Annotated in this window: 106 protein-coding genes and 3 pseudogenes (1 of these 109 cut by a window edge); 52 read left to right on the plus strand and 57 right to left on the minus strand. The window is 42.7% G+C overall.

Features of this window, described 5'->3' with window-relative positions:
- The first annotated feature begins 106 nt into the window (after positions 1 to 106).
- From A0128_RS20430 to A0128_RS20490, 11 genes are all read left to right on the plus strand, one after another.
- The gene (locus A0128_RS20430) at positions 107 to 703 is read left to right on the plus strand and encodes a YiiX family permuted papain-like enzyme (protein WP_245667280.1); all 597 of its coding nucleotides are present in this window, start codon (positions 107 to 109) and stop codon (positions 701 to 703) included.
- An 88-nt stretch (positions 704 to 791) separates the two neighbouring features.
- Positions 792 to 1,424 carry a DUF4236 domain-containing protein gene (locus tag A0128_RS20435; protein WP_069609608.1) on the plus strand — a complete coding sequence of 211 codons (633 nt, stop codon included), beginning with the start codon at positions 792 to 794 and terminating at the stop codon, positions 1,422 to 1,424.
- A complete protein-coding gene (locus tag A0128_RS20440) occupies positions 1,369 to 1,932 on the plus strand; it encodes a hypothetical protein (protein WP_156781951.1) in 564 nt (187 codons plus the stop codon). Before A0128_RS20435 ends, A0128_RS20440 begins: the two co-directional genes overlap by 56 nt.
- Before the next feature lie 1,304 nt (positions 1,933 to 3,236).
- Positions 3,237 to 3,620 carry a type II toxin-antitoxin system RelE/ParE family toxin gene (locus tag A0128_RS20455; RefSeq protein ID WP_069609612.1) on the plus strand — a complete coding sequence of 128 codons (384 nt, stop codon included), beginning with the start codon at positions 3,237 to 3,239 and terminating at the stop codon, positions 3,618 to 3,620.
- The gene (locus A0128_RS20460) at positions 3,617 to 3,898 is read left to right on the plus strand and encodes a helix-turn-helix domain-containing protein (protein ID WP_069609613.1); all 282 of its coding nucleotides are present in this window, start codon (positions 3,617 to 3,619) and stop codon (positions 3,896 to 3,898) included. The genes A0128_RS20455 and A0128_RS20460 overlap by 4 nt, the downstream gene beginning before the upstream one ends.
- 746 nt (positions 3,899 to 4,644) lie before the next feature.
- Entirely contained in the window at positions 4,645 to 4,875 is a 231-nt protein-coding gene (vapB, locus tag A0128_RS20465) for a type II toxin-antitoxin system antitoxin VapB (RefSeq protein ID WP_069609614.1), read from the plus strand.
- A complete protein-coding gene (gene vapC, locus A0128_RS20470; protein ID WP_069609615.1) occupies positions 4,875 to 5,273 on the plus strand; it encodes a type II toxin-antitoxin system tRNA(fMet)-specific endonuclease VapC in 399 nt (132 codons plus the stop codon). The genes vapB and vapC overlap by 1 nt, the downstream gene beginning before the upstream one ends.
- 334 nt (positions 5,274 to 5,607) lie before the next feature.
- Positions 5,608 to 5,856, plus strand: coding sequence for a ChpI protein (locus A0128_RS20475; RefSeq protein WP_069609616.1), 249 nt, complete (start codon positions 5,608 to 5,610; stop codon positions 5,854 to 5,856).
- Positions 5,843 to 6,184 carry a type II toxin-antitoxin system PemK/MazF family toxin gene (locus A0128_RS20480; protein WP_069609617.1) on the plus strand — a complete coding sequence of 114 codons (342 nt, stop codon included), beginning with the start codon at positions 5,843 to 5,845 and terminating at the stop codon, positions 6,182 to 6,184. The genes A0128_RS20475 and A0128_RS20480 overlap by 14 nt, the downstream gene beginning before the upstream one ends.
- 264 nt (positions 6,185 to 6,448) lie before the next feature.
- The gene (locus tag A0128_RS20485; protein ID WP_069609618.1) at positions 6,449 to 6,661 is read left to right on the plus strand and encodes a hypothetical protein; all 213 of its coding nucleotides are present in this window, start codon (positions 6,449 to 6,451) and stop codon (positions 6,659 to 6,661) included.
- A 12-nt stretch (positions 6,662 to 6,673) separates the two neighbouring features.
- The gene (locus tag A0128_RS20490) at positions 6,674 to 7,510 is read left to right on the plus strand and encodes a type I restriction enzyme HsdR N-terminal domain-containing protein (protein WP_069609619.1); all 837 of its coding nucleotides are present in this window, start codon (positions 6,674 to 6,676) and stop codon (positions 7,508 to 7,510) included.
- Between the two features lie 471 nt (positions 7,511 to 7,981).
- On the opposite strand, the pseudogene A0128_RS22285 reads toward A0128_RS20490, so the two are convergent.
- A pseudogene (locus A0128_RS22285) lies at positions 7,982 to 8,787 on the minus strand (IS5 family transposase).
- 350 nt (positions 8,788 to 9,137) lie between these two features.
- On the opposite strand from A0128_RS22285, the gene A0128_RS20500 reads away from it, so the two are divergent.
- Together A0128_RS20500 and ilvD are read left to right on the plus strand one after the other, a co-directional pair.
- Positions 9,138 to 9,863, plus strand: coding sequence for an LA_2272/LA_2273 family lipoprotein (locus A0128_RS20500; protein WP_069609620.1), 726 nt, complete (start codon positions 9,138 to 9,140; stop codon positions 9,861 to 9,863).
- 524 nt (positions 9,864 to 10,387) lie between these two features.
- A complete protein-coding gene (gene ilvD / locus A0128_RS20505) occupies positions 10,388 to 12,244 on the plus strand; it encodes a dihydroxy-acid dehydratase (RefSeq protein ID WP_069609621.1) in 1,857 nt (618 codons plus the stop codon).
- Positions 12,245 to 12,289: 45 nt separating this feature from the next.
- Here ilvD and A0128_RS20510 read toward each other — a convergent pair whose 3' ends face one another.
- The 3 genes from A0128_RS20510 to A0128_RS20520 all read right to left on the minus strand — a co-directional run bounded on the left by A0128_RS20510 (position 12,290) and on the right by A0128_RS20520 (position 13,775).
- Positions 12,290 to 12,865 carry a DUF4256 domain-containing protein gene (locus A0128_RS20510; protein WP_069609622.1) on the minus strand — a complete coding sequence of 192 codons (576 nt, stop codon included), beginning with the start codon at positions 12,863 to 12,865 and terminating at the stop codon, positions 12,290 to 12,292.
- 111 nt (positions 12,866 to 12,976) lie between these two features.
- Positions 12,977 to 13,459 carry an SRPBCC family protein gene (locus A0128_RS20515; RefSeq protein ID WP_069609623.1) on the minus strand — a complete coding sequence of 161 codons (483 nt, stop codon included), beginning with the start codon at positions 13,457 to 13,459 and terminating at the stop codon, positions 12,977 to 12,979.
- Positions 13,446 to 13,775 (minus strand): ArsR/SmtB family transcription factor, encoded by a 330-nt coding sequence (locus A0128_RS20520; RefSeq protein ID WP_069609624.1) that lies wholly within the window; start codon positions 13,773 to 13,775, stop codon positions 13,446 to 13,448. The genes A0128_RS20515 and A0128_RS20520 overlap by 14 nt, the downstream gene beginning before the upstream one ends.
- A gap of 524 nt (positions 13,776 to 14,299) precedes the next feature.
- Here A0128_RS20520 and A0128_RS20525 point away from each other — a divergent pair.
- Together A0128_RS20525 and A0128_RS20530 are read left to right on the plus strand one after the other, a co-directional pair.
- The gene (locus A0128_RS20525) at positions 14,300 to 14,878 is read left to right on the plus strand and encodes a YdeI/OmpD-associated family protein (RefSeq protein WP_069609625.1); all 579 of its coding nucleotides are present in this window, start codon (positions 14,300 to 14,302) and stop codon (positions 14,876 to 14,878) included.
- A gap of 142 nt (positions 14,879 to 15,020) precedes the next feature.
- Positions 15,021 to 15,362, plus strand: coding sequence for a DUF4180 domain-containing protein (locus A0128_RS20530; protein ID WP_083244248.1), 342 nt, complete (start codon positions 15,021 to 15,023; stop codon positions 15,360 to 15,362).
- Between the two features lie 109 nt (positions 15,363 to 15,471).
- Here A0128_RS20530 and A0128_RS20535 read toward each other — a convergent pair whose 3' ends face one another.
- The 3 genes from A0128_RS20535 to A0128_RS20545 all read right to left on the minus strand — a co-directional run bounded on the left by A0128_RS20535 (position 15,472) and on the right by A0128_RS20545 (position 16,823).
- Positions 15,472 to 15,942 (minus strand): SRPBCC family protein, encoded by a 471-nt coding sequence (locus A0128_RS20535; protein ID WP_069609627.1) that lies wholly within the window; start codon positions 15,940 to 15,942, stop codon positions 15,472 to 15,474.
- A gap of 61 nt (positions 15,943 to 16,003) precedes the next feature.
- The gene (locus A0128_RS20540) at positions 16,004 to 16,474 is read right to left on the minus strand and encodes an SRPBCC family protein (RefSeq protein WP_069609628.1); all 471 of its coding nucleotides are present in this window, start codon (positions 16,472 to 16,474) and stop codon (positions 16,004 to 16,006) included.
- Positions 16,437 to 16,823 carry an ArsR/SmtB family transcription factor gene (locus A0128_RS20545; RefSeq protein ID WP_069609629.1) on the minus strand — a complete coding sequence of 129 codons (387 nt, stop codon included), beginning with the start codon at positions 16,821 to 16,823 and terminating at the stop codon, positions 16,437 to 16,439. Before A0128_RS20545 ends, A0128_RS20540 begins: the two co-directional genes overlap by 38 nt.
- A gap of 394 nt (positions 16,824 to 17,217) precedes the next feature.
- On the opposite strand from A0128_RS20545, the gene A0128_RS20555 reads away from it, so the two are divergent.
- The 8 genes from A0128_RS20555 to A0128_RS20590 all read left to right on the plus strand — a co-directional run bounded on the left by A0128_RS20555 (position 17,218) and on the right by A0128_RS20590 (position 24,684).
- Positions 17,218 to 17,685 carry a GyrI-like domain-containing protein gene (locus A0128_RS20555; protein WP_245667262.1) on the plus strand — a complete coding sequence of 156 codons (468 nt, stop codon included), beginning with the start codon at positions 17,218 to 17,220 and terminating at the stop codon, positions 17,683 to 17,685.
- 157 nt (positions 17,686 to 17,842) lie between these two features.
- Positions 17,843 to 18,811 (plus strand): alpha/beta hydrolase, encoded by a 969-nt coding sequence (locus tag A0128_RS20560; RefSeq protein WP_069609632.1) that lies wholly within the window; start codon positions 17,843 to 17,845, stop codon positions 18,809 to 18,811.
- Positions 18,808 to 19,164 (plus strand): YciI family protein, encoded by a 357-nt coding sequence (locus tag A0128_RS20565; protein ID WP_069609633.1) that lies wholly within the window; start codon positions 18,808 to 18,810, stop codon positions 19,162 to 19,164. Before A0128_RS20560 ends, A0128_RS20565 begins: the two co-directional genes overlap by 4 nt.
- Before the next feature lie 44 nt (positions 19,165 to 19,208).
- Positions 19,209 to 20,456 (plus strand): RNA polymerase sigma factor, encoded by a 1,248-nt coding sequence (locus A0128_RS20570; RefSeq protein WP_069609634.1) that lies wholly within the window; start codon positions 19,209 to 19,211, stop codon positions 20,454 to 20,456.
- A 162-nt stretch (positions 20,457 to 20,618) separates the two neighbouring features.
- Positions 20,619 to 21,806, plus strand: a complete 1,188-nt coding sequence (locus tag A0128_RS20575; RefSeq protein WP_069609635.1) for an MFS transporter — start codon at positions 20,619 to 20,621, stop codon at positions 21,804 to 21,806.
- Between the two features lie 97 nt (positions 21,807 to 21,903).
- The gene (locus A0128_RS20580; protein WP_069609636.1) at positions 21,904 to 23,448 is read left to right on the plus strand and encodes an NAD(P)/FAD-dependent oxidoreductase; all 1,545 of its coding nucleotides are present in this window, start codon (positions 21,904 to 21,906) and stop codon (positions 23,446 to 23,448) included.
- A 200-nt stretch (positions 23,449 to 23,648) separates the two neighbouring features.
- Positions 23,649 to 24,101: a transporter gene (locus tag A0128_RS20585; RefSeq protein ID WP_069609637.1), complete on the plus strand. Its 453-nt coding sequence runs from the start codon at positions 23,649 to 23,651 to the stop codon at positions 24,099 to 24,101.
- 34 nt (positions 24,102 to 24,135) lie between these two features.
- Positions 24,136 to 24,684 (plus strand): DUF6817 domain-containing protein, encoded by a 549-nt coding sequence (locus A0128_RS20590; RefSeq protein WP_427854356.1) that lies wholly within the window; start codon positions 24,136 to 24,138, stop codon positions 24,682 to 24,684.
- 10 nt (positions 24,685 to 24,694) lie between these two features.
- Here the strand turns inward: A0128_RS20590 and A0128_RS20595 are convergent, their stop codons facing one another.
- The 4 genes from A0128_RS20595 to A0128_RS20610 all read right to left on the minus strand — a co-directional run bounded on the left by A0128_RS20595 (position 24,695) and on the right by A0128_RS20610 (position 29,547).
- A complete protein-coding gene (locus A0128_RS20595) occupies positions 24,695 to 24,934 on the minus strand; it encodes a hypothetical protein (RefSeq protein ID WP_069609859.1) in 240 nt (79 codons plus the stop codon).
- Between the two features lie 55 nt (positions 24,935 to 24,989).
- A complete protein-coding gene (locus tag A0128_RS20600; RefSeq protein ID WP_069609860.1) occupies positions 24,990 to 25,403 on the minus strand; it encodes a DoxX family protein in 414 nt (137 codons plus the stop codon).
- A 196-nt stretch (positions 25,404 to 25,599) separates the two neighbouring features.
- The gene (locus A0128_RS20605; protein ID WP_069609639.1) at positions 25,600 to 27,537 is read right to left on the minus strand and encodes a long-chain fatty acid--CoA ligase; all 1,938 of its coding nucleotides are present in this window, start codon (positions 27,535 to 27,537) and stop codon (positions 25,600 to 25,602) included.
- Positions 27,538 to 27,744: 207 nt separating this feature from the next.
- Positions 27,745 to 29,547: a sensor domain-containing diguanylate cyclase gene (locus A0128_RS20610; RefSeq protein ID WP_083244249.1), complete on the minus strand. Its 1,803-nt coding sequence runs from the start codon at positions 29,545 to 29,547 to the stop codon at positions 27,745 to 27,747.
- A 332-nt stretch (positions 29,548 to 29,879) separates the two neighbouring features.
- On the opposite strand from A0128_RS20610, the gene A0128_RS20615 reads away from it, so the two are divergent.
- The gene (locus A0128_RS20615) at positions 29,880 to 32,771 is read left to right on the plus strand and encodes an adenylate/guanylate cyclase domain-containing protein (RefSeq protein ID WP_427854357.1); all 2,892 of its coding nucleotides are present in this window, start codon (positions 29,880 to 29,882) and stop codon (positions 32,769 to 32,771) included.
- Here the strand turns inward: A0128_RS20615 and chrA are convergent.
- The 8 genes from chrA to A0128_RS20655 all read right to left on the minus strand — a co-directional run bounded on the left by chrA (position 32,762) and on the right by A0128_RS20655 (position 40,228).
- Positions 32,762 to 34,096 carry a chromate efflux transporter gene (chrA, locus tag A0128_RS20620; RefSeq protein ID WP_069609861.1) on the minus strand — a complete coding sequence of 445 codons (1,335 nt, stop codon included), beginning with the start codon at positions 34,094 to 34,096 and terminating at the stop codon, positions 32,762 to 32,764. The genes A0128_RS20615 and chrA overlap by 10 nt on opposite strands.
- On the minus strand, positions 34,093 to 34,839 hold the full coding sequence (locus A0128_RS20625; RefSeq protein WP_069609642.1) for a class I SAM-dependent methyltransferase: 747 nt from the start codon (positions 34,837 to 34,839) through the stop codon (positions 34,093 to 34,095). The genes chrA and A0128_RS20625 overlap by 4 nt, the downstream gene beginning before the upstream one ends.
- Before the next feature lie 44 nt (positions 34,840 to 34,883).
- Positions 34,884 to 36,317 carry a polysaccharide deacetylase family protein gene (locus A0128_RS20630; protein WP_069609643.1) on the minus strand — a complete coding sequence of 478 codons (1,434 nt, stop codon included), beginning with the start codon at positions 36,315 to 36,317 and terminating at the stop codon, positions 34,884 to 34,886.
- 73 nt (positions 36,318 to 36,390) lie between these two features.
- Positions 36,391 to 36,957, minus strand: coding sequence for a tetratricopeptide repeat protein (locus A0128_RS20635; protein WP_069609644.1), 567 nt, complete (start codon positions 36,955 to 36,957; stop codon positions 36,391 to 36,393).
- 24 nt (positions 36,958 to 36,981) lie between these two features.
- The gene (locus A0128_RS20640) at positions 36,982 to 37,497 is read right to left on the minus strand and encodes an LB099 family protein (RefSeq protein WP_069609645.1); all 516 of its coding nucleotides are present in this window, start codon (positions 37,495 to 37,497) and stop codon (positions 36,982 to 36,984) included.
- Positions 37,498 to 37,661: 164 nt separating this feature from the next.
- Positions 37,662 to 38,654 carry an LEA/WHy family protein gene (locus A0128_RS20645; protein ID WP_069609646.1) on the minus strand — a complete coding sequence of 331 codons (993 nt, stop codon included), beginning with the start codon at positions 38,652 to 38,654 and terminating at the stop codon, positions 37,662 to 37,664.
- Positions 38,655 to 39,204: 550 nt separating this feature from the next.
- Entirely contained in the window at positions 39,205 to 39,648 is a 444-nt protein-coding gene (locus A0128_RS20650) for an acyl-CoA thioesterase (RefSeq protein WP_069609647.1), read from the minus strand.
- Position 39,649: 1 nt separating this feature from the next.
- A complete protein-coding gene (locus tag A0128_RS20655) occupies positions 39,650 to 40,228 on the minus strand; it encodes a TetR/AcrR family transcriptional regulator (protein WP_069609648.1) in 579 nt (192 codons plus the stop codon).
- A gap of 198 nt (positions 40,229 to 40,426) precedes the next feature.
- Here A0128_RS20655 and A0128_RS20660 point away from each other — a divergent pair, with 198 nt between their 5' ends.
- From A0128_RS20660 to A0128_RS20685, 6 genes are read left to right on the plus strand one after another with little or no spacing between them, the layout of a single operon-like run.
- On the plus strand, positions 40,427 to 40,870 hold the full coding sequence (locus tag A0128_RS20660; protein ID WP_069609649.1) for a DUF1564 family protein: 444 nt from the start codon (positions 40,427 to 40,429) through the stop codon (positions 40,868 to 40,870).
- A 42-nt stretch (positions 40,871 to 40,912) separates the two neighbouring features.
- Positions 40,913 to 41,890, plus strand: a complete 978-nt coding sequence (locus tag A0128_RS20665) for an ArsR/SmtB family transcription factor (protein WP_069609650.1) — start codon at positions 40,913 to 40,915, stop codon at positions 41,888 to 41,890.
- A gap of 1 nt (position 41,891) precedes the next feature.
- On the plus strand, positions 41,892 to 43,202 hold the full coding sequence (gene ahcY / locus A0128_RS20670; RefSeq protein WP_069609651.1) for an adenosylhomocysteinase: 1,311 nt from the start codon (positions 41,892 to 41,894) through the stop codon (positions 43,200 to 43,202).
- 57 nt (positions 43,203 to 43,259) lie between these two features.
- Positions 43,260 to 43,559 carry a ferredoxin family protein gene (locus tag A0128_RS20675; RefSeq protein ID WP_069609652.1) on the plus strand — a complete coding sequence of 100 codons (300 nt, stop codon included), beginning with the start codon at positions 43,260 to 43,262 and terminating at the stop codon, positions 43,557 to 43,559.
- A gap of 43 nt (positions 43,560 to 43,602) precedes the next feature.
- Entirely contained in the window at positions 43,603 to 47,343 is a 3,741-nt protein-coding gene (gene metH, locus A0128_RS20680) for a methionine synthase (RefSeq protein WP_069609653.1), read from the plus strand.
- A gap of 43 nt (positions 47,344 to 47,386) precedes the next feature.
- Entirely contained in the window at positions 47,387 to 47,716 is a 330-nt protein-coding gene (locus A0128_RS20685; protein ID WP_069609654.1) for a hypothetical protein, read from the plus strand.
- 527 nt (positions 47,717 to 48,243) lie between these two features.
- Here the strand turns inward: A0128_RS20685 and A0128_RS20690 are convergent.
- A complete protein-coding gene (locus A0128_RS20690; RefSeq protein WP_069609655.1) occupies positions 48,244 to 49,191 on the minus strand; it encodes an LIC_20087 family outer membrane protein in 948 nt (315 codons plus the stop codon).
- A gap of 109 nt (positions 49,192 to 49,300) precedes the next feature.
- On the opposite strand from A0128_RS20690, the gene A0128_RS20695 reads away from it, so the two are divergent.
- Positions 49,301 to 50,596, plus strand: coding sequence for an ATP-dependent 6-phosphofructokinase (locus tag A0128_RS20695; RefSeq protein WP_069609656.1), 1,296 nt, complete (start codon positions 49,301 to 49,303; stop codon positions 50,594 to 50,596).
- A 504-nt stretch (positions 50,597 to 51,100) separates the two neighbouring features.
- On the opposite strand, the gene A0128_RS20705 is transcribed toward A0128_RS20695, so the two are convergent.
- Positions 51,101 to 52,849 (minus strand): SpoIIE family protein phosphatase, encoded by a 1,749-nt coding sequence (locus A0128_RS20705; RefSeq protein WP_069609658.1) that lies wholly within the window; start codon positions 52,847 to 52,849, stop codon positions 51,101 to 51,103.
- A 287-nt stretch (positions 52,850 to 53,136) separates the two neighbouring features.
- Positions 53,137 to 54,009: an acetylglutamate kinase gene (gene argB / locus A0128_RS20710; protein WP_069609659.1), complete on the minus strand. Its 873-nt coding sequence runs from the start codon at positions 54,007 to 54,009 to the stop codon at positions 53,137 to 53,139.
- 79 nt (positions 54,010 to 54,088) lie between these two features.
- On the opposite strand from argB, the gene A0128_RS20715 reads away from it, so the two are divergent.
- Positions 54,089 to 54,844, plus strand: a complete 756-nt coding sequence (locus tag A0128_RS20715) for an SDR family NAD(P)-dependent oxidoreductase (RefSeq protein WP_069609660.1) — start codon at positions 54,089 to 54,091, stop codon at positions 54,842 to 54,844.
- A 79-nt stretch (positions 54,845 to 54,923) separates the two neighbouring features.
- On the opposite strand, the gene A0128_RS20720 is transcribed toward A0128_RS20715, so the two are convergent.
- The 3 genes from A0128_RS20720 to A0128_RS20730 all read right to left on the minus strand — a co-directional run bounded on the left by A0128_RS20720 (position 54,924) and on the right by A0128_RS20730 (position 57,962).
- Positions 54,924 to 55,460 (minus strand): DUF1564 domain-containing protein, encoded by a 537-nt coding sequence (locus A0128_RS20720; RefSeq protein ID WP_069609661.1) that lies wholly within the window; start codon positions 55,458 to 55,460, stop codon positions 54,924 to 54,926.
- Between the two features lie 300 nt (positions 55,461 to 55,760).
- Positions 55,761 to 57,482 carry a M61 family metallopeptidase gene (locus A0128_RS20725; RefSeq protein WP_069609662.1) on the minus strand — a complete coding sequence of 574 codons (1,722 nt, stop codon included), beginning with the start codon at positions 57,480 to 57,482 and terminating at the stop codon, positions 55,761 to 55,763.
- Complete coding sequence (locus tag A0128_RS20730; RefSeq protein WP_069609663.1) at positions 57,483 to 57,962, minus strand: peroxiredoxin; 480 nt, start codon at positions 57,960 to 57,962, stop codon at positions 57,483 to 57,485.
- A 207-nt stretch (positions 57,963 to 58,169) separates the two neighbouring features.
- On the opposite strand from A0128_RS20730, the gene A0128_RS20735 reads away from it, so the two are divergent.
- The 5 genes from A0128_RS20735 (at position 58,170) to A0128_RS20755 (ending at position 64,356) form a co-directional block, all read left to right on the plus strand.
- Complete coding sequence (locus A0128_RS20735; protein WP_069609664.1) at positions 58,170 to 60,347, plus strand: adenylate/guanylate cyclase domain-containing protein; 2,178 nt, start codon at positions 58,170 to 58,172, stop codon at positions 60,345 to 60,347.
- A 93-nt stretch (positions 60,348 to 60,440) separates the two neighbouring features.
- Complete coding sequence (locus A0128_RS20740; RefSeq protein WP_069609665.1) at positions 60,441 to 60,809, plus strand: SirB2 family protein; 369 nt, start codon at positions 60,441 to 60,443, stop codon at positions 60,807 to 60,809.
- A gap of 56 nt (positions 60,810 to 60,865) precedes the next feature.
- A complete protein-coding gene (locus A0128_RS20745; RefSeq protein ID WP_069609666.1) occupies positions 60,866 to 61,969 on the plus strand; it encodes an MBL fold metallo-hydrolase in 1,104 nt (367 codons plus the stop codon).
- A 12-nt stretch (positions 61,970 to 61,981) separates the two neighbouring features.
- Positions 61,982 to 62,788: an SDR family NAD(P)-dependent oxidoreductase gene (locus A0128_RS20750; protein WP_069609667.1), complete on the plus strand. Its 807-nt coding sequence runs from the start codon at positions 61,982 to 61,984 to the stop codon at positions 62,786 to 62,788.
- A 128-nt stretch (positions 62,789 to 62,916) separates the two neighbouring features.
- The gene (locus A0128_RS20755) at positions 62,917 to 64,356 is read left to right on the plus strand and encodes an MFS transporter (RefSeq protein ID WP_069609668.1); all 1,440 of its coding nucleotides are present in this window, start codon (positions 62,917 to 62,919) and stop codon (positions 64,354 to 64,356) included.
- On the opposite strand, the gene A0128_RS20760 is transcribed toward A0128_RS20755, so the two are convergent.
- The 4 genes from A0128_RS20760 to A0128_RS20775 all read right to left on the minus strand — a co-directional run bounded on the left by A0128_RS20760 (position 64,343) and on the right by A0128_RS20775 (position 67,250).
- Positions 64,343 to 65,239: a tyrosine-type recombinase/integrase gene (locus A0128_RS20760; protein ID WP_069609669.1), complete on the minus strand. Its 897-nt coding sequence runs from the start codon at positions 65,237 to 65,239 to the stop codon at positions 64,343 to 64,345. The two genes, A0128_RS20755 and A0128_RS20760, sit on opposite strands and share 14 nt — an antisense overlap.
- Positions 65,240 to 65,350: 111 nt before the next feature.
- Positions 65,351 to 65,890, minus strand: a complete 540-nt coding sequence (locus A0128_RS20765) for a shikimate kinase (RefSeq protein ID WP_069609670.1) — start codon at positions 65,888 to 65,890, stop codon at positions 65,351 to 65,353.
- Positions 65,887 to 66,738 carry an HDOD domain-containing protein gene (locus A0128_RS20770; protein WP_069609671.1) on the minus strand — a complete coding sequence of 284 codons (852 nt, stop codon included), beginning with the start codon at positions 66,736 to 66,738 and terminating at the stop codon, positions 65,887 to 65,889. The genes A0128_RS20765 and A0128_RS20770 overlap by 4 nt, the downstream gene beginning before the upstream one ends.
- Positions 66,739 to 66,743: 5 nt before the next feature.
- The gene (locus A0128_RS20775) at positions 66,744 to 67,250 is read right to left on the minus strand and encodes a chemotaxis protein CheD (protein WP_069609672.1); all 507 of its coding nucleotides are present in this window, start codon (positions 67,248 to 67,250) and stop codon (positions 66,744 to 66,746) included.
- A 230-nt stretch (positions 67,251 to 67,480) separates the two neighbouring features.
- Between A0128_RS20775 and A0128_RS20785 the strand changes: the two genes are divergently transcribed.
- The 3 genes from A0128_RS20785 to A0128_RS20795 are packed head-to-tail and all read left to right on the plus strand — an operon-like array spanning position 67,481 to position 71,396.
- Entirely contained in the window at positions 67,481 to 68,707 is a 1,227-nt protein-coding gene (locus A0128_RS20785; RefSeq protein WP_069609674.1) for a TraB/GumN family protein, read from the plus strand.
- Positions 68,704 to 70,836 (plus strand): 7TM diverse intracellular signaling domain-containing protein, encoded by a 2,133-nt coding sequence (locus A0128_RS20790; RefSeq protein WP_069609675.1) that lies wholly within the window; start codon positions 68,704 to 68,706, stop codon positions 70,834 to 70,836. Before A0128_RS20785 ends, A0128_RS20790 begins: the two co-directional genes overlap by 4 nt.
- On the plus strand, positions 70,833 to 71,396 hold the full coding sequence (locus A0128_RS20795; protein WP_069609676.1) for a FlgO family outer membrane protein: 564 nt from the start codon (positions 70,833 to 70,835) through the stop codon (positions 71,394 to 71,396). The genes A0128_RS20790 and A0128_RS20795 overlap by 4 nt, the downstream gene beginning before the upstream one ends.
- A gap of 10 nt (positions 71,397 to 71,406) precedes the next feature.
- Here A0128_RS20795 and A0128_RS20800 read toward each other — a convergent pair whose 3' ends face one another.
- A complete protein-coding gene (locus A0128_RS20800; protein WP_069609677.1) occupies positions 71,407 to 72,102 on the minus strand; it encodes a M24 family metallopeptidase in 696 nt (231 codons plus the stop codon).
- A gap of 213 nt (positions 72,103 to 72,315) precedes the next feature.
- A pseudogene (locus A0128_RS20805) lies at positions 72,316 to 73,003 on the minus strand (lipase family protein); the annotation flags it as partial.
- A gap of 51 nt (positions 73,004 to 73,054) precedes the next feature.
- Here A0128_RS20805 and A0128_RS20810 point away from each other — a divergent pair.
- From A0128_RS20810 to A0128_RS20820, 3 genes are all read left to right on the plus strand, one after another.
- A complete protein-coding gene (locus A0128_RS20810) occupies positions 73,055 to 73,462 on the plus strand; it encodes a hypothetical protein (RefSeq protein ID WP_069609679.1) in 408 nt (135 codons plus the stop codon).
- Positions 73,450 to 74,868: a UTP--glucose-1-phosphate uridylyltransferase gene (locus A0128_RS20815; protein WP_069609680.1), complete on the plus strand. Its 1,419-nt coding sequence runs from the start codon at positions 73,450 to 73,452 to the stop codon at positions 74,866 to 74,868. Before A0128_RS20810 ends, A0128_RS20815 begins: the two co-directional genes overlap by 13 nt.
- A 127-nt stretch (positions 74,869 to 74,995) precedes the next feature.
- Positions 74,996 to 76,348 (plus strand): EAL domain-containing protein, encoded by a 1,353-nt coding sequence (locus A0128_RS20820; RefSeq protein WP_069609681.1) that lies wholly within the window; start codon positions 74,996 to 74,998, stop codon positions 76,346 to 76,348.
- A gap of 112 nt (positions 76,349 to 76,460) precedes the next feature.
- Here A0128_RS20820 and A0128_RS20825 read toward each other — a convergent pair whose 3' ends face one another.
- The 16 genes from A0128_RS20825 to A0128_RS20900 form a co-directional block, all read right to left on the minus strand.
- Positions 76,461 to 78,860, minus strand: a complete 2,400-nt coding sequence (locus A0128_RS20825; RefSeq protein ID WP_069609682.1) for a C1 family peptidase — start codon at positions 78,858 to 78,860, stop codon at positions 76,461 to 76,463.
- Positions 78,861 to 78,869: 9 nt separating this feature from the next.
- Entirely contained in the window at positions 78,870 to 79,328 is a 459-nt protein-coding gene (locus A0128_RS20830; RefSeq protein WP_069609683.1) for an LIC_20196 family exoprotein, read from the minus strand.
- Between the two features lie 74 nt (positions 79,329 to 79,402).
- Complete coding sequence (locus tag A0128_RS20835; RefSeq protein WP_069609684.1) at positions 79,403 to 80,995, minus strand: methyl-accepting chemotaxis protein; 1,593 nt, start codon at positions 80,993 to 80,995, stop codon at positions 79,403 to 79,405.
- Positions 80,996 to 81,008: 13 nt separating this feature from the next.
- Positions 81,009 to 81,611, minus strand: a complete 603-nt coding sequence (locus A0128_RS20840; protein WP_069609685.1) for an SCO family protein — start codon at positions 81,609 to 81,611, stop codon at positions 81,009 to 81,011.
- Between the two features lie 52 nt (positions 81,612 to 81,663).
- The gene (locus A0128_RS20845; RefSeq protein ID WP_069609686.1) at positions 81,664 to 82,302 is read right to left on the minus strand and encodes an energy transducer TonB; all 639 of its coding nucleotides are present in this window, start codon (positions 82,300 to 82,302) and stop codon (positions 81,664 to 81,666) included.
- 18 nt (positions 82,303 to 82,320) lie between these two features.
- Positions 82,321 to 82,725, minus strand: a complete 405-nt coding sequence (locus tag A0128_RS20850) for an ExbD/TolR family protein (protein WP_069609687.1) — start codon at positions 82,723 to 82,725, stop codon at positions 82,321 to 82,323.
- A gap of 21 nt (positions 82,726 to 82,746) precedes the next feature.
- Complete coding sequence (locus tag A0128_RS20855) at positions 82,747 to 83,361, minus strand: MotA/TolQ/ExbB proton channel family protein (protein WP_069609688.1); 615 nt, start codon at positions 83,359 to 83,361, stop codon at positions 82,747 to 82,749.
- Between the two features lie 75 nt (positions 83,362 to 83,436).
- Positions 83,437 to 83,952 carry a hypothetical protein gene (locus A0128_RS20860; protein ID WP_069609689.1) on the minus strand — a complete coding sequence of 172 codons (516 nt, stop codon included), beginning with the start codon at positions 83,950 to 83,952 and terminating at the stop codon, positions 83,437 to 83,439.
- Positions 83,952 to 86,480, minus strand: a complete 2,529-nt coding sequence (locus A0128_RS20865; RefSeq protein WP_069609690.1) for a TonB-dependent receptor plug domain-containing protein — start codon at positions 86,478 to 86,480, stop codon at positions 83,952 to 83,954. The genes A0128_RS20860 and A0128_RS20865 overlap by 1 nt, the downstream gene beginning before the upstream one ends.
- An 11-nt stretch (positions 86,481 to 86,491) precedes the next feature.
- Entirely contained in the window at positions 86,492 to 86,797 is a 306-nt protein-coding gene (locus tag A0128_RS20870; RefSeq protein ID WP_427854358.1) for a hypothetical protein, read from the minus strand.
- Between the two features lie 64 nt (positions 86,798 to 86,861).
- A complete protein-coding gene (locus A0128_RS20875) occupies positions 86,862 to 87,458 on the minus strand; it encodes a hypothetical protein (RefSeq protein WP_069609691.1) in 597 nt (198 codons plus the stop codon).
- A complete protein-coding gene (locus A0128_RS20880; protein WP_069609692.1) occupies positions 87,427 to 87,807 on the minus strand; it encodes an LIC20211 family lipoprotein in 381 nt (126 codons plus the stop codon). The genes A0128_RS20875 and A0128_RS20880 overlap by 32 nt, the downstream gene beginning before the upstream one ends.
- A 306-nt stretch (positions 87,808 to 88,113) precedes the next feature.
- A complete protein-coding gene (meaB, locus tag A0128_RS20885) occupies positions 88,114 to 89,163 on the minus strand; it encodes a methylmalonyl Co-A mutase-associated GTPase MeaB (RefSeq protein ID WP_069609693.1) in 1,050 nt (349 codons plus the stop codon).
- Positions 89,164 to 89,176: 13 nt separating this feature from the next.
- Positions 89,177 to 91,375 (minus strand): methylmalonyl-CoA mutase, encoded by a 2,199-nt coding sequence (gene scpA, locus A0128_RS20890; protein ID WP_069609694.1) that lies wholly within the window; start codon positions 91,373 to 91,375, stop codon positions 89,177 to 89,179.
- Entirely contained in the window at positions 91,372 to 93,258 is a 1,887-nt protein-coding gene (locus A0128_RS20895) for a methylmalonyl-CoA mutase family protein (RefSeq protein ID WP_069609695.1), read from the minus strand. Before A0128_RS20895 ends, scpA begins: the two co-directional genes overlap by 4 nt.
- 90 nt (positions 93,259 to 93,348) lie before the next feature.
- A complete protein-coding gene (locus A0128_RS20900) occupies positions 93,349 to 94,341 on the minus strand; it encodes a TerC family protein (protein WP_069609696.1) in 993 nt (330 codons plus the stop codon).
- A gap of 87 nt (positions 94,342 to 94,428) precedes the next feature.
- Here A0128_RS20900 and A0128_RS20905 point away from each other — a divergent pair, with 87 nt between their 5' ends.
- The 4 genes from A0128_RS20905 (at position 94,429) to A0128_RS20925 (ending at position 98,497) form a co-directional block, all read left to right on the plus strand.
- The gene (locus tag A0128_RS20905) at positions 94,429 to 95,055 is read left to right on the plus strand and encodes a lysoplasmalogenase (protein ID WP_069609863.1); all 627 of its coding nucleotides are present in this window, start codon (positions 94,429 to 94,431) and stop codon (positions 95,053 to 95,055) included.
- Positions 95,056 to 95,117: 62 nt separating this feature from the next.
- On the plus strand, positions 95,118 to 95,975 hold the full coding sequence (locus A0128_RS20910; RefSeq protein ID WP_069609697.1) for a ferritin-like domain-containing protein: 858 nt from the start codon (positions 95,118 to 95,120) through the stop codon (positions 95,973 to 95,975).
- 9 nt (positions 95,976 to 95,984) lie between these two features.
- Positions 95,985 to 97,139, plus strand: a complete 1,155-nt coding sequence (locus A0128_RS20915; RefSeq protein WP_069609698.1) for an aminotransferase class V-fold PLP-dependent enzyme — start codon at positions 95,985 to 95,987, stop codon at positions 97,137 to 97,139.
- Between the two features lie 407 nt (positions 97,140 to 97,546).
- Entirely contained in the window at positions 97,547 to 98,497 is a 951-nt protein-coding gene (locus A0128_RS20925) for a bile acid:sodium symporter family protein (protein ID WP_069609700.1), read from the plus strand.
- Positions 98,498 to 99,125: 628 nt separating this feature from the next.
- Here the strand turns inward: A0128_RS20925 and A0128_RS20930 are convergent.
- The gene (locus tag A0128_RS20930) at positions 99,126 to 100,193 is read right to left on the minus strand and encodes a helix-turn-helix transcriptional regulator (RefSeq protein WP_245667264.1); all 1,068 of its coding nucleotides are present in this window, start codon (positions 100,191 to 100,193) and stop codon (positions 99,126 to 99,128) included.
- A gap of 305 nt (positions 100,194 to 100,498) precedes the next feature.
- Here A0128_RS20930 and rpmG point away from each other — a divergent pair, with 305 nt between their 5' ends.
- The 3 genes from rpmG (at position 100,499) to A0128_RS20945 (ending at position 103,413) form a co-directional block, all read left to right on the plus strand.
- Entirely contained in the window at positions 100,499 to 100,663 is a 165-nt protein-coding gene (rpmG, locus tag A0128_RS20935; RefSeq protein ID WP_001206796.1) for a 50S ribosomal protein L33, read from the plus strand.
- A gap of 19 nt (positions 100,664 to 100,682) precedes the next feature.
- Positions 100,683 to 101,141, plus strand: a complete 459-nt coding sequence (locus tag A0128_RS20940) for a TraR/DksA family transcriptional regulator (protein ID WP_069609701.1) — start codon at positions 100,683 to 100,685, stop codon at positions 101,139 to 101,141.
- 208 nt (positions 101,142 to 101,349) lie between these two features.
- A complete protein-coding gene (locus tag A0128_RS20945) occupies positions 101,350 to 103,413 on the plus strand; it encodes a hypothetical protein (protein ID WP_069609702.1) in 2,064 nt (687 codons plus the stop codon).
- On the opposite strand, the gene A0128_RS20950 is transcribed toward A0128_RS20945, so the two are convergent.
- The 3 genes from A0128_RS20950 to ubiE all read right to left on the minus strand — a co-directional run bounded on the left by A0128_RS20950 (position 103,396) and on the right by ubiE (position 107,452).
- Positions 103,396 to 104,781 (minus strand): PrsW family glutamic-type intramembrane protease, encoded by a 1,386-nt coding sequence (locus A0128_RS20950; RefSeq protein WP_069609703.1) that lies wholly within the window; start codon positions 104,779 to 104,781, stop codon positions 103,396 to 103,398. The genes A0128_RS20945 and A0128_RS20950 overlap by 18 nt on opposite strands.
- A gap of 43 nt (positions 104,782 to 104,824) precedes the next feature.
- Positions 104,825 to 106,528 carry an LruC domain-containing protein gene (locus A0128_RS20955; protein WP_069609704.1) on the minus strand — a complete coding sequence of 568 codons (1,704 nt, stop codon included), beginning with the start codon at positions 106,526 to 106,528 and terminating at the stop codon, positions 104,825 to 104,827.
- 183 nt (positions 106,529 to 106,711) lie between these two features.
- A complete protein-coding gene (ubiE, locus tag A0128_RS20960) occupies positions 106,712 to 107,452 on the minus strand; it encodes a bifunctional demethylmenaquinone methyltransferase/2-methoxy-6-polyprenyl-1,4-benzoquinol methylase UbiE (protein WP_083244250.1) in 741 nt (246 codons plus the stop codon).
- A gap of 162 nt (positions 107,453 to 107,614) precedes the next feature.
- Between ubiE and A0128_RS20965 the strand changes: the two genes are divergently transcribed.
- Together A0128_RS20965 and A0128_RS20970 are read left to right on the plus strand one after the other, a co-directional pair.
- Complete coding sequence (locus tag A0128_RS20965; protein ID WP_069609705.1) at positions 107,615 to 108,139, plus strand: MotA/TolQ/ExbB proton channel family protein; 525 nt, start codon at positions 107,615 to 107,617, stop codon at positions 108,137 to 108,139.
- On the plus strand, positions 108,136 to 108,549 hold the full coding sequence (locus tag A0128_RS20970; protein WP_069609706.1) for an ExbD/TolR family protein: 414 nt from the start codon (positions 108,136 to 108,138) through the stop codon (positions 108,547 to 108,549). The genes A0128_RS20965 and A0128_RS20970 overlap by 4 nt, the downstream gene beginning before the upstream one ends.
- Here A0128_RS20970 and A0128_RS20975 read toward each other — a convergent pair whose 3' ends face one another.
- From A0128_RS20975 to A0128_RS21000, 6 genes and pseudogenes are all read right to left on the minus strand, one after another.
- Entirely contained in the window at positions 108,550 to 108,894 is a 345-nt protein-coding gene (locus A0128_RS20975) for a nucleotide pyrophosphohydrolase (protein ID WP_069609707.1), read from the minus strand. It abuts the gene before it with no gap.
- Entirely contained in the window at positions 108,891 to 109,958 is a 1,068-nt protein-coding gene (locus A0128_RS20980; RefSeq protein WP_069609708.1) for a DUF1574 domain-containing protein, read from the minus strand. The genes A0128_RS20975 and A0128_RS20980 overlap by 4 nt, the downstream gene beginning before the upstream one ends.
- 9 nt (positions 109,959 to 109,967) lie before the next feature.
- Entirely contained in the window at positions 109,968 to 111,365 is a 1,398-nt protein-coding gene (locus tag A0128_RS20985) for an MBOAT family O-acyltransferase (protein ID WP_069609709.1), read from the minus strand.
- Positions 111,362 to 112,522, minus strand: a complete 1,161-nt coding sequence (locus A0128_RS20990) for an SGNH/GDSL hydrolase family protein (protein ID WP_069609710.1) — start codon at positions 112,520 to 112,522, stop codon at positions 111,362 to 111,364. Before A0128_RS20990 ends, A0128_RS20985 begins: the two co-directional genes overlap by 4 nt.
- 15 nt (positions 112,523 to 112,537) lie before the next feature.
- Positions 112,538 to 113,953 carry an MBOAT family O-acyltransferase gene (locus A0128_RS20995; RefSeq protein ID WP_069609711.1) on the minus strand — a complete coding sequence of 472 codons (1,416 nt, stop codon included), beginning with the start codon at positions 113,951 to 113,953 and terminating at the stop codon, positions 112,538 to 112,540.
- Between the two features lie 96 nt (positions 113,954 to 114,049).
- Positions 114,050 to 115,343 (minus strand): annotated as a pseudogene (locus A0128_RS21000) (hypothetical protein); it runs 87 nt beyond the window's last position.

The raw sequence follows: 115,343 nt of genomic DNA on the forward strand, positions 1-115,343 counted from the left end.
CACAAGCGCTTGCGGACGCAACGTCGAGAAGCCTCTTTCGTTAGACGTAATGCCTGCAAAGGACAATTGAACAGGAATGAAACAGTACTTAAAACTCTAACTCTGTATTCCGATTTTTTTAATCTCTCTCCAATTGAATGGCGATTCTTTTATGGATAAGCTTAAAGAAGGGGACCTAATATTCCAAGAAACGTTTTCAGAACAAGGGAAAGCTATTAAAATCGCTACTAAATCAAGATATACACATGTCGGAATAATTTTCAAATATAAAGGAAAACTAAAAGTATTAGAGGCAGTTGAGCCAGTAAAAATAACTGAGATCGATACTTTTATTTCGAGAGGAAAAAATAAGCATTTCGTAATTAAACGGTTAACTAATTCGGAAACGGTTCTCAACGAGGAAAAAATAAAATTAATGAAGTCGATTGGTGATCAATATATTGGAAAGTACTATGACATCTATTTTAACTGGTCCGATGAAAAAATCTATTGTACCGAGTTAGCTTGGAAAATTTTTAAAAAAGCATTGAACATTGAGCTTACTGAAGACAAAAGGTTGAAGGATTTCGATCTAAATAATTCAACGGTCAAATATCTGATGAAGAAGAGATACGGGAAGAATATTCCACTAAATGATTTTGTTGTTTCTCCAGCCGATATGTTTTCATCTAAGAAATTAGAAACGATTACGGAAATGAACTAAGAGTAAATAGGGCAGGCACTACGTCTAACTTCGACTTCTCGCTTCGTTCGTCGCAAACGCCATAAATAATAATTACTAGGAACTCTATATGTCTTTAAAACTTAGAAAAAGGATAAAGTTATTTCCAGGATTTCATATTAACTTTAGTAAATCTGGAATGAGCGCTACAGTCGGTATTAAAGGATTTAGCGTTAATACAGGGACTAAAGGGAACTACTTGAATGTTGGTATTCCCGGAACTGGCATTAATGATCGCATACGTCTAGGTAATTCTCAAAACAACACTACAGAGTTTAATATCCCAGAACGTTCGTCTGAGCCAAATTATAATGAAGTAGAAGAAATAAAAAGCTATGAACCGGAGATTCTAACTAGCGAAGGTCTTTTCGGCTTGAAAGAGTCTATTCTAACTGCTGAAATAGAAAAGAGAGAGCTTAAGATTCAAGCCAGGAAGGACAAACTTAAAAAGTATCTTTTCTTTTTCTTCCATTTGCTCTCATTTGCCTATATTTTCGGCTTCTTCTATAAAGGTATTAGATTGAAGTATGAAACATATAAGAAACTTTCGCAACAGTCAGAGGAAGACTATCAAAGTTTTTCATTAAAGATTGAGTTTACATTGGAAACTCCAATTTTGAATGATTATTTAGTACTTAAGAAAAGCTTTGATTCAGTTTCAAAAATTGATCGTATATGGGATATTACTACTACTCGATATTGATCGCGTAGCAGCTCGTTCTGCAGCTTCATCAGCAATTATTCGTGAACGAGTTGCTTTTGGATTTGATAGGTTAGAATTTATCAACACTGATTATGAAGCGCTCTATTTTAAAAATGCTAATGGGGCAGATATATATCTATATCCTGGATTTGCTGTAATTAAAGAACTTAAGCGAGATGAATTCGGGATTATAGATTTGAGAGATATAGTGATAGAACACCGAGCCCTGCATTTCTTAGAACAAGAATATCTACCTAAAGATAGTCCGATTGTTGACAAGACATGGACTTATGTTAATAAAAATGGTAGTCCTGATAGAAGATTTAAAGAAAATCCTGAAATTCCTATTCTTCTTTATCATGAAATTTATTTAAGAAGTAAATCTGGTTTAAATGAGGCGTTTTCGTTTAGTAATCCTGAAGTAGGTAAGAAATTTTGTGAAAGTTTATCCAATTATCTTTCTGTTATTGGAAAATTAAATTGGAGTTTAGATGATAAAGTAAATTAGATAAAATGGCTATTTGTTGAATGGCGTCAGCGACTAACTTCGACTTCTCGCTTCGTTCGTCACTCGCGGTTCCCGCTCGGCCTCACTCCGGGCTAAAGCCACATTGCTTTGTCACTTCGGTTCGCGGGACGCGACTAAGGTCGCTCGAACCTCGTGCCAACCGCGTCGCGCACAAGCGCTTGCGGCCGTAACGTCGAGAAGTCTCTTTCGTTAGGCGAAAGTGCTAAAATTTAATATAAAAACTATGAATATATTTTACAAAAACAAATATCTATTCTTTCTTTTTATTGCCATTTTAGCAATATCCATCGGGTACATATTATATATACTAAAGATATACTCAGATACATTTGGTAGTAGGCTCTCATCAGATCATAAGGTATGGAGCGAATTCGGAGACTTTCTTTCAGGAGCAGTTGGATCTTTTTTAGGTTTTATAACGATATTGCTTTTGATAATAACAATTTTACTTCAAATTGAGGAGCTACGTGCCACAAAGGAAGAGTTAAAAATTGCATCTAGTCAAATTTCACTTAGCAGGAAGGAGTCTGAAAAAAATAATCTACTTTTCGAAAAGCAACTCGAACAAGCCGAATTATTAGCGTATGAAAGAAAAAAAAATTGATAGTATTCTAAATGTTCTTCAATCTCTCGATTTGGACATTCAGAATCTATTGAAGACTCCTATCCCATACCGGCTTTATAATCCGGATTCTACCGTAAGGGTTGATTTCCGAAACCTATGGGAAGGACCTTATTTATCGAATATTTACATTATCCTAATCTTTCCATCAAGCATATCCAGGAAGCAATCGGACACGAATACGTGCAAACCGAATTACAAATTGCGATATCAAAAATCGAAATCTTAGTCGAACAATGGAATGATTATTCCAGGCTTATTCCCGACGAGCCTGAAACAGGAACTGAGTTATATTATTCGAACAAATATTCGTGGATTACGCTAAATTCTGCAACTTTGCAAGAAAGTTTACTTAAACTATTATAAATAAGCACCTTCGCCTAACTTCGACTTCTCGCGGCGCTTCGAGATTGCTATCGCAACTCTCGCTTGGCCTTCGGCACATTTGCTTTGTCACTCGGCTTGCGAGACGCGACTAATGTCGCTCAAGCCTCGTTCCAATTCTTCCGCGCGTTTAGCGCGCTCCAGAACGCAAACGTCGAGAAGCCTCTTTCGTTAGACGGCATCTGCTAAAAATGAATTTTGCAACTTGGTTTGATATTTAAGCCAATTTTGATTTTTTTGAGATTGACGATACGTCATATCTGATGTATTATGATTTGTGGCGAGAAAATGGAAAGTTTACTATTATTCGGAATCCGAGGACGAAGAAAGTGAAATCGAAATTTTTATCAATTCGAAAGATGATAGAAATCAAGCGAAGATATTGGCTTGGATCGAGAAACTTGAGGAATTAGGACCAAATTTACCAAGGCCTTACGCTGATATATTAAAAGACGGTATTCATGAATTACGAATTAAACTTTCCGGAGATCAGGTTCGTATTTTATATTTTTTCTGTTATAAAGACTACGTTATTCTAACAAATCAATTTATTAAACGATCTGATAAAGTTCCGAAGTCTGAAATAGACAAAGCTGTAAAGAGGAGAGAAAAATTTCTTAAGAAATATCCGGAAAAAGAAATAGGGAAGTTATTATCATGAAATCATTCAAAACACATTTAAAATCTAAACTTAAAAACGAGAAATTCACAGAAAAGTTTCAAGAAGAAAAGGAACTAATCAATTTGTCCTTAGAATTGCATGATTTACGGGAAAAGAAAGGTCTTTCTCAGTCTGAGCTTGCAAAAATGGCTCATGTAACTCAACAACAACTTTCGAAAATTGAAAATGGTATAAATTGCAATCTCGCAACTTTTTTGAAAGTATGTCACGCATTAGATCTAGAAGTAAAGGTAAGATCTCGCAAGAATATTGCTTGAGCTTAAAAGCAGACGCCGTCTAACTTCGACTTCTCGCTTCGTTCGTCACTCACGGTTCCCGCTCGGACTCACTACGGGCTTCGCCACATTCGCTTTGACGTTCGGCTTGCGGGACGGCGCTAAGACGCCTCAAGCCTCCGTCAATCCCTGCGCGCACAGGCGCTTCGGGAACGCAAACGTCGAGAAGCCTCTTTCGTTAGACGACATTTGCCCGGGTCGGATGACGCAATTGGCGGCGGCTTCAGCGGATGCGATTGCAAGTTTGGGAGATGATATTTTACCGAAGTCTGTACTCAGTCGAAGACGCTTTGCTTCAACCGTTCTTGACGGATTGGCACAATATACAATATGGTTTTTCCGTATTAGAAAGTTTGATTTGTTTTCCTGATTAGGCCCATGTTACAGATGCACGGAGTTCCGCCTCGTCGCCGCTTACGGAGCTGGTGCAGTTTGCTTTTGCTCGGGCAAACACCGCCTAACTCTCGCTTTCCGCTTCGTTCGCCACTCGCAGTTTAAGCTGCTCGGTCTCACTTCGGCTTCGCACATTCGCTTTGTCACTCGGCTTGCAATTGACGTTCGCTTATGCTCACTCAAGCCTCGTGCCAATCCCTTACGGGAACGCGAACGTCGGAAAGCTTCAGTCGTTAGCTGAAATGGCTATAAATTTATTGTAATTTAAAACAAATCCAATAAGAACCCCTTGACAAGTATATATCTTGATATATACTAATTTTGGAGAAGGTTTAATGCAAACAGCAAAATTATTTATAAATGGAAGAAGTCAAGCGGTCAGATTGCCAAAAGAATTTCAATTTACCGGAGATGACGTCCTTATTCAAAAAGTAGGAGAAGCGGTAATATTAGTTCCTAAGAATAAGGCATGGAATGTATTTTTGGAAGGATTAAATGGATTTTCAGATGATTTTCTGGAGGAGGGAAGAGAAAAACCGAAATCCGATAAAAGAGAAAAGTTTTAATGTATCTTCTGGATACCAATATTTGTATTTTTCTAATTAAAAAGAAAAACGCAGTTCTTTTAGGAAACCTTAAGAAAAAAATAAATAAAGATTTATTTATTTCTTCTTTAACCGTCGCGGAGCTTGAATTTGGAATTCAGAAAAGTGAACATAGGGAAAAAAACAAAGTTGCGCTGATTGAATTCTTAACAATTTTTAATATACTTTCTTTTTCTGATAAAGATGCCGAGTCTTATGGGTTCATTAGGGCTGACTTAGAAAAAAGGGGAAGCGTAATTGGTTCAATAGATATGCTTCTTGCAGCTCAAGCAATTGCTAATAATTATATTTTTGTAACTAATAATACAAAAGAATTTAAACGAATTAAGGACTTAAAACTCGAAGATTGGACTCAATAGCGATCCAATCGCCACTTCAGCTAACTTCGGCTTCTCGCTCCGTTCGTCACTCACGGTTCCCGCTCGGACTCACTCCGGGCTTCGCCACATTCGCTTTGTCACTTCGGTTCGCGAGCCGCGTCTAAGGACGCTCGAACCTCGTGCAACCGCGTCGCGCAAAGGCGCTTGCGGCCGCAACGTCGAGAAGCCTCTTTCGTTAGACGAAATGTCCTAAGCTTAGCTTGATATTGAAAAAGAAACCAAAAGATAATGTGTCAGCTTATTTTCTAAATTTGGACCAAAAATCAGTCTATTTTAAAGTTGACATTAGTATAACCAAAGTTATACCAAGAATATGAAAACGGCAATTTCAATTCCTGATGAGCTATTTAAAACTGCTGAGAAAACAGCCAAGAAACTTGGAATTCCACGTAGTCAATTATTTGCAAAAGCATTAGAAGAATTTATTCAATCTCATAGTAAGGAATCTGTAACTGAGAAATTAAATAAAATTTACAGCAGTAAGTCTAAAGAAACTAAAAATAACATCACTGATTTAGCTGTAGAATCACTTCGCAAGAGTTTAAAAAATGATTCGTGGTGAAATCTGGTGGGTAGATTTAGGAATTCCCTTTGGAAGTGAGCCTGGATTTAAACGTCCTATTCTCATAATTCAAGATGATTCTTTTAATCAAAGTAATATTAATACAATAGTCTCAATTGCAATTACATCGAATCTGAATCTTTCGGAAGCACCAGGTAACGTTCTAATTAGCAAGAAAGATTCAAATTTATCTAAAGACTCGGTAATCAATGTTTCACAAATTGTGACTTTAGATAAAGAAAGATTTCTAAACAAAGTAGGAAAACTTAAATCAAATAAACTAAACGAAGTTGAAGTAGGGCTTAAGTTAGTTACTGGCTTAGATTAAGCACACTTCGGCTTCTCGCTTCGTTCGTCACTCACGGTTCCCGCTCCCTCCGGCCTTCGGCACATTGCTTTGTCATTTCGGTTCGCGAGACGCGACTAAGGTCGCTCAAGTCTCGCTCCAATCCCTTCGTGCACGTCGAGAAGCCTCTTTCGTTATGCGGCAGTTTTAATGTGTTGATATTAAAGTCTGTATATATCTTTTAGTTAAAATTAGAATATTAGAATAGTTTGGACTACTTATTAATATATTAGTCAGGAGTAAAAAATGAATATTAACAAAGCTGTAGATAAATTTTATGAATCGAAAAAGCTTGCGGAAATTGCGGATTCTCCCGTTTCAGCTTTACAAGGATTGAGCGAAGGGGACGCTGATCTCTTACAAAAAGCATTTAATGTAAAAACAGTTCGTGACTTGGCAAGTTTAAAATATGTAAAGTGGGCCCAATCGATAGTTGCATTGGCCGATACAGAGCAGTAAAAAGGAGATAACATGGCAATTCCAGCAAAGGTACTAGATAGAATTACTTCAGGACTAAAGAAGTTTCAACCTGTTCTCTCATCTGCCAAGACAAGAGATGTGAATGAATCGGATACTGTAGTAATAATTACAGATATGCTTTCTGAAGTCTTTGGTTATGATAAGTATTCGGAAATTACAACTGAACATGTAGTAAAGAAAACTTATTGTGATTTAGCAATCAAAATCGATGGGAAAGTTAAGTTGTTAATCGAAGTAAAAGCTATTGGATTAGACTTGAAAGATGATCACATTAAACAAGCTATTGATTACGGTGCTAATGCTGGAATAGAGTGGGTAGTTTTAACCAGTGGAATGAATTGGCAAATATATCGAATATCATTTTCCAAACCAATTGATAAAGAATTAGTATATGAAATTAATTTTGCAAATATTAATCCAAAAAATGAAAGTCATATTGAACCAGTCTACTATTTGTGCCGAGAAGCACTTGGAAAGTCGCTATTAGATGAGTATCATTCGCAAAAGCAAGCGTTAAGTAAATACTACATTGGTCAAATGCTCTTAACCGAAACTATTTTGGATGTCATTAAGCGTGAATTGAAACGACTTACTCCAGGAGTCAAAATTGAAAATGAAGAAATTGAGGAAGTGCTAAGAACTGATATCATTAAACGAGATGTATTAGAGGGTGAAAAAGCAGTTGATGCAAAGAAAAAAATACAGAGAGCTGCAAATACCTATCTTCGAAGTTCTTCTCCGTCTCCCAAAAAGGATACTAAAGATTCTTCGATTACGGATCAGCGTGTTGATGAAATTTCTCCAAATTTGGAATCGACTTCAAATTAAAAAATCACAGCGCCTAACTTCGTCTTCTCGCTCCGTTCGCCATTCACGGTCCCCCAGTCTTGCTTGGCCTCCGGCACATTGCTTTGTCACTTCGGTTCGCAAAACGCGACTAAGGTCGCTCAAACCTTGCGTCAACCGCGTCGCGCACTAGCGCTTGCGGCCGCAACGTCGAGAAGCTTCATTCGTTAGGCGGCATTTTAAACTTTTATGAATTCTAATAAAGAAAAAGAATTTTTATTCACATTTTGGACGTATCCTTTAGAGTTCCCGATACATATTTCTAAAAGCTTGTGTCTTACAATGGATAATCCTCGAACTTCTGCGGAAATCTCGGGTTGCGCAACTTATTGAAGTTAGATTTTCAGAAGGGTATGTAGCGAATCTTGAAGAATTTATAAAGAAATTTTTTGAAACGCACCGTGCAGATGATTCTTACATTGATTATATTTATGTTAAGAGCTTGTCCCAAAACTACTTTAAAGCCATCCTTAAAAGAATCAGAGTAAAAACGATTTTGAGAATAGATAAATAATTATTTTCTTTAAATTCGCAACATGTTTTAGCAGCTCGAAAAGAATTAATCCAAGCGAAGGTTCGTTCGACTACACATCGAAACTTTTTTAAAGGTCGAATCTATTCGGGAGTTTTTGTATTCTTTTTATTCGGAATTCTATAGCGTATAGCGAATCTTTCTTTTCCTTAGATCATTCTTAATTTGTTGCCCAATGTAAGCTTTATCAAGAGACAATATCTCGGGTCTCAGAAACTTTCTATTTTTATAAATTCGAAATTTATTTAATGTTGAAGAAAGAAGTTTAGAATCCTGGGTCCCGGATTGAGAAATCACAAACGAAATTGCTGCTCCTAATCGATCAACGAGTATATGTCTTTTACCGTGGTCCGTCGGATTTGGTCCGGTGAAAAGCCCCCTTTGGAACCCTCGCTTGACTTCCATCTGCTGCCATTCTTTTCATTCTGATCTTAATAGAATGATTATAGAGCTTTAAAGCCTCTTTATGATTTTTATCAAAAATTCCAGCTTCTATCCATTCTTGAAATCTTCGATGAAGAAGTCGATTTGCTACTGAAGATCGGAGGCATATATCGCCAAGGAACTCCTGTCTTAACTCGATAGAATATCGGAGCAAGTGTCGTCCTATCATCTAAGCGAAAGTCGTCCGCCATTAGAAATGATCTCGTATCCTTAGGGACTGTAGCTCTTGTAATTTGAGCCAGATCGGTTCCGGAATATCTAAATGTCCTAATTTCGATTTCATGCAATCTATATTACCTTTGTCGATTTAAGTACAAGCAAGTTTTGGGACAAACTCTAAGCTATTTTTGAATACTTTCTCATTCCCTGATCTATAAATCGATCTACTATTTATAGAATCGTCAGCAAGGATTGAAGGAAAGATAAAATAATATTTGATGAATAACTTCCATTTGGTCATACAGGAAATTAGAAATAATTTAAGACTATTTTAAATTCAATAAATAAGGTATATTAATGCTTTTAAATATAGTTTAAATCAAGAGATATTATTAACTTTTAATTTAGCAATATTCAATAATTATAAATAATTCAATATCAATCCTAATTGTTCAAAAGGAATCCAACAATCTAATGAAGAAGTATTTAAAATTTACAATGGCCCTAATTTCCTCACTATTTGTCGTTCAATGCGGTATGGCGTTAACTCCCCGCACAACCGTAAAGATTCCTCAGGAAACCGAGTCTGAAATTTTCAGACTGAATCTATATGAAGGTGAAGTTAAAAGTTTATACGGAATTAATATTGGAATATTAAATAAAATCGAAAAAACACTTGTTGGTTTGCAGATCGGCATCTTTAACAAAGTAAAAAATCATGGAAATCCGAATCAAGGGAATTTTTATGGAGTTCAAACCGGACTATTTAATCAAGCATACTCCCTATATAACCCGGTTGCAATTCAAATTGCACTAGTTAACTATCTTTCAGTTGCTGGCACTACTCCAGAACAATCTGCACTGGTCTTTCAATTTGGATTATGGACACATTCTGAAAATTCTCCGACAAAAGGTCTGACCATCGGACTTCTACTGAATACGCAAGAGTCTGGGAATACCGGTTTGAACATTGGATTAATAAATGCCTCCGCTACTACGAACGATAGGGCCTTTGGCTTAAACTTGGGCGGAATTAATTTAGGAAGTGGTATGAATGTAGGAATTGTTAACTTAGGCGGACCGGTCAGCTTAGGAGTTCTCAATTATGGAAGTGGTTTCCAAGTGGGACTTTTAAATATCTGTTATTCAGATCGCTCTTTCCTTCCCTTTATGTTTCTTATAAATTATTGTAAAAGTTAAAGTAGGATATTCACTTCTGGAGTTCCCCCGATTTAGTGGACACGTATATGCAAGAATAAAGGATTAAAAAAGGATGGCCCGTAAATCGCAGAGCCTGAGTAGGTAACTGCTACGAAAATGCTCCGATGGAATTCTTTTTTAAGACTTTGAAAGTTGAGGAATTTTATAGAAGGGAATTCTCTACAATTAAGGAAGCTAAATATTTTCTGGATTCTTCTCTAACGTTTGGATTCAAAAAAATTTCTTTCTGCATGTCGGTTTTTTTCCTGAGGTTAAAAAATACCGAATTCTTAGAATCAGTTGATTCTTTCGATTCTTGAATTCATTTTTAATCCTAATTAAAACTTCCACTGGATTCTTTTCGAATTCTCTCTTGGAATTGTTTCGATTCATTGAAGAGAATCGGATCTACTGGTAATTTCCTGACAAGACTTCCTCGAAAAAAAACGCAACCCGGGCGACCAAAGTTCTCGATTGGCAGAGTAAAATACTCGACGTCTAATATTGTGACAGGAAGTTGAATTATGCCTCAGTATAGATCCCGTACCTCCACCCACGGCCGCAATATGGCCGGAGCCAGAGCGCTCTGGCGCGCAACCGGCATGAAAGACAATGATTTCGGAAAACCGATCATCGCAATTGCCAACTCTTTCACTCAATTTGTTCCCGGTCACGTCCATCTGAAAGACCTGGGTCAACTGGTTGCCCGAGAAATCGAAAAAGCGGGTGGAGTAGCAAAAGAGTTCAACACCATCGCCGTGGACGACGGTATCGCTATGGGTCATAGCGGGATGTTGTATTCTCTTCCGAGCCGGGATCTTATTGCGGACTCCGTTGAATACATGGTAAACGCTCATACTGCCGACGCTCTCATCTGCATTTCTAATTGTGATAAAATTACTCCCGGCATGCTCATGGCCGCTCTCAGATTGAATATCCCGACCGTTTTCGTTTCGGGAGGTCCAATGGAGGCAGGAAAAGTAAATTGGGGTGGAGAAGTTCGTAAGCTCGATCTCATAGACGCGATGATTGACGCCGGAAATCCGGATGTCTCGGATGAAAAAGTAGCCGAGATAGAACGCTCCGCTTGTCCTACCTGCGGCTCCTGTTCCGGAATGTTTACCGCAAATTCTATGAATTGCCTAACGGAGGCTTTGGGTCTTTCGCTTCCGGGTAACGGTTCCACTCTTGCCACTCATTCCGACAGAAGACAATTATTTCTGACTGCGGGTAGTCTCATCGTCGACATTGCAAAACGATACTATGAACAAGACGACGAATCCGTTCTTCCGAGAAACATTGCAAATTATCAAGCGTTCCAGAATGCGATGAGCTTGGATGTCGCGATGGGCGGTTCTACAAATACCGTGCTTCACATTCTTGCCGCAGCAAACGAAGCCGGCATTCATTTCAAAATGGAAGATATCGATCAAATTTCTCGAAGAACACCTTGTATCTGTAAAGTCGCTCCTGCGAGTCAGAAATATCACATGGAAGACGTTCATAGAGCGGGAGGAGTCATCGGAATTCTTGCAGAATTGGATCGAGTCGGTCTGATCAATCGAGACGTTCCTACGGTTCATTCTCCTACATTAGGAAAAGCTTTAGAAGAATGGGACATCGTTCGTCAGGCTTCCGGGTCCAAGGCTTTCGCTCTATTCTCCGCGGCTCCGGGAGGAGTTCCCACAACCGAAGCATTCTCCCAATCCAAACGTTGGCCGGATCTTGATTTAGATCGAGTCAACGGATGTATCCGCGAAGTGGAACACGCGTATTCTAAAGAAGGTGGACTCGCTGTTCTTTATGGAAATATCGCTCCAGAAGGTTGTATCGTAAAAACCGCCGGAGTGGACGAATCGATTTGGAAATTCAAGGGCAGAGCCCGTGTGATGGAAAGCCAGGAAGAAGCGGTCTCCAAAATTTTAGGCAACGAAATTGTAGAAGGTGATATCGTCATCATTCGTTATGAAGGACCAAAGGGTGGGCCGGGAATGCAAGAGATGTTATATCCGACCACCTACTTAAAATCCAAAGGTTTAGGAAAAGCGTGTGCCCTTCTTACGGATGGAAGATTCTCGGGAGGAACTTCCGGACTTTCCATCGGACACGTTTCACCGGAAGCCGCCGAGGGTGGAGCAATAGGACTTGTGGAAGAAGGTGATATGATCGAAATCGATATCCCGGACCGATCCATTCATCTTAGAATTTCGGACGCGGATCTTGCAAAACGTAGAATCGCAATGGAAGCCAAAGGTAAGGACGCTTGGAAACCGAAATCTCGTAAGAGAGTTGTTTCTCCGGCCCTTCGCGCGTATGCCGCGATGACAACCTCCGCGCATACCGGAGCGGTGAGAGACGTAAGCCAGGTCGAACCAAAGTAAACCGCGACCGACTTCTCTTAATTCAAGGAAGCTCCCTTTGCCATTTTAGATCCTTAGGGAGCCGCGAAATCCTCTTACCGCGTAGTAAGAAGGCGCGCCGTTGTGATAAATAAAAATATTTCCGTATCTGTTATCGGCGAAAATGGCTCCACCGAGTTTTCGAATCGCAGAAGGTGTTTTCACCCAACTCGAAGTTTTCAGATCAAAATTTCCGAGCTTCTGTAGTTCTCGGTATTCTTCTTCCGATAAAAGTTCAATCCCCATCGCCTCCGCCATATCAAGAGCGCTGTTCTTCGGTTTATGCTCTTTCCTTGATTCCAAACCTTCCCGATCGTAACAAACACTTCTCCGGCCCTTGGGGCTTTCTTCCGAACAATCATAAAAAATATATTCGCCGGTCTTCTTATCATGGCCGACAACATCCGGTTCACCGCCGGTTTTTTCCATCTCGTTGAGCGACCATAGTTTTTTGGGATTCGCTTCCAGCCTCGTTTTTACTTTTACCCACTCAAGATCCTTATGGCGTTTTACGTTTTTTTCAAAACGGGCTTTCAGCGTTCGGAGTAGTTCTTCGCGTTGCTCCGATGTTAGCTCCTTCTTATCCTTATTTACTTTGCTCATATTTTTATAGGATCTATCTTCATTGAATAGATTTGTCAAGCCTATCCTAAGTCTTGAAATTACAAAACGCCCGACGTGATCTCGCGATTCTAAGTTGAAAATCGTAAACTCTTATTTAAGGGTTTCTAAATATTTGCCGAGGTTGGCAATGTGTTGTTTAGCACCTTCGATCGCGCCGTATTTTTCATTGACTCTTTCCAGTTCCTCTTTGCTCGGGAAGATTTGTTCCATCGTTAGGTTCACACCTTCACCGGATTCTTCGAATATAATTTTCGATTGAAAGTCGACGTCCTTTGTGCCTTCACCGTCTCCGAGATGTTTGTAGTAAATGTAATGAGGCTTTTTAATCTCTATAAATTGGATTTTGTTTTTATAGTCGTGTCCATCTGGACCATGCATAACAAAATCCCAAATCCCACCGTTTGAAAAATCCATACTCCGAGTCGTTAGCGTAAATCCATCCGGTCCCCACCATTCCGAAAGATGTTCTTGAGACGACCATACATCGAAGAGAAGCTCGATAGGAATATCAAAGTACCTTTTGTAAATGACTTTATTTTCTTCGATCGTTGTTCTCACGTTATTTTCTACCATCTGATTTCTCCTTTTTTAGTTTCAATACATACTTTTCCAGTCTATCCAGACGTTTGTTCGATAGATTTATAATTTCTAATAGCCAATCTTCCATTTCATCTATTCCCGATCTGTTAAGACTGTAGATACGTTTTTGCGATTGCTTCTTCATTTGAAGCACCTTCGACTCTTTTAATACTTTCAAATGTTGCGAGATAGCGGGCGGACTCATCTTAAAATTTAAGCTAATCTCTGTCGAAGTCAGCTCTCCGTTTTTCGCCACCAATTTCACAATTTCCCTTCTTGTGTCGTCCGCCAAGGCGGCAAAAGCATTCATAAAATTATATTTAATCCTATACTTAATTAAGTCAATACTTAAATAAAGAATTCAATAAGAAATTTGAGTCTTCCAGGACAATCCGTGAAAAGTTTTTGAACACGGGCAGGCTCTTGATTCAATACGAATCGAGATAGAATCAGGCCTTTTATCGGTGGGGGAAGAATGAAATTACTTTCTATCAAAACATTGGATCAATCAGAATCTAACTCGTGCTCCATTTGTCGCATTTCGCATAACACCCCTTATCATTCTCTGAGCATAGAAGATGCAAATTGGAATCAAAGTAGGAAGGGATTCTTTTGTAAAAGTTTGTAGATCCTTTTCATTTTGTGCGGTTGAGAATCTGCCTTCTAACAATCATCCGGATTTGAAATATTTTAAAAGCAGGAACCCCACACATTTTTAAATTTTCTTTACGAAAGGAATGGGTCTACGCAAGCTTTGTTTACCATATCGGGAAGGGGAGTTCGCAGAACCGTCTTTCAACCCCATAAATAAAAATCATTTCAGAGTCTCAATTGATGAATCCCAAAGTTGATAAATATCTAAGCAAAGCCAAAACATGGCAAAAAGAATTGGAAAAGTTAAGAAAAATCGTTCTTGAATGTAAGCTAACCGAAGAATTGAAGTGGGGGGTTCCCTGTTATACATTTCAAGAAAATAATATAGTTCTAATACACGTTTTTAAAGAATACTGTGCGCTTTTATTTTTTAAAGGCGCCTTGTTAAAAGATTCCGAAGGGGTTCTAATTCAACAAACTAAAAATACGCAGGCGGCACGTCAGATTCGTTTCACCGATGTTCGGGAAATTGTCAAGATGAAGTCGATTTTAAAAACCTACATCAAAGAAGCCATTGAAATAGAAAAAGCCGGATTGAAAGTAAATTTTAAAAAGACTAAAGAATTTACCATTCCCGAAGAGTTTCTAACTAAATTGGAGGAAGTCCCTGATTTAAAAACCGCTTTTGATGCGCTGACGCCCGGACGACAAAGAGCCTACATTCTTCATTTTTCTGCGGCTAAACAATCCAAAACACGAGAGTCAAGAGTGGAAAAATGTATACAACCAATTCTTAATGGAAAGGGATTGGATGATTGAAGCTAATAAAGAGCATATTTGCGCGCAAATAATCGTTCACTCTTGAAACCGAAGTCGTCACAAAAGGATCAATGGTTTGTTTGATTTTCTGCGTTTCTGTTAAACGACATTTTAAAGAATTCTAAACTGCACCAGGATAACAATGAAAGAAATAAAAACAGAAAGTGGAACGCTCGCGTTTTTCAACGAAGATGATATTCTTTTGGAAGATCCAAATTCATTTTTAGAAATCGTATTTTCCACTTCTTCGGAAACGATCGTTTTTTCTAAATCGAATTTTCACGAAAAATTCTATGAGCTCAAATCGGGATTCGCCGGGGAAATTTTGCAAAAAATTACGAACTATAAACTGAGGATGATTATTTTAGGAGATTTTTCCGGGTACGAGTCAAAAAGCTTTAAGGATTTTGTATATGAGAGCAATCAAAACGGGAAAGTGATCTTTATCTCCGATTTAGAAGCCGGTTTGAAGTTATTAAAATAATCCTGCCTCAGTGATTTAAAAACGTTTTGTTCCGTTTAAAACGAAATCATCTGAAAGAGCGGATTCTCTGCGCATGGAAAAAGAACCACCATGCGCATTTTAAATTCATTCAGTTCATATCGTCAATCTTCAAGTCATCCGGGGCAGGCTGGCCTTGACCGACTTCCACAAGATTTTTTAGACTGAGTAAGAAGGTCGCCCATTTCATACTGCAATGCGCTGTGAACTCGCTTTCATTTTTCCAATCCTGGTGTCGAAATTGAATGATCGTCATTCCCTCTCCATCCGGCGCCTTACTCGCATTCAATTTAAAATCGATATGAGAACCGATCCAGTCGTCCGGTCCGGAAGTGCATTCCCAGAGCACACGTTGTGGAGCGAGTTCTTTCACTTTCATTTCCATATCGGCCTTGTGTCCAAAACTGAAACGAATCGATTCACCCAGACCGGACACTCCTCCTGAAAATGGTCCTTCCACTTCTTTTGTCCACCAACCCGCAAGACCCGCCTGTGTCGTCAGCGCCTTGATCACTTCTTCCGCCCCAGAACGTATTCCAATTTTGTGATATATTCCGTTCATATTTTTCTCCTTCTACATTCCTTAAATTTTTCTTTCCGGCATCGCCGATAAAGACGTTGTTTTAGTTTTTCTCGTTAAACCATTCCGAGTAGGCATCGAGAATATGGGTCCAGCCATAGGTATGAGATTTGATTGCGCTCTCGTCGGCGAGACGTTCGTGAATCAAAGTCACAAGAGTCTGAGGTTTTTGAATCGCACCGGTAGAAGTTGCGACCGTAGTCATAGGAAGTGCGGTGAAAGTGATCGTAACCAGAGTATCAAGTCCGCCGGTAGCATGGGAACGCCAAGTGAAGACTAACTTAGTAGGCTCTTCAATGGTTTGGTATTCACCTTCGTGGGGAAGGGTTTTCCCGTTGAGAGACATATCGATTCGAAATTTTCCACCGGGACGCGGATCGATGGCGACGGATTCCACAACGGGATCTCCGGATAAAAACCATCGCATTAAATTTTCAGCGTCAAGCCACGCTCGAAAGAGTCGGGTTTGGTCCGCGTTAATTTTTTTTTCTACTTTTAGTACGGGGTTCGTCATTCTTATTCTCCTCTTCTTCCATAAATGCTTCGAGTCTATCGAGTTTGTTGGTCCAGAATTCTTGATGATAGGTAAGCCAGGCAAAGGCTTCCGAAATCGTTTTGTTTTGCAACTCGAGCCGAAAACTTCTTCCGTCTTCGGGGGCTCGTACTTTGCGAACCAAACCCGCCGCGTTCAAGACATCGATATGTTTTGCAACTCCTGCAAACGACATCGAGAAGGGCTCCGCCAACTCTGAAATCGTAAGCGAACCCTCGCGCAGACGTTCCAGCATCTGCCGCCGAGAACGATCCGCGAGCGCGGTAAACACGCGATCGAGCTTCTGTTCGTTTTCGAGTAATTCAACCATTTGGTTGAGTAAATAAGATTCTCAGAATCTGTCAAATATTAAACCAATTAGTTTAATATATTTCGAGACTCTTTTTGGCCTGGGAATCGATATCGGAATTCTATGTCTTTTCAGATTCCCCGTTCGGATTCTAATTCTGCCTTAGAACTGCAAAATGTAGGAACTGCTACGAAATCTAAAATACAGGAATTTGTAGGAGTTTCTACACAACGAGTTTCAAATTTCAAAAGTGCGATCGCACAAAATTCTCCGAGCCTTCGGGAAAGACTGAAAATTCTAATCTTGATAAGAATTTTGGGAATCGAGAAAGGATAGTGCGAAAATTTTAGAACCTTTCGAATTCAATCTTGAAACCAATACAATAAGAAGAATTTTATAAAGAATGAAACCGCGCATGGAAACGTTATCTGAAAAAAAACTCATCGGAAAAAGAATTCTTTTGTCTCTAACGGACAACAAAACCCAAGAACTCTGGCGAAGTTTTATGCCAAGAAGAGAAGAGATTCAAAATAGAATCGGCACCGAATTCTATTCGATGCAAATATACGATGATTCTTATTTTATAAATTTTAATCCGAATTCTAAATTTGAGAAATGGGCGAGTGTGGAAGTTTCTAATTTTGATCACGTTCCGCATGATATGGAAACGACGATTCTTCCGGCGGGACTTTATGCGGTATTCTTCTTCCAAGGTTCTTCCAGTGAAGCTCCGAAAATCTTTCAGTATATTTTTGGGACTTGGATCCCCGGTTCCGATTTCGTTTTAGATCAAAGGCCTCATTTTGAAATTTTGGGAGATAAATACCGTAACGAGGATCCGAATTCGGAAGAGGAGATTTGGATTCCTATTCGATCAAAATAGAAAAATAGAATCTGTTCCCAGATTTTTTATACGATCGATGTCCAATTTCTGAAATCTCATTGGATATAGCAGTGCAACCCCGTTCCAATAGGAGTATCGAAAATGAACGAATTCACATTGTTGTTCCGCTTAGACTTTCTGCGGATAAAGAGATTTTATGAAGCTTAAATTGATAGGAATCCTATTCGGATTTTTTTTCTTGATCTTTCTTTTTCTCAGCGTGGGAATCTGGAGCGCGAGTAATCAATTACTCTTTCCCGTGTGGAAGGGAGTTACAAAAGACTTGTCGGTTTGTACGGAAGAAACCGAAAAATATTGGGGGAAGGGTTGTGGAAACCTTCGGCTCACTCAAGAATTTCGATTTGAAGAAGTCAAAATTCCATCGATCAACGGTTACGAACTTCCGGGCTGGTTGATTCGAGTTTCCGAGAACCAATTTGGACGCGCGCCAGGTGTTATCTTATTGGTTCACGGTGGAGGATCGGATCGAAGAGAGGAAACAAAACTCATTCGATTCTTTTTAAATCAAAAACTCGACGTTCTTACATTCGATCTTGGTTGTCACGGAGAAGCGCCTTGTCCCATCTCCGGTCTTACTTACGGACATCGAGAATCAAGAGACGTTCTCTCGAGTTATCTATTTCTTACGGATCGTTATTCGAAAGTTTATGCAATGGGATCCTCGGTCGGCGCGGCTTCGATTCTGATCGCACTTCCGTCTATGCCAAAGTTGAGGGCGGTGATCGCTGAAAATCCCATGCTCAGTTTTGAAAAACTAATTCTGGATTCGCCGGCATCTCCTGATTTGATTCCTAACTGGTTTATCCGTTTGCTAATTCGTTTAACAATGTTTCGAGGAGAATTCGACGGCCTCCTAAGTCCTTTACATTCTCTCCGTATCGAAAAAACGATTCCTATCTATTTTATTCATAGCAAAGAAGACAACGTGGTTCCTTATATGCATACGAAAGAATTGACAAACGTCTACAAGGGACCGAAAACTTTCTGGCTTTCAGAGAAAGGAAATCACGGAACAATTTGGGACGCAGATCCTATCGAATATGAAAAAAGGCTTCGCGATTTCTTAAATCAAAAGTATTCCCTTTCCACGGAGGTTTTTAAATGAACGAATTTTTAATACTGATGCGTTTGGATCTTATCACAAAAGAAGAACAACCCTCTCCACAACAACTTCAAGTTTATATGAAACAATATCACGATTGGGTGGAAACTATCACGGCCCAGAAAAAATTTCTCGGAGGCAAGGGGCTTTCGACGGAAGGGAAGGTGATAAAATCCAACCAGGTGATCACGGACGGTCCTTTTGTGGAGATCAAAGAATCACTTGCAGGTTTTATTATGATCTTGGCTGAAGACTTCGAAGAAGCCGTATCGATTGCAAAGGAATGTCCCATCTTAGGAGGCGCCGGCAATAGCGTAGAAGTGAGACAGGTGGTTTCCGTTCACGAAAAAGGATAAAAAACGGATGCCTTCGAGAACGATTTGCGGAGGCATTTCTATCTATGGAAAACGGAGAACTGATTCCCAATCTATTTCGAAACGAGTACAGAAAAATAATTTCAGTGCTCTGCAAACGTTTTGGATTTGATCAGATTGAAATTGCGGAAGACATCGCGAGTGAAACGTTTCTTACGGCGGCTCAAGTTTGGGGAGTGAACGGTCCTCCCGAAAATCCAACCGCTTGGCTTTACAGCGTCGCAAAAAATAAGGCGAAGAATCATTTACAACGCGACACAACCCTTCGAAACAAAGTAATTCCGGAATTAAAAAAGAATTCTATAGAATCCGTAGAAAAGGAGATCGACCTTTCTCCACAAAACATAGAAGACAGCCAACTACAGATGATGTTCGCGATCTGTCATCCTTCGATTCCCGGGGAAGCGCAAATCGGACTTTCTCTTCGGATTCTCTGCGGATTTGGAATTGAAGAAATCGCAGACGCCTTTCTTACAAACAAGGAAACGATCAACAAACGATTGTTTCGAGCAAAGGAAAAACTTAGAAGTGAAAACATCAAAGTAGAATTCCCGAATCCGGCGGAGATCGACGAACGTCTCTCAGCCGTTTTGACTACCGTCTATTTGTTGTTTAACGAAGGATTTTATTCTACCAGCCGAAACAAGACACTTCGAAAAGAACTTTCGTTGGAAGCAATTCGTCTTTGTAGCCTTCTTATTGAAAATAAGAATACGGACAAACCCCAAGTAAACGCGCTCCTTTCTCTCATGTGTTTTCATACTTCTCGATTTGAAGCGAGACAGAACGAAGAAGGGGAACCGATCTTATACGAAGAACAAGATACAAATCTCTGGAATTCGGAATGGATTCGTAAGGGAGAATTTTTTCTTCACCGCGCGGCGAGAGGAGATGAAATTTCAAAGTATCACCTGGAAGCGGGAATCGCTTATTGGCATACGCAGAAGGAAGATACTGATAAAAAATGGAAAAACATTCTGCAACTCTACGATCATCTTCTTACGATCGAAAGTTCTTCGGTGATTCTCCTCAATCGGATTTTCGCGTTTTCTAAAACAAACGGAAAGGAAGAAGGGATCCAAGAAGCCGAAAAATTAAAACTCACGGACAATCGTTATTACTTTCTTCTATTAGGGGATCTATACGCGGATCTGGACCAAAGAAAATCGGAATTGAATTTTAAAAACGCCCTTTCTCTCTCTAAAACACAAAATGAAAAAAACTCCATTCAGAAAAGAATCGATCGTCTTCGAGATACGGAAATAAATACTTGAACCACTTTTGAAAATACATCTCATCGTCGTGCGAAATTATATTTGATTATTTTATAATGGAGTAGAATTAGAATCGCCGCGAACAAACTTATCGATTGATTTCATAGAATCGTTTCCTTTTTTGGAAAATACATCCTTTGATCCATCTAAGGAAAGAGTACCATGTTCGAAGATCAAAAGAATCCGCTTTTTATTTGTATCCTCTTAGGTTTCGGCACGGTCCTCGGACTTTCCGGAATCGACTTGGTGTTGCCGAGCATTCCGAAACTCCCTGAAATTTTGGGAGGAGATCAGACCTTATCCCAATTTGTAATCGCGTCCTTTGTCGCTGGAACCGCGTTCGGAATGATTCTTTTTGGAAACGTCTCTTCTCGAATCGGCACGTCCTCCCTTCTTTTCCTTTCTCTCGCTTGCTATTCCCTTACTTCCTTTCTTTGTTCCTTCTCGCCTAACTTAAATACGTTGATCGTCTTTCGATTTTTTCAAGGACTTTCCTCTTCTGCGGCTGCCGTTCTTGCTCCGGGAATTATCAAGGGACTCTTTGACGAAAAAGGAGCGGCCAAAGCCTTAGGAATTTTGGGAAGTGTGGAATCGTTAGTTCCGGCTCTGGCTCCTATCTTGGGAGTTTGGTTTTTAGGCATCGGGAGTTGGAAATATTCATTTTTTGTAACATCCTTTTTTTCCTTCTTACTCGCGCTTGTGTTTCTTACCATTCGATTGAACGGATTTTCAAAACCGTCTTCCGGCGCAAGATCGGGATCGTATCGAACTCTTCTTTTGTCTCCGGTCTTTCAGAGATATTCTCTCAGTCAGGCTCTGAATCTAGGAGGTCTTCTCGTTTTTGTATTCGGTGCGCCGGTTGTGATCGTAAAAACGATGGATTCCGATATTCATAAATTTGCTCAGATGCAGACGATCGGCGTCGCGTTCTTTATCATCGGCGCCGTTCTTTCTTCTTCTTATCTCAATCGCAAAATAGATTCGGAACATCTTGTTTCGATCGGAACCGCACTTTGTCTTCTATCTTCCCTCTTCATGATTTTCTTTTCTATTCTGGGTGAGAATCATCCAAACACCATTCTTCTTATTTTTCCTCTTATGAATTTAGGACTGGGACTCAGAGGTCCGAACGGTTTTTTAAAAGGAATCATAGCCGCGAACGGAGACGACAACAGAGGATCTTCTCTGATACTTCTTTCGATCATTTCAATTTCAGCGGGGGGAACCGCGATCATCGCTCCTTTTTTAAACTACGGTCTTCTGGCCTTGAGTTTGTTTGTGGGAATTCTTCACGGAATCGCATGTTTGCTTCTGATCTTTCTTCCTTCGTTGCCTTCCGATTCGAAATAAAGAATTCATGATTGCGGCGTCTGAAGAATGGACGGAAAAGGATTGACGCGTCGCAGTTGGAACCGAACTCTTTTGAAAAAGAAGTCTGATTCCGAATATGATACAAGAACTGCAACTTCGTGTTGCTCCGGAGATTGCGGGGCAGGAAGAAGAACTTCGAGCGTTTGTTTCTAAAACTCTCAAAATCAATTCTCAAGAAATCCGTCATATCGAAATCGTAAATCGTTCGATTGATGCGAGACAAAAAACGATCTACATCAATCTCAAAGTTTTAGTTTTTATTCACGAAGACTTCGTGGAAAAACCGATTCTTCTTCCGGATTATCCGAACGTTTCCAACGCGGAAGAAGTAATCGTCATCGGCGCGGGTCCCGCGGGGCTCTTTGCTTCTCTGCAATTGATTCTTTCCGGCAAAAAGCCGATTCTTCTCGAAAGAGGAAAGGACGTAAAAAGTCGTCCGCTCGACCTCAAAGAAGTAAACATCCATCACAACGTAAACGAAGATTCCAATTATTGTTTTGGAGAAGGCGGAGCGGGAACGTATTCGGACGGCAAACTCTATACGAGATCGAAAAAGAGGGGCAACGTCCGCGAAATCTTAGAACTCCTCGTCGGCTTTGGTGCGAGTCGCGATATCTTGATCGAAGCACATCCGCATATCGGAACAAACAAACTTCCTAAGATCGTTCGAAACATTCGAGAAAAAATCATAGAACAAGGCGGAGAAGTTCATTTTAATCAGAGGGTCGTCGACTTTTTGTTAAACGGAAATCAAATTGTAGGAGTGGAAACCAAAAACGGCGATAAGATATATGCAAAAAAAGTAATTCTTGCCACCGGTCATTCCGCAAGAGACATTTTTGAATTGTTAAATCGAAAACAGATCGAAATCGAACTCAAACTTCTTGCGATCGGAGTCAGGGTGGAACATCAACAATCCTTGATTGATTCGATTCAATACAGTTGTGAAAATCGAGGACCGTATCTTCCGCCTTCTCCTTATAGTATCGTAAAGCAGGTGGACGGAAGAGGGGTTTATTCTTTTTGTATGTGTCCCGGCGGAGTGATAGCCGCGTGCGCCACTAAACCCGAAGAGATCGTCACCAACGGATGGTCTTCCTCCAAAAGAGCGAGACCTTCGGCAAATTCCGGGATCGTAGTGGAATTAAGACACGAGGACTTTAAACTCTTCTCCAAATACGGCGCGTTAGCCGCCATGGAATTTCAAAAATCGATCGAACACAAGGCTTGGATCGCAGGCGGAAAAAGACAGACCGCGCCCGCGCAAAAACTCGGGGACTTTGTAAACGACAAACTCTCGGCCGATCTTCCAAAAACTTCTTACACCCCTGGAATCACTTCGGTGGAATTAAAAAACGTCCTTCCTGATTTTATCTTTCGGTCCTTACAACTTGCATTCAAAGAATTTGATAAATCGATGCGCGGTTATCTAACCAACGAAGCGGTCGTTCACGCACCGGAGACTCGCACTTCTTCTCCTGTTAGCATTCCAAGAGATACGGAAACCTTACAACACGTGAGGATCCAAGGTTTGTATCCTTGTGGTGAAGGTGCGGGTTATGCGGGAGGAATTGTTTCCGCCGCGATGGACGGGATTCGTTGCGCCCTCGCTTGCGCCTAATCCTGATAAAACGTCCTTCTTTTCGAAGATTGTTAAACGAATTGAGGATTGTTTTTTAAAAACAAATCCGTTCGTCATTCCTATTTTACCGTAGTAGATGGAAGAACGATAGAGTAAATAAAACAAAAAGTAGAATTTTGTTTCATCTGACAATCTAAGATAAATTTATGGAGAATCCGATCCTTTGGAGATTCCATAGAATGAAATTCAATGCCGCACTCTATCCGTTCTTATTCGCTTCCGTCGCCGCGATCGGAAACGCATTCTTCGCTTACGGTCAAAAAAAATCCACTGCGATCTCGGCGCCGTTTTTATTTCTTGTTCCCACACTTTTGGTTTGTATCGGTCTTTTGACCTTTTCGCTTTTCTTTTACAAACCCGAAACTCTCAAAGAATATCTTTCGGAAAACTGGACTTACTTTTTAATCAGCGGCGTAGGATTGTATTTTACTTTTTTAGGATTTTATCTTCTCTACAGTCGTTTCGGAGCTTCTTATTATATTTTATACGCAGTGCTTTCCATTCTTACCACTTCCATCTTTGTCGGAGTAATCGTCTTTTCCGAGAAAATCAATCTCTTTCATTATCTCTCGATTCTTTCCGCTCTCGTTTCTATTTTCTTTTTCAACTACGGTCAAAACTTAAACAAATGATTTCAGACGCATTTTTAAAAAAGAGAAACCGATGATCGATCCGAATAGAACGCTCTTGGATCGTCTTCGTACACTCAACGCGGAGAAGTTCGAACATATACACGGGGATTTACTCACGCACCTCGTCGGTACGTTTCGAATTTTAGCGGACTGGGGTTCTCCCGAAACTCTCTGCAACGCCGGTCTCTATCACGCCGTCTACGGAACTTTTGCTTATCAGAATCCTCTGATCGGAACCGAAGCAAGAACCGAGATTCAGGAAATCATAGGAGAAAAATCGGAAACGTTAGTCTTTCTTTATGGCTCTTGTGATAGGGGATATTTTTATTCCCAATTCGGAAAAAACGAAACAATCAAACATAAGAATTGGATGACAAAGGAGATTCGGATCTTAACACGCAAAGAAACGGAAGATCTCTGCGAATTAACCGCCGCCAACGAATTGGAACTCGCGTTGACAAACGACTCCTTTCTGGTCCAATACGGAGACGAACTCAAAAGTTTGTTTGAAAGGATGAGTTCCTATCTTTCGGAAAACGCAATTTCAGAATGCAGAAAAGTTTTCCATCTCCATACATTCTAAAATTAGTTTATTATAAATTCATAAACTGTTTGTTTAGGGTTTCCAGATCTCGAATCAGATCCACCGGTTTCGGCTGAATCGTTTTGGCCAATTTCATCCCGTCGTCGATTAGATCTAAGATTAATTTTTTCTCTGCGATCGCCCTTGCGTTTGGCATCGACTTTCTTTCGTTTTTGTAGATAGAAGCCTTTTCATCTATAATGGAAACGATCTTGTTCAGCGCGTGAATCTTTGCTTGTTCTTCTCCCATGAAAATTCCTCCTCTTTTTGGAGAGAGGTTAGAGAAGGGTAAGGAATAGGAAAGCTTATTTTTGCATCCGTTTTCGTACAATCTCTGTTAGCTTTTCTCTTTCCAACCAAAGAAGGACGAAACACGCCGCGGCGCTTGTCAGCGCGAGGAGGAATAAAAAACCCCCGTCGTTTTCTTGTTCGATTCCGATTACAAAAAGATGGGAAAGAATGGCTCCCGACATGAGCCCCGCTCCGAGTAGCGATCCGGACCATCCAAGACCCGGAATAAAAAGCAAAACCGAAGCAAACAATTCCAGAACACCGGTTCCAATTCTTCCCCAAGGTTCCGTTCCTAATTTTGAAAAGATAGCCACCGATTCGGGAGCTCCGGTAAATTTGAAAAATAAAGTCTGAAGAAAGATCAGAGCGACGAGAATTCTTAAGCTAACAAGGATTAGATTCTTTTTCGAAAGATTGGATGCTGACAAGAAGATACTCCTAGGATTCTTCCATGTTCTTCGTTTTTGATTCGAAAGGGTTACACGGTTCCAGACGATTTTATAAGAATCAGGAAACAAAAAGCCCGCTAAAAATCCTTTTGAAATCCAAGCGGGCTATCTTAGTCGAAACACTTTGCTCCTTTCTAAAAAGACGAGCGTTTGTCAAAAAGAGAAAGGTTCGTTTCTATTTGTACATTTCTTCGATTTCTTTTTTGTACTTATCGGCCACAACGTTTCGTTTTATTTTCATGGTTTGAGTCAGTTCGTCTCCGGGTTCGAATTTCTTATCAAGAATTCGAAAGCTCGATACTTTTTCGAAATTCTTAAACCCGTTATCGTTGGATATCAGGGATTTGATTTCGTTTTTAAAAAGACTAAGAACGTCCTGATCTCCGTTTAAATTCTTCACTTCGCTTAACATTTTAGAGCGAAGTTCTTTCAGATATTTTTCGAGAGCCTCTTCGTTGGGTACGATCAAGGCGCCTAACGTTTTTTGGTCGTGCCCGACCACCATCGCCTGATGAATAAACTGACTTCTTACAAGAGCGAATTCGATCGGTTCCGGCTCCAGATTTTCCCCGCCTAAAAGTACGATCGTATCTTTGGCCCTTCCTGAATATTTTAATTCTCCCGAAGTGGTCCAAGCCAAAAGATCTCCGGAGTTCAACCATCCGTCCGAACTCAAAATATCCTTTGTTTTTTCAGGTTCTTTGTAGTAACCTTTCATGACGTGATCGCCCTTGTGCCAGGCGATCCCTTTGACTCCGGGTTTCGTGATTTCTTTTCCCTTCTCGTCCATGAGTTTGATCTGAACTCCGGGAATACAACGTCCCAAGGTTCCTACGGAAATTTCTCCGAAAATTCTTCTCGTAGAAATTCCGGATAATTCCGTCATTCCGTATCCTTCTAAAATCGGAATTCCAATCGCGTTAAAAAACAAATCGATATATTGTGGAAGCGCTCCGGCTCCGGAAAGTGCGAATCTCAATTCTCCACCCAATCCGTCTTTGATTTTGTTAAACGCAAGTTGTGCGATCTGGTTCGGCAACCAGAGAAGCAGAACCACCCACAAGGAAATAAATTTTTGCCATAGAGAGGCGAACGTGGATTGTTCCGTTAGATGAAATTCCAACCCTTGAAGTCTGGAAATATGTTTGTAGTAGGTGACTGCAATTTCTTTGAACAACCCGAATAACGCCTGTTGTGCGGGAGAAGAAGATCGAGCCTTGTCGTGAATTTTATTGTAAAGACTTTCCCAGACTCTCGGAACCGAAAGAAGAAGGGTCGGTTTAATTTCAGCAAGATCTTGACTAAGAGTCGATATCGAAGTAAAGGCTTCGGCTCCGCCTGCGCGGATACAAACCGTTTCCACGAGTCTTTCGGCGATATGCCAAGGAGGAAGATACGCCATACTTCTGTCCGTAGGATAGATCTTGAGATCGGTTCCTTCCAAAGCGCTATCCACGTTAAAAACGATATTCTTATGAGTGAGCATCACACCCTTCGGTTTGCCCGTGGTGCCGGAAGTGTAGACGATCGTCGCAAGATCTTCTTCTCTGATCGCGGATCCTCTTTTGTGAAACTCGTCTCTTCCCTTGGATTGAATCCAATCTTTTCCTTTTTGAATCAAGTCGCTTAACAAAATGACTTCAAAAGGATTTGTGTCGGCGATCCCGCCTTTTTTATCGAAAAGAATGATTTTTTTCAGATGAGGAAACGCTTCCTTCTGATTGAGAATTTTTTTCAGAGCTGTTTCGTTTTCTAAAAACGCGATCGAACATTCAGCGTGGTTTAGAATATAACGCAAATCTTCTTCCGTAGAATCCGTTCCTCGGGGAACATCGACGCAACCTACGTTGGTGATTCCCATACTACACCAGATCCAACGAGCTCCCGAATCCGCGATCAGACCGATCGGAGTTCCGGGTTCAAGGCCAAGGGAAATCAAACCGGAGCCGATTTGTTGAACGGTCTCATAGAGATTTTTAAAACTGTTGGGTTGGTAATTTTTACCGTCGGGTTTGTAGTATTGCGCCGTAGAATCTGCAAACTTCTCCGCAGAAGCTTTCATAACATTGTATAAGGTTTTGGATTGGATTGGGGGAATCTGACTGGTTTTCATAGCAGGGGAGAATTGTAAGAGATCCTACCTTTTCAGTCGAGAAAAAATTTGATCGACAAACAAATTCTTCCTTTTCCATCTCAAAACCTGGAACTATAAATAACGATCGATATAAATAGTCTTTCCGCAAGGTTTCTCTCGATTTCGTGAAACCTTTCTCCGTTGGAGTTCCTACACTAGCCCGGTATTACAAAACAACTTACGAGGTCAGTGTTGAATATGATTTCTGCCGGAAGCTTTCGCACCATAGAGATTCTTATCCGCAACCCCGATCAGATCTTGAACGGACTGAATCGTGGTTTCCGCGTTGCAAGCGATTCCAATGGAAACGGTGATCTTTGAAAATTGACTTTTGAGATGAACGATCTCTAAAGCTTCCACCTTCTCAAGAATGTTCAAAGCTACTACAACGGCGCCTTCGATCGGAGTATCGGGAAGGATCACCGCAAATTCTTCTCCTCCGTATCGAGTTACCATGTCGTTCGCGCGTCTAAGGCTCGCTCGAATTTCTCTCGCGACTGAGATTAAAGCACGATCTCCTTCGACGTGTCCGTAAGTATCGTTGTACTGTTTGAAAAAATCCACGTCGATCATAAGTAAGGAAAGAGAGGAATGGTGTCTGGCCGATCTGCTCCAAGCCAATCGAATCTGTTCGTCGAAATATCTCCGGTTAAAAATTCTAGTGAGTGGATCGAGATAAGAAAGCTCTTCCATCTTTCCGGCGTATTCTTCTATCTCTTCTTTTTCTCTACGAATCGTCCGCATTCTTTCGGACAACGCAAGGGATAAGAATAAAACGCTGAGTATGATTCCGGTTTGTAAAAAGGGAATCGCCGGTCCTTCTTTTAAGAAGAATCCAAATCGACTGAGCGCAAAGATAATTCCGCCCGAAAGAGTAAAAAACCAAGCCGTTAAAAATATGACCGCCTTTCTATCTCCTCTCAACGCTTTAAAGAATGAAATCAAAAAGATCACGGTCATCTGGAGCAATGGAAATAGGGAAGTAAACGGTATCAGATAACGTCCCGGAAGAAGAGGAATCAAAAATCCAAGAACAAACGCCGACCAGAGTGAAACTTTTAAGAACAAATTCAGAATCGAAGAATTCTTTTTTGTTTCCAGATAGGAAGAAAGAAACAGTGCCATAAAAATCATCATCAGAGTGATCGATTCGAGATGAAGCTGATTTATAAAAGTCGGTTGGTTCTGAAAAAACCATTCGAACGCGTAACCCGGCAGAATAATCTGGTATAAAAGGACGGAGAGAATTAGAAATGAATAATATAATAAATATCTTTCTCTAATTCCAAAGTATAAGAATAGATTAAAAAAGGCCATCACTGCAAGAGCGCCGAAAAAAGCTGCGTCTTTTGCGAGGTCGTATTCAGTTTCCTTAATTCTCGCCTTGTTTTCATACAAGGTCATTGAAAGACTCAGCGCTCCTTCGGTCAAAATCCGAACTACAATTCTAGTTCTTCCTTTTTTTTCCAAAGGAATCGGAAACAGGAACAATCGATTCTCGATCGGTCTGGATAAAAACGGAAGCGTATCTCCCGTATTAAATTCTCCCTTCGATCCGTCCGGTCCCAGGTAATACAAATCGATTTGATCCAAGTGCGGATAATGAAATGCAAGAGTGAATTCTTTCGAAACGGTTTCGGGGGTTTCGATCTCAAAAACCAGCCAGTAGGGAACCGGGTCATAGCCGAATCCGAGCGTCGTATTTTTCACTTCTTGAATCGGAATCTTTTGAAGTTCGGAAAAAAAGTTCTCCGCCTTATAGCTGTAATTCGGGTCCCTTACATAGTATACGGATTTTAAAAGGGAGGCCTTGGTCGAAAATGTGGGTTGGATGACCAGCGCGGGTTCGATCCCGAAGACCGACTGCGAAAAAAATAAAAATCCAAATAAAAGAATTCCGAGCTTCGCCCGCGCGACAGACTCCGGATAAAATTTCAAACTTAGAATCGTTTTCGTTTTGTCTCTACTTTTCAGGGTTCGGTCCTTCATAGAAATGATCAGATGTGATAGACGATAGAATCTACAATTTCACTCAAAAACTTATAACAGATTTATCGTGATTTTCGTGCACAATAATTTTTTTCCAACTTTACCCTAAAATCGAAGTAAGGCGACGAACCTCTTGAGAAGGAAAGCATTATTTCCCCAAAATAAAAACAAGAAAACGGATTTGCGGGTTCTATAAAATTCGCTGTACTGGAAGATTATTTCGTGACTGAAAGATAAGGTACTTTTCAGAATGGAGAAGAACATACTTAAAAAAAGGATACTCTAAAGTGGATACAGATCCGATCAATCCAAACGAATCCGAGAAAAATGCCATTCTTCAAAAGGCCAAAAAATGGTTCGGATTTCTTATCGAATTCAGTCATATTCTTTACTTAGGTATCAGAGCCAAGTTAGCTCTCTTTACCGGCGCCCTCATCGCGCTCACGGTCTTTATTCTTTCAACGATCGACGTAAATCAACAAACCGAAATTCTCACCCAAAGTTATGAAAAGGAAGCCGCGATTTCCAGGCATTATATTTCCGGTCTCGTCTTAGAGTTGGAGAATATTTCAAGCAGCTTGATCCGTGTGGAATCCTTTCGAGAAAGGGTGAAAAGACAGAGCCAGGCTCTGAGAAAATATCGGACCAAGGTCGTGACCCAAGAAGAAAAACAGGTCAGTCTTTTCGGATTCAAGACAAAACTTTTCGGAGTTCTCGGGAAGGAAAAAAAATCTTCGATCAAAGACACTTACTATTCGGTTTATCTTTCCAAAGACGATATCGCCGAACTGGAAAAGAACACAAAGTATCTTTTAAAAGATCCGAACGGTCTTGGAATTTCGGACTCGATGTATTCTAAACTTCTCAACATGGCGCAACAAGTCGCGGTGCTCGAAGCGGATCTCAACGAACAAAAATCTAAATGGGACGAACTAGGGACTCAAGAAGGAACGACTGAAAAAGACAAATTACCCATCGAACAAAAGATGGAACTCTTAAAAACCGGAATCGAAAAGGCAAGAAATCAACTCGATCATTCCATCTTAGAACTCGCTCTTCCAAAACAACACAGAAAGATTGAGGAGCTGGGACTCAACATGTCTCAGTATAGAATCCAGACGTTCCCTGTGCTTTCCAATCAGTGGAAGGAAAATCTAATTCCTTCTTTTGATACGAGGATTTTCAAACCGGACGGACCTATCAACGGAAACGAAGTTCTTCCTGTGGTCAACGTAAACCTGAAAGATTCGATCACCCGAGTTCTTTCGCTGGATTTTAATTTGGAAACCGACGAGAACGCTTACACGATCGGAAACATGGAATTGCAGACGTTGTATTCTCCGATCTTTCGAAATCAGAGTTCGACCGAAAGAGCAAATCGAATCCGTGAAAAACTTCCCGACTTCGCGAAACGTTATCTGCAACAGGACGCTGAGATTACAAAACGAGTTTCCGATCTTGTAGGACCTTTGAAAAAAAGAATTTCCGAACTCAAAGAGAAAAAGCCTCCGATTCCTCCTTTTAAGGACAAAAGTTTTAGTAATCTTTATTCCCAGTATTCCAAACTGATCAAAGAAAGGGACACCGAGTTTGAAAAATTTAGAAACGAGTTTTCGGAAGATAAGAAGAATCAGGAAGCGATCGCACAAAAGATAAAACCGGGTAAAACAAAATCCCCCAAAGAAAAATTATCCTTTCCGATTCAAAGCGACGCGGATCTTCTCATCGACGCGTTAGGCGAAATCCGTAACGCAGGTTTGGAAGACCTGATCACCTTGAAATTCAGTCAAAATTCAGGGGCTTATCTGGATTATCTAAGAGACCCGAAAGTGCAAATTCTTTCCAAAGAAAGATGGTCCGCGATCCGAGAATGGATCTATTCGGGTAAGAGTGAAACTCCGACTCCTCAATTGAAAAAATTAATTTCCGACGGAATCATCGCAAACTCAAGAGGAGAAGCAGAAGAAATTCTCTGGAGCCTGGATTCCAAACCGCTTCTTTCCGAAACCGGAGACGAAGTGAGTTCCAATCTTCTTTCCGCAAACCTTTCCGGAATTTCAAGAACTCTCGTGGATCGAACCGAAGGTCTGGAAATGGTTCGTAAAAACAGAAACTCCGCGATTGCGACCGCGATGCTTATCTGCGCGATCGCGATTCTTCTTGCGATTTTGATTTCCGGTTTTGTCGTCCAGAAGATCAAACGGATCATCTTTCACGCTCAGGAAGTCGGACACGGCAACCTGGAAGTACAATTCGAACAAGGCGGTCAGGACGAATTGGGAACTCTTACCGTAGCTCTCAACTCGATGGTTTCCGGTTTGAGAGAAAGAGAAAAGATTAAGAATATTTTGGGAACGATGATCGATCCCGTGGTCGTAAGCGAGGCGATGGTGGATCTCGCAGCGTTAAAACGAGGGAGTGAAAAAAGAATCACGGCGTTTTTCTCCGACGTAGCAGGTTTTTCTAATATTAGTGAAAAGTTAACTTCTGTCGAATTAGCGTCCTTGTTAAACGAATATCTTTCCGCAATGACGATCGTCCTCAAAAAACACGAGGGCGTTCTCGACAAATACATCGGGGACGCGATCGTTGGAATTTTTAACGCTCCCGTAGAAGTGGAGAATCATTGTCTAAAGGCGGCTCGTGCTTCCGTAGAAATGGTAGAGAAGCTGGATCTTTTGCGACAAGACTGGAAGGCGCGCAAAGCGTATATCCAAGAAGCCCAAGAGATGCAATTTCGAATCGGACTCAACACAGGACTTGCAAAAGTAGGCTTTATGGGAACCGATTCCATTTCGGCTTATACGATGATGGGCGATACTGTCAATCTCGCCGCGAGACTCGAGGCCGCGGGAAAAGACTACGGGGTCAGCATCCTAATCGGAGAATCGGTGCAACACGAGATCAAGGACGAATTCTTTACGAGACTTTTGGACGTGGTTCGGGTCAAAGGAAAGAACGAACCCGTGAAACTATACGAACTCGTGGGAAAACACGACAAAGTATCCGAACAAATCGAAGCCTCCGCTCTGGAATTTGCAAAAGGTTTTGAAGCTTATCTCAACCGGGAATGGTCTCTCGCTCAGGAGCTCTTAGAAAGTTCTCAGATCACGAGAGGGGCAAAGGACAAAGCCGCCATAAATCTGATCGAACGTTGTGAAGACTACAAACTCAACCCTCCCGAAAAAACCTGGGACGGGGTTTATACAAGAACTCACAAATGAAAAAGAACATCGGCGGCCAAGAAAAAAAGGCCGCTGAAGAATATCCAAAAAATGGAATATTCTTTTTTGAGTTTGAGAAAGAGAAGGCTAAAGACGGTCCAAACCAAAGGAAACCAACGAATAACGAGTAGGAAATTTTTAAATTCGAAACGTTCCGCACTTCCCTGTAAAAGAATCGACTTCGCAAAATAAATTCCTAAATAGAGAATCACTCCGCAGACGCAGGCTGTGACGTAACTCAACGAAAACTTCAAAAGCGGGGACTCTTTTGTTTTTTCGACAAGGCTCGCGCCGCCCAAGATAAAGATAAAAGAAGGTAAGAACGTATAATACGTCGTTAAGAATAACCCAAACAAACCTGCGACGAGGTTTCCATACTGATGAGCTCCCGCTAAAAATCCAATGAACGTCAAGACCATTACGAGAGGGCCCGGAGTGCTTTCTCCAAAAGAAAGACCGTCTAACATCTCTTTGTTGGAAATCCAGCCTGCCTTTACAACCGCAAAGCCCGCCACGGTGGGAAGAATCGCGTAAGCGCCTCCGAAGGTAAGAAGCGCGGTCTTCGTAAAAAATAAAATCAATTCTTCCCAGAAACGAAATTCAGATTTAAGAAAGAGTAAAATTCCAAGGATCGGCAAAACCCAGAGGATCAAACCGGCGCTTCCGACTTTACTGATCTGTTTTAGAATTTCCGAAAATTGTTCTCTCTTTCGGTCCAGCTTGGATTGCAGATCGATCCTCCCGGAAGCAGAATTCAAAGCCGGAGTTTGTAAAGAAGCGTGTAAATTATTTCCATAAACAAAAAAAGAAAGAAGCCCGAATGTCAGAGAAAACAAAAGAAGATACGGATAAGGAATCGAAAAGAACAACATCCCGAGAACCGTAATCAAAAAACAAAATCTCTGACCGTTTGACTTTAAGTTTTTTACTACCAAATTGGAAAATGCAAGAAGGATGATCGCAAGAACCGCGGGTTTGACTCCGTTTAAAAACGAAATCACATAGGAAACTTCTCCATAATAAAAATAGAATATCCCAATTCCGGAAAATATCAGAACCGAAGGAAGAATAAAAAACAGACCCGCCAGAATTCCTCCAAGAGTTCCGTGGAGGATCCAGCCCAAATATGTGGCGAGCTGTTGCGCCTCGGGTCCGGGAAGAAGCATACAATAGCTGAGGGCGTGAGAAAATCGTTCTTCAGAAATCCACTTTTTCTCTTCTACCAGAGTTTTGTGCATTAGGCTGATCTGCCCGGCAGGCCCGCCAAAGCTCAGCCAACCCAGTTGAAACCAAAAACGAAACGCTTCTCCGAGAGAAGGGATCAAGAAGAAAGTCTCCCGATTCGAAAGAAGAGGGGCCATTCTACCGTCTTTGTTTTTGCACTTCCCCAGGCGGTTTTCAGATCGGATTCGATCAAAAGTACGGGATCACTTTCATTTTTTTGAATATACTTTTGAACACTGGACCAGGTTCTTAAATAACCGAGGACTTGATCCGCGGTCCATTCTTCTTTCATACTATATTCGGGAGGAAAGATTTCTTCGAAGGGAAAAGAGATCGTTTTGTACTTTTCTTCCACGTATTTTCTTTCGGGAGGCCAGTAGGAACCTACGATTTCACCGTAGAGTTTATCTACGAGGGAATCGATTTCCGGATTGATTCGATGTAGACCGTAACCCCAGAGCGCGAGAATCCCGTTTTTCTTTCCCACGCGCTGCGCTTCCTTAAAAAAATGCTCGAAGTCGAACCAGTGAAAAGCCTGCGCCACCGTGATCAAATCTACTTCAGAATTTTCTAATGTAGATTCCTCGGCCTTTGCGACGCGGTATTCGACGCGAGGATGAGATTCTGCGTTCGCAATTTGATTCGCGCTGGGATCGGTCGCGATCACCTTGTCGAAAAATTCTGCGAGTGAAACCGCGGCTTGACCGTTTCCGGTTCCACAATCCCAAACTACGTTTCCGTTCGGGACAAGACTTTTCAGATAAGGGAAGAGTTCTCGGGGATAACCGGGTCTGAACTCGGAATAAGATGAGGAGTGGGAAGAAAAATGATCTCTGAAACTCATACTCTCAAGATTTCAGAGATCATCGGAAAGACTCAAGCCGGTTTTTAGAAAGCGCCGTCCGGATGTTTCTTAAATTCTTTTTGATTGATAAAAAGATATTGGTATTGAATCTGTTTTCCTTCCTTGGTTTTGGCTTGGATCATCAAAGGAAGGAAGGTGGATTTTTTTGCAAAGTCCGGAATTCTCACCGTATAATCGGGTGATTTGTTTTCGGCGATCACATCCTTGCTCTTGATCTTGATACTCACCGATTCGGGTTGAACTCCTTCGAGATGAATCTTAAATTCCTGACCCGTTTTCACCCAAGCGCCGTCCTCGATCGAAATGGAAATCTTTGGTGGAGGAGCCATTGTAAGAATTGCACTGAACGCGGATTGAGACTGACCCCAAGGAACCAAGGATCTATGCACGTTATAAACCGGTGTTCCCGGGACGTTCTTTCCCGGATTTACGGTGAAAGCCATACGATAACCGATCGCCTTTGCTTCTTCGATCACGCGAGGATCAAAAAGACCAAAGGGATAAGCCAGATCCACGACCTTTCTTCCGGTCTTAGCTTCTAAGATTTGTTTGGATTCAAGCAATTGTTTGCGGATCAATGTGCGGCTCATCGTTGGAAGTTTTGGATGATATAAGGTATGAGAACCCAAATCCAGAACTCCACTATCAAGCGCGGTCTTCAGTTGATCCCAGGTCATGTAGTACTTCTTACCGGAAGAAATGATCGTAGGGTAGATAAAGATCGAAGCGACAAAACCGTATTTCTTTAAAAGGGGAACCAACTGTTCGAGATGTGTTTTCGAACCGTCATCAAACGTAAGAAGAATCGGCTTCTCCGGAAAGTCCGCAGGCTTTTTACCGGAAAGATAAGCATAGAACTGATCCAAACGAATCGGTTTATAACCTGCGGCCTTGAGGAACTTAAACTGTTCTTCAAGAAGATTCGGATGAAGATTGTATCCGCCCATCGGACCACCTTCGGGCGCCAAATGATGATAACAAAGAACGGGAACTCCGCCTCCGGAAGCCAAATCAACTCCTTGCGCGGAATAGTTCGGACTGGAAGGGGTGTCGTCTTTTACGGTCGGAAGCGCATCCTCATATTTCTTCTTTTTTGATCTGGAAGTCTTGGAATTCTTCGCTTCCTTGTTGTCTTGAATCTTAGAATTTCTGGATTTTTTGCGGAGAGTTTTTTCTTCCGGTTTCGAAACACCCGCGTTTACGTCGGCTGTTTCGGCTTTTTCTTTCGGATTCTTTTTCGAAACGACTTCGGGAGAATCTTCCAAAGAAGACTGACGTTGAGAGCTGGAACGTTCGAATTCCGATTTTTGAGAAGAAGCTGATTTTCTCTTTTTTGGAGGATTGAGAAAATCGTCCACAGGAGACGCCGTTAAAAACGCGGGGATCAAAAGGGAAAGAATCCCAAGGATAGAAAGAGAGGTTTTTACTTTTTTGGAAATAAATAGTTTTGTTTGCATTCCGGAATCCGGGAAAAGAGTCTTCGGTTAGTCTTTTAAAGCCTCTTTCCCCGGCAAGCGATTCCGGAGGTTTTTAGTTGCAGAATTTCGCGAACGATTTCGCTGCTTCTCGATGACCTAAATCTTCGGCGATCCTCCAATCTCCACATGCATTTTTCTTTTCTTTGATCGCCCAGTTTGCAACCGCGCGGTTATTGATGGCATTGGAATAATTCGGTTTAAAACGAATCGCCGAAGTGAAATCTTCTATCGCACCTTGATAATCGGAAATTTTGATTTTTGCAAAACCCCGGTTGTTATAAGCAATCGCATAATCCTGTTTTTGTTCAATCGCCTGATTGTAATCCGCAATCGCAGCTTCTTCGTTTCCGGACTTACTCTTTGCAAGTCCGCGATTGTTGAAAGAAGATGGATTGTCAGGATTTGCATCCAAGTCCCTGGAATAAAACTCGATCGCAGAAGGATAATCCCCATTCTTAAATTTGGAATTTCCTTCTTGGAAAGGATTACGATTCGATTCTCGAAAGGAAACCGTTTCTTCCGTCTTCTCCTGCTCGGAAGAACAGGAAGAAAACAGAAAGAAAGTTAGACAAAACAGGGATTTCGATAAAAGTTTCGATCGAGAAACGAAAGGGTTCATGCAAAATAAGTCTCCGAAAGAAGCTTATTTCCCTTCCTTCTCCCGAATCAATCTCTTTAAGACGGATTCACTGTGCGCACAGAGTCTTAAAATTCCTGCTTTCACGGGTTTTTGTTTGTCAAGTTCCAGGAGTTGACCTGCAAATCGGAACTTGCGACGAATGTGATTCACCGCCGGGATGGAAGTCTTGAAACTTCTCGCCAACTCATGATCGGTCATACCTTTCAAGTTGAGATCAAAGAACTTCGCAAGCTTATCCTTATCCCAAACAATCTTCTGATCCGTTCGGTAATAATTGTGTTGTTCTAATCGTTTGCTGTTGCGTTCGTAAGAACCTTGATTCCTCTTCTTTCGCCAGAAGGGATGTCGGTTCCTCGCATACTTGATATCATCTATCGTATACCCGGTGGACGTAAGCCATTCCGAAGTGATACTAGATTTTTTTGGACCGGTAAGCTTTGACTTAATCGATAACTCGATGTATTGCTCCGGTGTTGATGCTGAAAGTAGTTTCCGTTTTTCTTTTTCGTAGATTTCCATATCTTTTTACGCTCATTTAATCATAATCTAGAGAGTTGGTGCTCTCCAAACTCAGGGACTATTCTTATCACAATATGGTTAACTTGAAAACATTTTTCCGAAAGAAGAAAGAAAATCTCGGATGTATTTGTAAGAAAAGAAATACATCCGATGTAATCAGAGACTTACCAGCGAAAGTTACCTTCCTTTGAAAAACCAAAACCGATCGGATCAGTTGAAACACCCGGACATACAACTGAAGCTTTACCGGAAAGACGAAAGGAAGAACTTCTTTTTGTAACCGCGTTCGCGATCGAATTGGAAACGGATTTGAGAGGGAAGCTCGTCTTGATCGTAAGAATAGATTCTTTTCCGGTGTTTACGATATTCACTGGGGAACCCGTTAAGAATTTATCGTTTTCGAGAAAGAGTTCGAAGTTGAGATCTTGAAACTTCAATTCGGAAGCCGCTTTGTTGTTAAGAACCAGATCGAATTCCGTATCGATGGAAATATCCAGAGCTTCGAGACCGGCGTTTAACGCGGAGCCGGGAGACTTTTTATTCTTAGGAGAAAGAAGAGCGTCCAAAAAGGAAACAGCCTTCTTAGCAACCTCAGCGCTGTTAGCTGATTCGGTTATCTTTGCGACGTCCGGTTTGAGGATTTTAAAGTTACGAATCTCTATATTAGGAAGAACCGCAGGTATCAATCTTTCGTCTTGAAACGGGAATTTGAGCGATTCTGTACCAGCGAGGACCCTATACTTTTCAGGAATCGGGAGACCGGCTTCCCCTTCGATACGAATGAGGAGTTCCTTTTTACCCGGCACTTTTTTATAGAGAGCTGCGAGATCGGAATACTTGAGTTTTACTTCGATCGGAAGTTGTTTTTTAGAAGAACTAGAGATCGCTTCTAAGCTCAGTTTAACCTTGCTGAACTGGGTTCCTTCGATTTTCACGTCCAGGTCGAGGCTGGAAGCGGGAAGAGAAATCGGATAAGGATTACTCACTTCTGTTTGAATGAGAAGTTTGATATCTTCGAGAGTGATTTCGGCTATTTCAATTCTTTCAAAGGAAATTTCAGGGGTTTTGATCTTACCTTTGAGCGTTTGTAATTGCGCGCAACCGGAGAGGGAAAAGAAAAGAAAGGGGAGCAGGAGAAGGGCAAATTTAGATTTCAAAAAAAATCCTCCAATTCAGTAAATACTGATTTAGAAGAATGGAATTTGATTGGAAAGAAAGATTTTAGAAAAGGGGAAGGCTTTCGTTTCAAAATGGGGCGGAAATTCAAAAGACTTCGAAGAAAACTAACGTGGCTTTGAAAAATCAGAGGTTTACGATCCGGATTTATAAGAGGAAGGAAAAAATTCTTAGGAAAATGTGAGTCAAGACTCGGATCTAAAACATAAAAAATGAATTCGATGAGTTCTTTGGGCGATTCGCTCGCGGAAATTTTTTATAAAAGAGGCTCGCGACCGCGCTTTACGCTTCAATTCCTTCCGGAGCGCATGACTTAACGTCACAAAAAGGAAAAGAAGTTCCGAAGTTCGTAAAAGTAAATCCGTGAGGCGCTCCTTGAGGAAGGAATTTCCGCTGCAATCGCTATCGCATTATAAGACAGAATGTAAGAAAGATATAAGCGAAATAAAAAGAAATCGGGAAGAATCTTCTTAAAACCGCAAAGAAGATGCAATTTTTGAATTTTAGAAAATTCTAAAACAGTTTTTGTATTTATGATTCCACAAGAACGGATTCTTCCAAACCCAAGGCCTCCAAAAATTTAGAAGGTCTTTTAGAATTGAGATTGAGGATCACCCAATCGGTGCTCGCTTTGCAAGAGAGGGCCTGATTACTCTGAGAAATGATCCTCTGTTCGAAGACCGCCCGTGTGAGAGACTTTAAAAAAAGATCCGATTCGATAAGAATCTCCTCCGGATAGGAAACTTCTCGTTTGAAATCCAGATGAACGGAAAGAATGACAGGGCCAAATCCTCGTTCTCGAAGATTCTCCATTGAAAAACCCCAATCGCGCATCGCTCTCATACGCGCTTCGTCGAGATATCCCTGGAAATTTTTGTTATTCACGTGTTGGTTGGGATCGAGTTCGTCCCAGCGGATCGTGATCTGAGTCGAATGATTCTTTCGAATGAGGAGGGTTGAGTTTTCCGTTTTCATTCTAATCTCCTGAAATTGTTTTTGGAAAGTGCGAAAGGAAATTCTCCAGATAGATTTCGTCTCCGGTTGCCTTGGAGAGAAGCATCGCTCCTCTCCAAGAGGATTCGAAGTAGTGAATCTTTTGTAGGAGCTCCTCGGATTTCGGAACTCGGAGAGAATCGAGAATCCCCTGAGAGATCTCCTCCAGAGAGGACTTTAGTTTTTCCCTAAATTTCGGCCTCGAAGAAGAGGAATACTGGGAAAGGACGTTGATGAGACAAGAGAGTCCTTCGGAGAGGAGTGTCTTCTCCATTTTCCGCTTCTTTTCGTAGAGAGAGAAAAGCGAAGAAATGCCTCTTCCGGCATCTCCTACCGCAGTTTCGTTCCAGGAGACCGCAGCTTTTGTGTAGAACTCGAGGGCTTCCAAAAGGAAGTGATCCTTTGAAGGAAAATAGTTGTAGAAGGATCCTTTAGGAATTCCCGATGCATCGGCGATTTCTTGGATTCCGACTCCGTCTGGACCGGCCTTCCTGAGAATTTCAATTCCGCTTTCGAGAATCTTTTTTCTCTTCGCTTCTACTTTCTCTGCGGAGATTTTCATGGGGTTTTTAATTTAATATGGTTGGTCGCATTAGATGTAAAGAAGAATTTGTAGGAGGTCTTACTAAAAATGGGGGCAGAGTGGGTGGAAAGAGGTTTTTTGAGTAGGAGCTCTTACAAAATACAGATTTCTAAAAAAAATCTCAAAAAATGAAGCTTCTATGCCCCCGCTTGTGCATCTCGAAGAACCGTCCCGGGTATGGGATCAAAGGAAATTACATTTCGAAAAAAGGGTTCTCCAGTTACTTTACTCATTCCAGAGAAAATTATTCGCCTGAGAAGGCTCAAAGCGGACAAACTAAATGAGGAATTGAGTTTCCTCTTAAAGAAATATCAAAATGTCGCTCTCAAGAAAAAGTTTTTGGGGAGAAGTTTTCCTGCAATTAGCTATCAAAGAAAGGGCTTAAAACTCAAAAGGATGAACTTTCGCCCAGATGAGAAGGATTGGATAGAATTAGGAGTTCTCGCCCTTGGATTGGGCGTTTCTCGTTGCCTCCTCTTTTCTATTTTGGAGGAGTGGGAATGTAATCAGGAGATTCCCCGTGAAGAAATCGGAGGAGCTCTTACAAAAATCACCCTCCTCAGAAAAATCCTCCTTACCCAAAACCAATTCCACACTCAAATTTTCCCATCCCCTTCTTAAAAAGTCTTGCAGATATCAAGATATCTTGATATCTCAGTTCTAATGGAGCTTTTAGAAGCCAAAATCTACTCAGGGAACCGACCGAGACAGATTCTCTCCGCCCTAAAAGCGCTCTCCGACGAAACGAGAGTTCGGATTCTTCATATTCTTTCTCTTTCCCCTCTGAATGTTCAAGAAGTCACCGAGGTCTTGAGAATGGGCCAGTCCAGAGTTTCCAGACATCTCAAGATTCTGACCGAGGCAGGATTTCTCATCCCGGAACGAGAAGGTTCTTGGGTTTATTACCGAATCCCCGAAGAAAAAAAGACTCCTGACTTTTCCTCGGAAATTACCGACCTTCTTCTCACTTACAAAGAAGATCTTCCTTTTCGAGACGAGGATCAAGTTCAGATTTCGGAAATTCTTTCAAGAAGAGATCAGAAAAACACATTCTATTTTAATAATGTAGCTCAGGACTGGGAATCGATCCAAAAGGACGTCTTAGATCCCGCACTCTATCGTAAAAAAATTCTTTCCTATCTTCCGGATTCTTCCTCCGTTATCTACGACTTAGGATGCGGGCCGGGAGGTCTGATTCCATATCTGCTCACAAAATCTGATCAAGTTATCGGAGTGGATTCTTCACCCAAGATGGTGGAAGAGGCTCAGGTCGCGTTTGCCGGAAATTCTCACGTATCACTGATTCATTCTCCACTGGAGAATGTGGCTTCTTCGGCGACCAAACAAGCCGACGCAGTAGTAGCGTCGATGGTCCTTCACCATCTTTCCAATCCTCCCGGAGTTATACGCGAAATTTATAAAATACTAAAGCCCGGTGGAACCTTCTGTTTGGTGGATCTGAAAAAACACAACCAAGAGTTTATGAGAGATAATTTCTCCGACCTCTGGTTGGGCTTTGACTATTCTCTTCTTCAAGACTGGCTTGAGTTCTCAGGCTTTACCGTAAAGGCACATGAAGAATTCGATACAGGAAACGTTTTCAAAATATTAATTATTCAAGCAACGAAAAAGGAGGACTAAAATGTCCGCAATTACACAGGAAAAAGGCTTAAGCTATAAAGTAAAAGACCTCTCTCTCGCAGACTGGGGAAGACAGGAAATCATCCTGGCAGAAAAAGAAATGCCGGGTCTTATGGCTTTAAGACAAGAATACAAAGGTAAAAAACCTTTGGCTGGAGCAAGAATCGCAGGTTCTCTCCACATGACGATTCAAACTGCAGTTCTGATCGAGACTCTTATCGAACTCGGAGCGGAAGTGAGATGGTCTTCTTGTAATATCTTCTCAACTCAGGATCACGCAGCGGCAGCCGTTGCAAAAGCGGGAGTTCCCGTATTTGCATGGAAAGGCGAAAGTGAAGAAGAATACTGGTGGTGTATCGAACAGACCATCTTCTTCGGAGACAAAGGGCCGAACATGATTCTTGACGACGGCGGAGATTTAACCGCTTACGTTCACGAAAAATATCCTCAATTGTTAAGCGAAATCCGCGGTATTTCCGAAGAAACAACTACGGGCGTTAAGAGTCTTTATAAACTCCTTAAAAAAGGAGAATTAAAAGTTCCTGCGTTTAACGTAAACGATTCAGTTACTAAATCCAAGTTCGACAACCTCTACGGATGCCGTGAATCTCTCGCGGACGGAATCAAAAGAGCGACTGACGTTATGCTCGCTGGAAAGATCGCTCTTGTTTGCGGTTTTGGGGACGTTGGAAAAGGTTCCGCGGCGTCTCTCCGCAACTTCGGATCACGAGTGATCGTAACCGAAATCGATCCTATCTGTGCTCTTCAAGCTTCTATGGAAGGATATCAAGTTCTTCGTGTGGAAGACATCATCGAACAAGTGGATATCGTAGTAACCGCAACCGGTAATGACGATATCATCACTCTCGAACACATGAAAGCGATGAAAGACGGAGCGATTCTTTGTAACATCGGACACTTCGACACCGAAATCCAAATGTCCAGATTGAACGGAGAAAAAGGCGTAACCAAAAAAGAAATCAAACCGCAAGTGGACAAATATACTTTTGCAGACGGTAAATCGATTATCGTTCTCGCGGAAGGACGTCTTGTAAACTTAGGTTGTGCTACCGGTCACCCATCTTTCGTAATGTCTTGTTCTTTCACGAACCAAGTATTGGCTCAGATTGAGCTCTATAACACGAAGTATGAACTGGGAGTTTACACTCTTCCAAAACATCTGGATGAAAAAGTTGCGGCTCTTCACCTGGAACAATTGGGAGTTCGTTTAACAAAATTGAATCAGAAACAAGCCGACTATTTGGGAGTTCCGGTTACTGGACCTTTCAAACCGGAGAACTATAGATACTGATCGAAACTTTTTCCGGGATCTAAGACGGTCCCGGAAAATCGGTCTTCTCGAAAAACGATGGCCTACGTTGTCACGGAACCTTGCAGAAATTGCAAATATACATACTGTGCGGCGGTTTGTCCGGTCGAAGCCTTTCGAGAAGGAACCGATTGTCTCTATATTGAACCTTCTGTCTGCATCGATTGTAACAAATGCAGACCGGAGTGTCCGGTGGAAGCGATCTATCCGGATTTCGAAGTGCCTTCGATCTGGCAGAGCTGGATTGCGGAGAATGCCCTGAAATCAAAACATTCTCCGGCGATCATAGACGTAAAAGTCCCTCTCAAAGGTCAAGGTTGTATCAACTCGGAATATTAGAATACCGTAATTATATTTTTTAGAATACACAAAGAAACGAATTATGACTCAGAAAGCTCAGAACTACACAAATCCAAAAGCAAAAGAACTTCTCTCCCTTCTCGAAAAACAAATCTTAGTAATCGACGGAGCGATGGGAACGATGATCCAAAGATTCCCTTTGACTGAAGACGATTTCAGAGGAGAGGTTTTAAAAAATCATTCTTCTCCCTTAAAAGGAAACAACGAACTCCTCTGCCTTACACGTCCGGACGTAATCGAAGCGATTCACGTAAAATTTTTGGAAGCGGGGGCAAACATCCTTGAGACAAACACCTTTAGTTCCAACCAAGTTTCTCAGGGCGACTATAAAACCGAATTCTTAGTCGCAGATCTAAACAAGGCCGCGGTCAAATGCGCGCGTAACGCGATCGAAAAATTTCAAAAGACGAATCCAAGTCATCCTTGTTTTTTAGCGGGAGCGATCGGACCGACGACTCGAACAGCAACGTTGTCTCCGGATGTAAACAATCCCGCATTTAGAGCGGTAACGTTTGACGATTTAGTAGCCACCTTTTACGAACAAGTAAGAGCCCTCGTGGAAGCAGGGGTCGACCTTCTTCTTCCCGAAACAAATATCGACACCCTCAATTTAAAGGCCGCCATCTACGCGATCGAACAAGTCTTTGAAGACCTTCAAGTTCGAATCCCGGTTTGTCTCTCAGTGACGATCACGGATGCTTCGGGAAGAACTCTTTCCGGACAAACGGTGGAAGCGTTTTACAATTCCATCGCTCATTGCAAACCTCTTTCCGTCGGAATCAACTGCGCGCTTGGCGCTGACGAGATGAGACCTTATATCGAAGAACTCTCCAGAGTTTCTTCCTGTATGATTAGTTGTTATCCAAACGCAGGCCTTCCCAACGCGTTCGGAGGATACGATCAAACTCCGGAAGAATTCGGAAAATACATTCAAGAATTTGCAAGTTCAGGTTGGTTGAATATAGCAGGCGGCTGTTGTGGAACAACACCCGAACACATCGCTGCGGCCGCAAAAGCGGTTCAAGGAAAAAAACCGAGAACTCTTCCTCAAATTCCGGAAGTGACAAGACTTTCCGGACTCGAACCTTTGAACATCACTCCGGACAAGGGATTCTTACTCATAGGAGAAAGAACGAACGTAACCGGATCTCCTCGTTTTAAAAAACTCATCATCGAAGGCAATTTTGAAGAAGCGGTTTCAGTCGCTTTACAACAAGTGGAAGCCGGAGCCAATATTATCGATATTAACTTCGACGAAGCCTTGTTAGACGGGGAAGCTTCGATGAGGCATTTCTTAAATCTCATCGCGGGAGAACCGGATATCGCAAAAGTTCCGTTTATGGTGGATTCCTCCAAATGGACCGTTTTAGAAGAAGGCCTAAAATGTATCCAAGGAAAGCCGATTGTGAACTCGATCTCTCTGAAAGAAGGAGAGGACAAATTCTTAGAACACGCGCGGAAAATCCAGAGATACGGCGCGGCCGCGATCGTTATGGCCTTTGACGAACAAGGTCAAGCCGCGACCAAAGACGAAAAAGTTCGTATTTGCAAACGAGCATACGATCTTCTCGTAACCAAGGCGGATTTTAATCCCGTAGATATCATCTTTGATCCGAATATTCTCACGGTAGCAACCGGGATCGAAGAACATAACAACTATGCGATGGACTTTATCGAAGCCATCCGAGAAATCAAAAAACTCTGTCCGGGCGCGAAAGTCTCCGGCGGTTTATCTAACGTGTCTTTTTCTTTCCGAGGAAACAATCCGGTAAGAGAAGCGATGCACTCCGTATTCTTATATTACGCGATCCAAGCGGGTATGGACATGGCGATCGTAAACGCAGGGATGCTCGCCGTTTACGAAGAAATTCCAAAGGATCTTTTAGAATACGTGGAAGACGTAATCTTAAATAGAAGACCGGATGCGACTGAACGTCTTGTGGAATTTGCGGAAAACGTAAAATCCGGAGATAAGGCCGAGAAAAAAGAAGAGACTTGGAGAGAAGGGACTTCAGTTGAAGAAAGGCTTTCTCACGCTCTTGTAAAAGGAATCGTAGAATACATCGATCAAGATACGGAAGAAGCGCGTCTCAAATACGGACGTCCGTTAACCGTCATCGAAGGCCCTCTCATGGATGGAATGAAGATCGTGGGAGAACTTTTCGGCGCGGGAAAAATGTTTCTTCCTCAAGTTGTTAAGAGCGCACGTGTAATGAAAAAATCTGTGGCCTATCTTTTACCGTTTATGGAAGAGGAGAAGAAAAACAATCAAGACACTTCTTCTCGTCCGAAATTCTTAATCGCAACGGTCAAAGGAGACGTTCATGATATCGGAAAGAATATCGTGGGTGTGGTCCTTGCTTGTAACAACTACGAAGTGATAGACTTAGGGGTGATGGTTCCCGCTGATAAAATTTTAGAGGAAGCAAGAAAGATCAACGCGAGTATCATCGGCCTTTCCGGGCTTATCACGCCTTCTTTGGATGAGATGGTTCACGTAGCCTCCGAAATGAAACGAACCGGATTCAACGTTCCTCTTTTGATCGGAGGAGCTACTACAAGCTCCGCGCATACCGCGGTAAAAATCGCACCCGCATACGATCAACCCGTGGTTCACGTTGTAGACGCGTCGAGGGTCGTAAACGTAGTCAATCAACTTCTTCATCCTGATCTTAACGAAGCGTATTCTAAAAAGATCAAGGAAGATCAACTCGCAGCGAGAGAGAATTATTTTAGTACAAGAGCGGAGAGAAAACTTATCTCCCTCGATCAAGCGAGAGAAAACAAAGAAATAATCGATTGGTCTACGACTCCGATCGACAAACCCGCGTTAACCGGCGTAAAAGTTTTTGATCAGGAAATTTCTTTGGAAACTCTGATTCCTTTTATCGACTGGACCCCATTCTTCACCGCTTGGGAATTGAAAGGAAGATATCCCGCGATTCTTGAAAGTGAAACAACGGGGAAACAAGCCAGGGAACTTTTCGCAGACGCTCAGAAACTCATGAAGACCATCACCGACGGAAAACTTTTCAAAACCAAGGGTGTGATCGGAATCTTTCCGGCTAACAGCGTAGGTGACGATATCGAAGTCTACGAAGACGAATCTCGTTCCAAATTGCTCACAGTTTTTCATACGCTGCGGCAGCAAATTCAAAAAGAAGACGCAACGGAACCTAATTACTGTTTGGCGGATTACGTAGCGCCGAAAGAATCCGGAAGAATCGATTATATCGGTGGATTTGCGGTAACGGCCGGACACGGAGTGGAAGAATTCGCAAAAGAATTCGAGAAGAATCTCGACGACTATAATTCCATCATGTCGAAGGCGTTAGGCGATCGTTTCGCAGAGGCGTTCGCGGAATACATGCACTACAAGGTTCGAAAAGAATATTGGGGTTATGACAAAGACGAAAATCTCGCACCGGAAGATCTGATTCGAGAACGTTACAGAGGAATTCGTCCGGCCGCCGGATATCCTGCGTCTCCGGATCATACCGAAAAGAGAGTTCTCTTTGATCTTCTCCAAGCCGAAAAAAATACGGGGATCACGCTTACGGAACACTTTGCGATGTGGCCTGCGAGTTCGGTAAGTGGATTGTATTTTGCACATCCTCAATCGAAATACTTCGCGGTCGCAAAAATCAGCCGCGACCAAATCGAGGAATACGCAAAACGCAAAGGAATGACGATCGAAGAAACAGAACGTTGGTTGGCTCCGAATCTCGCCTATGATCCGCTTGCGGTTTCGATCGCGAGATAATACTGAAAGAATGAATCTATTTTCTTTCGTCTAACTAGAAACTATGAAACCGGCAGTTCCCAATCATTCTTCGGTGCACAATCACGGTCCCGTCTATTCGGAGACTCGAAAGGCAACCGAAGAATTTTCGTTTCATCCGACTTTGATTTCTTGGCTCGCAGGTCCGCTTCATCTAAGTGGCAACGAAGTTTTGAAACTCACGGAAATCGGATGTACGGACAACTCCTGTCCTGTGATCGAAACCTGTTTGGAAGTATTTGATTCTAAGGAGAATCCGGAAGCGAAAACGATGATTCGTTTTGGAAGAGCCAAACATTTGATCAGCAAGATGGATCTTGCATTCTCCCTTAAAAAACAAGGCATCTTAGAATAGTCGTTAATCGTAGGAGCTCTTACGGTTTTTAAAATCCATTCTGATTTGATCATAGAAGAACAAAGGTCATCGCCTGAATCTTGCGTAGGAACTCTTACAAAAGGATCGACTGGAATCTTAAAATATTCGGATGCACCGTAAATGATTTCCTCCAAACGAGGCGAATTAGGAGTTCACACGACCGATTTATCGACTCGTAGGAGCTCTTACAAAGAATCCATTCTAACTTGATCACAAATTCTCCGCATAACCTTGCCCTTTTGAAAAAGCTGAAACGCAAATCGGCCCAAAAAAGAGGCTATTGTAAGAGTTCCTACACGGGATTTTTTACTTGCAAAATTAGAATTTTGTGATATAGGAAAGTCTCCGGAATTTTTCCACTACCCGCCCCTCCACCCGAAATTTGGGCGGGCGCGCGACTTTCACAGAGGATTGTCGTTGTTCCGACGAATCTCATCTTGAAATCAAAGTATTTGTGAGCCAGGATACGCCCTGCAATCGCTAAAACGAAAAAAGAAGGAGTGGGGTTATTTAGGAGAAGTTTCCGAGAAGCTGTATTTGATTCCGAGCAAACCTTGAACCTCTTGCATCCAGAGGTGTTGTTCTCCGGATTGAAGTTGAGCCGCCGTCGGAACCGGAACTCTTACCATTCCTTCTAAGCTTAGGTTCCTGGAAGAAAAAGAAATCCCGGGATTGAGATAATACTCATAGGATTTCAAGCCGCGAGCGTTATTCGTCTGTTGATCGCTAAGCGAAAAAACTCCGCCGTTGCGATCCTGAAAACGTTTCACACTCGAAAACTGAACAAAGAAATTCATCTTAGAACTTTCACCGATTTCAGGAAAAACGGAATAGTTGAATGCGATCGTTGACTTCGCGGATTCTAAAACCGCAAGACCGGCCTGGTTTCCAATCATTCTCGCGTTAAAATCCATTTCCAAACCCGCATGACGTTTCATGTATAAGAACATCACACCCGAGCTGCTTCCGTTTTGGAGCGGATTGGAATTCCAATTTGCCAATCCAAAACCTTGGATCTGATTTCTGGAATCCGTGATTCGATCCATAGTTCTCTTTTCAGAAAACGCACCGGAAAGAAGTTTTCCCGATCGAGTCGGAGTTTCGTTTACAAAAACGGTTTCAGAAACGGGCATAAAGTTTACGTGACCGCTCGGAACTACTGAAAATAAAAAGGGTTGAAACATCCCTGAAAAGGAAAGTCCCGGAGTTACGGTAAAGATCGGAGCGGGGGATTTTGTCTCCTGAAAGGATTCTCCATCGGGCCCCAATTTGAGTTCCATCGGGTCTTTATAAGGAATGGCGACCACTTGTAAGTATTTCTGGCGATTGAGATCGAAATCTCTGGAAAGATGATACGGTTCGAACGGGCTGAAAGAGGGGTCTTCTACGGAAAAAATGGAAACCCCAAAGAGGAACAAAAATAAAGATAGAATGAAAGACCTTTTTCCGTTCATATACGTTCTTCTGTGTAAGACTATAGAAATAGAACAGAACTGTCAGTATAAAATTGCAAAATGAGATGATTTTTCCCGGAATTCCCTAAAAATCAACGCGAGGGTAAGAATGGAGACAAAGATAAAAAATTTCGGCGAGTGCACCGTACCAAGTCCTGCGGATTACGAATACTATACTAGCGATTCTTCCAGGCTGTTGTTCCGAACCGTTTTTCAATCCAAGGAAGATTGGAATTCTTACATAGAAAGCGGTCCCGATTTTTTTGAACAAGCCGGTCCTCGCGAAAAAATTTTTTTCCGCCCCAAAGAAGTGACCGCAGGAATCGTAACGTGCGGCGGCCTTTGTCCGGGAATCAACGACGTGATACGAGGCATCGTCATGGAACTTTTTTATCGTTACGGAGTTTCTCGGATTCTCGGGTTTCCTTTCGGCTACCAAGGCCTTGTCAAAAAATATTCTCATAAACCGATCGAACTCACGCCGGAAAGAGTGGCGCATATCGTAGAAGAAGGAGGTTCCATGCTCGGTTCTTCCCGAGGGAATCAATCTCCGGAAGATATGGTGGACTACCTCAGTCTTTACGGAGTCAAAGTTCTCTTCTGCATCGGCGGAGACGGAACCCTTCGAGGAGCCAGAGAAATCGTTGACGAGATCGCCAAACGCGGGGAAGAAATTTCGGTCATAGGAATTCCGAAAACCATAGACAACGATATCAACTACGTCCAAAAGACATTCGGTTTTTCTACTGCGTTTTCCAAAGCGATGGAAGCGGTGGAATGCGCCCACGTTGAAGCCAAAGGAGCTCCTAACGGAATCGGTCTAGTAAAACTTATGGGAAGACACTCCGGTTTTATCGCCGTGAACGCGGCCCTTGCTTCACGAAACGTAAACTACTGCCTGATTCCCGAAGTCAACTTCGATCTCCACGGAAACGGAGCCTTCTTAGATGAACTCAAAAAAAGAATTCAAAAAAAGGGCCACGCCGTGATCATCGCCGCCGAAGGAGCGGGGCAACATTTTTTTGAAATCACGGGAGAAAGAGATCCTTCGGGGAATCTCAAACTCAAGGATATCGGAATCTTTCTCAAGGACACGATGACCGACTTTTTCAAAAAAGAAAACATCCCCGTGAATATCAAATACATCGATCCGAGTTATATCATCCGTTCGATTCCCGCAGACCCGGAAGACTCGGTCTTCTGCGGTTTTTTGGCTCAGAATGCGGTGCACGCGGCAATGGCTGGCAAGACGGACATGGTCGTCGGAATGTGGAACAACGTCTTTACCCATCTTCCCATCTCCGTCGCGATCCAGGAAAGAAAGGTCTTACAACCCGATCGAAGCACTCTCTGGAGATCGCTCCTCGCTTCCACGGGACAACCGGCGCACATGTTGGCGAAGTGACCCTTGGAAATGCATCTTCAACGCGATATCCGTTCCGCCAAACTTTGAAGCGGCTCCAAACCTGAAAAAGTAGGAACTCATACAAATTGGGGATGATAAAAGGACCATTCAAATTTCGAAAAAGTCGACGAGATGTAATTTGTAGGAACTCATACAGCTATATTAGAATTTTATAAAATTTCTTTCTTTCGAAGTTCAGGGAAAGTCTTTTGAGAAAAGCGAATGCGTCAGCGATGGGGAGGGCCGCGTAAGCGGTCCCGAGCGAATATTAGAATATTATATTTCTTTTAAAAAATCGAGTGAGCGAGGGATGAGTCGCTTTGCGACGAACCCGGACCAAGCGCGGTCCTTCCGATTCCTATCGGAAGGAGACGCCCAAACTTTCCTCCGGGTACTACTTTCCCTGTTCAAAGCGAACTTCCGGATCGGATGATTTCGATATTGTAAGAAAAAAATTTTTATTCGAAGTCATTCTTTGCTTTCTTACAAAGAATATTTTTCTTTTTAAGGAAGACGAACCATAAAGAGTGTGTAGTCGTCGTGCGGGTCCGCGTCCCCGCGAAACGCGTCCGTAGTATCGATGATCAACTCTTTTAGAGCGCCGAGAGGCATTTCGCCGTTTCTTTCGATCAACTTTGTGAGATTTTCAAGTCCGTACATCTCGTTGGATTCGTTCATCGCTTCGCTCACGCCGTCGGTATAAAGGATGAGAAGATCTCCCGGCGCGTAATCGATTTCGTGTTCGTCGATTTCGGATTCCTTGATTCCGAGCGGCATTCCTTTTCCGGAAAGGCTCGTTACCTTTTTGTCCTTTGCCTTGTAGAGAAGTTGTTCGTTGTGTCCCGCACTGGAGAATCGGATTCTTCTTTTCGCCATGTTGATCCGCGCGAGCATCACGGTCACAAACATAAAGTAACCGGACTTCTCTTGGATGATTCGATTCGCACTCATCAAACTGATGCTCGTCGAAGAATTTCTGGATACTTCTCCGGAAATAATCGTCTTTGAGAATTCCATAAAGAGCGCGGCAGCGATTCCTTTTCCGGAAACGTCCGCGATGAGAACACTCACTTCGTCGGGATTGTGATAGATAAGATCGTAAAAGTCCCCGCCGATTTCCTTGGAAGCGATATAACTCGTCTCCAATTCCAATCCTTGGATTTTTTTTGGAATGTTCGGCAAAGAGTTCACTTGGATCTGAGACGCAATCTGCATATCTCTTCGGATCGAATTGAGTTTTTCTTTTTGATCCTTGGAGAGAAGAGAATTATAAGCTTCCGCGATCTGATTTGAAATCGTACTCAGAATGTTTTGATCCGCGTTGTCAAAACTATTCCCCGATATTTTATCCGCGGCGTTGAGAATCCCGATGATCTTTCCGTCTTGTCGGATCGGAACCGAAATAAAGGACTTGGTCTTGTATCTTTCGGGACGAACCCATTCTTCCGCGAGAGCCGTCGTATTTTGAACGAGGATCGGAGCGCCGGTTTCTAAGATCTTACTGATCACCCCTTCCTTCTCGTTGATAAAATGTTCTTCCTCTTCCAGACTAAAACCGATGCTTTTTTTGAGTTCGTATTTTCCGCTCTTCGGATTGAAGAAGATCAAAGAAACTCGTTCCGCTCTCATCACTTCCGAAATCGAATGTACGGTCAGATTTAAGAATTGATCCATCTCCGCGATGTTCGAAATCGCCTGACTGAGTTGAAAGAGACAATCCAATTCGTTCGCACGACTTTTTAGATCGCCGATCAGTCTTCGATTCCGAATCGCGATCGCCGCAAGATCCGAAAGATATTGAAGAACCTTAATGTCCTTATTTGTAAATTCTTTTCGCCCCAACGAGTTTACGGCTTCCAAAACGCCCTGGATTTCTCCCTGGGTGCTCATAGGAACGCAGATGAGATTGTTTGTCACGAATCCGACCGTCTCGTCGATGTTTCTATAAATTCTAGGATCGTTTGCAGCGTCGTTTACAATCACCGGTTCCAGGGTTTCCAAAACCATCCCCGCAATTCCTTTTCCTCGGGGAACTTTCAGAGTTGCGAGAGATTCTCCCTTCGTTCCTTTTGCAACGTTGAAGACAAGACAGTCTTCATCCCGATCGTAAAGAAGGAGAGAACATCCTTCCGAATTGAGAACGTCTTTTGTAGTTTCTATGATGATACCGAGGAGTTCTTCCAGGTCGTCGGTCGAGTTGATTCTCGCCGTTATATCGGAGATTAGGGATAAGGATAGTTGCCTTTCACTCATAAAGGGGGTTAACGGACCATTCTAAAGGAAGAATTGAATCATTGGACACAAGAAAGATTTCCCTGTCAAGGAGTTTCATTAACAATTCAAGGGAGCCAAAATTGCAAAAAAAATCTCAACTTATCAATTTTTTGATTCTCCAGAGAAGTTTCAAAACGTCGTGAACAAAAGATTTTTTATTTTCTTCTCCACTTCTTCCAAGAATCAAAGAGGAAAATTCTACCTCAAAAAGGTTTTTTGAAAAGAATCCATCTTTCCAAAAAAATAAAATCGAAAACGAAAAGGGTTCACTCGATCAGAGAACCGATTCCCTGATCGGTAAAAATTTCGATCAAGATAGAATGGGGAACTCTTCCGTCGATGATATGAGTTCTTCTTACTCCTTGATCGATCGCAGTCAGACAACATTCGACCTTGGGAATCATTCCGCCGGAAATTTCTCCTTTTCGAATATAATCCTTCACCTTGCCTCGGTTGAGCCCGGTCGCAAGTTTTCCGTCGATCAAAATTCCTTCCGTGTCCGTGAGAAGAATCAATTTTTCCGCTTTGAGTGCGCCTGCGACTTCTCCGGCAAAAGTATCCGCGTTGATATTCAAACTTTCTCCGTCGGCGGATTCCGCAACCGGCGATATAACGGGAATGAATCCTTCTTTTTGAAGGTTGAGAAGAATCTCCGGATTGATCGTCTCGATCTTTCCGACGAGCCCGACGTCGAAGAGTTGTTTTTCCTGGCCTTCGAGTTCGATCTCTATCGGAGTTTTTGTTGCCTTGGCAAGGTTTCCGTCTTTTCCGGAAATTCCTACCGCGTTCCCGCCTTGGGCATTGATCATAGAAACGATTTGTTTATTTACTTTCCCGGTGAGTACCATTTCCACTACGTCCATGGTTTGAGCGTCGGTCACCCTATGTCCGTGTACAAACTCAGTGGGAATTTTCAAACTCTCCAGAAGGCGGTTGATTTCAGGTCCGCCTCCGTGAACGATTACGGGATGAATGCCTACGTATTTTAAAAGTACGATGTCTTTTGCAAAAGATTCTTTCAAGTCGGCTTTGGCCATTGCCGCGCCACCGTATTTGATCACAACCGTCTTGCCCGAGTATTTTGTGATGTAAGGGAGGGCTTCGAGGATATGATTGACTCTTTCGAAAAGTTTTTCCATGAGAAACAGAGAATTCCTTGTGCCGATCTCTGTCATCCTAGAAATACGGGATAGAAGTTAGAATGGAGATTCAAGAAGAGTGTCTGTAACAAAGAAAGAATCCGAAAATAAAAAGAATGTAATCCTCACCGGAGGATCCGGCGGCTTGGGAAGGGCGATCGTTGCTTTACTCGTTTCAGAAGGTTACTCCGTAACAAATTTGGATCTTCAAGCCCCGAAGGATCTTCTTTCCGGAGAATTTTTTATTCCAACGGATCTTACAAAAGACACTGAACTTTTTTCTTCTCTGGAAATGTGGAAGACACAGATAACTTCTGAAAATCATATTCCTTACGGCTTTATTCATTGTGCCGGTTACGGCGGCCCGTATCACAAGATCACGGAAGTGAGTCAGGAAGAATGGGACCGAATCTTTTCGGTAAATATTCGCTCCGCGTTTCAGATCACAAAATGGCTTTTACCTATATTCATAAATTTGAATTTAGGTAGGCTTCTGTTTGTAGCTTCTTCTTTGTCTCTTAAGGGGTCCGCTAACTCGGTCGCATATTCTTCTTCTAAACACGCTTTGATCGGTTTTGTAAGATCTCTCGCCGATGAGTGGGGGCCTCTCGGTATTACGATCAATGCCGTGAGCCCGGGTTATATGGAAACGAGTATGGGTATCCAGGAAGATCAAGTGGATGGTCATCGGAAGAAAATTTTAGAGATAACTCCTTCTAAAAAAATCGCTGATCCTCTTGAGATCGCGAGAGTGATTCTCTTTTTGTTAAATCCGGATTCGGGTTATATCAATGGAGCGAACTGGGCAGCGGATGGGGGGATCACTGCGGTTTAGGGGTGGGGGGTTTTGCCTCCGTTGTTTTCGGAGGAGATTTGTCTTTTGTTCTGGGGTTGGACGGTCGAATTTTTGGTTTTTATGTTTGGGTTTTCTCGAATTCGAACGTGTATCTTCCGAAAAGCGGATTGGGTTCGAATTCTAATTCCCTGGAAATGAGATTTTGTCGTAAATCTAAGGTCCAGATCATTCTGTAAGTCCCATGAAACCTAGGAACTCCTTGGTTCAAAGTTTCCACAATAGAATCCCCGACTCCAACATCATCCAACCAAAGCAAATAATTAAAAAGATAACACCTCGAAACCCCGTGCGCTGCGGCAAGCGCTCCCAAAACAGCCCAAGCTCCGGTGTTCACTCGAATACTCATCTTCTTCATTTTCCCGACGCCCCGATTGTATTTAACCTTCCCCGCTCTCCAGTGCAATCGCCTCAGGCAACTCACATACTTCGTATACCTTCGCAACAAATAAGGAAGTTTTCTCCGAAGAACCTTCTTTTCTTCCGGACTAAGCTCATCCCAATAGGAAAGGGGAATTAAGATCGAATCGGTTCCCATCTGACCTTCGATCAACGCAGATTGAATTTTTCTCTCAGAACTGAACGATAGAGTTTCCATACATCTCTCTCGGTTCCTTCTCTGATCACCTTCGTGATAGATTTTGGGAAAGAATTTAAGAATTAATAATATTTTTTGGAAAATCGATCAGGAAAGGAAATCATCGATTCTAAAATTCTAAAAATAAGCTGAGAATAGGTAACTCAAATCTCTCAGAGAAGAAAATCAAAGAAGAATGAAAAACAAACATCCTCAATAAAATATTGAGCGCAAAGAGGACCACACAAATCAATCGACTTCGTTCAGCCCAATAAAGTTTCTTTCAAGCTTCAAGCCCACAACTGTCACCATTAAAAACATTCAACTTCGATCGAAGAATTGATCTCTCAATTTCTTTTGTTCTTCCGACGGATGTTCCTCAAACTTAAACTGACTCGTCTGAAAACGTTTAGAGAGCTTTAACTTCCTCTTAAGAATCTTTCCTCTCCTCGCAATCAAAAGTTCGATCTTATCACCCGCCTTAAACTGTTTCAAAAGATCTTTCCGATTTCCGGAATGAATCCTATTCCCGTTTAGAGAAATCCATTCGTCACCCTGGCTCAAATCGACAGAAGAATCCAAGACTTTCCAGTCGATCTTACTGATGACAAGATTTCCCCTTTCTTCTCTTGTCCCGAAACCAAGTTCCACTCCAGGATTCGAATCCACCCGTATAACGCCGATTTTATGAAAGTATCTTTCGATCGGAATCACAACCGGCTTATCAAGATAAGCTCCAAATTCCAACTTTAGATCCACGCCGGTGCTTCTTTTGGCGGCTTCGAAAAATTCAGGCTTTGTAAATCCGCGATTCTTTCCAACATGAAAAAACTGATACACTTCTTTCATAACGTCCAAGAGGGATTTTTTACCGGAAGTTTCCGAAAGCAGATAAAGATCCATCGCGAGCGCGAGAATTCCACCTTTAACGTAATAAGAAATTCCCGTGTTCCCCGCGTTCGGATCGTTCGAACGATTGTAGAATTTCGTCCAAGCCGTATAAGAAGAATCTTCTAAACTCATCCAAGATTCTCCTTCCGATTTTTCCAGACTCTGAAGATCTTCCATCACCTTCGCCAGATAATTCTCCGGACTTAAGTGTTTTGTTTTCACCAAGAAATAAGCGTCATAAAAAGAAGTGATTCCTTCTGCGATCCAGAGCTCCCGAGTCAGATTCGGCTTTTGATAATCGAACGGACCAAGCGCGATCGGACGGATTCGTTTTACGTTCCAGAGATGAAAGTATTCGTGAGAAAGGAGTTCTAAAAGTTTGAGATAACCGTCCTTAGTCAAAGCCTTCAGTGGGTCATACATGTTTACGGAAGAATTCAGATGTTCCAATCCTCCGTACGCGCCTTCGGAAAGAATCAGAACAAACAGATAACGAGAGTTAGGCGCTCCCCCCAAAGAACGAATCTGTTCTTCCGTAATTTTTTGGAGATCACGAATCAGATTCTTCTGAACAGACTTGGACAATTCTCCCTCGAGAACGATTTCGTGTTCGCAACCACCGGAAACAAAGGGAATCGCCGAACGACCGGACAATAAAATCGGAGAATCCATCCATTCATCCAAGGACGCGGCAGAGTGTTTTTTTCCCTTTCCGGAAAGACCGGAATGACAAAACTCGAAAGGAAGAGAATTCGATATTTCTAATGTAATTTCGGAAATCTCGGAATCTTTCGGATAAAGAAACAAAGCGGGTGGATGCAAAAGACAGAATTCGGTAGTAAAATAATTGGAACGTACCGAATAGTCGAAACCGTAGACCACGTAACGAACTCGAAACGATTCTCCCCCGGAATCGACACTCCAAGAATCCAATCCTATCGGATTGATTTCCAACACCTTCCCATTCTTCCCGGAAACAAAGGCTTCTAATTTGTGAATATGCCGGGAATAGTCTCGAACCATATAGGATCCGGGAGACCAAACGGGAAGGGACAGAACGGTTTCGTTTTCGGGAGCGACTACCTCCAATTCTACTTGAAGATAGTGTCCCGTGAGTTGATATTCTTGAACAGAAAAGCGAAGTTTAGACAATCATTTACCGCTTGCTTTGGAAATCTCCTGGAGAGTTTCTTCCACCGTGGTCGTCGGGTCAACTTTTCTCCAAACCTTTTGTATTTTCCCATCCGGAGAAATCAAAAAAGAATCCCTAGAAAGACCTTTAAAAACTCTTCCTTTCCATTCTTGATCTCCATAAACTCCCAGCGCTTCGCTCAGAGAATGGTTGGGATCGGATAACAGAGGAAAGTTTAAAGAATACTTTTGAATAAAATTCTCATGAGATCCGAGGTCGTCCAAGCTTACGCCGTAGACTTTCGCTCCGATCTTTTTAAATTCTCCGATATTATCTCTATAACTACAGGCTTGTTTTGTACAACCCGGGGTATCATCTTTCGGATAAAAATAAAGTAGGGTCCAAGAACCGGCGATGTCCTCCGGTAGTTTCACACTTTTTCCTTCGGTACTTTCCAAACTGATTGCGGGAAGAGACGTTCCTAATGTTGGATCTGACATTCAAATTTCCTCATCGAATTGTATCGCTCCGGAGATCCGGATACGTGAAATAATATTAGAATCGGAGGACTTGCAACCGCTTTTCAAAACGGATGGCAAGAATTGAAACGAATCCGGAATAAAAATGTTGAAAATTCCACAATCTAAACTTCTAATCCCTATACTTCACCGAGAAACAAACAATTTCTCCAAACGGAAAAACCGACTTTGAAAACGATTCTATTCTTCCTCTTTGTATTCCTTCCTACATTTCTCTCTTCTGAAACACAAGAAAACTGGAAACCGATCGATCTCAGAACCGGCACTTGGTACGCCGTAGAAGGTTTTCAAGAAAAGAATCTCCGTGGACTCGACCCCGTTTCCAACGAAGTAAAAAAGATCACTTCGTTCCCGATCGTAATGAATGAAATTTTTGAAGTTCCGATCGGAGAAGGTTTGAAAGAATATACTTTGCAGACAAGTTTTTCTTCGGAAGGCGATCTTCAACAAACCAAGATCTACAAACCGATTTTTCTCTATTTGGAATCGATCGGAGAAAACTGGGAAATCTATTTGAACGGATATTCTCTGAGTAAAGAAATCCACCTGGATCCTTCCGGAAAAGAAATGCTCGTAAGAAGAACGATTCGAAATTTTCGTTTGCCTATTGATTCCAGTCTTTTGAAAAAAGGGGAGAATATTCTCACGTTTCATTTGATCGGAGATTCTCCAGCCACCGCTCTTTCTAAAAATTTGGATCTCGGCTTTTATATCGACGGAGATTATTCCATCACAGCGGAACAAAAACTTTCCGGAGATATTTCAACCCTCGTCAATCTCTGTCTCAATACGATTTATATCTTTTTCGGTTTGTATCATCTTCTCATCTATGCAAAAAGAAGGGAGGATCGTTATAACGTCTACTTCGGTTTTTTTAGCGTTTTTATGGCCTTATATTCTCTTTCGCGTTCCACCTACGCCTTTGAAACGATTCACGATACTACATGGATTACAAGAATTGAATATGCTTCCGTGACCTTGCTCGCGCCGTTGTTCTTATTGTTTATGCAGGATTATTTTTACGGAAGAGCCAAGTTTTCAAGAGTCCTCTTCGGGTTTTTTATCTTTAATCTTGGGATTGCGATCGTCACTCTTCTCGAACCTTTCCGTTATACGATGACAAGTTTAAGAATCTGGCAATTCTCGATTCTTCCGACTCTCGTCTATCTTCTTTATTTTATGGGGAAGGCCGTTTATCTCCGAAAGAAAGACGCGACCGTTATGGCCGCGAGTATATTCACCGTCGTGTTTATCGCCGTCTACGACGTGATAGATTCTATGTTTTTTCAATCGGGGTTTCGATTTACCCACTTCGCCTATTTTTTCTTTGTAGTAGCTCTTACAACGATTCTTGCGAATCGATTCATCTCCTTGTATCGTCAATCCGAGGATCTGAACATCGAACTCAGTCAACAGAAACTCGAACTCGCGAGACAGAAGAATGCGTTCTTCCGTTTTGTTCCGGTTCAATTCTTAAACGTTCTCGGAAAAGATTCTGCGGTCGAAGTCAACCTAGGAGATTCCGTTCTCAAAGAGATGAGCGTTCTTTTTACTGACATTCGTTCGTTTACAACGATCTCCGAGCAGATGACTCCGGAAGAAAACTTCAAATTCATCAACGACTATCTCGCGAGTATGGAACCGGTAATTCAAAGACACGAAGGTTTTGTGGATAAGTTTATGGGAGACGGAATTCTCGCCCTTTTTTCCGGAGAAGGGGAAGCGATGAACGTTAGTCTTCACGGAAAAACCTCGGCTGATAAGGCGATTCTTGCCGCGATCGAAATGAAAAAGCGAGTTCAGACGATCAACGCGGAAGCAAAGGATTCTTCTCATTTTAAAGGACTCAAAATCGGAATCGGGATCAACACCGGGAATCTTATGCTAGGGACCGTGGGAAGCCGTTCCAGACTCGATACAACCGTAATCGGAGATACGGTGAACGTCGCTTCTCGTCTGGAAAGTTTGACCAATCTTTATCGCGCGGACATTCTCATTACAAAGAATACACTTTCTTCGATGACGATCGCCGATGGACTCGCGATCCGTGAAATCGATTCCGTAGTGGTCAAAGGAAAGACCGATCCGATCATCATCTATGAAGTCTACGAAGCGGACGCGCCTCATATCCGCAAACTCAAGGATACGACCTTACCTCTGATCACGAGAGGAATCATTCTCTACAAAGTGGCGGACTTTCAAGAAGCCTTGATTAATTTCGAACAAGCTCTCAAAGTATATCCGGAAGATATCGTTTCCATTCTCTATCGGAAACGTTGTCAGGAATATATCGCGATTCCTCCGCTCGGAAATTGGATCGGCGTTCAACACCTTCTCGAAAAGTAATTTCTAACCAGCCAAACAATCGTTGCCAAAGCCAATTCTTCCTGGAAGATTGGTTTCTGATAATTTACAGATTGCAAAGGAAACCTGGTACAAATGATACCCTACACCGTCTATAAAATGATCCATATCTTTGGGATTCTTCTTCTCTTTACCGCATTGGGAGGAGTCACCATGCACGTGTTGAACGGAGGAAGTAAAGAATTCTCCAATCGCAAATTCGTCGGAATCACACACGGGATCGGACTCTTTTTGATCTTACTCGGCGGTTTTGGAATGCTCGCGAGACTTGGAATCCTCTGGCCTTGGCCGGGTTGGGTGATCGCGAAGTTTGCGATCTGGCTTGCTTACGGCGGACTTCTCACGGTAGTTTATAAAAAACCGTCTTTAGCGAAGGTGTTTTGGTTCGGATTCCCTCTCTTAGGAGTTGTCGTATCCTACATTGTTCTCTACAAACCTTTCTGATCTACTTTCAAAATCTGAAGAATTAAGATACATTCGGTATCGAGGAAACAAAAGAGATGGCAAAAGCATCCGCATCCAAATCCGCTCCCAAAGCAAAATCAAAAAAGGATTCTTCTATCAAACCGATTCAAGACTTCGTTGGTTCGAGAAGTCTTCCTTTTCCCGTGGATAGATTAGAAGACGTTCGCAAACGCGCGCGTAAATTCCGAGAGAAGATGCTTTCGGGTTCGCAGGTCGTCTTTTACAGATCTTACGATTTGGTCCGGGTGCCGTATCCAACACGTTATGCGCTTTTGAACGCGTATAGCCTTCCGACTCCCTACATGCACATTCTAAATCGATTGTTCATCATTCAGTATCGAACTGCGGAAGGTATCAAAACTCTTTTGTTTTCTCCTTCCGATCTCGACGGAAACGCGGAAACTCCTTTTTTCAAAAGACTCGCTGAAAGTTTCGGACCGTTTCAATCCATCGGCAAAAAAATCATCGCTCCGATTTTAAACACTGTGGAAGAATGTCTTCAAGACGCGGGAATCTCTCCTGAAAAAGTGGACTACATTTCCTACGATCACCTTCATACACAAGACATTCGTAAATGGTTGGGCGCCAACGGAGAAAAGGGTTACTTTCCAAACGCAAAACTTTTGGTGATGCGAGAAGAATGGGATTCAGTTCAAGGACTTCTTCCTCCACAGTCCGATTGGTATTGCCCCAACGGGACAGGCGGAGTTTCCAGCGATAGAATCGTCGTTTTAGAAGGCGACGTGGAACTTGGACAAGGCGTCGCACTCATTCGAACTCCAGGTCACACTTACGGAAACCATTCTCTCGTCGCCCATACACCCGAAGGAATTTTTGTCTCCAGTGAAAACGGCGTCAGCGCGGACAGTTATTCTCCTTTGAAATCTCGGATTCCCGGCGTAAAGAAATACGCAAAGTCAACCGGAATGGAAGTCATTCTAAACGGAAATACTCTGGAGATCGGACTCGATCAGTATATCTCCATGGTTCAAGAAAAGGAAATGGCGGGAATTTCTTCCAGAAACCCCGATTTCTACAATGTGATGCCTTCTTCCGAGATGACGAGCTATTGGCTTTTTCCGGGAACGTCTCCGACGTTTAGTTTCGGACAATTGTCTTTTGGTTCTCCTGTCACATAAGGAAAAACGAATATGATTCTTTTCATCACCGGCTGCGCCGGCGGGCTCGGAAAAAAATTAGCGGAAGACGCATTCGCGGCGGGACATTCCATTCTGATCACGGACATCAACGAGAAAGAACTCAAAAAATTCTCAGCTCCCTGGAAGAATGAAAAAGAAAGGGTTCTCGTTTCCAAGTTAGACGTCACATCTCCATCCGACTGGAAAAAAGTCATGGACCTCGCGTATAAAAAATGGGGAAGAATCGACGCACTCTTAAACGTAGCGGGTTATCTTCTTCCGGGTTATATCTACGAAGTCCCCGCGGCTCAAATCGATCGTCACATGGACATCAACGCAAAAGGTGTGATGTATGGGACCAGAGAAGCCGCGGTGAGAATGGTCGCTGCCAAAGCGGGTCATATCGTAAATATCGCTTCTCTCGCCGGCGTCGCTCCGATTATGGGAATCGCTCTTTATTCCACTTCTAAATTTGCGGTTCGTGGATTTTCCTTAGCGATCGCGCAAGAACTCAAAGAGAAGAACGTTTTTGTTACGGTTGTTTGTCCGGACGCGATCAAAACTCCTATGTTGGATCTTCAGAAAGACTATGAACAAGCATCTATGACGTTTTCGGGAGACAAGGTTTTAACGGTAGAAGAAGTTTCGAAGATCATCCTTGGAAGAGTTCTATCCAAAAAACCTCTGGAAGTTTTAATCCCTGGAAGCAGAGGAATTCTTGCAAAAATCGCAAACCTATTTCCCGCAATCAGCGCTTACCTCGGGCCGATTCTTCGAAAAAAAGGTCTAAGGAAACAGTCAGCTTACAAAAAAGGATAAGGGAATTTTAGAATCACTTTTTTAGAATCGTACATACGATTCTATCCTAAACGTTACAAGAGAACGACTCTTCCTGAGGGTTGTTCGCAAAATAGACGTTAGGTGAAGAATTCTTCCCGGACTGTTTCATGGAAATATCAAAATCGATTCCCGCACGCGTTATGGCGGGATACGCGGCGGCCGAAGTTGGGATCACCGCCGTAGAAGTTTTAGCTCAGATCTATCTTTTAGAATTTTTTGTCACTGCAGTAGGTCTCCGAGCCTCCCTCGCAGGACTGGCTCTGGCGGTCGCCGTTTTCTGGGACGCAATCTCGGATCCGCTCATGGGTTATCTTTCCGATCATACAAAAACGAAGATGGGAAAAAGAAGACCTTACATCTTGAGCGGGGGAATTCTTCTCGCGTTTTCGGTTTTTATAATGTTTTCTCCTCCTTCCTTGGAAACTCAAACACAGAAGTTCTTTTTTCTTCTGTTCGTTTATCTTTTAGTGAACACTTCGATGACGATTCTCGCGGTTCCGCATATCGCACTCGGGGGAGAAATGACCTTTGTTCCGACCGAGAGAACCCGGATCTTCGGATGGAGATTCTTTTTTAGTAATATAGGTTTTATTCTCGTTTTGATTCTTCCTTCCTTTTATTCCGCTTTGTTTCCAAACGAAAACGAAGTCGCAAGACTTTTGATTACGAGAAATTATACTTCTCTAACGATCGCGGGCATTCTTATCCTGACTTCGTTTATCTCTTTTTTTGCAACTTTGGGAAAAGACAAATCGGAAGAATCCACACTTCCGCAGAATCCGAATCGAAGACAAGAGGTTTCCCTCGGACATTCTTGGTTTTCAAAAATCACTTCCGTTTTTAAGAATCGATATTTTTTACCTCTGATTCTCGCGTTTATCGTAGCGACCTTCGGAAGGACATTCAATTCTTCGATCGTAAATCTATATTATAAATATAGAATTCTTTTAACCGAAGCCGAAATCGGATTGATGATTCTTCTTCCCTTTGTTGTCTGTTTGATTTTATCGATTCTTCTCTGGGTTTATCTTTCCAATCGGTTCGGTAAAAAATGGCCCGCGTTCTGGGGAGTTCTTCTCTTGGGAATTATGACCGTAGTCGTTTATCCTCTTTTTCCGGAAAGGGGAATTCTCCCGATTTTATTTGCCGCGGTCTTCGGCGGATTTTTTGCGGGGGCCGTTTTGCTTTTTGATTCTTTGGTTGCAGACATCGTAGACTACGACGAACTCAAGACCGGAGAAAAAAGAGAAGGGTGGTTCTTTGGACTTTGGAAGATGGCGACCAAGGTCGCGAGGGCGCTCGGTTTAGGCTTTGGTGGAATTCTTCTGAGTGGAATCGGTTATCAAGAAGGATCCGTGGATCAAATCCCTGAATTAGGATTTCGTCTTTCGATTCTTTTCGGACCCGTAGTCGGAAGTTTTTTTATTTTGGGCGCTTTGATCTTCCTTCTGATGCCGCTCACAAAAGAACGACACCAAAGAATCCAAAGTCTTCTTTTGAAAAGAAGGGAAACTCGAAAGAAAAGATTCTCGCCTAACCTGTCTTAAACTTTTTACGGATATTCCTAAGTGCGTCTTGTTTTGATTTTTCCCGCACGGCGGCACGGAGATTCTTTTTCACAGGAATATAGGACTCTGTGCTCGCCAAGGTTTTATGACCTAAGAATTCCTTTACTTGAGCCAGAGGAGATCCGTCCGCGATCAGATGAAGCGCGCGGCTATGTCTGAGAGTAAATACGGTAACGGGACTTGCAATCCCCGCGTTTCTTCCGATCTCCGAAATGATTCTTTCCACGTTTCTAGAAGTTGTATGAGATCCTAAACTTTTTCCCGGAAAAAGATAAGTATTGGCGGAGACCAAGGCTTCCTTTTCGTATTTTTTAATGAGAGATAGAAGTTCCGTCGGAATTTCCACGTTCCTGGATTGAGAAAGAACGCTCGATTTGATCTGAATCCATTTGCGTTTTAGATCCAGATGATTCCATTTGAGAGAAATCAATTCACCGACTCGAAGTCCGCCGTAATAGACGAGACCGCACATCAGCTCGTGTCTTGTATTGGAAGATGCAGATTTTAGAATATTCTGCATCTCCTTAAAAGTGATCGCATTCGGATTGTTATATTCTCGAACGGGTCTTTGAAAATCTCGGAAAAGATCCATTTTCATCACGTCTTCGAAGAACATCTTGAGAGAACTTACGTTGATCTGAATCGTAGAGGAAGAGACCTTCTTCTTTTTGAGATGATCCATATAACGATTGAGATCTTTGAGAGTGATCTTTTCTGCGGGTTTATCCGTGAAGTTGAGAAAATCCACGTTGTATTTAAGATATGTATAAGCCGTAGCTTTTTTATAATTTCTCTGGCGGATGATTTTACTCAACCTTTCGATCGAATGTTTATTCTTTCTCGGAAGTTCCAATTCTGACATCTCTCTTTCCTGCCAAATCTGTGTTAAACTCGTTAGACGTCATTCCACAGATTCCTATTCTTTTTAGTAGCTTTGAAAAAAAGAAATCAAATATTTCCAAATTGTGTCAATTCAATAATCGATTTTCTGAAGAATTCTGTCACAAATCTCTTCGACCTTCAAATCATCTATCTGCAGATAGTGATCGGAAAGGGCCTCATAGTGAGGAAGACGAGATTCTAAGATGTTTTTGTATGAGGCAAGAGCGCTGAGAGCCGGTCGGGTCGGGTCGTTTTGAATCTTTTCTACGAGAACTTCCGTCGAACGGGAAAGTCCGAAAATTGTGGCAATGGATTTTAAGAGTTCCGTCTTTCTCTGACTCAGAATTTCCTTTCCTTTCGAATCCAAGTCGAAAAGAATTCCGCCGCCACAGTCCAAAATGATTCCATCCGCCGCTTTTAGTTTTTCTAAAATTTGAAACTCGAGTTCTCGAAACGGTCTCCAATCTCCTTCCTTTCTCCGTATGAACTCCGGAATTGAAATTCCTCCGATTTCATAGACGGCGATCATATCCGTCGAAACCACCGGCATTCCCGTGATCTTGGATAATTTTCGAGAGATCTTAGATTTACCGACCCCTCTTGGGCCGATCAAAGCGAAATTTTTTTTCAAGCCTGAATCAACTCACGGATATGTTTCTGTATCTCCGGTAAAACCGTATAATACATCTGTAAGTCAGAATCGTTAATTCCTAAAATCTGCAAAGCTTTATTGGAAATCGGATACGACAATCCTGCGATATCGATTCCAACTCCGGCGGCGATCGCAATCGAATTTGCAATGTGTACGGTGGAAACGAGCTCAGGATATTCCGTTTCATTTTCGGGATTACTGTAGTTTTCGGCTACGTGTATGAGTTCTTTTGGAAAATTCCATTTTGCTAATAGTTTTGCGCCCGCTTCTTCGTGAGAATAACCAAAATGTTTTTTCTCGAGTTCGGAAAAAGACGCGGTATGATTTTTCAATTCTTCTCGAAGGGTGATTAGAACCGCCGGAAAAAAATCAGCCAAAATAACTTTGCCGATATTGTGTAATAGCCCGCCCGTAAAAGCGAGGTCAGTTCCGATCTTGAGTTTCTTTTGTTCGCAGATTCTTTTGGAAAGTTCCGCAACGGTAAGAGAATGAATCCAGTTGTCTTCGCCTTCGATCTGATATCCTTTTAAATCCTTTTTGAGAATTCCTTTGGACGCGGTCAGAAGAATGATGTCTTTTACCGTTTTGATTCCAAGGGTCATCAGAGATTCTTGAACCGTCTTGATCGGTTTTGCCGCGCGGTAGTATGCCGAATTGGAAAGTTTGATCACTTCCGCCGTCAAGCCGGGATCGTTGGAGATTTCTTTTGCAAGATCGGGAATGGACACGTCCTGTTTTTGTACCATCTGCATTACTTTCGTAACCACGGAGGAAATTCTAGGAAGTTGGGCATCGTTTAAAAAGAGTTGGTCTATTTTTTCTTTCATCTTTTTTACCTGACCTTGTAGAGGTACTTTTCAAAACCCGCTTTCTTCAAAAGGACGCGTCCGTCGTCCAAATACAAGCTGATGGTTCTTCCATCGTTACCTCCGACATCTTCCACAATTAAAGGAATTTTGTTTTGTTCTAATATGGCACGCGCCGTCAAAATATTCTGTTCTCCGATATTCTGAAGAAAGCTGGATTGAACCCCTTTGAACATAGAGGCGCCTCCAAAAAGACGTCCGGAATAATCCCCCGGATGACAACCCAACTCGATCATCTTTTTGATCAACAGAGGAATTGCGGTTTCCGCGTATTTGAATGGATTCTTCTGTGAATCTTTGCCGCCCGGATCCTTGGAGAGCATGAAGTGAGACATTGCTCCGACTTTTTTTTCGGGAGCGTAAAAGACGACTCCGATACAGGATCCAAGAGTTGTCCTTAGAATTTCGGGAGACTGCCCGCCTTGCAGGTCAGCGATTCCAACATTGACTACCTTAGTTCCTTTTGCCAGCATTTGTATCCGTTATCCGGGTGATATCTCGTTCTAAAAGAGTATCCAAGACAATATAGTAACGTCCCGAATTCTTCAATACTTTTTTGAGACGTTCGAAAAAGTAGATTACCACAATTCGTGAAGTCGCGGTTTTTCTACAAGCAACGATTTTCTTTTTCATTTTGTTTGTAAGAATCTCGAGTAGAATTTCATTTTACGCGACGATCCGGGTTTCATACACTGCTTTTGGAATGGCAAAACAAGCACTCAAAGAAAATATAAAACCCGAGCGTAAAAAAAAGAATTCTACCTCGGAACCCATCGAATCGTTTAAACTCGGTAAAACATCCGTAACTATTCTCGGCACTGCTCATATCAGTCAAAAAAGTATCGACGAAGTTCAAAGAATCATCCGCGAAGAAAAACCGGACACGATCTGTGTGGAACTCTGTAATTCCAGAATGCGTTCGGTAAAAGATTCCGAACACTGGAAGAAGTTGGATATATTCAAAGTTTTTAAAGAAAGAAAGATGTATCTTCTTCTTTCCAGTCTTATCCTTTCCGCGTTTCAGAAAAAATTAGGCAAGGGTTCCATCCGTCCGGGAGACGAGATGAGAATGGCTATCTCCGAAGGAGAAAGAACCGGCGCTAAAATCGTTCCGATCGACAGGGAAGTTTCCACGACCCTCAAACGTGCTTGGTGGAACATCGGACTTTTTAATCGTATGTTTTTACTTTCCGCTTTACTGACTTCACTTTTTGTAAAGGAAGATATCTCCGAAGAAAAGATAGAAGAGATGAAATCGGAAGACGTACTCAAGGATTTATTCTCACAACTTCCAAAACGTTACGAGTCGATTAAAAACGTAATCATCGATGAAAGAGATTCTTATCTCGCTCAAAGAATCAGAGAAGCCGCAGCCGATGGAAAGAAAGTTTTCGCAGTCGTCGGCGCCGGTCACTTGCAAGGAATTATGAATCACGTCCATGAGGACAAGGACATCTCCAGCTTGGATCATCTTCCGCAAAAAACGGCTTGGGATCGTTGGAAGGGGCTGATCGTTCCGGGAATTTTCTTAGGTTTGATTCTTACCGTTTTTTATTTCGGAGGAAGACAACAAGGACAGGAATTTGTTCTTCGTTGGATCCTGGTGAAAGGTGGACTCGCCGCGTTAGGCGCCATCATTGCTCTTGCACATCCGTTGTCAGTGATTCTTGCGTTCTTAGCCGCTCCCGTAGGAAACTTCAACCCGGTCATCAAACCGGGATGGGTTGCAGCGCTTTCAGAATCTTGGCTACGCAAACCTCTCGTCGAAGACTTTGAAAAAATCGCACAAGATTCTGAACACTGGAAAGGTTATTGGAAGAATAACGTGATCCGCATTTTTCTTGTGTTTATGCTTCCGCAAATCGGAAGTAGCATCGGAACTTTTATCGTAACCGCAGATCTATTTCGAGTCATCAAAGGATTTCTGTGAACTTACAACTCCGGAAAATCAAAGCCATTCTCGCGATTGTTTTGGCTTTTTCCGGAGTCGTTTCCATTTCCGCCGAGGAATCCGATTCTTCCGAATTCGAACCCTCGGTGATTATGGAAGACGTGGATCTCCAACCGTATCTCACTTTTTACGAAGATAAAACCGGAAAACTTTCGTTTCCCGAAATTCAAAAAGTATTTCGATCCGGCAAATCCATTCCTCTTTTTAACAACAGTCTTGGTTATTCGGAAGCCGCGATTTGGATTCGGGTTCCGGTCGCAAACTTAGAACGAGGCACTCGAAATTGGGTGCTTCAATACGGCTACAGTCTGATCGATTCAATCCAACTCTATTCCACGAGAAACGGAGCTCTTCCTTTAGTCGTTTCCGGGGACGAACTTCCGTTTGCGACTCGTTTGGCGGAGAATCGAAACTTTCCGTTTCAACTCAGCGAACCTCCTCTTTCCAAAACGGATTATTATCTTCGGATTCAATCCAAAAGTTCCATCATCATTCCGCTAACCGCGTTTTCCAGAACCGAATACCTGGAACAAACCGCCAAGGAATATACGACCCTCGGTTTTTATTACGGCGCGATGATCGTAATGTTTGTGTATAATCTTTTTCTTTTGGTGATGACCCGGGACAAAAGTTATCTCTATTATAGTATATTCATTTTTTTTGATATTCTATTTCAGTTGACTCTCAACGGGTTGTCCTATCAATTTCTCTGGCCGAATAGCCCGGAATGGGGGAATATTTGTCTGCCGTTTTTTATGTTCTGCGCTTTTTTGGCGGCTTGTCTTTTCGGAAAATCCTTTTTAGAATCTTCTAAGATGACTCCAATCACGGATAAATTTTATTATCCTTTGATAGCGATTTGTATTTTCGGATGTGTCGGGTCTCTTAGTTTTTTTACTTATACGTTTAGCGTAGTCTCGAGTATAGTCGTACTTCTTCTGACTCTTCTCCTTCTTTTAATCAATAGTCTGCAGTGTGTTTGGAAAGGACACAGACCGGCGAGATTTTTTCTTACCGCCTGGGCCGTCCTCATTTTAGGAAGTTTTTTATACGCAATGAAAGCTTTCGGAATTTTTCCGGATAACTTTTTTACACAGTGGGGTCTTCAGATCGGATCCGCGATCGAAGTCGCTCTTCTTTCTTTGGGACTCGCGGATCGAATCAAACAACTTTCCTTGAGTTTGGAAACACAGGCTACCACTCTCAATCTTCTCAAACTTCGGCACGAACAATCTGCGATTCAGTATAAGAATCTTTACGAAGGGGAAGAAGACTTTCTTTTTAATCTGGATTCTCACGGAAACATCACCGGAACAAACAAGGCCGTATCCACCTTCCTCGGTTTCAAACCCGGTGACGTAATCGGAAAAAATTTTTTGGAGCTGATGTACAATACCGGAGGCCTCGAAGACGCATTCAAAAAATTGTATGTGATGGAAAGAATGGAAGAACTTTCGAACACGAGAAAGCCGGTTTATTTTCGCGCGGACTTTTTACAGAAATATCTCAAAGAACCGAAGGAACTCCAAGTGCGTCTTCAAGTTCTGGACCACGATTCCGGGCGCGAAATTTTGGGAAGGGCTTACGAACCGGATCAGGATTTGATGGGAAGATTTTTGGACGAAGAAAGAATCGTATTCTCCGTAAACAATTATCTTCAAAACGCGGAACTTCTGAGTCAGAGGCTTACTTTTAATCTCGTCCGATTTACGGATCCTACGATCGCGCTTTCCATTCGGACGAGCCTCAGAGAAATGTTGATCAACGCGATCGAACACGGGAATCTCAACATTTCCAACGAGGACAAGGCTAAGGCTTTGAAAACCGGAAATTACTTTCAGTTCATTCTTACACGACAAAACGATCCGTACTACAGAGATAAAAAAATTCTCGTGGAATATTTTCTTTCCAGACAAAAAGTAGGTTATAGAATTACGGACGAAGGCAAGGGCTTTAACCACGCGAGAACGGTTAGAAACGCGGTAACAAAAACGGAAGAAACTACCTCGTTGCAAACCAGAGGAATCGCATTCGCACTTTCTACCTTTGACGTCGTAAAGTTCAATTCCACAGGCAATAGGGTGACCTTGGTCAAATACTTTAAATGAAACATTCCATTTTTATAATATTATTTCTTTCGATCTGTTCTTCATGCGCGAGTTCAGGCCGCTCCGGAAAAAGAAATCTCCCCAAAGAACTCCCCATAGTCTTGCAGGAACTCTCTTCCTCTTTGAAAAAACAAATCCAGACCAATCGGGAATCTTCATTACCCGAACGAAAGAATGCTCTGAAACTCGCGGTCCTTCCTTTGTTAAACGAAAACGGATCCGTAACGAATCTCGGATCCAATATCTCCGGACAACTTCTCACTCAGATGAACGAACCGGGCAAATTGATTCTCGTCGAAAAATCCCAGTTGAATCGATTGATCGACGAACAGACGTTTCAAAAATCGGGGCTTGTGCTTTCGGATAAGTCACTCGAGATCGGAAAACTTTCCGGTGTGGATCTGATTCTTTTGGGTTCCGTTCAGTTCAACGATCAGACGTTTGTATTACAACTTCGCGTGGTTTCTCTTCAATCCGGAGAAATTTTGGCGTTAGGCGAGGGAGTTTTTGATTCGAACGACGCTCTTTACGATCAATATCGGATTTTGAACAAACCTTAAAAAATCGACGTTAGACAGATTCCGACTCAATCAATAGCTGTTCAAAAAACGATCCGAATTTCTTTTCTGCGTTCACAAAATGAATTTCCAAAATCCAGAATCGTTCCTTTCCTTCGAATGTTTCTTTTAGATTCAGAAAATTCTCCTCACAGATATAATTGATTTTGCTTATAGAATGATTCTTTTTATGAGGGAACTCATCGATGATATGACCCGCAATTTCACTTCCAAAAAGATAACCGTCTTCCGATGCGAGTTTTTTTGCGAAGTCGAAAAGTTCCTTACCCGTAATGGATTCTTTAGAAAAATAATAATCTCTACAACGATTCCATGCATTCTCTACGCAGGATCGGATGCGTAACTTTTCCGGATCGTTTCCCAGAACATAAGTTCTTCCAAAATCGGCTTCCATGTCTTCAAAGACCGGTCCCAAATCGATCCAGAGAATATCGTCCTCTTGAATGAAAAGGTCTTCCGGATCAAAATCATAAGGAAGGACCGTGTTCTTGCCGGTGCGTACGATTTTTTTGTGCCAGTATTTGGAAACTCCAAACTCGGATTTTGCCAGTTCATAAATAAGCGCGCTCGTTTCTTTTTCGGAATTGCCGGGTTGAACGATCCGATTGTTTTCGATCCGTTGAAACAAGTCCGAAGCTTTTTCCTCCGCCACTTTCAGTGTCTTTAATTTTTCTGATCGATTCGTCACAGTAATATCGCCGCCTAATTTTCTTAGGGAAGGATGTCGGTTAACGTTTTGTTTTTTTCTTAACTGATTTTTTAGAAACCGGCTTCGACTTTTTTTTCGGAGTTTTTGAAATCGTTTTTTTGGACGTAGGAGCTGCTACACTTTTCTTTTTGACTGCAGGCTGCGGTTTTTTCTGAGAAACGAGTTTTTCATGAAGAGCCGCCATGGCCGCACGTTCCGATTCCTTGGCAACCGCGCTCGGATAATGAAATACAAGAAATTCTAAGATCGTCCGAATGTTTTCGGATTTTCTTACTTGGTTGTAATTTCCGGGAATATCAAACCAGAGATCTCTTTCTTCTCCGTAGATCGACGAAGACGCGGGAAGAAAAATAAATTCCTTCATCGGAGAAAGGGGATGAAAACGATCCATAAAAAGAAAGGTCTTAAAAAGTTCCTGCAAATACTGAGAACCATAACGCAGACCGAACACCGGAAGGATCGAAAAAAGATAACTTCCTCGAAACGGAGTTCCGAGAGTCACGAGACCTCGAATCTTTTGACGGCTCCGATCCGGAAGTAGCAAAGTGAGAAGACCTCCGGTATTGTGAGCGATCAAAACGGACTTCGTCGGAATCTGATCCATCTGCTTTGCCAAAATTTCCACGGCCTTTTTTGTGTTTAGAAAGAAGGGAGGGATTCTCAAAATTCTGGGTTGATATCCTTTGGCCTCGAGCGCTTTACAAAGTTTCCAATAGAACAAAGGCCCCGAAAGAAAACCCGTCACGATATAAATATCACCTCGGGAAAGATTGGGATCTCGTCCCCAAGGAATCAAAGATGAAATTACAGAAAGGATAAATTCTAAAATTTCGGAAAGGAAATAGAAGAATGTTCTAAAAGCGGAAATGATTTTTTTCATGAGAATGGCTTGAAGTTATGGGGTGAAAAGACAAGACTGTCAGAGTCTTTCATGAAAACAAAGAAGCTAATTGTTTCCCTTGGGATTTTTTTCATCCTTCCTTCCGCTGTCTATTCAAATATACCGACTCACGCGGGCATGGAGAAAAATTTCAAAGAGGTCTGGGGAAAATGGTTTCCAGTTCCTTATACGAAAATTCTTAAAAAGGATCTAACGGGAAAAGGAGTTTTGGTTTATAAAAAAACTCCGGAGCGAATCGTTTATATTTATACATATCTGGTCTTCCTTCCTCTTTATACGGAAAACGAAGAAGCTCCGAAGGAAATCCCCGGCAAGGGAAGGGAGATCCGAGCCAAACTCATCTACGAACCGGCTCATCCGACGGAAAAATATTCGATTGAGTTTACCGAGTTCGACGAACAATACAATAGCAAATCGGTGGTACGATGGATTCGTTAAAATCAAAATCGGAAGAGCAAATCAGACAAAAAATGCTTTCGGAAGGAATGTCTGAAACGTTCATCCAAGATTTTCTTAAAAAAGTCGACCAGGTAAGAAACGGGGAAACCGGGATCGTTCGTTGGGAAGAAGTCGGCGATTTGGATCCGAAAAAAGACGAAATCACCCTGGAAGAAATCGAAAGACAAACTTCTCCGGCTCCCGAAATTTTAAAAAATCTCGTCGTCATCAAATTGAACGGAGGACTCGGCACCTCGATGGGACTTTCCGGTCCAAAATCTCTCATAGAACTCAAGGACGGAATGTCCTTTTTGGAGATCATCGCCAAACAATCCGAAGTCATTTTAAAGAAGTATAACGTGTCCGTTCCGCTCATCCTCATGGACAGCTTCAATACGCAGGACGAAAGCCAGGCCGAGCTCAAACGAATCGGATTCCAACAAAAGTTCGCGACTTCTTTTTTACAACACAAGGTTCCTCGTCTTTTAAAGGAGAACCTAACACCGATTTCATGCAAAAATCCGGACGAAGAATGGTGCCCTCCGGGACACGGAGACATCTGGATTTCTCTTTTAGAAACCGGACTTTTAGATACGTTGATTGCCGACGGTTATAAAGTGGCCTTTGTTTCCAACGGAGACAACCTGGGAGCGACGGTTCATCCGGGAATTCTAGAATATCTTCTCAAGGAGAATCTCGAGTTCTGTATGGAAATGACTCCGAAAACCCTGGCCGACAAAAAGGGCGGGGCGATCTATCGAAGAATTCTGAACGGAAAACCCGAAAACTACCAGCTCTTGGAAACCGCCCAGGTCCCTTCCGATCACATGCACGAGTTTGAAGGTCTGGGAAAGTTCCGAAGTTTTTCGACAAACAATCTCTGGATCAATCTCGTAGCTCTTAAGGAAAGACTACTTCAAGAAAACTTCGAACTCTCTCTCATCGTAAACCCAAAGAAAATCGACGGGAAAGAAGTGCTTCAACTGGAAACTGCGATGGGCTCCGCAATCCGAAATTTTACTCGAGTCAAAGGAATCATCATTCCCAGAGATCGATTTGCTCCCGTAAAAAAATGCGAAGACTATCTTGTAAGAAGATCGGACGCATATCAGCTCTTAGACGATTATTCGATCACGATGTCAGACGAGAGGAAAAAGTTAGGCTTCGGTGAAGTATTGATTACATTGGATGAACAATACTATAAAAAAATCCAGGACTTCAACCGATTGTTTCCTGAAATACCGTCTTTGGTGCGCTGCACTTCTTTGGTGGTGCAAGGAGAAGTCCTCTTTGATCGGAAAATCAACATAAATGGAGACGTAGTGATCCAAAATACGAGTTCAACTCTTAAGAAAGTTTCCGAATTAAAAATCACCAACTTCGAATCCGGAAAATATTCCTTTTAGGCTTTACAAAGAGAATCCTCCATCCAATCTTTTTCTTAGAACGATTTATAAATGGTTCTAAATATCTCAACTGTTATGATGGACTCGGGTCCGGAAACGGACGGATCTTTTGCAAACAAAGGCTGAAATGACAACTTCTAAAAGTCCGAAGATCCGCTCCTTTGACGAAGGCGAGATTGAACAATTTAAGAACGTCTTTATCAATGAGAATCGTGGGAAACCGATCGTTCTCCTTCGATTTCAAGATATCAAATCCCTTTCTTTTCTAGACTTTTTACAATTGGTTCCGATCCGAATTTCGGAGCTGCATCCCGGCGCGGAGAATCATTATTCTTACTATTGTTACGGTGATAAGAAGAATCTTCTGATCGGAGTCGCTCCCGTTCAAATCCACGGATCCAACGGATTCTTAAACTTTGATTCCGTTTTAGGAAGATTCCGAGAAGTCTCGATCAAAAACGGATCGATGAACTTCGACTTCGGAATCGCAAGAACCCAGTGCAATTATATCTCTTATGTCGATGAAATCTTTCACGAGTTGGAAGTTTCTTCTCTCAAAAATCTGAAGGACAATCTCATACGTTGGAGTTGGACCTATCTCAATCGAGTCAACGATTACTTTGCGGGAGAGAAAGCCGACGCGGTCATTCAACCGATCATCCACTACAACCACAAACTTCATACGTATTCAATGAAGGGCGGAGAGGTTTTTGTGGGCGGGGAAGCTTACGCCGGTTATGCGGACCTGATCCGGGATATTCCTCACGATCAGGACTTAAATCGAATCGAACTTTTGATTTTGGAAAAGCTTACGATGTGTTGCAACGGAGCCCCCGGACTTCTCAAGTTCAATATTTCTCCGCAGACTCTTATCGATACGTTTGATACCGACGAAAAGGTGACTCGCTTTCACAATCTTCTTCTCAATCAAAATCTCAACCCGGCTCTCGTAAGAATGGAACTGATCGAAAAACCTTACGAAGAAACCGAGATTACTCTGAAGAGCGTCTGCAAACGATTTTGGAATTTCGGAATCAGCTTTGCCGCTGACGATTTCGGAGTCAAAAGTCAGAGTCATCAGATCGTTTTGGATCTCGGGGAAATGATCAAAGAATTTAAACTCGATCCGATCAGTTTTAAGTTTAAGGCGGATCAAGACCTAACTAAGTTCTTAGACAACCTCGCCTTTATCGATTATTGCAGAAGATTATCCGACAACAGAGAAGCGATCATCACGGCGGAAGCTCTGGAAGACATCGATTCTCTCAACTTTCTGATAACGCACCAAGTTTATTACTTCCAAGCCAATCTCTTCTGTACAAAAATTTCCATCGAAGAATACGTGGAAATTTTTGATGAGATGCAAGATTTGCCGGAATCGGTCGTAAATAAAATTTTAAATTCGGAAGAATTGCTCTTAAAGCTAAAAGCGAAAGGGAATATCTTTAAACTTTCGAAAGAACTGGGATTGATTTCTTAATCGATTTTCTTTTTCTTCCGAATTTCTATCTTCGACGTTGTAGGAATCTTTAGAACATAAGACCGATTTTTATTTCATCGGCCATATGTTCTTTTCGATCTGGATTCTTCCTTTATTCTTTTAAGAACGAAAGATTGGATTTTTGACTGACGATCGTTCCGTCCTTCATCGTAACGGAAAGCGCGTCGCCTGACTTTTCGATCTCGATCTTAAACTTTCCGTCCTTGTCTATAATCGGAGATTCTTCCACATACTTTCCTTCAAAGATTTTCTTCTTATTGAACTTCACGACATAGTTTACGTTGTCCTGACTTTCAATTTCCAGAAGCACTTGACTGACTCCGTTGTTTCCGTCCCAGGCCATAGCAGTCCACGGTCCTTTGAACTTTTCAAGAGTAGAATCTCCTCCAAAGGTTCGTTTTTTCGGTGCGACAACCGCCGAAGAAAGAACCGCAGAAGCAGGAAGGGAATTTCCGCTTTCACCGCCCAGATCCGATTTGGAAGTCACCGAATACAAAAAGAGTGTTTCTTTCGCGGGAACATCGGCTACATAAGAATTCTTATTTCCGGAAGATCCAAGAAAGGTCCAAGATGATTCTCCTCTCTTCTTGCGAAAAATGTAATATTCCGAAGCTTCTTTTACTTTATCCCAAGTGAGAGAAATTTTTGCGGCCTTTGTATCCAAGATCCCTTTTACGTTTTCCGGAGCTGAAAGTTTCACGCCCCTCTGTTTGTTCGGATCCGTAAATCCATAGGCAAAACTTGAGAATGGTCCGTTTTTTCCTTCTTCGTTTACCGCGGTCACGGAATAATACGCATAACGTGCAGGAAGGTTTTCATCGATAAATTCTTCAGCGCCGGTTTCGGAAATTTTTTCCCAAGCGCCTCCGCCGATCCAACCGGATTTCACATAACGGAACACGAAGTATTTCGAAGCGCCCGAAACTTTTTTCCATCTCAGTTCGATCTTACTCTGATACGCTCCTCTCGTCGCAACCAAACCAAGAGGTTTTGCAGGAGGAGTTTTCGGCTGCGAAGTAAATCCGCTCGCTGCGTCCGAAGGTTCTCCGGTTTTGCCGTTTAGTTTTGCGGAAACCACATAGATTTCGACGACCCCTTTTTTGGCCGCGGCTACATCCGTAAAACTATTCAGTTTAGAATTTCCTATCGGGTTGTATCGCTTCTGGGTCTTGTTATACTTAAAAACCTGATATTCTGCGGAAGCATCCGCCGGTTCCCAAGCGAGCTCGACCTTATTATCATACTGTCCTTGTGTCGCCTTGAGTCCTAAGACTTTCGGAGGTGGTTTTAATTCTTCCGTCTTTGCAAAACCGATCACTTCTCCGGGAGAAAGATCCGAAGCGGCCGTATCGGTAAGAGTTAGAATTCTGTATTTGTATGCGAGGTTCGGCTGAACTCCGTCGTCATTAAAACTATTAGTAGAAGAAAGACCGATCTTGGAAAAACCGGAATCTCCGGGAGCCTTTCTATGAACCTCGTAACCGACCGCGCCGGGAACAACTTCCCAGTTGATCGTAACCTTATCGCTAAAACTTCCTTGAGAAGCGTTGATCGTAGAAGGTGGAACGGGATTGTTATCGCTTGAAACCGCAGCAGGATCCGGAGTATCGGAATCGGGTTTACCATGGTCGGTAACGGCTTCAACTTGATCCACCATCACGAAGGCGCCCTGACAAATTTTTGTAAACCAGCGATAGTCGATATAACCGTAACCTTGATCGCCCCAATCCTTTCCCCAAGAATTGATAAACTTTACGGCATTCTTAGAATCATCGTAACCGACAAGAGCGATCGCGTGTCCACCGTAGGTCTTACCGAGACCTTCTTTGTAGACCGTATTTCCTTTTAAGTTAAAGAAATTCTCATATACTAATATTCCCGCGACGACCGGTTTGCCTTCCGCAAGTTGAGCCTTTACCTCCGAAAGATCGGTTGTTTTTACACGAAGATATTCTTTCGCCTTAAATCGGGACGCCGCGTTAATGGCAGCTTGCGAAGGACGCGCCCTGTAATCCGCGGGATTGTAAGGCATTTGATCCCAAGGAGCCGCGCCCATCTCGACCATCACTCTCATCGCGTCCGAGATCAAAGAACCGTTGTCTCTTCCCCCGTTGATCTGATTGTAGATAAAGGCGGGTGAAAAAATTTGACTGTAATTGGGGTTCCCGTCTTGAGTACGAAGAGACCAATTTTTAGAACCTTTTCTTTCTATGTATTCCTGAAAACTTTTCGTCGCGTAGGCGGTCGACCAGGCAACACAACTTCCTTGTTCGCCCTGATTTCCCACGGGAGGCATAGAATCGGAAAGATCCACTCTGGAAGAAAGCCCTCGATGGGAAATTCCATACGGATTGGTATCTTTTAGAGAAGAAAGAAGTTCGGAAGATTCCTGCTTCATCCCCAAAGACCTCATAGAAGGCTGGGAAAAAACGGAAGTTTGGGCCAATAAAAATAGAATTGAAATTACTATAGAATATCTTGAAATTCTCATATACTTAACTTAGTTCCCTTTTTGAGACTGAATTATTTCTTTTATCTGATCTTCCGTTTCTCTCGAATATTCCTTAAACGCAAACGGATGCGGTTCGTACAGGGCGATCAACTTAGATTCGTTTCCCTTGCTGTCTTTTACGGTTTTTTGAATTAAAAATAAAATGTAGTCTCCTTCCGGAGGAGCGGCTTTCAGCCATTTGCCCAACAATTCCGGAAAAATCATAAATCCGATTTCAAACTTAATCGGTAATTTTTCTCCGCCTTTCCAGGGTTTCAAAATTTCAACGGTCGCAGTTACTGACACTGAAGTTTCGGAGATTTTTTTCTCGTGAACGTTTGTAATCCGAGTGAGAGCGATATAATCCGAATTTCTAATTTGATTTTCAAGAGTCGGAGGAGTGGAAAGCGGCAGAAGCGGTAAGGTTAAAAAAAGAAAAGCGATAAAAGCAGATCCTTTGAATTTCATCTTTGTCTCCATCTGTGTCGTGTTACAGTCAAGGGTGCAGTATAGGTCTTGGAATCGGATCCGCAAGAAATTTTTTAATTTTTAAAAAGGGCTGCTTCTTGTCCTAGGTCACCGGAAACTTCCTCGCATGTTTTTGCGATCTCGGAGGATTCGATCGCCAATTTATGAATAAACTGAGTCGCTCCCACGATCGAAACCGAAGATTGTTTTACTTCTTGGATCACTCCGGATTGCTCCCGAATTACGACTTCCAATTCTCCCGCGTTTCGAATGACTCGATCGAATATACCGCTCAATCTTTCTCTGACCTTTGTTTGATCCTTTAAGGTTTCAAAAAAAGACTCGGTAACTTTCATAATCTCGTTCACGTCTTCGATCACTTTAGAAACGGTTTGAGTTCCTTGTTGAACGATCTCCGTATTCTTATCCATCGCCTCGTTTCCGGTTCGGATCAGATGATGAATTTCCTTGATCGTCTTTGCGGTTTGATCCGCGAGTTTGGAAATCTCGTCCGCGACGACCGCAAAACCTCTTCCTTGTTCTCCGGCGCGCGCGGCTTCGATCGATGCGTTGAGAGAAAGAAGATTTACCTTTTCCGCGATATCGTTGATCACCCGTAGTCTCTGCGACATTTCCTGATAACTCGCTGAAACTTTACGAATCGAGTCGTCCATCTTTTGCAAGGATTCTTCGCTTTGTCTCGTGTGTTGTCCCGCGTTATCTAAGATTGTCTTGCTATTGACGATCTCGTTTTCCAAGATCTGAAACTTTTCTTCAAAGGTCCCGTATAGATCCGCAAATTCTTTGTGAGAATCCGATTGCACTTGGGCGGCTTTCGAAACCCTTTCCAAGTTTTGCCAAGCGTTTTCCATAGCGATATCGATCACTCCCATGTTGGAAATTTGTTCGTCCGAATTATGAACCACGCCGAGAGCGCTATTGGCCATAGAAGCCATATTCTTTCTTAAAAAATCGACCTTGGACTGAACCGACTTTTGAATGACAAGATTGGCGGAATGGAATTCTTCCTTTTTAAAATAATTCTCCCAGTAGTCCAAATATTCGTTTTTGAGAAGAATCGAGTAATATATAAGAATTCCGGATTCGAATATTACAAAAACAGCATGTATTAGAACAACCTGCAATCCGGCTCCTGTGCTAAAAACTATGATCGGAATTTCGTTCCATTTCACTCCAAACTCCTGACAGTAGTTTAGAATTCCATGATGGACCGCGATATAACCGGCGGCGGGAACGATCGCCCTCCAATCTTTATAGATGAGAAGAAAGGCGAGGGCGCCGAAGACATGAAAGTGCATTTCGATTCTTCCAAATTCGGATTGAATAAAGATACCGGAATAGAGCATCAACAACAAAGAATTTAAGACTCTACTAAAAAGAGTTCCTCGAAAGGAGACAAAATTGACGGTGCCTGCGATTCCCAAGGCAAGAGAAGAATACAACGCAAATTCCCAGGTTCCAAAACCGAGAGAAAGTAAAACGGCCGCGGGGATATGCGCCAAAAGCAAAATCCAAATAAAACGATCCGCGGACTTCATCTCGGCTCCGAGTTTTTCTTTGGCGCTGTCTTTCGGAGAAATTCCGAACGAGATCGGATTTTCCGTTAGAGAAGAATTTTCTATGGATTGTATTTCACTTTTTGACATACTTTATAAACCTCTAATATACCTTTGCGCTCAGTTTGTGTAAACTCTCTTCGGAAAAGCCGGATAAATCTGGATAGACGACTCGAATTTTACCGGTTTCATCGACGACGAAAAGAGGATTTTGATGAACGATGGATTCTTCGAACCCTGCACTTACCGAGACCTGAAACAATGCCGCGATTTTTTCGGCGTCTTTTCTGTCCTTGGGTAAAAGGAGAATCGGCTCACGTTTCCAACGAGATAAATACTTCCTCATCCAAGATTGTTTTTCTCGATCCTTCTCCGGGTCCAAGCTGATCAAAGCTAAGTTCCAGGATGAAAATTCTTCCTTCGAAAGTAGAGTTTCCAATTTTGAAATCCCGGTTCGGCAGACGGACTTACAATCTCCGTATCCAAAGTAAATAAGATATTTCCTGCCGTATAAATCCGTATCGGTTATAACAAAGTTTTCTCCGTTGCGAATTTGAAACGCCGGGAGTTCCCGATCGACCTTCATACCGGAGTCCCGATGTGTTTGATCACGGACCACGAACGGATTGGCCGCTAAAACAAAGTAGAGACAAACTGCGATGATCAAAGCGGAAATAGATTTGGAAACTATAGGATAAAGATTCAATCTATAATTTTTGACGAAAAGAAACGAAGAAAGACGGGAAGATTTTATAAAATCAGTCTTCGAGATTAAACGAAATCGGAACCCTGTGAGACATTCTCGTGGGTCGACCTTGAACGTAACCGGGACTCCAACGAGCCATCTTTACGATCTTGATCGCGGCTTCGTCAAATCCAAATCCCGCTTTTCCGGACGCAACCTTCGCGCCTTGTAGGTTTCCTTGTTCGTCTATTTGTACGATTACGATGACTTGTTTGGAAACGATTCCCGCGGACTTGGCTTGTGCCGGGAAAAAATCTCTCAGATCAAAGTCGATGATCGGAGTTGGAGTTTTGTCTCCGTTATAAGAAAATAAAAAACCGTCCTTGTCGGTTCCGTTTCCGGAAAGGGCATTCGGATTGAGATCCTCGTCGATAGGATCGTCCGCGTTTTGATTGGAACCTTCGACCCATTCCTGTTTTTCAACGGGGGCAGGAGAAGAAGAACCTCCGATCAGTTCGGGTGGAATTTCTTCCAAATCGACTTCCACGTCCTGAGCTTCCAAATCATCCGAAGAAATTTCGGACTCGGGAATATAGGTCGCGATAAAATAGGCGCCGATCGTGACCGTATGCAAAACAAAAGACGCAATCAGACAAAATTTGAATAGACCAAACTTGAGAATCTTCTGTTTGATTTCGGGAACGCTTACCATTCTTATTACCTATTTCGCCTAACGTTTAACCGAAAGGGCGATCTTTGTGACACCAGCTCTGCGGATCACTCCCATCGTTTCTGCGATCTTTCCATAAGGCAAAGAAGAATCCGCAGAAAGAGTCAGACGCATATTCGGTCTGATCTTAGAATCCCGTTCCAACTGAGTTTTTAGTCTTTCGATCGTTGTATCGGCCCCTTCCAAAAGAATCTTTCCGTCCTTTGTCAAAGCTACTTGGACAGACTGCGCTACGTTTGGATCCGCGGCAGCAACCTTGGGAAGATTTATATTGATGGATTCCTTTTTCAAAAAGTTCGCGGTTACCATAAAGATAACTAAGAGCACCAATATCACGTCCACCATCGGAGTGATATTGATATTGCCTATTTCGTCTCCGTCGCCGGATGGAGTAGTTCCTGCCATTTCCAGATCTCCTTTAAACTACTACTTCTTACGAGACAAGCTTGCAAGAAACTCTCTCGAAAGAATTTCTAAATTGGCCTGAATGACTTTCAGCTTACGAGTAAAATAGTTATTGGCCATTACGACCGGAATCGCAACCCCCAAACCCGCCGCGGTCGCCAAGAGCGCCGTGGAGATACTTCTCATCACAAACTCCGCTCCGGTACTTCCTAACGTTCCCAAACCGTAAAAGGCTTTGATCACACCGAGAACCGTTCCCAGAAGACCGATAAAAGGAGCGTTGTTCCCCAAAGTGTTGAGAATGGAGAGATGATTTTCTAGTTCGATTCTTTCTCCGATAATCTTTCCTTCCTGAAGTTCCGAAAGACTTTCGTGACCCCCGTTGAAGTTTTCGACGGAGAATTGAGAAAACTTAGCGTAGATGTTCCCGGGATTTTCCGCTGCGAGAGACTTTACCGAGTCCAGGTTTCCGTTTCTAATTTCAGAAGTAAGAACTGGGAGAATGGCTTCCGTATTTTTTAGATTCTTACGAAAGATGAGAATTCTTTCCGTTCCTACTGCGAGGGCGACGATACTTGCAATCAGCATAATAATAAAAATGAAAGTCTCGCCGTATTCAACTAAAAACATGGTCATGATGTAGATCCTCTAATATCTTTATTTTTTAAATCTGGCGACGAAGTCACTCAGTTTTCAATCGCGTATAAATCCTCATTCACCCGAAATGCTCACGCAGGTTTTTGTACACGCAAACGTTCCGGTGGAAAGTCCCGTAATCTGAGACAGACCGCTTTGGTTACAGGTTCCCGCAGAATTTCGACTCGTCCAATAAGACCTGTTACAATCCATAAGACATGCCTTGGCGCGATCCGTAAATTTTGCAAAGGTCGCGGAACTCACCAAAGAAGAACAATAATTCTGATAAGTCCCAAGAGTCGCACTTCCGCTAAATAATGTTACGATCCCGACTTCCGAAAGCGGAGTGGGGAGATCGGGCGCCTGATTCAAACAGGATTGCGCCGCTTGCAAAGACGAAATACAAGACTGAACCGGATCCGTAGGAGGTAAAAGTAAATACTGAAGAATCACTCTTTTTTCATTGTCTCGATTGAAACTGTCGTCTTCGTTCGGCAAGTTATTACAATTCAAAACCCAATTCAGAACAAAAAGAATGACGATCAGATTTCCAATCCATTCTTTCCAATACAAAGGTTGTTTTTTTTTCATCAGAACTTCACCTCGATCCCCAGGTTGAAGAACGGAATTACCATTCCTCCCGGCAAAGTCAGGGTTCCAAACGTCTGGCTTGGTTTCGGATTCGTAGCAGAGTAAGGACGCGTAACGTCGAAATCTTGACCGGAAACGTTCTGTCTCATGTAAACGTTGATGACTTCAAAGAATGTGTTTACGTAACCCCATTCGTAGTTTAAGAATCTGTCAAAACGAATGTCCAATCTATGATAATCCGCGAGACGTTTTGTGTTTGTATAATCCGCGAGATACGGATTGTTTGCGGATTGTGGAACCCAGATGATCTGGCCGTTAGCCGGGTTTGAAAAAGAACCGCCGTCGTCCCCGGTGATCGGAGTGATCGGAGTGGAAGTCAGATAAGACCATCTCGCACCGAACTGCCATTCTTGGCTGAATCTCCAACCGAAAACTACGTTGATGATATGAGTTCTATCGTAATCGTATAAAGTTTCCTTTGAATTATGATAGGACTGAGCAAGAAGCCTTTGTTCCGGTCCAGTCGCAACGGGAGCGAGCAAACCGTCCGGCTTATAAAGATTAGAATTTCTGAATGTTTGAGACCAGGTATAAGAAATCCAACCGAACCAGTCTCTCGTACCCGGAGCAGCAGTTTTACGAACCACAAATTCGTAACCGTGAGAACGACCGCTTCCGTTGTTGGAATAGTTGAGAGGTTTGTTGAGAATATACGGTTGAGTAACCTTTCCATACTGATCCGGATTGGTCCCTATGATTTCCGTAATATACGGATCGGATACGATCAAGTTGGAGAATTCTTGTTTGAAAACTTCTCCCTTTACCTGCCAATCGGAAGTAACCTGCTGATCGATCCCTCCGCCGTATTTGGTAGCCTTCTGAAATTTCAGGTGGGGGTTTCCGCTCTGTTCGGAGAACTGAGTGCTCAAAGGAAAGTTATAGTGTTCTCCTCCGCCTCCAAAGATCGTAGTTCCTTTTCCGATTCCTTCAAACTTATAAGAAATCTGAGCTCTTGGGCCAAGAGCCCCATTCTTAATATAAGGAATGTAATCGTATCTCGCGCCGGGTTCGATGAGTAAACCGCCGAACTTAATTTTCAAAGTTGTATAAGCGTTGTAGTATTTGCTACGTACACGATTCGTATCGGGAACGGTTCTAAAATCCGGACTCGCCGTATCGTAAGGATTCGGATCCGGATTGTTCGGATCGGATTGTTGAATCGTAGTTCCTGAGGTTTTGTAATTGAGAAAACGAACCTCGGAACCGAACTCAAGAGAAAGGTGTTTGTTCGGATCCCAATACGCGTCTTGTCGAATCCCGTTATATGCTCCGCTTGCTCTTTGTTTTGCCTTGATGGAACCCAATGCCACGTTAAAATCCGTAAACGGATCATAGCTGATCAATGTGATACGATTGGAGAATTTTTCGGAGGCTCTCCAGGTATAACGAAATGCCTGCGTTCTATAACCTTGACCTGCGGAAAGATTCCCTCCTGCGAATGCTGCCAACTGATCTTTGGTAGGATCGTTCTGAGGTTTTGCCGGAGGATTTAATGCAAAGTCGTCCTTTGCAGTCATAGAATAAAATGAAATCTGGTGTTGATCGTTGAAGTTGTAGACCATCTTCACTTGAGAATCCGTATATCGAGGAAGACGAACTCCGTCCGGAAGAAGACTTCCTCCTGAAAGGTTGCCTAACGTTTCAAACGTTTTGTCGATATAACCGACCTTAACCGCGCCGAGAATATAACCTTTCCCCCCGGCGAATGTGGTTTGGTAATTGGCGGAAGCGGCCCAGAGAGAAGTCAAAAAATTTCCGGAAGTTTTCTGAACCTTATCGGGAGATTCGATTTCGATCACCCCGCCGAGTGCGTTGTTAAAATTCGAAGGGAGCACGCCCGTATAAACGTCCATAGACTTGATCAAGTTTCCGTTGATCGTCGCGGTCAAACCGTCGAAGTGAAACGGATAAAGAATCGGAAGATCGTCATACAGATAAAGGTTTGTATTCGGATCGGCTCCGCGGAATACGTAATTGCTCGCGCCCCCGCCGAACGCGGAAACTGGGACCACCCCGGGAATGGTTTCGATAGAACGAAGAGGTTCTCCAAAAGTTCCCGGCATCCGTTTGATTTCTTCAAAACGAAGTTTGGTCCGGGACATGAGTTGTTTTTCTCTTTCACCCGTAACGTTGATCCCACCTTTACTACTTACGCCGCTCACGGAAGCGGGATCGGTGTAGATCAAAACGGTATCCGAAGATTCTCCAACTTCCTGACGAATCTCCTGCATTCCTGTATCTCTCAAAATACGAAACGTATAATTCCCGGAAGCAGGAACCACACCTTCAAAATAACCTTCCGCATCCGTTTGATAGAATTTTTTAGTTTCCGAAACACGAACGCTTACGTTCGCTTCTCCCGAATTTTTGCCGCGAGAATAAATGCGAGCTCGAAAGGAAACTTCCGCGAAAAGTTCTCCGGCGGGAAAGGCAAGAAGAATGACCAATAAGTTTCTAATGAGTTTCATCGTCTGCCTTTCTATAATTTAGTTTTCACGAAAACTTCTTGGTAGTTGAGATACCAAGGAATATCATCGAGAGGTTTGTCTACGTAGAGTAAAACACAAGCAAACGGATAAGAAACAAAGGGACATTCCGATCTTGTGATCGCGATCGTACAGAGATCCAAATTCTTTTGCTGCACGTCTTCGACTACGATCGGGAAAGGAACCGGAATTTGAGTCCCACATTTGCGGGCCAAATAACTCGCGGCGGCATAGATCTGACTCTGCGAATCGTTGGGATGAACGACTTCGGGCCGAACGCAGTTTTGCGAAAACAACATGATCCCCAAAATCAAAACAAAGAAGAATGTTTTGAATTTCAGTTTTTTATTATATTCAAACATACTAATTCTTTTTACCGCCGACGGAAATTCCGCCAGATTCTTGCGGTGGATTGGAAGACTTTTTACCGCCGCCCACCGAAATCCCTCCGGAAGAAGGAGCATCGGATTCTGTTTTAACTGCGGAAGGATCTTTGGCGGACTCCGCATCTTTTCTTTGTTGTTCGAGTTTTAATTTTTCGGCTTCTTCTCGATTTCCGATCACGCTTCCCTTAACTTTCAAAACGGAAACCGTTCCTAAAGGAAACATAACGTGTGTTTCATGCCAAACCTGAATGTTGACGATACTTCTTCCGCCCGGAACTTTTTGTACGGCTTGACTGAGCGCGTAATCAATGCTGATCGGATTTGTGATCGGGATTAAACCGAAAACAAAAAACGTAGAAGATTCTCCCATGGATTCTTCCAAAACGTCGTAGCCGGAAGTTCGGATGATCGTCGCGGAATCGTAGATTCCGGGAGAACGAACTCTTCCGCCCGGAGAAAAGAGGGAAGCGCCCATACAATTCTCAAAAATCGAAAGGAGAAGGATAAAAAAGATTCCGTTTCCGAAAAAACGAAAGATCTTTTTATTTAGTTCTCTTTTTACCGGATTGATCATTGAGTTGATCCTCGAATTTTATCGCTTCTGCGTTGATATGCAGTCTGTTTACGGTAATAAAAAGAAGAATGTATTTGTCCGTCCAATAACGAATATTAATCAATGCGTCCGCTTCTTTTTCAGCTAACATCGAGTTGACGAGTTTGTCGATTGGAGGCTCCGATAGGGGAATTCCTACGATCGCCATGTCGAAGGTGTTCCAACTTTTGTGGCCTTCCACGGGACCGATTACCTTATATTTACGATCCGCTACGGGAATATTGCTCGTCGCCATTCCCGCCGATGAAGTGGCGCAATTTATAAGAATGAGTGAGAAAAAAATAAAAGCGAAAATCTGAAAAGATCTCATAATACCTGCCTGCAACCGGGGTAAAATCAGCATCCTCTGGAAGACCTATTTCTTTGTGAAATCTTCCGTGGATAGTGTATCTACCAGATACTATCTGGTAGATACAAGAGCAAGAATAAATTCTTAACTGAAAATTACGTCCTGAATCCCTTTGCTAATTATAATCTTCATTTTTAGAAAAGAATGACAAGCTCATAGAAAAAAAGTTTCGTTTTCTGAAAAAATAGGGTTTGCAAAAAGAAAAATCAAATCGAATTCGAGGGAGTTTTTGGGAACAATTTGAGATCTTGCGAGGTCCGGTGAGGATCACTTTTGATTTCGTTTTCTATATTCTTGGATCAATTTTTCAGCGGCTTGAAAAGAACTGATTTTGTGTTGGCTTACCTTTTCTTCCATATCCTGATAAAGGTCCTTCATCCGGGAATAGAAGTCGCCCATCAGATGTTCGGAAACGGTTTCTTCCAGCCAATATTTCGCCTGATCGGTTCTGCGAATTTCAAAGTATCCGTTGGACTTTAGAGTTTTCTCATATTCTAATATTTGAGTCCAGATTTCCGAGATTCCTTCCTTGGTCACGGCGGAACACGAAAGCACCTTCGGAACCCAACCGTTTTCATTTGAAGGAAAAAAATGAATGGCCGATTGTGTTTCGACTCGAGTGAATTCCGCTCTTGTCTTGTTGTCTCCGTCGGCTTTGGTCACGGCAAAAAGATCCGCCATTTCCATAATTCCTCTTTTGATTCCTTGGAGTTCGTCGCCCGCACCCGCGATCAAAAGAAGCAAAAACAAATCCACCATAGAATGCACCGCCGTCTCGGATTGTCCGACTCCGACGGTTTCCACAAAGACCGTATCAAAACCCGCGGCCTCACAGAGGTAGATCGTCTCCCGGGTTTTTCTTGCAACTCCGCCCAAAGAATCTCCGGAGGGAGAAGGCCGAATGAATGCGGATTCGCTTTTGGACAACTCGAACATTCTCGTCTTGTCTCCGAGAATACTTCCCCCCGAAATCTGACTCGATGGATCGATCGTCAGGACCGCGAGTTTTTTTCCCTGAGAGATCACGTGCATCCCGAAGGCTTCGATGAAGGTGCTCTTTCCGACTCCGGGAATTCCTGTGATTCCGATTCGAACCGAATTTCCGGAATGCGGAAGACAAGCGTCTACGATCTTTTCTGCGAGTTCTTTGTGAGCGGGGAGAGAGCTTTCGACGAGCGTAATCGCACGAGCGAGAATCATCTTGTCTCCGGAAAGAATTCCTTTTACAAATTCTTCAGCCGAAGGAAGTGCCTTCCTATGAATTCCGGTTGATCGGATTCCGCTAGAAGGCATTCCGGATGATTCTGATCCGCTCAAGGATATGGATTCCTTAAACTTTTACTTTAGAAGATTCTAAATCTTTAATGAGAAGTTCTAAGATATCCGCGGCCGCTTTGGAGATTTTTGTTCCCGGTCCGAAGATTCCCGTCACTCCCGCTTTGTAAAGAGTATCGTAATCCTGTTGAGGAATCACTCCGCCTGCGATGACCATGATGTCTTCTCTTCCGAGTTTTTTCAATTCTCCGATAACTTGTGGCACGAGAGTTTTATGACCCGCAGCCAAACTCGAAACTCCAAGAATGTGCACGTCGTTTTCCACGGCTTGTTTCGCGGCTTCCGCCGGGGTTTGGAATAGAGGCCCTATATCGACGTCGAATCCCATGTCGGCAAAACTCGTGGAGATGACTTTCGCTCCTCGATCGTGTCCGTCCTGACCCATCTTCGCGACCATGATTCTAGGACGTCTTCCTTCGAGGGTCGCAAACTTGTCCGAAAGTTCTTTGGCCCTTTTGAAATCCGGATCATCTTCGATTTCGGAAGAATAAACTCCCGAGATCGAACGGATCGTTGCTTGGTATCTTCCGAATACTTTTTCCATAGCATAGGAGATTTCGCCGAGGGTAGCGCGTTTGCGCGCCGCATCCACCGCCAATGCGAGAAGATTTCCTTCTCCACCGCCGGCGCATTTTGTGATCGCGTCGAGCGCGGCGGTCACGTCGGCTCCGTTTCGATTCTTCTTTAACTCCGCGAGTCTTCGGAGCTGAGATTCTCTCACGGCAGTATTATCGATATCTAATATATCTAAGGGTTTTTCTTCGACGGCTCTATAACGGTTTACTCCGACGATCACGTCCCTGCCTGAGTCGATCTTCGCCTGTTTGCGTGCGGCGGCCTCTTCAATTCTCATCTTAGGAATTCCGGTTTCGATCGCCTTCGCGATTCCGCCTAACTTTTCAACTTCTTCGATGAGCTCCCAAGCACGGTGAGCGAGAGAATGAGTCAGAGATTCTACGTAGTAGGAACCTCCCCAAGGATCGACGACGCGGTGAATGTTCGTTTCTTCTTGCAAAAAGATCTGAGTGTTTCTCGCAATTCTCGCGGAGAAGTCGGTCGGAAGCGCGATCGCTTCGTCGAGCGCGTTTGTGTGAAGAGACTGCGTATGTCCAAGAGAAGCGGCCAAGGCTTCGATACAAGTCCTCGCGACGTTGTTGAACGGATCCTGTTCCGTCAAACTCCAACCGGATGTCTGACAGTGAGTTCTTAGCGCGAGGGACTTTAGATTTTTTGGATTGAATTGTTTTACGAGTTTCGCCCAGAGAAGACGTCCCGCTCTCATCTTTGCGATTTCCATAAAGTGATTCATTCCGATCGCCCAGAAAAAGGAAAGACGAGGCGCGAATGTATCCACGTCCATTCCCGCTTTGATTCCGGTTCGAAGATATTCGAGTCCGTCTGCGAGAGTGTAGGCGAGTTCGATATCGGCGGTCGCTCCGGCTTCCTGCATGTGATAACCCGAAATCGAGATCGAGTTGAACTTGGGCATAAAATCCGAAGTATATTTAAAAATATCGGCGATGATCTTCATCGAAGGAAGGGGAGGATAAATATACGTATTCCGAACCATGAATTCTTTTAGAATGTCGTTCTGAATCGTTCCGGAAAGTTTATCCGCACTCACACCTTGTTCTTCCGCGGCTACAATATAAAACGCTAATATAGGAACCACGGCCCCGTTCATCGTCATCGAAACCGACATCTGATCCAGAGGAATCTGATCAAAGAGAATCTTCATGTCTAAGATCGAATCGATCGCAACCCCGGCCTTACCGACGTCGCCGACCACACGTTCGTGATCGGAGTCGTATCCTCTGTGAGTCGCCAAGTCGAATGCGACCGAAAGACCTTTTTGTCCGGCCGCTAAGTTTCTACGATAGAATGCGTTGGATTCTTCCGCGGTGGAAAATCCAGCGTATTGACGGATCGTCCACGGTTGTTGGACATACATCGTGGAATAGGGCCCGCGTAAGTAGGGAGAAATTCCAGCTCCATAGTCGAGGTGTTCCATCCCGGCGAGGTCTTCCGCGGTATAAACCGGTTTTACGGGAATCTTTTCGGGAGTGTTCCAGATCTTCGGATCGATGGAACCTAAGCCTAACTCGTCAAGAGCCGCCTTTTCCCAGTCGGATTTGGAAGCCGTTTTGTTTCCCTGTGGCACATAACGTTTTGGATCAAAACTCGGACGTTTCATTGGATGCCCAGCCTTTTCTGAATGGTTTTCAGAGTTTCTAAATGTTGGGATTTTACGTGGATAAACAATTCGATTCCTTTGGATTTAATAGAATCGATTTGTTCTACCGGATTCCCGGCTACGATTCCTAAAAGACTTGGGTTTTGTTTTTTGAGAACTGAAAAGACCGAATCTACAAGTCCCGAAATTTCCTCGTCACTGGAGCAAAAGACAACGACGTCCGCGTTGTGTTCCTTCAGACCTTGCAAAGCTTCTTCCGGTGTCGCATAACTTCCCGGATCGATCACCTTGTAACCGGCGCAGGCGAGAAAGTTTTGGGAGAAGATGGCTCTTGCCTTTTTCATCTTCAAGTCTCCCATCGGAAGCAAAAGTACCGTCGGAGTTTTTCCGTTCTTCTTGGCAAAACCTTCGGTCTTGATTCGAATCTCTTCGATTCCGGCTCCGGCTCTGAATTCGGGAATCACTTCGCATGTGATTTCTCCCGAGACCGATTCGATCGTTCCCGAAAGTCCGTGAACGTTGAGTTCGCTCACTGAAATTCTATCTTCTCCATTTGGATACTGATTGGTTCCGAGAAGAATTTCTTTTCGGATCGCGAGATTGTCTTCTTTCTTCTTTCTGGATTCGGAGATTTTCTTTTGGACGATTCCTTTTTTTACGGCTTCTAAGAATCCGCCGGCGGATTCGATCTCACAGAAAATTTCCCAAGCCTTTTTTGTAATCGAATCGGTGAGGGATTCGAGATAATACGAACCCGCGGAAGGATCTACCACTTTGTCTACGTGCGATTCGTGTTTCATGAGGAGTTGGATGTTTCTCGCGATTCTCAGAGAAAAAGAATCAGAAGTTTTTAATATACTATCGTAAGGAGAAACGTTGATCACTTCGCATCCGCCGATCGCGGCCGACATCGCTTCCGTCGTCGCACGAAGCATGTTTACGTTTGGATCATAGGCGCTGTAGTTGTAGCGACAAGTGTGAGCGGATAAAAACGCGTGCAGAGACGATTCTTCTTTGGGTTCGAATTCTTTGAGAATTGTAGCCCACAAAATTCTTGCGGCGCGAAACTTTGCGATCTCTAAAAAGTAATCGGGACCGATGGAGAATTCGAAAATCATCTGAGACACGATCGTATCTACGGACATTCCCGCTTCCCGAAGTTGTTGTACGTATTCCGCTCCAGCGGATAACGTGAAGGCCAATTCTTCGGAGATCGTGGAACCCGCGTCTCGAAAGCTGGAAGAATAAACGCTGAGTCCTCGGAAATGCGGCCAAGAAGAAGCGAATGATTCTAAGATTTCCTTGAGCGCCACAATCGAATGTTTTCCCGATCTTCCGTGTTTGAGAAGAATCCGAAACGGATCATAGCCGAGTCCGCCTACAAGAACCTTTCCTTTCGGAAGCCAGGAGAAAATTTCAGGCGATCTTTCTTCCGCGATAAAATGAAGAGTGACTTGATCGAAAGGAAGTCCGTCGATCAGAGCTTCCAAATCCTTGGAAGAATGGACCGGGATTCCTCTTTGTGGAGAAGTTTTGTTTTCTATGATAAATCCGATTGCGGTTACTCCGCTTTTTGCGGCGTCTTTTGCGAGACGATTCGCTTCCGCGATGGAAGAAGAATCAAAGTCCTGACGGATGCTCCAGTCTTGAACGAGCTTTCTTGTGGATCTCGCAAAAGGAAAAGTCCCGGGAAGATTGGATGTCAGCCATTGTTTGTCTGCGATATCTTCCTTTGTATAAACGGGTTGGATCTTAAATCCTTCCGTCGTTTCCCAAACCAGTTTTTTCTCAAAGTCCGCGCCCTTGAGATCTTTTTGGATGACCGCCATCCACGCTTCCCGAGTGACCGGGGGGAAGTCGGTAAATAATTTCTCGTTTGCCATTTTGAATGTTTCTCTTTTTTGAAAAGGCCCTACAAAGTTCTCTTTCTAGGGAACCTTGCAAAACCCTGGTGTAAAGTCAAAAACCCATTCTCAATTTCCATTTTTGGTTTTGAGATAATGGGGAACGGATGCCAGAATCGAAAGTGTAAGAGTTCCTACGATCACTCCTAAAGACACAAGGATCGGGATATGAATCTCGTGTCCGAAAACGTAAGTGGAAAAAAGAGGAAGGAGAAGTTTGAATCCTACGAACGCGAGTAAAACGCTCACTCCTTTTTTCAGAAATACAAAAAGTTCCATCACACCCGAGAGCATAAAGTAGAGAGAACGAAGACCGAGGATCGCAAAGATATTCGAAGTATAAACGATAAACGCGTCGGTCGTGATCGAAAAGATCGCCGGGATGGAATCCAAGGCGAACATGATATCGCTGAACTCGACGACGAGCAACGTGATGAACGTGGAAGTAAAAAGATAGTTTCCGTGTTCCTTGACTACGAACTTTTCAGGGTGATGCGCGTGTGTCATCGGAAGAATTTTTTTCGCAAACTTGATGATCGGAGAAGATTCCGGATGAAAGTCTTCCTCTTCTTCCTTATGAACATACATCTTCACGGCGGTGTAAAGAAGAAGAATTCCGAACAGATATAGGATCCAACTGAAAACGGAAATGAGCTCCGCGCCGACAAAAATCATAAAGGCTCGAAAGATCAAAGCTCCGATGATTCCCCATTTGAGAATCAGAGGTTGATACTGAGGTGTGATCCGGAACTTTTGAAAGACCATGATAAAGACAAAAAGATTGTCCACGGAAAGAGAATATTCCAAAAGATAACCGGTGATAAATTCGAGGGCTTTTGTTTTTCCCGCATCCGGATCGTTCGGGCCGTGATCCATTACAAAAATCAAAACGCTAAACGAAATCGCGAGACTAAACCAGAAAAGAGACCAATAAACGGATTCTCTCAGAGGAATTTTATGAGCTCGTTTGTTGAGAACAAAGAGATCAAGATAGATGAGCAGTCCCAAAACCACGGTAAAGATTCCAATTAACGTCAATTCTCCGGAGTTTACTTGGTTCATTTATCCCTCTTGTTTTTCCCGATTCTGGATGACAGAATCCAGGCTCTGTACAAAATTACAATCCCAATTCCCAAGAAGAAGGTTCAGATGATTCTACTGTTATTTTCCATCGCTTCCATAGCGCACTTCCTCGCACTCTACTTTGCACCGGGAGAAATCGCTCTCAAGCTGGGAACAAAAATTGTTCCGATTCTTATCTTGATTTTTTTCTCAGTCTTCGAAGGGAACTGGAAAGACCGTTCCGGAAAATACGTTTTTATCGGTTTGATCTTCTCGCTTTTTGGAGATACGTTCTTAGCTCTTCCCGGAAATTACTTCGTCTTCGGACTCGGTTCTTTTCTTGTTGCTCAGGTTTTATATTCGATCGGATTTTCGGTCGGGAATCCAGTGCACGTAGTTCGACTGATTCCTTACTTTGTATTTGGGCTTTTATTCTACACTTGGATTCTTCCGGGAATGGGTGCTTCTTTGTATGTGCCTGTCGCAGTCTATGTAAGTGCGATCTGCGTGATGGGTTGGAGGGCTTCTTCCAGAGAATGTCCCAAACCCGAATTCTGGAAATCTTTTTTCGGGTCTTTGATCTTCATCGCATCCGACAGCTTGATCGCGATGGGAAAGTTTCTGTCACTTCCAATCCCTTGGATCGGAATTTGGATCATGTTAACATACTACGCGGCTCAATTTCTGATCTATGAATCCGTGGAAGAAAATTAAATAATTATTGATTCAGTCTGTAACATAACTAAGATAGCAAAGAAATCGGGAGAATCTTTATTATGAATATTAAACCCTTAAAAGAAACGACATTTTTAGAAGCGGTAGCAGCCGCGATTCAACACGAAAAGGATTACTTCGAGTTTTATATGAGCACGTATGAAAAGCTTCCTCCCGGAAATACGAAAGAGCTTTTCGAAAGACTCGCCGAAGAAGTGGACGATCATATCAAGTTTATTACAGAATTGTACGAGCAAGCCGAAGGTTCCGAACTTCCGAACCTAAAACAACTTACCGCGATTCATAAGTTTCACGATTCCACTCTTCAGAGAATAATGAACAAGGTGGAGAGAACGATCTCCGGTCCGGGAAGTAAGGACGCACACGAAGCTCTGGAACTCGCAATTCGAGAAGCTGAAAACAGCGTTTCTTTTTACGAAAAACTCGCGAACAAATTTGAAGACGTGAACATCAAATCCCTCTTCACAAAACTCAAGGACTACAATCACAACTACCAATCTCTTCTGGAAACGGAATTGAACGGATTGGATCAATCCGGTTCCGGACAACAGGGAACTTTTTTCTGGGACGAACAAGCCGAAGAAGTAGCAAAGGCGGAAGCAAAACCGGCAAAGAGCGCGGCAGCTCCGAAAAAACCGAAAGCCCCCGTCGCAAAACCGACGCCTGTGGTAAAACCGGCTCCAACTCCAACCGCAAAAAAAGCGGCGACACCGGCTCCTAAAAAATCCGCGAGCAAATCGGTTGCGAAAAAGGCTGCGCCTAAGAAGAAAGCCGCTGTGAAAAAGACAGCGCCAAAACCGAAAAAAGCAGTAAAGAAGTCCGTTCCAAAAAAAGCGGCTCCCAAGAAAAAGATCGCTCCGAAAAAGAAAGCGGCAGCTAAAGCTAAGAAAAAAAGGTAATTCATAAGAATGTCGTCTACGGCGATCACAGATTGGAATAAAATCCAAGACATCTATCCGGTAAACCAGGAGATGATCTGGTTGAACAATTGCGGAACCACTCCTTGCAATTCCAACACGATCGACTCGGTTCAAGAATACTTGGAAGGATACGCAAAGAAGGGAGTTCTAACGGAAGTTCGAAAGTATACGAACGTAAAAAATTCGATCCGAAAAATCATTGCCGGGTTGATCAACTGCGATCCGGAAGAACTCTGCGTCATTCACAACACAAACGAAGGAATGAACTTTCTTTCCTTGGGTTTTCGTCTCAAGACAGGAGATGAAATTCTTCTATTAGAAAACGAATATCCGAGCAATATCTATCCTTGGGAACACTGGAAAGAAAAAGGCGTTAAAATCGGAACCATTCCGATGGCGAGCACACCGGATCAGTTTCTGGACAATCTCAAAGCTGCGGTTTCTTCTCACACCAAGATTGTTTCCCTTTCCGCAGTTCACTGGTGTACGGGAATGCCGTTTCCACTGGAAGAAATCGGGAACTTCTTAGATTCTAAAGGAATCGATTTTGTTCTCGACGGAGCGCAGGGAGTAGGTCTTGTTCCGATCGACGTAAAAAAGATGAAACTGAAATACATCGCCTTTCCCGCTTGGAAATGGCTACTCGGTCCTTTAGGACTCGGGATGTTGTACATCCAACAAGATAAGATCGACACGCTTGCTTTTCCGTTTAAGGGCACCGGTTCCGTGGTCAACGACGAGGTCTATTTACCTTATCGCGCGGAACTCAAACCGGGAGCGGACCGTTATGAAATCTCCAGCGGGAACTTTCTGGATTGGGTTTACTTTCAATCCACGCTCGAAATGCTTCAAAAAATCGGATTTCATTCCGTGATGGAAAGAATCTACGAACTCGCCGATTATCTTTCGGAAGGAATGAAAGGAATCGGATTCCAGATGGAACTCGATCATTTTCCGGATTACAGAACCGGAATCGTGGTCGGCTACAAAGAAGGAATTTCGATGGAAGAACTCGTTTCTTATCTCAAGAAGAATGGAGTGATGTGCGCTCTTCGTCTCGGAAAGGTTCGATTCTCACCTCATATCTACAATCGAAAAGATCAACTGGATCGAGTCGTGGAATTGCTCGGAAATTTTTCTTAGGAAAGAATCGAAAGGTTGCTCTCACATCTAAAAAGTAGGAACTCTTACTAAAATTGGATGGGGAAAGACCGCAATGGAACGGAAGACAACGGGCCAATGTGACAAAATCTGTAGGAGCTCCTCCGCCGGATTCGAAATTGCAAAAGATTCTCTTCGAAGTTCGGGACGAACTCAAACCAAGATTCATGGAATCAGGTTTTCCCAGAGAAAAAGTAGAAAGAAGAAGATTCTTTATAGAAAACTCGAACCGTTAAGATGAAAGTTTCCCGAAATCTGTAGGAGCTATTACAAAAATTCTTTTAGCACTCTTGCCTTACGATTCTTAGATAAAGAATGGAAAGAAAATTTTATCTCTTACGATTTTAAAGAGAATGAGAAAACGATATTCTTAGGAAGTTACGATTTCATTGGCGATAAACAAATTTCAGAAAATCAGCGAGATCGGAACCTTATTGTTTCCGGTCTGGGTTTTGACCGGTTCCATTCTTTCCTTCTTTTACCCGGAGTGGTTTACGTGGTTCACCGGACCTTGGATCACCTACGGGCTCGGGGTAACGATGCTCGGAATGGGAATCACACTTTTACCTCAGGACTTCAAAGACGTTTTCAAAACTCCGATTCCTGTTTTTGCGGGAGTGATCCTTCAATACACAGTGATGCCTCTTTCCGGATGGGGAATCGGAATTCTTCTCGATCTTCCCGCACCGCTCGCGACCGGACTCATCGTAGTATCCTGTTGTCCCGGAGGTGTGGCGTCTAACGTCATTACCTATCTCGCAAAAGGAGATCTCGCTCTTTCGGTTTCGATGACCGCGTCTTCCACCATTCTTTCCGTCTTTATGACCCCGATGCTTACCTTACTTTTGATCGGGCAGGGTGTAAAAGCATCCGCGGGAGGATTGTTCTTTGATACGTTTCAAGTGGTGATCCTTCCCGTAGCTTTGGGAGTATTATTGAATTCTTATTTACCCAAGATTTCAAAAAAGATTCAGACCGTTTCTCCTTTGGTCGCGGTCTTTTTGATCACGATGATCGTATCCTCGATTTTGGGAGCGGGAAGGGAAAAAATTCTTCAGTCGGCAGGAATTTTGATTCTGGGAGTTGTGAGTTTGCACGCTTCCGGATTCTTCTTTGGTTATGTGCTTTCCTGGATTCTGATCCGAAATCGAAAGACCGCGAGAACGATTTCCATCGAAGTCGGAATGCAAAACTCGGGACTCGGAGTTGTTCTTTCGCGGAATAATTTCCCTGATCCGTTAGTCGCCATTCCAGCCGCGATTTCCAGCTTAGTCCATTCCCTCATCGGAAGTTTATTGGCGGCTTTCTGGAGAAAATCGGATCCGGATGGAGAAAAATGATCCAAAGAATCCCTCGATGACGTGACTCCGCCGATTGCAACTGAGAACTTTCAAAATCAAATTCTCAATCTAAGAATGGAAGTCGTTTAGAGTCAAGCGAACCGAAACATTAGAATTTCAACTTTCATCTTTGTGAAAACTTGATGATCCTGGATCGAGGATTCTTCGCTTAATAAAATGCCATTCTTGAATGACGAAAGCGTTCTAACTTCTCTATAAACTCGAAAACATTACAAATGTCATAGCCTTGAATGATCATCTATGACAGCTGGGAGTTGAAAACGTCTCTATAAAACGGTTATAATGAGTTAGAAAGGAAACGAAAGAGCCTATGGGTAGAACGAACCAAATCGCAGTATTACTGCTGTTTGCAGGGTTAAGTGCGAACGCAAGTGGGCCCGAAGTCAAAAAACGTTCAACCACAGTTGAAGATAAAACTAAAACGACACCACAAACGTCCACGAACGTTTTTTTTTCTGCGAACGATGTCATCCTCCGAATCATGCGTACGCAGTCGAACAATGACGACCCACGATCGGAAAAAAGAAATTGCGTGTTCTGTCATTTGGGATCCGAGTAAATTTAAGAATCGTGCGATGGGAACTCGGCGATTCGGACCGACTTCGAATTAACGCGGTTTCCCGTTTTCTTTCCGCTTTGAAAGAAGAATCGTCAATCTTTGTAACTGATCCTTAGAAGTGGATTTGGATTCCGGTAAAACTTTGGCGTAAATATTCTTCAAGTGGTTTCTCAAAGTTCCATTGGAAACATTCAGGATCAATTGAATAAAAGTTCGGCTGTGGCCCGCCTCCAGAAGTTCGCAGATTCGAATCTCTTGTTTGGAAAGTCCGTAACCTTCCAAATTTAAACCCGGAACCAATAAAAGTTTTTCGTTTTCGTAAGAATGGAAAAAAAGAAACGCCATAAACGAACACGCGCTAAACGATGAAATCGCAGTAACGTAAATTTCCCGAAACGGAACGGATTTAAGAACAGACCAGAAGAACATTCCGATCGTGACTCCGATCGCAATCGAAATGAGAATGTTCGCACCGATTCTAAGCAAACTCGCTCTTCCCGCGTTGTGTCGATTTAGATAAACGGAAAGAATCACCGAAAGCGCTGCGTCCGCGACCGGATGCAAAGGAGGAAGATCCATTCCATACAACGGTAGAAAATTTGTAAAAAGCGCGGACCACCACAAAAGAAACACACCTATAAAGAAACGTTTTTCAAAGAACACGTTCCACTCCACCGGTCTTAGAAAAAAGTAAATACAAACGGAAATCGATAGCACGTGAATCCCGATCCCCATCGCGCCTCCGATCGGAGAAACAAGAGGGGCCAGACCAAATTGAAAAGACTTAAAACCAGCAATAAAAACCCGAGGAAAAGAAGCGCAGAGAAAATCGAAAACGAGAGCGATCACAAAAACAAAAATCGTAAACCGGTTCAGAATTTTTCTTCCCGTACAAAAACTTGCCATCCCGACAAGCACAGGAGAAAGAATAAAAAAAGAATGGCACTGAAAGATCCACCAAGCCAATCCGAGTTCTTCCGTAGATGCGGTACACATCGCGGCCGTCGTTGCGTTTTGAACTCCGATCGCGAGATAGAAAACCGTCATCAACTTATGAAATCGATGATCCCGACCTATATTTTCGATCAAACAACTGACATTCGCAAGCGCAGCCATGATCGGTACTATGAAAAAAATTTCCAAAACAAGTCTATTTTGAGAACCGGGAAATTTGAGCAAACGAAATCAAAAAAGCTATGTCCGGATTCTAAGATTCGCCTTACAACGGATTTATCGTCCTTTTTCGAGAATTTTATCTAATCCTCCTTGATTTTTAAGCCCTCTCACTTTTTCTAGCAGAATACAACCTCCAGTACGACGTTTTTAGGATTCAAAATCAAATTTTTGATCTGAAATGGACTGAAAAGCCGGGATTTCTCGTCTTACTATGAGGAATTTATTGAAATCGAGACAGTAGCGCCATGAGAGAAATTATCAAGCTCGTTTGTCAGGAACCAGGTTGTTCAAAGGGAAAGAGTACTTATCTTCTCACTAAGAACAAAAAGGCTAAAACCGAAAAACTGGTAACTAAAAAGTTCTGCAAATTTTGCAGAAAACACACCGAATACAAGGAAACCAAGGTCTAAGATTTCCAGGTAAACAGGAATGACTGCAAAAAAACCAGCACCCGCATACGACAAAAAAGCTCTTCAAGAAATCAAAGAGCTTCTTCTCGAGAGGAAAAATACTCTCCTGGAAAAGTATGCCCACTGGGAAGATAACAGCAAACCTTCCGGCCTGAAAGAAATGGGCGATATCGCGGATATCGCTTCTGAAATCAATGAAGAGACCCTTAGTTCAGTTCTTTCCGAAGCGGAAATCGAAACCATTCGTGAAATTGATGTCGCTTTAGATAAAATTGAAGACGGAACTTACGGAATCTGCGAAGGAACCGGAAAGAAAATTCCGATCGCACGTTTGAAAGCGATTCCTTGGACTCGTTATACCGTTGAATTTGCGGAAACTCTTTCCAGAGGGAAGGGTGGTTTTATGCGCAAGAGCAACGCGGGCAGCCTCACAGGCGCCTATAAAATTCCGACCGACCTGGATTCGATGGACGAATAATTCGTTCTTCGTAGCCGGTTCATTCTTCTCTCCCCATTCTCCCTTAAACCCTATCTTTTTATAGTAGAGGAATTCGTACGTTTTTATGAAAACTAGGTAGTTCTTTAGGGATTCTCCTCTTATCAATTTATTTCTAAGAATCGGAAAGCTCTTTCAAAAACCTTTTTTAGATTGAAATCTGAATCTTTTTACAAAATCCTCTTTATTCGTGCCCGGATTACTCAATAAACTAAAACCCCTTCGAACTCCTACCTTTTTCGGACTCATACTTTGTTCCATTCTCTCTTATATTCTCTTCCGAAGTTTTCTCTTCGTCAGAGAAACGGAAGGATCCGGAATCGTTGCAATCGGATTGATTCAATTTTTGTTCGGATTGATTCCCAATCTTTATCACCGCAAACCAGGAAGAATGTTCACAATGGCGGGTGCTCTTATCCTTCCGGGACTTCTCTATGAAAAAGAGGTTGTTTTTGGTTCCCTGAGCGGTTTATTCGCGGGAGCGATTTTTGGAATTTTTTTAAGACAGTATATTTCCACATTCCATTCTCAAACCGTAAGTGAAGAAGATCCTATATTCCGTTTTTTTTATATCAATCGTCCTTATAAATCCTCGCTTCCTTTTTATCAAAACCCAAAAACCGGAATTCTCGCGTTTTTAACCCTTCTCCTTTTGGAACGTTTTTTTGTTTATTTCAACGCTCCTCCTTTTAAGGGTTTTGGAATTTTAGATACGGTCTATCTCCCCGGAGTGAGTTCAAGATACGCCTTCGGTTTGAGTTTGGATTTTTTCGGATCCTGGATTCTCGCGATTCTTTATTTCCTAGCTGAAGAATCCTCGTCGCACGAAAGCGATTCTCCCGTTAAGTATTGGAGACAAGGTCTTTTTGCCGGAGTATTTGCAAATATTCTAATATTCTTAATCCAAGGGCTGACTCGTCATTCGGCGCTTCCCTTTACTCCGATGAGCGGAAATTCCTATCTCGTTTCGGGACTTTTGGCGGACGTCGGTTCTCTCAACTGGTTCTTTCCCCTGTTGATCTCTTATTTTTTCTATTATCTGCATTCCAGAAGTTGGAGAACCCCTACGACCGTTCTTCTCAGTCTTGGTCTCATTCTTCCCTTTATCATTTTGGGAAAACATTTCAGCGCCGGGGCTTGGATTCTGCTTTTTAGTTCCTTACTCTACGCTTACTCTATAAATTATTTCCCGAAGATTCGGAACAAGTGGTGGAGATGGTCCTATGTTCCGACCTGCGTAGTTCTCTGGATCGGATGGATCGTCCTTCTCATCTGGGTCGGTTCTTTTTCCTGGTCTTACGAACCCTGGCAGGAACTTCATCTCGCTTGGAGCAAGGGTTATCGAGGTCCTGCGGGTAATCTCAGCCACTTTCTTGATCTCTATTGGGGAGAAGGTTGGATTCAAACAAGATCCGCTTGGAACTGGGCCAAACAATCTCTTTGGTTCGGAAACGGCGTAGGAAGTTTTGCTCTCAACTGGATCGATTCCAGATCGATAAACGTAGTTCCTCCGGGAGGAATTCGAGAATTCTTTCTTTCCTCTTTTGTCTTTTTATTTCATGACGGAGGAATTCTTTTCTCTCTTGTCTTTTTACTCTGGATCGGTTTGGAGATCGCGTATCGAAACCACTGGAAACTTTTGATTCTTCTTTTGCCGATCGCATTTTTCTTTATGCCTTGGACAGGTAGTTCGGGCGTGGCCGCGTTCTTCTGTCTTTGGTTGATCACTTCTTCCGCGCCGTTGAGTCGACAATTGCATCGAGGTTTTGGCGGGGGTTTTAATCTTTTCGCGTTAGTCTTGGGATCGATCTTTTTGTTTTATTCTTTGATTCAGATCGCTCCGAATTTGAGAGGCCCCGAGTTCCGTTATGCGGAATTGAAGACCTATCAGTTGATGGCGAAAAAACAAAATCTCAATCAGAACGGCATACGCTTCCACGAGTTTTCTTCCGGTGCAACTTGGGTTTTGGCGGGAAAGGCTCCGATCAATCTGCGCGCGTTTGTTCCCGTTTCTCAAAAGATTTCGAAAGAAGATAAGGTCTATGTGCGTTGGTCTTTCCTAGGTCCGGATTGGATCGAAATCCAATCCAAAACCTTGCCCTTATTTCTCAATCCGAGCGCGGTCGGTCTCAGCGTTCCTGAAAGAGCAAAATATCTGAGAGCGGAAATTCTTTCAGCTTCCGTTCTCGAAAGACAGATCGAAGAATTCGGAATTTTTGCGGAAGACTTTGACGGTCTAAATCGAGTGCGCTGATCCCTCGCCTTGAAGTTTGATTAGATTGTGCAATTGTTGTTTGGCCCTTACAGACAATCTCCAGAAAAGAAGTTTCCAAGGCGGACTTACGAAAATAAAAACGGCTCCCGATTCAAACTCGGGATCACCCTCTCTCACGTTCAACCAAACCGGGATCGCTAAAATATTCTGAAATTCTTTTCCCGCGACGTAAAAGGTTACGTAGACTCGATCTCCTATCTGCAACGACTTATCGACCGGAGAATAAAATCCCTTTTTGGAAAGAGAATAAGCTAACGAATGATATTCCCTTTCCTCCTGAACGATCGAAACTGCGATGAACAAGGGGATTCTTAAAATTCTTTCCCGAAAAAATCTCGGATTTAAAATTCCTCTGGATAGGATTAAAATACAAAGCCAAATCGGATAAACCAGAAAAAGTCCGATAAATTCGGAAATACGAATTCCTTCCAATAGAACCGGGATCCTCTCGGGATACTTTAGATAAATAGAATATAATAGGACGGGGATTAAAAATAAAACCGACGACACGACGATCCTTCCCTTGGACAAATTTCTAAAAAAGGGAATCGTGATTTTTTTTTGTTCCAAACTCTGACTGGCACGCAACCAGGAATCGTATCTCGTAAACTTGGAAACGACCTTATAGTCGTCTTTAAAAAGTCCTATCGACTGCAAAACTTCCATGGGGAGAATATTTTGTGAAATCGTCAGCATATATTCTAAGATAAAAAATCCGGATGCTAAAACCAAAGGTAAAAGAAGAATCGAATCTCCGTCTATGAGTAAAATATAATTAAAGGTTCCGTGTAAAAGAAAACAACCGATCAGGCTGTAGAAGATTCCTAAAAAATTAAAGGAAGAGGGTCGGGATTGATAGTATTCTAATACGGCGTATCCGTAAATTCCTCCAGTAAATGTGTGGATCGGGAGCGAAGTCACCGCGCGCAGAAACAGGGGCCAGAAATCCAAAATCGGGGAATAGAGAAGATTCTCCAGAAGCCCAAAGGTTGCGCCTAACGTAAGTCCGAAGTAGATTCCGTCCGAAGTATTATAAACATTTTTCAAACCTTTGAAATACCAGAGGATCACGAGTAGTTTCGGGACTTCTTCCAAAAGGGAACTTCCCGCAAAAGCTCTTACGAAATGCGAAGTTTCACTCAGATAACTCTGAGCCAAAATTTCGGGAAAGATGGCAAGTCCTATAGTAAATACTCCGGAGAAAATTGCGGAGAGGTCAAAGCTGATTCGTTCGGGGTGATAGTAAGTGTTGCGGTAAAAAAACCAGTAGAACCCGGCGGCGAAAATCGCAGTGCCGAATTTTAAGATGGTGAGGAGGACTTCTTCGAATCCTAAAAAGAGGAACATATTCCTTTTGATTATCGGAATATGCCCCCTCTGTAGTTGAAGTTTAAGCTCTAGAAAGAGTTCTTCTTTTCAAAAGAAAGGCTGCGGCCGCGCCACCCGCCATCAGAAGAATCGCGATCAGAATTCCATTCTCCTTCACTCCCAAAAGTAAGAATCCAAGTAAACCGGAATCATCTTCGGGAACCGGGAAAACTTTCGCTTGGTTGGTGATATGTTTGTACCAATCCTTGTAAGAAGTTCCATTGGAAACGACCCAGAGGTTGAATTCTTTATAACCGGATTGTGAGTCGTTACGAATGTCCAGACCTTCATACGGATACTTCCAGGTTCCAGGAACCAAAATCGCCCAAGGAAAATGATTGGAATCCAAATACTGGTCGGTCCCGTTCGCATTCTTATAAAGTCCGGAAAAGTGAATCTCCTTTCCTGTGTTGATCACTTTGATAAAAATATCGTAAGGATAACTTCCAAGCACGGTCTTTTTGACTGGAGAATCAAACACGATTTCGATCGTAGCGATATGACCCGGTTTGAAAACCCCACCTGGGTTTACGTTCGGATTCGAAACAGTCTGGTTGGATTCCTCATGAATCTGAATTCCTTGGTTCAGATCCGAAGACGAAACTTTCTTCGTGTTCAACGCGGTGACTTCTTTTCCGTCCTCACGAACCACTTTTCTGGAAAAGGAAGCTCCTACGGAAACCGGGAGTTTTAGATGGAACGTATGTCTATATCCGGCTCCTCTTGCTACGTGTTGATAGGTTCCTCTCAGTCGTATCACCTCTCCGGCCGCGTTTAGATCTTCTTCGTTGTGAATATGGACCACGTAGTCGTTTAAGTCCGCGTCGCCTGCGCTTGGATAGAGATCTTCATACGCGACGGTGCTTACTCCTTCTGCTGGAACTCGGATCCGTGTCGCTCTCGTAGGATCTTGAGGATAAGAATCCAATGTATCCGGAACTCCGTCTTTATCGGTATCTGTAGGAGCTGTAACAACCGGCAAAAGAATCTCGTATTTGATTTCACGGCTGATACCGATGACATTGATCAGATTGATGATATTGGAAATCGATTCTCCGCCTACTGTGATCTCAAGCGTGATCTGACCGAGAGAAGTTTCCACGGTGATCGTTCCCGAAACCACGCCGGAACTATCGGAAACTCCTTGAAAAAGAATGTTTCCAAGATTGTCCGAAACGATCACAGTCGCGCCGCTTACCGGTTTTGATTGTTTATCCACAACTACGAGGTTGAGAGGAATCGTCTGGACCGTATTGTAATTGAATACAGGAGTTCCTACTTGATCGCTCACGGTGATCACTCCCGTTACCTCCGGAGTCGTTGTCGTTCCTCCGCCGGAATTGTCCGTACCACCGGAAGAAGTTCCTGAATTCGAAGTCGTGTCCGTAGAAGAAGAGCTTCCGGCATTCTCCGAAGTGGAATCGGAACTTCCCGTCGTAGTTGTAGGAGTTGTAACAACATTGTCCGAAGAGGAAGACGGTGTGGAACTCGGAGTCGATGTTGAATTTGGAGATGGGATCGTACTATTTCCGGCATTATTATCAACGATAATAACCGTCCCTCCGTTCGAAGCGGACGCAATTTCAGTGCTCGCACCGGACGCAGTATTCGCAGTCGGCGTATTGGAGTTCAATAAGAATAACAAAGGCCAAAGCGCGCCTTTCTTTTTTTGGTTACAAGCTGCAAAGATGCTCAAAGCAAGCAGCAGAAGAATGAGTTTTTTCATGGTCCCTAACATCCCGATTTTTTTTCTGTTGAATCATAGGACGAAGCGCACTAGGGAGAAAATACTAAAGGAGATAGATATTTTAGGAAATTCTTAGATAGGAAAGAACTTTTAGCGGTCGTTACCGGCTCTCAAAATAAAACGTTCCTGCGAAAAAAGACGGATGTAGGAAGAATATTGTCTCTAAGAAACTTTCTTTGCCACGTGCAGAACGGCGTTTCCAAAAACAAAGTTTTGAAATCTTACGTCCCGAAATCCGTTCTCTTCTAAGATCAATTTGAGTTTTTCCTGGCTCGGATAAGAGAGCGAAGAGACCGGAAGATAGTCAAACATCTCGTTCTTTCCTCCCCAGAGAATATACCCGAGAATCGGAACGATCTTAAAAAAATAAAAATCGGCAGCCCACCGAATGAAAGGATTTTTCACCTTTCCCACGTCGAGATTGAGAAAGAGTCCTCCAGGTTTGAGAATCCGATAAATCTCTTGGATCGCCTTCGGAAGATTGTCTACGTTTCGTAAACCGAAGCCGATCGAAACCGCGTCAAACTGAGAATTTTGAAAATTCTTCAGTTGAGTCGCATCACCTACTTGAAAGTCGACTCTTCCTTTTTCTCCTTCTTTTTGCAAACGAGTCTTTGCGATCTCGAGCATGTTTTCGGAGAAGTCCACACAAGTTACGTGATCAACCGAAGGAGAATGTTCCAGACGTACGGAGATATCCCCGGTGCCGCAACAAAGATCCATGACCTTGAGATGAGCGCCGAGATTCTTCTCAACTTCTTTTACCAGACGATTTTTCCAAACACGATGAAGTAAAAAACTATTCCAGTCGTTGAATCGATCGTATTTTTCAGCGATTCGGTTAAAGTTCTCACGAACAAAACCCGCTTTTAGCTCGGTCTCCGGCATTTTAAATTCTGACATAGGGCTAATGAAATGATTTCAAAATGTTTTCCTTTGGCAAGAAGAGAATTGCGCTTCGCAATTTCATTCGGAAAAATATTGCATAGATCAACACAACTCAAGATTAGAATGACAAACGAAGCTGAGATGACAACCTGCTCCTAAGTTTGGGGGTTCTTATTCGTGGACGTTTTGTTTGCAAAGGGTGAATGGATCACCGTTCTCATCTTGGTTGTGAGCTTTATCAATCTCGGACTCTTTTTAAGAGTTTGGACTTATCTTCCCATTCTCAAAAGAAGAATTTTGTTTCGTCTCCAAGATGAAACTCAACTCGGAAACCAAGAACGTTCCAATTCTTATCGCAGATCGATTCTCGACGATCCCGAAGAATTTTTTATGGAAGAATTTTTCGTCCCCGAAGCGATGACGGCTTGGATTCGAAATCTCGCGGGAATCGCAACGATGCTCGGTCTTCTCGGAACCGTCATCGGAATTTCAGTAGCCTTTGAAGAGATGAAAAACGCAGGCACCGTCAGTCTCGAAATTTTTTCCGAAGGAATTCGTCTCGCCCTCAACACGACCATTCAAGGACTCTGCGTCGCCATTCCTTCCATCTTAGGTTTTCAATATCTAAAAATGATTTTACACAAAACGGAAATTGAAATCAAACATTCCATACAAAACGGGACGGAAGAACGTTTCGAATGAAGGGTGGAACTAAAAAAAGAAAAAGCCTTCTCGAAGGAGAGGATTCTCCACTCGACATGACGAGTATGTTGGACGTGGTCTTTATTCTTCTCATCTTCGCGATGGTCGCGATGAGTTTTCAAAAAGAAGTTCATTCTCTTCCCGTTCAACTTCCAAAGTCAAACGCGGAGGCCGGCGGAGTCAGTTCTAAAAAAGAAATTTTTCTTTTGAAGGACGGAAACCTTCGTTACGAAGGAAAAGAATTTTCCGAGAAAGAATGGAAACTAATCGTTTCGAAAGGAGAATTCAAAGAAGTTGTGCTTTGGATCTACGGAGACGAGGAAGCCGATTACGGAAGATTTGTCTTTGTCGTCGATAGTCTAAAAAACGCGGGGCTAAAAGAATTACACTTAGCGGTCAAAAAGGAATGACTAAGACTGAAGTTTCGGATTTTCTTTGTGACGATCCTTGTCTCTTTCCGTATTTTTCTGTAAGGTGGCTTTGAGCGTTTCTTCCAAAGAAATTCCCATCTGATTGGCGAGACAGATCAAAACAAAAAGAATATCCCCCATCTCTTTTGAAATTCCGTTCGGATCTTCGCCCTTTTTAAAAGACTGATCCCCGTATTTTCTCGCCATGAGTCTGGAGAATTCTCCGACTTCTTCCATCAAGATCGCAAGGTTTGTAAGTTCGGAAAAATAGCGAACTCCGAAATTCTGAATCCACTCGTCGACCTTTGCCTGCGCTTCGTTGAGAGAAAGTTCGTTTTCTTTCAAAGTTTTGTTTCCAGGCGATCGATTAGAATTTCAGTCGGCTCGGGATAACATCCTCCGCTCAAATGATGAGGATCGATAAACTTCTGACATTTCACTTGTTCGCGGAAATCGTTCATATCCAGAGGAGAAACATTCTTAAATTCTAATGTTTCTTTGCGGATTTTTTCCCAGGAAGGATAGAATTCCGCGGACTTGACACGGGATTCCAAACCGGAATATAAAAGCGGAGACCAGAGAATCACTTTGATTCCGTTCTTTTCTGCGGTTTCCAAAAAATGAAATAAGAATCGTTTTTGTACGTTTGAAATTTTGATATATCGGTAGATATCGTTGTAGTATTTCGCGGCTTCTTCTTCGAGTTTTTCAGGAGGAGTGTTCGCCAACAATACGTTTGGAATTCCTCCGTTAAACTTATCGGATTCGTTCATCAAAAGATTTTTGATCGCGAGCATCATTTCTCTGGAAGCTGGATCCTTGATTCTCTGCATCGCTTCCTTAAAACGAGGAGGAAATACCGTGGTTCTAAAAACTCTCGATCTTAAAAAAGTGTCCCAGTCGTTCGTGGAAAACTCGTTCGCATAACGCAGGAAGTAGGGAAGATCATAAGAATATCGTAATGGATATCGATTGCAAAAATCGGTCATCGAATCCGGATAAAATTCTAAGATTGCGTAGTCGGGTTTGATCCCGGCGGATAAAATCTTTTCCAGATTGTAGTTATGATACGAAAAAGGAGCGGAGGGTGCGGAGAAATTATAAACGATCAGATCCTTTCTTTTTTTGCGGATCGTCTCCAACGAAAACTCTCCCATGTGAGAAGTCCCGAAAAAGATGAGAGTTTTTTCTTCCGGTTTTGCCGATTGTTTTTGTTTGACCAAAGCGCTAAGAACTCGGTCTTTCATTTCATAAAAGTAATATTCGGCTCCCGCTTCGGTATAAGGTCGAATTAGATCCGAGGAAAGAAATCGATCCAAGGAAAAGGCGAACGCGAAGAAGGCGAGAGGAATCCATAACAGTTTGTTGTGCAGAAAAGGAAGGACGGTTTTGGGTTTTTGTTCACTCATGATTCTTCCTCAAAACTGAAAGTAGATAAAGTCTTGTCCCTTGCCCGCATAATTGGAAAGGAGAAGAACCAAGATGATGAGAAAAACGGTCACGATCGTTTTCTTATATCGATAATAGAATCTCGGAGTTTTTTCGAAATACTCCAGAGTATGCAAAAGAAATCCTCCGATCAAAAATGGAGCCACTAAATCGGTTCGTAACACGTGTTTGGCGGGCTCGGAGATCCAGAGTAAACCGTTTTTCAGAATATACCAAGTATCTCCTAGGTTTTGAGAACGGAAAAAAATCGCACCGATCACAAAGATAGAATAGATAAACGAAGCTCGGACCACAAACCAGAATAATCCCTTTTCGGGTAATTTAGGAATTCCTAATTTATCCATGAGTCGATCCAGAACCAAACAAACACCGTGCCAAAAACCCCAGATCACATAGGTCCAACTCGCTCCGTGCCAAAAGCCGCCTAACGTAAATGTGGCGATTAGGTTTAGATAAACTCTCGGTTCGGAAGTTCTAGATCCTCCCAGAGGAATATAGATATAATCCCGAAGCCAGGTCGCAAGTGTGATATGCCAACGTCTCCAGAGATCCTGAATGTTCTGACTAAAAAAAGGCGCTCGAAAGTTTACTGGAATGTTGAATCCCATAAGAAAGGCGCAACCCCTCGCGATGTCCGTATAACCGCTGAAGTCGCAATAGACCTGCCAAGTAAAACCTTGTACGGCTAAGAAAAGAGAATAGTTATCATACTCAGACGGATTTCGAAAAACAGGATCCACCAAGGAAGCGATATTATCCGCGACCAGAATTTTCTTCGCGATTCCGAGTCCTAAAAGATAAAGTCCCGCATAGACAAAAGAAGGTTTGATTCTTACCTTATCTAAGATCGGAAAAAAATCCTGATGTCTCATGATCGGACCGGCGACCAACTGAGGGAAGAATAGGATAAACAAAACAAATCGAAAGAATCCGGTGTCTTCGGCGATTTTTCCGCGATAGACGTCTACGACAAAGGCGATGATCTGAAACGTATAAAAACTGATCGCGAGAGGAAGGATGATCTGAAAACCGAAGGTCTTCTGATCTAAAAATCCCCAATGTGTCCAAGCGTAAAAATTTTCGGTAAAGAAATAGAAGTATTTAAAAACCGCGAGGTTGATCAAATCAAGAATGACGATCGCGCGCAAAACGGCGAGGCTTTTGTTTTTAAAAAGACTTCGAACCGCGAGATAATTTATATAAAGAATCGCTAATAGATGGACGAGAAAGGGAACGCTCCAAGTTGCATAAAACACGAGAGAAGCGATCACGATCACCCATTCTCTGTATTTTCTTCCGTTGTAAGCCCAGTAAAAGAGATAAACGATTAAAAAGAAAAGAAGGAAGAGGGTGGAAGTAAAGATCATTTCTTGTCCTTAACGAGAATCTCTTTCAGATCTTTTGCAAACGTATGACTTAACTTTTCCATTCCTAACTTGTTGAGATGGATCAAGTCGTAATAATAATCTCCGTTGTCGGCTCCGTCCAAAAGGGTTTGATAATCGAGAAGAGAAATCGGTTTGGATGGGTTGATTCTTTTCAATTCTCGTCTCCAGACTTGATTTCTTTCTTCGAGTCTCCATTCTTGAATGAGTTGGCTGTAAGGAGCGACTACTCCGATGATTTCAACCTCTTGTCCGTTTTCTTTTCCGATCTTTCGAATCTCGTCGTGTAGAATCTTGAGGCGGTCAAAGTATTGTCTTGTGATATCGTCTTCTTTTGCGTTCGTCAGAGGATTGCTCGATAAAACGCAGGTATCAAAGATTGCCTTTTTATGAAATCGATCCGAACCTTTTGGGATCGGTTGTCCGTTCGCTGGATCGGTCTTCGCCACACAATCCGCAACGTCTTTGATCGGATACATACTGATTTTTTCTTGGTAAGAATTCTCGTAGTCCCAAGGATCCGGATTCTCATTTTTAAAACGTTTTCCGATATCCTTGATTCGTTTGGAAGGACTCAAGATCAAATCCTGAATGTCTCTTCGATAAGCGATCGACTTCAAAGTGATGTAAGCGAGATCGTCGGTTTTGACTTCGTAACCGAAATTGTAAATTCGCGGATAAACTTGCAAACGATCGAACTCGGATATCATCGCGAGCGTATGAAGATTTAGAATTTTCTGACCGACCCAAGGAGTCGTGATCTCAAAAACGTGAACGACGGTTTTTACTTTTTTAAAATGGGGAAGGGCTTTTAATACGGCGAGATCCTGAACGATCAGTTCGGTTCCGGGAATCGCGATGGATTGAATTTTTTTTCCGAGAGGTTCCAATTCTTTGTTAAGAATCGGAAGCGACAATCCTTGATAAGCGACGGAAGTTCCTACGATGAGAATATCGGGATCGAATTCTTTTTGTTTATCGATTACGTGATTCGTAATTCTAGAAACGTTAGCCGCGTATGAATTTTTTTTCAAGAATGGTCGGTAACAACCAAACTGCATTCCGGTTTCTAAAAAAGTCAGGATCAAGACCGGAATCCAAAATTTGGAATCTTTCAAAAATGCAAGATATTCTTTCATAACGGATATTGGTTCCTAAAACGCAAAGTAGAGAAAGCTCTGGCTTTCCGTGATTCCAAAAATCAAAAGCATAAATACGTTTGCCAAGAAGAATAGAATAAACTTCCAACGACTTTCCACAATCTTCTCAATGTTATTTTTTGCAAAAAGATAAGAAGCTGCAAAACAAACTAAGAGTAAAAGTCCGTATGTATAATTGGTATAACCTTTTACGGAAGAGAATCCGCCGGGAACCCAGAACACAAGCGCCTTCATCATCGGGATCGCTTTTTCCATCGTCTCCGCGCGGAACATGATAAATCCGAACGATAGACAAAACATCGTAAAAACTCTCGCGGCGATATCGTAAACCCTTCCGCCTTTTTCATTTAAGAATGTAGCGACCTTGGTTCTTCCGTATTCTCGATTGACAAGAATCATAATTCCCTGCCATAAACCCCAGCCGATGTAGTGATACGCCGCGCCGTGCCAAACTCCGGCAAAGAACCAAGTGATAAAAATATTTCGATACGTTAAGAATACGGACCCTCTGGAACCGCCTAACGGGATAAAGATGTAATCCCGGATCCAAGTGGAAAAAGAGATATGCCAACGAGACCAGTGATCCGTAATGTTTCTTGCGACCATCGGAAAGTTGAAGTTCGGATCAAACTTATAACCGAACAATCTGGCGACTCCGATTGCTATGTCCGTATAACCCGCGAAGTCAAAGTAGATCTGCCAACCAAAGGCAAGAGCACCCGTCCAAATTTCGATCGGATTGAGAGTCGCGTGATTTTTAAACGTAAAATCGACTACCTTGGCTAAGTTGTCCGCGAATACGATCTTTCTCGTAAATCCGATCAGAATCTGACAGAACGCGATTTGAATGTCTTCCTTATTGACCGGAAGAGGCATATCCAAATCTCGAAAGAAAGTCTGCGCACGAACGATCGGTCCCGCTACGAGTTGCGGAAAGAAAGAAACATACAACGCAAAATCGAGAAACGATTTTTTGGCTTCGATCTGTCCGCGATAGACGTCGATCGTATAACTCATGGATTGAAACGTATAAAACGAAATTCCAACCGGAAGAATGATATCGTAATAAGCAAATTTAAAACCCGCGATCGGAGTGAGGTCGTTGACGACTCCCAAGAGAAAGTTCGTATACTTAAAGTAGGCGAGTAGACCGAGGTTCGTGATAAGAGAAAGAACGAGCCAAATCTTTCTCGCTTTCGAACCTTGAGGAGACCCGGAAATTTTTAAGGAAGCGAAATAATCGATAACGATCGAGTAGAGCAAAAGAAGGATGAATTCTTTTCTCCAAGACATGTAAAAATAAAAGCTCGCTCCCAAGAGAAAGATTCTTTGAATCTTGCCCTTGAGCAGATGATTGAGAATGAGAACTACGGGGAAAAAAAATAAAAAGTGAAGGGAATTAAAGAGCATGGTTCGTCTTGATTCAGTATTTTAAAAGACCTGAAGAGCAGTTTTTCAAAATAGAATATCCTTACAACATCAATTTAGGGTTTTCAAACCTTCGATTTACCTCGCAAAAAGACCCGTTTTTTCCGACTCAAGGAGGATAAATTTTTTCCGGAAGAATGGCTTCTAGTTTAAATTCGATTCCTTCGATATAACTCACAGATTTTTTTGCAGAACGAGGATAGGTTGAATACGAAAAATTCACAAGAAATAAAAGCATAACCCAACTGATAAGAAAGGAATGAAAAATCGCGCGGCTTCCGAGAAGAAAGGGTCGAAATTCCAAAGACTTTAAGGTAAGACCCGCGAGAAGAATCATACCGATCGACGTTCCCACCCAAAATTCAAAAAAGTATCCTTCCCACCAAGTATAAAATAAAATCGAAGGGATCAACCAGAAGGACAACAGAATCGTCTCGGTTCGAAAACGTTTCCAAACATTCTTTATATTCAAAATAAAAAGAAGAAGAATGGAAATCCAAAACGCAAGATTGAGATTGTAAGGAAGAATTTCCCGATTCTCCCAAGAATTCAGTCGCACCCTAAGCCCACTCTTCACTCCTTCGAAATTGAGAAACGCGTCTCCGATCCCGCGATAAAAGTTCATAACGTAGTTTTTTGACTCGGGAGAATTTCCCCACTTGTCCTTGGTCGCATATAAGAAGAGCCAATTTGCAAAGTTCTTCTCGCTGTCCAGAGGCGCCGAAAGATTTCTGTTGAGAACGATAAATCCAACGTAGAGATAGGAAAGCGTAAGAGCTCCTACAAGAGCGAAACAATACACAAACGCAAAACGAAGTTTCCAAGAAAGATCAAATTCTTTTCCTCTCCAAGTTTTAGAAAGAAGAATAGAAATCGGAACGAGCGGTAAGAATAAAATATCCGACTGATGAAAGTAAACGCTCCAGAGTTGAACCCCGAACAACACAAAAAGTGAAATCGGAGAATGGCCGTTTCTCGCAAAATAGACGCAGGAAAGATACAAAAGAGCAGTAAGACAAGAATGAATCAGAGGGGTATCGTTGTGTTGTGAGTAAAACCAAAATCCTTGAGAAAAATGAATCGCCAAACCCAAGATAATCGCGCCTAACGTGTCGGAATAGATTTTTCGATACAACCAGACAAAACAAAACAAAAATACGAGCGCTGAAATTAAGATTCGGAGACGAAGTCCGAACATGACCGAATCCTTTCCCCACAATTCTCTCCAGAGTTTGAGATAGAGATAACCGGTGCTCTCAAAACCGAGGTGATGTGGATTATAAAAAATTCTCCAGGTAAGATCCGAATTGATATTGTAGGCGTAGACGATCGCGTCCCAGTCGTAGTGCCGGGAAAGAAATCTCAGATCAAA

Origin of the sequence: Leptospira tipperaryensis (assembly GCF_001729245.1) — a bacterium.
GTDB classification, from domain to species: domain Bacteria; phylum Spirochaetota; class Leptospiria; order Leptospirales; family Leptospiraceae; genus Leptospira; species Leptospira tipperaryensis.

Bases quoted from the DNA above. Each gene is read 5' to 3' on its own strand.
- A0128_RS20560 (WP_069609632.1), top strand. From the start codon at position 17,843: ATGAAGCTTAAATTGATAGGAATCCTATTCGGATTTTTTTTCTTGATC.
- A0128_RS20755 (WP_069609668.1), top strand. From the start codon at position 62,917: ATGGAAATATCAAAATCGATTCCCGCACGCGTTATGGCGGGATACGCG.
- A0128_RS20825 (WP_069609682.1), bottom strand. From the start codon at position 78,860: ATGAGAATTTCAAGATATTCTATAGTAATTTCAATTCTATTTTTATTG.
- A0128_RS20820 (WP_069609681.1), top strand. From the start codon at position 74,996: ATGACAACTTCTAAAAGTCCGAAGATCCGCTCCTTTGACGAAGGCGAG.
- A0128_RS20810 (WP_069609679.1), top strand. From the start codon at position 73,055: ATGAAAACAAAGAAGCTAATTGTTTCCCTTGGGATTTTTTTCATCCTT.
- A0128_RS20650 (WP_069609647.1), bottom strand. From the start codon at position 39,648: ATGAAAACGGAAAACTCAACCCTCCTCATTCGAAAGAATCATTCGACT.
- A0128_RS20535 (WP_069609627.1), bottom strand. From the start codon at position 15,942: ATGAACGGAATATATCACAAAATTGGAATACGTTCTGGGGCGGAAGAA.
- A0128_RS20625 (WP_069609642.1), bottom strand. From the start codon at position 34,839: ATGAGTTTCAGAGATCATTTTTCTTCCCACTCCTCATCTTATTCCGAG.
- A0128_RS20720 (WP_069609661.1), bottom strand. From the start codon at position 55,460: ATGGAAACTCTATCGTTCAGTTCTGAGAGAAAAATTCAATCTGCGTTG.
- A0128_RS20435 (WP_069609608.1), top strand. From the start codon at position 792: ATGTCTTTAAAACTTAGAAAAAGGATAAAGTTATTTCCAGGATTTCAT.
- A0128_RS20875 (WP_069609691.1), bottom strand. From the start codon at position 87,458: ATGATCAATCCGGTAAAAAGAGAACTAAATAAAAAGATCTTTCGTTTT.
- vapC (WP_069609615.1), top strand. From the start codon at position 4,875: ATGTATCTTCTGGATACCAATATTTGTATTTTTCTAATTAAAAAGAAA.
- A0128_RS20525 (WP_069609625.1), top strand. From the start codon at position 14,300: ATGAATCCCAAAGTTGATAAATATCTAAGCAAAGCCAAAACATGGCAA.
- A0128_RS20775 (WP_069609672.1), bottom strand. From the start codon at position 67,250: ATGCTGGCAAAAGGAACTAAGGTAGTCAATGTTGGAATCGCTGACCTG.
- A0128_RS20770 (WP_069609671.1), bottom strand. From the start codon at position 66,738: ATGAAAGAAAAAATAGACCAACTCTTTTTAAACGATGCCCAACTTCCT.
- A0128_RS20490 (WP_069609619.1), top strand. From the start codon at position 6,674: ATGGCAATTCCAGCAAAGGTACTAGATAGAATTACTTCAGGACTAAAG.
- A0128_RS20815 (WP_069609680.1), top strand. From the start codon at position 73,450: ATGGATTCGTTAAAATCAAAATCGGAAGAGCAAATCAGACAAAAAATG.
- A0128_RS20555 (WP_245667262.1), top strand. From the start codon at position 17,218: ATGGAAACGTTATCTGAAAAAAAACTCATCGGAAAAAGAATTCTTTTG.
- A0128_RS20660 (WP_069609649.1), top strand. From the start codon at position 40,427: ATGGGATCAAAGGAAATTACATTTCGAAAAAAGGGTTCTCCAGTTACT.
- ilvD (WP_069609621.1), top strand. From the start codon at position 10,388: ATGCCTCAGTATAGATCCCGTACCTCCACCCACGGCCGCAATATGGCC.
- A0128_RS20675 (WP_069609652.1), top strand. From the start codon at position 43,260: ATGGCCTACGTTGTCACGGAACCTTGCAGAAATTGCAAATATACATAC.
- A0128_RS20955 (WP_069609704.1), bottom strand. From the start codon at position 106,528: ATGAAAAAACTCATTCTTCTGCTGCTTGCTTTGAGCATCTTTGCAGCT.
- A0128_RS20515 (WP_069609623.1), bottom strand. From the start codon at position 13,459: ATGGTAGAAAATAACGTGAGAACAACGATCGAAGAAAATAAAGTCATT.
- A0128_RS20950 (WP_069609703.1), bottom strand. From the start codon at position 104,781: ATGTTCCTCTTTTTAGGATTCGAAGAAGTCCTCCTCACCATCTTAAAA.
- A0128_RS20655 (WP_069609648.1), bottom strand. From the start codon at position 40,228: ATGAAAATCTCCGCAGAGAAAGTAGAAGCGAAGAGAAAAAAGATTCTC.
- A0128_RS20635 (WP_069609644.1), bottom strand. From the start codon at position 36,957: ATGAACCCTTTCGTTTCTCGATCGAAACTTTTATCGAAATCCCTGTTT.
- rpmG (WP_001206796.1), top strand. From the start codon at position 100,499: ATGAGAGAAATTATCAAGCTCGTTTGTCAGGAACCAGGTTGTTCAAAG.
- A0128_RS20485 (WP_069609618.1), top strand. From the start codon at position 6,449: ATGAATATTAACAAAGCTGTAGATAAATTTTATGAATCGAAAAAGCTT.
- A0128_RS20940 (WP_069609701.1), top strand. From the start codon at position 100,683: ATGACTGCAAAAAAACCAGCACCCGCATACGACAAAAAAGCTCTTCAA.
- A0128_RS20835 (WP_069609684.1), bottom strand. From the start codon at position 80,995: ATGTCAAAAAGTGAAATACAATCCATAGAAAATTCTTCTCTAACGGAA.
- A0128_RS20740 (WP_069609665.1), top strand. From the start codon at position 60,441: ATGATACCCTACACCGTCTATAAAATGATCCATATCTTTGGGATTCTT.
- A0128_RS20850 (WP_069609687.1), bottom strand. From the start codon at position 82,725: ATGGCAGGAACTACTCCATCCGGCGACGGAGACGAAATAGGCAATATC.
- A0128_RS20985 (WP_069609709.1), bottom strand. From the start codon at position 111,365: ATGATCTTTACTTCCACCCTCTTCCTTCTTTTCTTTTTAATCGTTTAT.
- A0128_RS20540 (WP_069609628.1), bottom strand. From the start codon at position 16,474: ATGACGAACCCCGTACTAAAAGTAGAAAAAAAAATTAACGCGGACCAA.
- A0128_RS20585 (WP_069609637.1), top strand. From the start codon at position 23,649: ATGAAATTCAATGCCGCACTCTATCCGTTCTTATTCGCTTCCGTCGCC.
- A0128_RS20640 (WP_069609645.1), bottom strand. From the start codon at position 37,497: ATGGAAATCTACGAAAAAGAAAAACGGAAACTACTTTCAGCATCAACA.
- A0128_RS20500 (WP_069609620.1), top strand. From the start codon at position 9,138: ATGAAGAAGTATTTAAAATTTACAATGGCCCTAATTTCCTCACTATTT.
- A0128_RS20845 (WP_069609686.1), bottom strand. From the start codon at position 82,302: ATGGTAAGCGTTCCCGAAATCAAACAGAAGATTCTCAAGTTTGGTCTA.
- A0128_RS20695 (WP_069609656.1), top strand. From the start codon at position 49,301: ATGGAGACAAAGATAAAAAATTTCGGCGAGTGCACCGTACCAAGTCCT.
- A0128_RS20510 (WP_069609622.1), bottom strand. From the start codon at position 12,865: ATGAGCAAAGTAAATAAGGATAAGAAGGAGCTAACATCGGAGCAACGC.
- A0128_RS20520 (WP_069609624.1), bottom strand. From the start codon at position 13,775: ATGAATGCTTTTGCCGCCTTGGCGGACGACACAAGAAGGGAAATTGTG.
- A0128_RS20785 (WP_069609674.1), top strand. From the start codon at position 67,481: ATGGCAAAACAAGCACTCAAAGAAAATATAAAACCCGAGCGTAAAAAA.
- A0128_RS20705 (WP_069609658.1), bottom strand. From the start codon at position 52,849: ATGAGTGAAAGGCAACTATCCTTATCCCTAATCTCCGATATAACGGCG.
- scpA (WP_069609694.1), bottom strand. From the start codon at position 91,375: ATGAAACGTCCGAGTTTTGATCCAAAACGTTATGTGCCACAGGGAAAC.
- A0128_RS20910 (WP_069609697.1), top strand. From the start codon at position 95,118: ATGAATATTAAACCCTTAAAAGAAACGACATTTTTAGAAGCGGTAGCA.
- A0128_RS20980 (WP_069609708.1), bottom strand. From the start codon at position 109,958: ATGAGTGAACAAAAACCCAAAACCGTCCTTCCTTTTCTGCACAACAAA.
- A0128_RS20480 (WP_069609617.1), top strand. From the start codon at position 5,843: ATGATTCGTGGTGAAATCTGGTGGGTAGATTTAGGAATTCCCTTTGGA.
- A0128_RS20970 (WP_069609706.1), top strand. From the start codon at position 108,136: ATGAAGGGTGGAACTAAAAAAAGAAAAAGCCTTCTCGAAGGAGAGGAT.
- A0128_RS20575 (WP_069609635.1), top strand. From the start codon at position 20,619: ATGTTCGAAGATCAAAAGAATCCGCTTTTTATTTGTATCCTCTTAGGT.
- A0128_RS20530 (WP_083244248.1), top strand. From the start codon at position 15,021: ATGAAAGAAATAAAAACAGAAAGTGGAACGCTCGCGTTTTTCAACGAA.
- A0128_RS20760 (WP_069609669.1), bottom strand. From the start codon at position 65,239: ATGTCAGAATTGGAACTTCCGAGAAAGAATAAACATTCGATCGAAAGG.
- A0128_RS20995 (WP_069609711.1), bottom strand. From the start codon at position 113,953: ATGCTCTTTAATTCCCTTCACTTTTTATTTTTTTTCCCCGTAGTTCTC.
- A0128_RS20745 (WP_069609666.1), top strand. From the start codon at position 60,866: ATGGCAAAAGCATCCGCATCCAAATCCGCTCCCAAAGCAAAATCAAAA.
- A0128_RS20905 (WP_069609863.1), top strand. From the start codon at position 94,429: ATGATTCTACTGTTATTTTCCATCGCTTCCATAGCGCACTTCCTCGCA.
- A0128_RS20690 (WP_069609655.1), bottom strand. From the start codon at position 49,191: ATGAACGGAAAAAGGTCTTTCATTCTATCTTTATTTTTGTTCCTCTTT.
- A0128_RS20630 (WP_069609643.1), bottom strand. From the start codon at position 36,317: ATGCAAACAAAACTATTTATTTCCAAAAAAGTAAAAACCTCTCTTTCT.
- A0128_RS20665 (WP_069609650.1), top strand. From the start codon at position 40,913: ATGGAGCTTTTAGAAGCCAAAATCTACTCAGGGAACCGACCGAGACAG.
- A0128_RS20880 (WP_069609692.1), bottom strand. From the start codon at position 87,807: ATGAGATCTTTTCAGATTTTCGCTTTTATTTTTTTCTCACTCATTCTT.
- A0128_RS20990 (WP_069609710.1), bottom strand. From the start codon at position 112,522: ATGAAAGAATATCTTGCATTTTTGAAAGATTCCAAATTTTGGATTCCG.
- A0128_RS20795 (WP_069609676.1), top strand. From the start codon at position 70,833: ATGAAACATTCCATTTTTATAATATTATTTCTTTCGATCTGTTCTTCA.
- A0128_RS20545 (WP_069609629.1), bottom strand. From the start codon at position 16,823: ATGGTTGAATTACTCGAAAACGAACAGAAGCTCGATCGCGTGTTTACC.
- A0128_RS20570 (WP_069609634.1), top strand. From the start codon at position 19,209: ATGGAAAACGGAGAACTGATTCCCAATCTATTTCGAAACGAGTACAGA.
- A0128_RS20860 (WP_069609689.1), bottom strand. From the start codon at position 83,952: ATGAAAAAAAAACAACCTTTGTATTGGAAAGAATGGATTGGAAATCTG.
- A0128_RS20685 (WP_069609654.1), top strand. From the start codon at position 47,387: ATGAAACCGGCAGTTCCCAATCATTCTTCGGTGCACAATCACGGTCCC.
- A0128_RS20460 (WP_069609613.1), top strand. From the start codon at position 3,617: ATGAAATCATTCAAAACACATTTAAAATCTAAACTTAAAAACGAGAAA.
- A0128_RS20895 (WP_069609695.1), bottom strand. From the start codon at position 93,258: ATGGCAAACGAGAAATTATTTACCGACTTCCCCCCGGTCACTCGGGAA.
- A0128_RS20855 (WP_069609688.1), bottom strand. From the start codon at position 83,361: ATGACCATGTTTTTAGTTGAATACGGCGAGACTTTCATTTTTATTATT.
- A0128_RS20915 (WP_069609698.1), top strand. From the start codon at position 95,985: ATGTCGTCTACGGCGATCACAGATTGGAATAAAATCCAAGACATCTAT.
- A0128_RS20580 (WP_069609636.1), top strand. From the start codon at position 21,904: ATGATACAAGAACTGCAACTTCGTGTTGCTCCGGAGATTGCGGGGCAG.
- A0128_RS20475 (WP_069609616.1), top strand. From the start codon at position 5,608: ATGAAAACGGCAATTTCAATTCCTGATGAGCTATTTAAAACTGCTGAG.
- ubiE (WP_083244250.1), bottom strand. From the start codon at position 107,452: ATGTCAGAATTTAAAATGCCGGAGACCGAGCTAAAAGCGGGTTTTGTT.
- ahcY (WP_069609651.1), top strand. From the start codon at position 41,892: ATGTCCGCAATTACACAGGAAAAAGGCTTAAGCTATAAAGTAAAAGAC.
- A0128_RS20605 (WP_069609639.1), bottom strand. From the start codon at position 27,537: ATGAAAACCAGTCAGATTCCCCCAATCCAATCCAAAACCTTATACAAT.
- A0128_RS20900 (WP_069609696.1), bottom strand. From the start codon at position 94,341: ATGAACCAAGTAAACTCCGGAGAATTGACGTTAATTGGAATCTTTACC.
- A0128_RS20870 (WP_427854358.1), bottom strand. From the start codon at position 86,797: ATGTTGTTTTCGCAAAACTGCGTTCGGCCCGAAGTCGTTCATCCCAAC.
- metH (WP_069609653.1), top strand. From the start codon at position 43,603: ATGACTCAGAAAGCTCAGAACTACACAAATCCAAAAGCAAAAGAACTT.
- argB (WP_069609659.1), bottom strand. From the start codon at position 54,009: ATGGAAAAACTTTTCGAAAGAGTCAATCATATCCTCGAAGCCCTCCCT.
- A0128_RS20830 (WP_069609683.1), bottom strand. From the start codon at position 79,328: ATGAAATTCAAAGGATCTGCTTTTATCGCTTTTCTTTTTTTAACCTTA.
- A0128_RS20865 (WP_069609690.1), bottom strand. From the start codon at position 86,480: ATGAAACTCATTAGAAACTTATTGGTCATTCTTCTTGCCTTTCCCGCC.
- A0128_RS20565 (WP_069609633.1), top strand. From the start codon at position 18,808: ATGAACGAATTTTTAATACTGATGCGTTTGGATCTTATCACAAAAGAA.
- A0128_RS20610 (WP_083244249.1), bottom strand. From the start codon at position 29,547: ATGAAGGACCGAACCCTGAAAAGTAGAGACAAAACGAAAACGATTCTA.
- A0128_RS20730 (WP_069609663.1), bottom strand. From the start codon at position 57,962: ATGTCAGATCCAACATTAGGAACGTCTCTTCCCGCAATCAGTTTGGAA.
- A0128_RS20930 (WP_245667264.1), bottom strand. From the start codon at position 100,193: ATGGCTGCGCTTGCGAATGTCAGTTGTTTGATCGAAAATATAGGTCGG.
- vapB (WP_069609614.1), top strand. From the start codon at position 4,645: ATGCAAACAGCAAAATTATTTATAAATGGAAGAAGTCAAGCGGTCAGA.
- A0128_RS20595 (WP_069609859.1), bottom strand. From the start codon at position 24,934: ATGGGAGAAGAACAAGCAAAGATTCACGCGCTGAACAAGATCGTTTCC.
- A0128_RS20750 (WP_069609667.1), top strand. From the start codon at position 61,982: ATGATTCTTTTCATCACCGGCTGCGCCGGCGGGCTCGGAAAAAAATTA.